Below are 112,116 nucleotides of genomic sequence, written 5' to 3' on the forward strand. Positions count from 1 at the left end.
CTTGGCGTTCTCGTCGCGTACCGCTCCGGGGCGGGTCGGCTGGGAGCCGCCCGGGATCTCGAGGCGGTCGTCGGCCGCGGCGCGCAGCGCGTCGTACCAGCCCAGGTCCTCCTCGGCCGCCAGCATGTTGACGGCCTTGGCCATCCGCGTCCGGAACGCCCGGACGTCCTCGCCCTCCTCGGGCACGAGCGGACGGCCGTACCGGACGGTGACGCGCGGCTTGCCCGGCTGCGGCCAGTTGCGCCCGCGGGGCATCGCGGCGTACGAGCCCCGGATCGCGATCGGGACGCACGGGATGCCCTTCGTGACGCACAGCACCGCGGCGCCGAGCTTGAAGGGGTTCATCCAGCCGTCCTCCGACCGGGTGCCCTCCGGGTAGAGCAGCAGGCTCCATCCGTCATCGACGAGGTCGACGGCCAGGCTCCGCAGCCGCTTCGAACCGTAGCGCTCGACGGGGAAGGCGTTGAAGAACACCGCCGTCAGCGTCGCGCGCCAGCGTACGTCGAAGAAGTAGTCCGAGGCGGCGCCGACGGCGACGCGGTTGGCGAACCGCTCCGGCAGCGAGCCGAGGATCAGCGGGGTGTCCAGGTGGCTGGAGTGGTTCGCCACGAACACCACCGGCCCGCGCACCCCGTCGAGGTACTCCGCGCCCTCGATGACCGGGGTGATCTGCCGCCAGGCGACCGGCTTGAGCAGCCCCTTGCGCAGCACGGACCGGGCCGCGACCGCGGCGGGCGTACGCGCCCACGCGGTCGGGAAGACCTTCTCCTCGGGCTCGACGACGTGCGGCTCGGCCGAGCGGGGCACGGTCGAGCGCCCGCGCCAGTCCCGCCCGTGCCGCAGCAGCCGGAACTCCCGGCGGATGCTCATCGCACGTCCGCCAATGCCAGCGGCGGGGCGTGGTGGTAGGCGATCGACGGGCTGGACCCGACGGTGTCCTTGGCCATCTCCAGCGCGTCGCCGAGGGTGGAGGCCGCCCGGAAGCCCATCCGCTGAGTGGTCTTGCGGTTGCCGCCGACGAAGATGACGTCGCCGAGGTGCTGCATCGCGTGCGCGCCCCAGTACCACATGTAGAAGGGGTGGACGCCGTGGTAGGCGTAGCTGTTGCGGTACAGCTGGATGTACCACGGGTCGGTGGCGAACTGCTCCTCGTACTTCGTCTCGAGCAGCACCGGGTCGGTGCTCTCGGTGAGGATCTCCTCGAAGAAGTCGATGTAGCTCGGGTGGTGCACCGGGTGGAACTCGTTCGGCACCGGGTGGTAGAAGATCGCCACGCCGCCCTGCCGGACGATCGGCTTGTTCTTGTACAGGTTGAAGAAGTAGCCGAGCCCGAGCGACATCACCAGGATCGGGTTCATCACCGAGTTGACGTTGTAGGGGCAGATGTACGGCAGGCCCCAGATCGCGATGTCGGACTGGCCGTTCACCTCGGTGAGCTGCTGACGGTGGACGTTGTTCAACGTCAGCGGGTGCACCTCGGACTGCAGGCCGGCGTGCACGCCCGTGACGCCGTACGGCGCGGCCGTCGACTGCCAGATCCGGCGCCGCGTCTTCTTCGGCATCAGCTCGTTGGCCCGCTTGACCGCGAGGTAGGACGCCTGGTCGCGGACGTTCCACTCCCACTCGCGCTTGTTCAGGAAGCCCATCGAGGAGGGGAAGGTGTCGTTGTTGAGCGTCGTCTCGATCGTGAAGACCTTGACGTGCTCGTCGATCAGGCCCTTCATCCGCTCGTACGAGTGGTGCATCGCGGAGTTGGGCGGGTCGTTGAAGGAGTTGGAGTGCCGCAGCGTGTGCACGTTGTGGTGGTGCTTCAGGCTGCGGTAACTCGCCAGGCCGACCGACACCGACTTCGCGCCGCCGCTCATCGCGGTCAGCGTGATGTTGACGTAGACGATGAGGTCGCTCTCGGCGGCCCGCCGGTTGATCTCGACGTCCTCGCCATGGCGGGTCTTGCCCATGTGGAGGAGGTTGTCGCGGTCCTCGGCGTCGTGGTTCTTCAGGTGCTCGGGGAAGAACGCGTGGAACACCCGGTCGCCGACGGTGCGCCGCAGCTCCGCCGGGGTCATCCGGCGGTGCAGGGCGTTGGCCGCGATCAGCTCGACGTCGTCGACGCCCTTGGCCGCCGCCATCTCGAGGACCTGCTCGATGATGCGCTGGCGCACGTCGGGCGTCTGCATGGGCGGCAGCGGCAGCGACAGGTCGTCGAAGACGATCGTCAGCCGCATGCCGGGCGTCAGCAGCTCCGGGAGCGGCTCGGTGCCGTGCGGGTGCAACAGCGCGTGGCGGATCGCGGCGTCGACGTCGCGGATGCCCGGCAGGGAGTCCGGCGGGTAGATGACCTTGGACCCGAGCGGCAGCCGCTCCAGCCGGAAGCCCTCGCCCTGGTGCATGATGAGCGGCGGAGTCCGCTCATCCACATCGAGTACGAAGCCTGGTCTGCTCACTCGTTGATTTTCCTTTCCCAACCGACCTGCATCTAGCGGGCGAGGTCGAACGCGACTTTCACGGTTCCCAGCCGCCCGGAGTCGGCCGCGTGGTTCAGCGCCTCCCGCCAGCGGGCGAGAGGGTATGTCGTGCCGACGTAGCCGTCCAGCGGGGCCGAGCCGGCGAGCCGCAGCGCGTCGGCGAAGTCGGCCCCGTCGGAACCGGAGCAGTACGCCCCGACCAGCTCCAGCTCGCGGAACCACAGCGGCGTCAGGTCGACGCCGCCGGACGGCATGCCCGACATCACGACGGTACCCCCGGCGCGGGCCAGCCGCAGCGAGGTGTCGAGGCCGCTGGCGCCGCCGGTGCACTCGAAGACGGTGTCGACGCCGCCGAGCAGGAAGTCCGCGCCCATCTCCGGCGTGTGCATCCGCGCGGTGGTGACGCGCCGCAGCGCGCGTACGGCCTTGCGGGGCTCGATGACGGCGGTCGCGCCGAGTGCCTTGGCCTTGTCCTTCTGGTGCCCGTGCTTGGCGATGACGTAGATCGCGCCGACCTGGGTCAGCTCGCGCAGCGCCAGCAGCGTGAGCAGCCCGACCGTGCCGGCGCCGACGACCACGGCCGTGGAGTTCGGCCCGATCGGCACGCGGCGCACCGAGTGGATCGCGCAGGCGAGGGGCTCGGCGAGCACCGCCCGCTCGTCGGGCAGGTCCTCGGGGACCACGTGCAGCTGACTGGCGTGTGCGACGAGCTGGCGGCTCCAGCCGCCGCCGGTGTCGCCGCACGTGCCGGTCTGGATCCCGGCGGAGATGCGGCCGGCGGTGATGTGGTCGCAGCGGCTCTGCTGCCCGGAGGCGCACCAGCGGCAGGGCTCCATGCCGCGAACGGCGCACGACAGGACCGGGTCGATGACGACGCGGCTGCCCTTCGGGATGCCGGGCAGCTCGTCCATGGTCCGGCCGACGATCTCGTGGCCGGGCACGAACGGCATCGACGTCATCGGCGACAGGTACGGCGAGGAGTGGCCGGTCAGCAGACTCAGGTCGGAGCCGCAGATCCCGGTCAGGATCGGCGTCACGCGGGTCCAGCCCTCGCCGGGCAGCTCCGGCGCCTGGCGGTTGACCAGGCGCAGCGGCGCGACGTTCCCGGCGACCATGCCGCTCAGCCGACTCCCCACGCGGGTGGAGGTCAGCCCCCGGGCGGCCACGAACCGGCCCGGCGAGCGGTGGTACTCGAGCGCGAGGATCATCGGGCGGACCTCGCTCCCACGGTGTCGATCAGCACGTCGCCCCGTCCACGGGTATGGGCGCCCCACTCATGGATGCGCCAGTGCTTGCGCTTGGCATGGCGGTACAGCGAGGGGTCCGGGTTGACCGCCGCCGGGTTGCCCACGGCCTCCAGCAGCGGCCGGTCGGAGTAGCTGTCCGCGTAGGCGTACGACTGCGACAGGTCCAGGCCGGTCTCCTCGGCGTGCCGGAGCAGCCAGGCGGCACGGGCCTCGTCGACCAGCGGCGGCGCGTCGAGGTAGCCCGTCAGCACGCCGTCGCGCTCGTGCATGCGGCTGGCGACGACCTCGTCGAACAGCGAGGCAAGGGGCTCGACGAACACGTCGATCGTGCCGGTGATGAGGATCGTCTTGTGGCCGGCCGCACGGTGCGCCCGGATCTTACGGACCGCCTCCGGCATGACCCGCTGCAGCACCGCCTCGCCGAGGACGTCGTTCACCAGCGCGCGCAGCTCGGCGACGTCGGCGCCCTGGTAGCGGCGCAGGAAGGCCCGGACGAAGTCGCCCCGGTCGCGCCGCTCGGCCCGCAGGTACTTGGGGAGCGAGCGGGCCAGGTCGGCGAGCTCGCCGCTCCACTTCGAGCGCGGCAGCGACGACAGCCGAGCCCACAGGTACGACTCGATGAGGTTCGAGGCGATGATCGTGCCCTCGAGGTCGAAGACCGCCGCGACGTCGGTGCGCTCGGGCAGCACCGGGTCGGCGCTCTTGCGGCCGCCGCCGCGGCCCTTGGAGAAGCCGCGCATCAGCTCGGTGACGCTGGGGGAGTGCACCTCCTGGAGGTAGTACTCCCAGTCGATGATCGACGGGTCGAACCCGTGCTCCTCGACGCGCTCCGGCGGCACGGTCCGGTGCAGCGCGTGCGTGCGGCTGTCGTCATAGATGACCTCGGCCTTGGTGTAGGCCTGGTACAGGTCGGAGTAGCGGCGCAGGAAGTCGAGGTTGGTCTGCTGCCGGTGCACCGCCGTCATCCAGTCGCGCGTCTTGGCGGACGCGGGCAGCCGCAGCAGCGCCCGCTCGGCCGCCGAGGTGGCGCGCTCGCTGCTGCTCAGCATCATCTCGACCTGCCGACTGCCCGGGAAGCGCCACTGCGGCACCCGGATGTGGCCGCGCTCGCCGGCCGGCATCGGGTGCCGCCGGAAGTAGTCGCGGACGTTCTCGTACAGGCCGCGGAAGGACAGCGGGTTGCGCGAGCCGGAGCCGACGTGGAAGTAGCCGGTCTGGCCGCGCTCGGGCGGCGTGGCCGCGACGGCGATGGTGGCGTTGACGACGAGGTCGACCGGGATGATGTCGACGACGCTGTCGGGCAGGCCGGGGAACTCCGGCAGGACGCCGCGCCCGTACGCGATGATCAGCGGGTCGGCCATCTTGTAGCCGTCGATCCAGCCCGGGTACGGGTGGCGCAGTGAGCTCTCCACGATCGCCGGGCGTACGATCGACAGCCGCCGGTCGCCCCACAGCTCCTCGGCGGCGCGCTCGCCCTGGGCCTTGGTGAAGGTGTAGACGTCGGGCCAGCCGAGGCTCTGCGCCCGCGACCGGCCGTAGTCGACGAGCCGGTCGGTCACCCACTCCTGGCGGGCCTCCTCGGCGGCCGCGACCACCGACTGCGGGCCGGCCTTGCGGTGCTCGCTCTGCGCCCGCGCCACCGACTTGCGCAGCACCTCGGGCCGCCGCGAGTCGCGCTCGACGTCGGCGCGGGAGGCCAGGGCCTCGGCCATCTCGGTGCGCCAGTCGACGGTGTGGTCCAGCCGGGCCTCCGGCACGACGCCCTTGCGGACGCCGGCGACGTAGGCGGTGGAGACGTGGACGACGTGCGGGTCGGCGCCCGCCTTGTGCAGCGCCTCGTACAGGGTGACGACGCCGGCGACGTTCGTGCGGAACGCCTCGTCGATCGGCGGGTCGAAGGACACCGTGGACGCGCCGTGGATGACCACGTCGATGTCCGCGGGCAGGGTCACCTCGCCGAGATCGCCCTCGATCACGTTGACCCGCTCCGCGGCGATGCGGCGCAGCTCCTCCTCGCCGATCCGCTCGCGCAGCGTCCGGAAGACCGGCTTGCGCAGCAGGCCGTCGAAGCGGCGCTGGGCGGACGTGCCGCCGCGCGGCCGGATCAGCACCGACACGCGCACGCCCGGGTGGGCCGACAGCAGCTTCTCCAGGGTCGCCTGCCCGAGGAAACCGGTGGCGCCGGTCAGCAGGACGTGAGAGTCACCGAGGGACGGGAACTCGTGAGGTCGGTCTGGCGCCATCCGCTGTTCTTCTCCGATCCTGGGCATGAGCCGTCCCGGCCGCAAACTGACAGGGGAAACCCTAACGGTTCACCGGCACCGCACAAACGGCCGGGCGCGTCACCCGTCGTTCATGTCGTGCACATCTCACTACCGGTCCGTCACTGTCGGTCCGCCTCAGCGGTCGGAGGCGGCGAGCACGTCGTTCATCGAACCGGACCGGAACACCTCGACGCGGATCGGCGTGGCGGCGAACCCGGCCTCGCGGATCGCCGCGCTCACCGCCTGGTCGCCCCGGGCCCGCTCGACGAGGTTTGGGTCGACCTCCAGGCGCACGGCGTCACCGAGGTCGCGGACGCGCAGGTCGCGCACCGTGCCGCCGAACAGCTCGCGGACGGCCGTCTCGGCCCGCTCGATCCGCGCCAGCCGGGCGGAGGTCACCTCGATGCCGTACGCGACGCGGCTCGCCATGCAGGCCGCGGCCGGCTTGTCCCACACCGGCAGGTCCCAGTGGCGGGCGATGGCCCGCACCGCCGCCTTGTCCAGGCCCAGGTCGGCCAGTGGCGTACGGGCCCCGCGCTCGGCGGCGGCACGGATGCCGGGCCGGAACCCGGCGACCACGTCCGAGGCGTTCGTGCCGGTCGTGATCGTGGAGTAGCCCAGGTGGTCGGCGAGGGCGTTCGCGGTGTCGAGCAGGACGCTCTTGCAGAAGTAGCAGCGCTGCGGGCCGTTCTCCCGGTATCCGGGCACCTCCAGCTCGGAGGTGGCCGGCGTGTGATGGGCCACGCCCAGCTCCGCGCAGAACTCCCGCGCCGCGTCCAGTTCGGCGGACGGCAGGGAGGCCGACACCGCGGTGACGGCCGCCACCTTGTGGGGGCCGAGCGCGCGGGCCGCCGCCGCGAGTACGACACTGGAGTCCACGCCGCCGGAGAACGCCACCAGCGTTCTGCCGTAGCCTGCCATCTCGGTCAGCAGTTCGTCGGAGAGGACCACCACGTCCACCATGCAACCCCGATCCGTTGAGGAACGACTCTCATGACGGTATCCCAGCCGAACGGCGTAACCGATCTCGGCTTCGCGCGGCTCGACGTCGACCGCGCCGCCCGGACCGGCGACCCGGAGGTGGTGTTCGGCCAGGGCAAGACGCCGGAGCAGATCGTCGCCGCGCTGCGTGCGCTGCACGAGGCGCACCCCGACCGCGCCGTCCTCGCAACCCGGCTGTCGGACGAGGCGATCGCCGTGTGCCGGGAGCGGCTGCCGGCGGCCGAGATCGACCCCGTCGGCCGCACGGCGGTCCTGGGGACGACCGAGACCCGGGGCACCGTCGCGGTGGTCGCCGCGGGCACCTCCGACCTGCCCGTCGTCCGCGAGTGCACGGCGACCGTACGCGTCTTCGGGGCCGAGCCCGACGAGATCGTCGACGTCGGCGTGGCGGGCATCCACCGGCTCCTGGCCCAGCGCGACCGGATCGCCGAGGCCGACGTCGTCGTCGCGGTCGCCGGCATGGAGGCGGCCCTGCCCTCGGTTCTCGGCGGCCTCGTCGGCGCGCCCCTGATCGCCGTGCCGACCAGCGTCGGCTACGGCTGGAACCTCGACGGCGTCACCGCCTGGCTCGCCACGGTGAACAGCTGCGCCCCCGGTGTCGTCTCGGTCAACGTCGACAACGGCTTCGGCGCCGGCGTGGCCGCCGCCCGCATCGCCCGCCGCACCGCGAAGGCGGACGGATGAGGCCCGGTCGGCCCCCGTCGCACGCCACGCGCGAAGGGGGCGGCCGCCCAATGCGGGCCGTTCGGCCGGTGTCGTGCGCCACGCGCGAAGGGGCAGGCTGTTCGGCGCTGGCCGGTCGGTCGTGGTCGTGCGCCACGCGCGAAGGGAAGGCCGTCCGATGAGGACCCTGTGGGTCGACGCGGGTAACGGCGCGGCCGGTGACATGCTGCTCGCGGCGCTGGTGGACGCCGGCGCCGACCTCGACGCCGTACGGGCGGGTCTGCGCGGCCTCGCCGTGGAGCCCCTGGACGTCGAGGTGACCCAGGTGCGCCGGCACGGGCTGCGCGCCCGGTACGCCGAGGTCCGGGCCCCGCACAGCCATGTCTCGCGGAACCTCGCGGACGTCACCGCGATCATCACGGCCGCCGCCCTGCCGGAGGAGGCGAGGGAGTTCGCCCTGGCCGTCTTCCAGCGGCTCGCCCGCGCGGAGGCCCGGGTGCACGGCGTGGACGTCTCGGAGATCCACTTCCACGAGGTCGGGGCGCTCGACGCCATCGCCGACGTCACCGGGTGCGCGCTCGCCCTCCACGATCTCGGCCTGCTCGGCGCCGCGACGCGCGTCGTGTCGCCGGTCGCGGCCGGGTCCGGCGTCGTCCGTGCCGCCCACGGGCCGCTGCCCGTCCCGGTCCCCGCCGTCCTCGAACTGCTCACCGAGGCCGGCGCGCCGCTGCGCTCGCACCCCGCCGCGATGGAGCTGTGCACCCCGACCGGCGCCGCGCTGCTCGCCACGCTCGCCACCGACTGGGGCCCCGCGCCGGACTGTGTCCCGCGCGCCACCGGCACCGGCGCCGGCCGCGCCGACCCCGATGGCCATCCGAACGTCCTGCGCGTGCTGATCGGGGAGGCGGCCGACGCGTCCGGCTGGGCGACTGCGGAGATGCGCCGCGTGGACACCACCGTCGACGACCTCGATCCGCGGCTGTGGCCGGACGTGCTGGAGGCCCTGCGGTCGGCCGGAGCCGTCGACGCCTGGTGCTCACCCGTGCTGATGCGCAAGGGCCGCCCCGGGCAGGTGCTGAGCGTCCTGGCGGACCCGCAGCGGCTCGACGCCGTGTGCCGCGTGATCTTCGAGCAGACGACGACGCTCGGTGTGCGCGTCTCGCCGGTCGAGCGCCGTTCCCTCGAGCGCGACCAGATCACCGTGCTGGTGGCCGGGGGAGCGACGGTCGGCGTCAAGCGCGGCCTGCTGAACGGCGAGGTCGTGACGGCGCAGCCGGAGTACGACGACGTCCGCGCCGCCGCGACGGCGACCGGCCGTCCCGTACGGGAGGTGCTCGACGAGGCCGCGAGGCGGGCCGGCGAACGCGATTCCTAGACCGGCCGCTCCGTACGGGGCGTGCTCGCCGAGGCCGCGAGGCGGGCCGGCGAACGCGATTCCTAGACCGGCCGTCCCGTACGGGGCGTGCTCGCCGAGGTCGCAAGGCGGGTCGGCGAAGGCGATTCCTGGCCGCGAGGGTGCCCTATTTCGGCCATTGCGTTGGTATGGCCTTTTCTGTCGTGTTTTCTGGATCTGACCTGATCTCGACGGCGAAGGCGTCCGGCGAGGCTTGACCGTTCGCATGAGGGAACGCGATGCGACAACGGGGGATCCTGAGAATCCACTTCACCACTGGGGACCTCGTTCGGACCCATCTGGTCGACGTGCCCGATCCGATGTGGGAGACCGTGCTCAGCCTGCACGTCCTGCAGGGGCGTGCGGGGCAGGCGGCGTTCGGCGAGTGGCGGCAGCGGGTGCGCCGCGACCTGTTCCGGCGCGGGGAGGCGGGCACGGTGCGGGAGCGGTTGTTCTCCGTCGTGCCCAGGGCGGGCTACTTCCCCGACTTCCTCACCCCGCCGGAGGGCCTGCTCGGTCTGGAGGCCGGCATCGAGGCCATGTGCGGCGTCCCGTCCCGGCGTCTCGCCGCGGAGCTGGAACGGCTGGGCGGCGAGAACGATCCGTCCTCCTGGCGGCGTGCCCTGGCGGAGCCCGGCACCCGGACGAGGTCGGAACTCGGCGAGAGCTTCCGGGCCTACCATCAGGCCGCTCTACGCCCGTACTGGGCCGACGTCCAATCCCGCGTCCACGCCGATCGGGCGCTGCGATCCCGGTTGTTACGAGAAGAGGGAGTCGCCGCGCTCTTCAGCAGTTTCGCCCCGTACATGCGCTGGCGAGCCCCGGTACTCGAGGCGGACTATCCGGTCGATAAGGAGTTGCGTCTCGACGGACGCGGACTGCTTCTCATCCCCTCCTATTTCTGCTGGCGGCAGCCGGTCACGCTCGCCGACCCCGAACTTCCGCCGACCCTCGTCTACCCCGTCGAACACGACGCCCAGGGGCTGGCCTCGCCCGGCCGCGGCGAGGAGGCGCTGGCGCGGCTGCTCGGGCCGACCCGCGCCGCGGTGCTCCGGGCGACGATCGTCGGTCCGACGACCGGAGAACTCGCCGACCGCGTCGGCATCTCCCCGGCCGGAGCCAGCCAGCACACGACGACGCTCCGCGAAGCCGGTCTGATCGCCAGCCGGCGCCAGGCCAACCGCACGATCCATGTCCTGACGCCGCTGGGGTGGGCTCTCCTCACCGGCGACCTCGGGCATTCGCTGCCGGCCGCGGCTGGCCTCTCGCCGCGCTGACGCCGTAGGAGTCTCGGGCGCGGGAGGAGCGGAGCCGATGTGATGCCGGCCCGAACCGACGACGCGAACTAGCTAGCGAGCTAGCATGCTAGCATCGCCTCTGTGGGAGACGAGGACGTGAAGCAGTTCAACGTGTACCTGCCGATCGGGTTGATCAAGCAGGTCAAGTACCGCGCCATCGAGTCGGAGCTGTCGCTGTCGGCGCTGGTCGCCGAGGCACTGCGCGCCTACCTCGATGCCCCCCACTCCGAGCAAGAGCGACCGTCTGACAAGGAGGCCTGATATGGCGACCGAAGGCATCGAGGCCGTGTTCATGGAGACCCACAACTGGGGCAAGGCCGCGAAGTTCTTCCAGAGGCTGGGTTATGAGTTGGAGTTCGCCACGGACCACAACTCCGGCCAGCTGCGCAACGGCGACGGCCCCACCCTCTTCATCGCCGAGGTCCCGGAGGACCGGGAACCTCAGATGCAGCTGGTGCTGAAGGTGCCCGACGCTGACGCCTTCCGACTCGACGCCGATATCGAGGTGGTGACCCCGTTCGAGGACACCCACTTCGGGACCAGGCTGATGACCGTACGCGACCCGGACGGGCGGCTCTGGAGTCTTCAGGCTCCGGCCAAGAACCAGCCGCAGGGAAGCGAAACGGGCCATGAGTGACGAGCAGGCCGTGGCTCAGAACGGCACGGCGCGGCGAGTCCGCGTGTTGCGAGTCCACGGAATGTCGCCCCAGGTTCTCGATGACGAGACCGGCATCGGGCCTGCGTGCCGGAATGCGCGGAGACAGCGGTGGTGAGCGAGACGACCGCGGCGGGCTCGGCAGGTGCGTCGGCGCCGCCGAGCCCGCCGCGGCGTGGGCTCGGCATGCTCGTCGTGATGATCGGCGTGCTCATCGCGGCGATCGACGGCACGATCGTGGTGCTCGCCCTCCCCGCGATCGAACACGACCTGAACATCTCCCTGACCTCGGTCACCTGGGTGGTCGTGGCGTACCTGCTGGTCGTCACGGTGCTGGCCACCCAGGTGGGCCGGCTCGGCGACATGTACGGCCGGGTGCGGATGTACGAGGCCGGGTTCGTGATCTTCGTGCTCGGCTCGGTGCTGTGCGCGCTGGCCTGGAACGCGACGGCCATCATCGGCTTTCGCGTTCTCCAGGGTCTTGGCGCCGCACTGATCGCCGCCAACAGCGGTGCGGTCATCGCCGAGCTGTACCCGCCGCAGGAACGCGGCCGCGCCTACGGGTTCAACGCGTTCGTGTTCTCGCTGGGCTCGGTGCTGGGCGTACTGCTCGGCGGGGTCATCGTGACCTACGTGTCCTGGCGGTGGATCTTCTGGATCAACCTGCCGGTCGGCCTGGTCGCGCTGGTGCTGGCGGCCCGAGTGCTGCGGGATCGCGGAGAGCGGGTACGCCGGCGGCTCGACTCACTGGGCATGATCAGCCTGGGACTGGGGCTGTTCGGCGTGCTGTGGGCGATGACCAAGCTGGCCGTCGAGCCGTTGAACGCCACTCAGATCGGTTGCCTGGTCGGCGGCGTGGCTCTGCTGGGGGCGTTCGCGTTCATCGAGGTGCGGCACAAGGAGCCGACCCTGGACCTGTCCTTGTTCCGGATTCCCGCGATGGTGCCCTCGTTGCTGGCCTCGCTCTTGCAGAGTCTCGGCAGCTTCGCCGTGCTCTTCTTGGTGATCATGTATTTGCAGGGCCCACGGGGGCTGAGCCCGATCGCCGCATCGTTGCTGTTGGTGCCGGGCTATGTGATCGGGGCGATGGTGGGCCCGTACACCGGGCGGGTCGCCGACCGGTTGGGACCGGTGATCCCGGCGACCGCCGGACTGGGTATCTCGGTCATCGCGCTGGTCATCTTCGCCCAGATGACCACGACCAGCAGTCTGTGGCTACCGGCGATCGGCAACGCGGTGATCATGGTCGGGGGCAGCTTCTTCTATTCGGCCAACAGTTCTGCGGTGATGAAGACCGCCCCGCCCGAACGGCTGGGGATCGCCTCCGGTGTGCTGAGGACGTTCGCCAGCGTCGGCATGGTGTTCTCCTTCACCATCGCCATTCTCGTCGCCGCGCACTCCATTCCGCGCAGTACGGCCTTCGCCATCTTCGTCGGCACCACCAGCCTGTACGGGCGAGACGTCGCCGCCTTCACCGGTGGATTGAGCGTGGCCTTCTACACCCTGATGGGCATCATGGCCCTTGCCGCCGCCCTGTCGGCGATCCGCGGCCGGGGCAACGTAAGGAAGACCGAACCCGAACCCGGGACCGCGGCCGGACGATGAGCCGCCGACCGGTCGAGCAGCGCGAACCGGCGTCGCCTGACCCGGAGGATCGAGCGACGCTCTCCGCAGCCGGCGCTGACCCGTCCCGAGAGAGGGTCAACTGCTCGGCGCGGGGACGGGCCGCCATCCGTGCCCGGCCCGGGTCGTCCAGCGCAGGAACACCAGGGCGAGAACCGCGACCGCGGCGGCCAGCCCGTACATCACGGCTGAGCCCGCGCCGAGGGCGGCACCCCCGGCGGCGGTCCCGGTCCCGATGCCGATGTAGATCGACGAGGCGTTCAGCGACACGACGAGCGGGGCCTCCTGGGGAGCGGCGGCGATGAGGCGGTGCTGCTGCGCGGGCGTCTGCGTCCACGTGCTCGCACCCCACAGCAGCACGAGCACCCCGGCGATCAGCGGCGACGTGACGCCGGTGGCGGCGCTGATCCCCAGCGCCGCCAGGGCGACGGCCATGGCGAGGTAGCCGCCGTTCAGCACGCGGATCGGGCCCCACCGGTCGGTGGCGTAGCCGGAGACGAGGTTGCCGGCCACGGCGCCCGCGCCGTACAGGAACAGCATCAGGACCGTCGAGCCCTCCGGCACCCCGACGCTCCGCAGCGCCGGGACGCTGTACGCGTACACGGTGTAGCTCGCCGCCATGCCGAGGACGGTCAGCGGCAGCACCGACGCGACGGCGGGCCGCCGCAGCAGGGCGAGGCGCGCCCGCAGCGCGACCCGCGGTCCGCCCGGCAGCACCGGCATGATCCAGAACACACCGGCCGCCGCCACCAGAGACAGCGCGGCCACCAGACCGAGGGCCGTACGCCAGCCGAGCCAGTGCCCCGCCAGGTCGCCCAGCGGCACCCCGAGCGCGGTGGCGACGGTCAGGCCGCCGACGACCACGGCCAGGGCCCGTGCCCGCACCTCCGCGCGGACCAGCGCCGCGCTGACCGCCCCGGCTCCGGGCGTGTAGACGGCGGCCCCGGCCGCCGCCAGCACCCGGCTCGCGATCAGCAGGGGCAGGTTCGGTGCCAGCGCCGAGGCCAGGTTGGCGACGCCCAGCACGACGAGCGCCCCGACCAGCAGCATGCGTCGTGGCAGCCGCGCGGTCAGGGTGGCCAGCACGGGGGCGAGGACGGCGTACGCGACGGCGAACACCGTGACCGACTGGCCCGCCGCTCCGGTGGACACGTGCAGCGTACGGGCCATGGACGGCAGGAACCCGGCGACGATGAAGGCGTCCGTGCCGACGGCGAAGGTGCCCAGCGCGAGCACGAGCGTCGAGCCCAGGCCGCCCGGCCTCGTCACCTCTGCCACGCGAGGCCGATTCAGGACATTCAACATCCAGATTCTCCCTACAAGTCGGCCGGGATCGTCTCCCGGGGACTCGGTCAGCCGTTGACGCGTTCGTGCCAGCGCCGGGCGCGGGCGCCGGCCGACGAAGGCGCCGCCGCCATCAGGTCGGCGAGGGTCTGGGAGGCGAGCTCCCGCCGCCACGCCAGCTCCGCGCGACGCATCGCGACGGAGACTCCGCACATGTGCCGGAAGTCGCTCGCGGGAGCCTCCGCCCCCGCGCCCCGCTGCCGGATCTCCGTGCAGCGGAACGCCTCATCCGGCCCCTCGATCGCGGACACGACGTCCATGAGCGTGATCTTCTCCGGAGGACGGGCGAGCCGGAACCCGCCACGTGCGCCGGCGGTCGAGGTCAGCACGCCCGCCCGGACCAGCGCCTGGAGCCGCTTGTTCAGGTACGCGGGCGGCAGCTCGAACCACGCCGCCAGCTTCGCCGTCGACAGCGGCTCCTCACCGCCGATCCAGGCCAGGGCCAGGCAGCAGTGCAGACCCCACTCGACGCCTTCGCCCATCCGCATAATCTGGATGTTACCCGTCCAGATTGCTCCTAACCGGATTTCCTGGGGAACGACCAACGAACGCGACTCCGACGACAGCTGCGGTGAGTCGATCGAGGACCTCCTCGGTGCTCCTGCGCCGGGTAAAGGGCCGTCGATGACTAGAATCGCCGGAATGCCAGGGCCGACCGCAGGAAAGCGCCGTACCCGTGGGTAGGGCCCGCACACTCGCACAGGTGTACCGGCACTTCGGTGAGGTCGACGCCGCCGAAACATCGCCGCTGTACGAGCGCGTCGCCGTCGCCCTGAGCGAGTCCGACGAGGCGCTGCGCGCCATCGAGGCGGTACCGGCGCGCAAGCGGCACCCCACGGTGATCCTTGCCGCGCTGCACGACCTCGCCCTCGCCGGACGCGCCCCGGCGCTCGCCGCGGCCTATGCCGCCGCGGACGGCGACGCCGCCGCCGGCGCGGCGATCGACACGCTGGTGCGAATGACCGACTCGGTCGTGGCCATCGCCGCGCGCCGGCAGACGCGGACCAACGAGACCGGACGCTGCGCCGTGCTGTATCCGGCCATCGTCGAGGCGGCACGCCGGGTGGGCGCGAATGCGGTCGGGCTGATCGACGTGGGCTGTTCGGCCGGGCTCAATCTCAATGTCGATCGCGTTGGCATCACGTACGGCAACGGACAATCGCTGGGCGACCCGTCATCTCCCGTGCAGCTGTCTTCGTCGATCGTGGGAGACCGGCCCATCCCGACGCGGGCGATGCCCGAGGTCGTCGCCCGGATCGGCGTCGACCTCGATCCGGTCGACGTGACCGATGCGGATGAGGCCCGGTGGTTGCGCGCCTGCCTGGGGCCGGATCAGCCGGAGCGGGTCGCGAGGCTCGAAGCGGAGATGGCGTTGGCGGCGACGGCCCCTCCGCTGCTGCTGCGAGGTGACGCCGTCGAGGTGTTGCCCGACGCCTTCGCCCGTGTGCCCGCAGGCGCCCTGCCCGTCGTCACCACGACGTGGGCGCTGTCGCACTTCCCGCTCGAGAGCCGCCTGCGCTTCCTGCACCGCCTCGACGAAGCGGCGGCCGGCCGGCCGGTGGCGTGGGTGTCGGCGGAGGGGGTCGGAGTCGCGCCGGCGATACCGACACTCGGCGATCGCCGCGCCTCTGGCCACAGCATCATCGGCCTGGCGGTGTTCGACGGGCCGGCCCTGCGCGCCGAGGCCATTGGCCGCTGCTGGTCGCGGGGCCGCATGCTGGCGTGGCTGGCGGAAACCGACTCGCCGGCCACCGCCGCTCCCTGACCCGAACCAGGAAATCCGCGGAACGCATGTCACGTTCGGCGGGTGTCGTTCCGCCCTCATTGGTGAAGGCGCCTCTCCGGGCGCCGCCACCGTGAGGGAGGATCGTCATGACAACCCGGATCGTCGTACTCGGTGCCGGATACGCGGGACTGCCGGCCGCGCGGCGGCTCATCAACAGGCTCGGCGACGCCGCCGACGTGACCGTGGTGAGCGCGTCGCCGTCGTTCGTCGAACGGCCGCGCCTGCACCAGACCGCCACCGGACAGCGGCTCCGCGAGCTGCCCCTGGCCGGCCTGGTCGGCGGGCCTCGGGGCGGGAGCCTGATCGTCGGCCGGATCGGCGACATCGATCTCGCCGGCCGCCGGGTCCGCGTCCAGGCGCGGGACGGCGAGCGCACGCTCGGTTACGACGTCCTGGTGTACGCGCTCGGCAGCACCGTCGACGTACGCGCCGTGCCGGGCGTCGCCGCTCACGCGCACACCCTCTCCGGCGCCGGGTCCGCGGAACGCCTGAGCGGGGCGCTGGCGACCGCGTCACCCGGCTCCACCGTCGCGGTGTGCGGCGGCGGGCTGTGCGGCATCGAGATGGCGGCGGAGCTGGCCGAGTCCCGTCCCGACCTGCGGGTGCTCCTCGCCTCCCGGACCGAGCCCGGGGCGTGGCAGGCCCCGAGGGCACGGCGGTACCTGCGCCGGGCCTTCGACCGGCTCGGCGTCGAGGTCCTCGCCGGCGCCGAGGTCAGGGAGGTCGCCGAGGACGCGCTCGTGCTGGCCGGGGACCGGCGAGTCCCGTACGACCTGTGCGTGTGGGCCGGCGGCTTCACCGTGCCGTCCCTGGCCAGGGACGCCGGGCTCGCCGTGGACGACCAGGGACGGATCGTGGTCGACGAGACGCTGCGGTCCGTGTCCCACCCGGAGGTGTACGCCATCGGCGACGCCGCCGCCGTCCCCGGCCCCTGGGGTGCGGCGCTGGCGTACGGCTGCCGGACCGGAAGCTTCACCGCGCCATGCGCCGCGGACGCGATCGCCGACCGCCTGGCCGGGAGGACGCCGCGTTCGTTCCGGTTCCGCTACTTCCACGAGTGCGTCAGCCTCGGCCGCCGCGACGCCTTCATCCAGTTCCTGCACGCCGACCAGACGCCGAGCCGATGGGTGCTGACGGGCAGGCTCGCGGTCTGGTACAAGAACATCGTGCTCGATTCCGCGAAGGTGGTGTTCCGGCACCCCGGCCCCTACACGCCGCGCCGCCGACCGGCCGCCCGGCCCGCCGAGCCTGCCCCGCTGGCGTCCTGATGCCGGAAGGGCCGACGTCCGGCGACGACGTCTTCGAGGGGAATCGGACGCTGCTGTTCTCGGTGGCGTACCGCATGCTCGGCAGCGTCGCCGCGGCGGAGGACACGCTTCAGGAGGCATGGCTCCGCTGGAGCCGCGTCGACCGGTCCACGGTCACCGAGCCCCGCGCCTACCTGGTCAAACTCACAACCCGGGCGGCCATCGACCGGCTGCGCCGCGAGAAGGCCGCCCGCGAGGTGTACGTCGGCACCTGGCTGCCCGAGCCCCTGCTCACCGCCCCGGACGTGGCCGAGGAGGCCGCGCTCGCCGACTCGGTGTCCATGGCGATGCTCGTCGTGCTGGAGACCCTGTCGCCGCTGGAGCGCTCGGTGTTCGTCCTGCGGGAGGCGTTCGGCTTCGACCACGCGGAGATCGCCCGCGTTCTGGACCGTTCGGAGGAGTCGGTACGGCAGCTCGCGCACCGGGCCCGTCGCCACGTCGAGGCGCGCCGGCCGCGCTTCGAATCCGACCGTCAGGTGCGCCGGAGGGCCACCGAGCGATTCCTGGAGGCGGCCGTCGGCGGTGACCTGAACGCCCTCATGGAGGTCCTCGCCCCCGAGGTGACGCTCTGGTCGGACGGCGGCGGCAAGGTACGCGCGCCGCGTCGCCCGATCGAGGGAGCGGACAAGGTCGCCCGATTCTTCGCGGCGGTCGCGGGGGACGCGCCGCCGGGATCCGCGTTCCGCCTCGTCGAGGTGAACGGTGGGCCGGCGATCCTCGTGCACCTTGCCGGCGTTCCCATCACGGTGGCCACCGTCGACGTCGACCCCGACGGCCGGGGGATCAGCGCGATCCACCTGATCGCCGCCCCGGAGAAGCTCGCGGCGGTCACCCCGGACACCACCTGATCCGCATCATCCCCGGGGACGGGAGCGGCGCTCGACGTACATCCGGCCGACGATCGATCCGAGCTGGATGACCACTCCCATGGCCACCAGCCAGGACAAGATGATCATGATGACGCCGATGGGGCCGTAGCTCCGTTCGTTCGCGACGATCGCCGCGGAGAAGAAGTGGGCGGAGAACAACCCCAACCCCATCCAGCACACGGCCGTGGCCAGGGCGGCGGGGAAGAGGGCGCGCCAGCTCACCGCGCCCCTGAGCAGCACCTTCATGCTCCCCCACCAGAAGAGCGTCGCCAGAGCGAGGCCGAACAGGCCCTGCAGCACAGGCCCGCCGGCCGGGCCGAGCGTTCGGCCGGCCGTGGCCTGGACGATGCCGTACGCGACCAGCGCCGCGAGCCAGGAGAGCTGGGCGGCGATATCCCGCCACCCCCGGCCGGGGACGTCGAAGACCCGCTCGTACCACCGCTGGAGGGTGGCGGCGACCGCCAGGGCCCCGACGACCAGGAGGCAGGCGCTCGCGATCGTCAGCGTCCCGGCGCCCGGGCCGGCCTTGAAGAGGTCCGCGACGTCCTGCGCCGCCTGCCGGTTCAACCCCAGCCAGCCCGCGACCACCGCCGCGGCGTCACGCCCGGCCGCGGCGGTGACGACGATGAGGAAGGGGAAGAAGCACAGGATCGCGAGCGCGGCCAGCTGGAAGGAGTTGCCGTAGAAGTCGACCGCGTTCAGCCGGCTCCACAGCCTGCCCGGCTCACCCGTCCTGAGGCGTTGAACGGCGTTCCGGCCCCATCGCCCCAGGCCCGAGAGCCGCGCGCGCACGCGCCCCCGCCCGCCGCGCGGACCGACCGGCATCCTCCGGCCCGCCATGTACGCCAGTCTAAGAGGGTGTTCCGGCGGCGGCTGAGGGGTTTGTCGCTGGCTGGAGTATGCCGGTGACGCGTCAGTTGAGGGATTCAGCGGCGGCGAGTGCTTGTGCGGCGCTGTGGTGGTCGCCGTGCGCCCGGAAGCCTTCTACGGCGATGGCGAGCGCTCTGTCGGCTTCGTCGAGCCTTCCGGCAGCCCGGAGGGTTCGGCCGAGGTGGAGGCGAGCGATGGCTTCGCTGTGCGCCGAGCCGCGCGTCTGGGCGAGGTGGAGGGCGTCATGGTGGTGGATGAGGGCGGTGTTGTGGTCGCCGAGGCGGCTGTGGGCGGTGCCGAGGAGGTAGAGCGCCATGGCCGTGAGATCCTCGTCGTTGTTGTCGCGGGCCAGGCTGAGCCCGGTCCGGAGGTGGTGGAGCGCGGTATCGGGCCGGTTGAGGTGGAGGTACTGTTCGCCGGCGTAGTTGTGGGCCATGGTCATCTGGACCGGCACGTTGGCGGTCCGCCCGAGCGCGATGGCCTGCTCGAGGGTGGTGACGGCCGCGTCGTGGTCGCCGGAGCGGCCATGCAGGGTGCCGAGCAGGATGAGGCTGCTGACTTCTCCGGGGCGATCACCGGTCGCGCGGGCCTGCTCGAGGGTGATGGACAGGAGCCGACATGCGGTGGCCCGCTCGCCGCGGTGGATCGCGATACGAGCCCGGACGCGCTGGGCTGTCGCCTGGGCCCAGCCTTCGGTGACCTGCTCAACGGCGGCCGCGCAGCGCGACAGATCGTCCCAGCGGCCGGAAAGGACGAGCGGACGCTGAAGGAGCTCCAAGAGCTCTGCGGCAAGGGCGGCATCCAGTTCGGGGGTGGAGGTCACGAGCATGATCGCGGCGATCAGGTTGTCCTGCTCGACGTCGGGGACCGCCTCGCCCGTCTGCTCGGCGCGGGAGGATTCGGCTGTGCGGCCGGTTCCCTGGGGCACTGCGTCGGGCCGGGGGTGCGGGACCTGCCCGGCGAGGCCGGTGAGGGAGGCGCGGACGGCGCGGGTGAGGGACCGGCGACGCACATCGGCGGAGTCTTCGCGGAGCGCCTGCTCTTTGGCGAAGCTGCGGAGTAGGTCGTGGAAGCCGTAGCGGTCTGGTGCCGGGTTGGTCGCTAGGTGGGCATCGAGCAGTTGGTCCAAGAGTTGCTCGGCGTCCGAGGCGGGCACGTTGAGCAGAGCGGCCGCCGTGTGGAGTGAGGAGGCCGGATAGTCGAGCAGCGCGAGCAGCCGGAACGCTTGTGCGGCTGCGGGTCCAAGCCCGCGATAGCTGAGCATGAGGCTGGCGCGCACATCGAGGTCTTCGACGTGGAGCTCGTCCATCCGGCGGTGCTTGTCGGCCAGCCGGTCGGCCAGGTGCCGCACCGACCATGCCGGTCGGGAGGCGAGCTTGGCACCGGCGATCCGCACCGCAAGAGGTAGCCGGCCGCAGTTGGTGATCACGTCCGCGACGGCAGTGTCGTCACCCGCCACCCGCCCGTGGCCTGCGGTGGCCGCGAACAGGGCGGTGGCTTCCAGCTCGCTCATGGGCAGCAGGTCGAGCCTGGTCGCGCCTACCAGGCCGGTCAGTTGGGCGCGGCTGGTGACCAGCGCGGCGCTCGGACCTCCGCCGGGTAGCAGCGACCGTACCTGGGCGCTGGTGGCGGCATTGTCCAGCAAGAGGAGGACTGCGCGGTCGGCGAGTATCGACCGGTACAGCGCCGACCGATCAGCCAGGTCGGCAGGAATGGTTCGGCCTGGCACTCCCAGTGATCTGAGCAGGGAGTTCAGGACGTCCCCAGGGTCCCGGGGGGCTGTGCCGGCCCCACGTAGGTCGGTGAACAGGGTGCCGTCGGTGAAGATGTGTCGCAGCCGGTGGGCGGCATGTAATGCCAGGGCCGTCTTCCCCACCCCCGGCGGACCGGTGACAACGGTCACTCTCGCGGATGCTGCACCACTGGCCAGACTGCTGGTCACCGCCTGCAGTTCCGCGGTGCGTCCGGTGAAGTCAGGGATGTCGGCCGGCAACTGGGCCGGTGCGGGCCAGGGCGATCGGCGCGGCTCGCCTGGCGGTGTGCTCGCTGAATCGTCGATGGAGACTGTCGAGGCCGGTGGCCGGGGTGCTCTGACCCTCTCGGTAAGTGTGATCGTATTGCGGGCCGAGGGGTGAGTCGGCAGATCCAGGGCGGGACCGTCGGCGAGGGCCCGCTGGCCGACGCGCCGCATGAGATCTCGACTTCCCTCCTCGTCGAGTCCGAGCGCCTCGGCGAGCAGTCGCACCGTCTCGCGATGCGGCTTGGAAACCTTGCCGCGTTCCAGGTCTCCGATCGCCCGCACGCTCATCCCTGATCGTTCGGCGAGCTGTTCCTGCGTGAGCCCAGCCGCGATCCGCCGCGCGCGGAGCGCGGCACCAAGTCCTGCGTCTGACTGGCGGCGCACCCGAACCCCCGATTCGCGGTGAAACTGCCGAAATTTCTGCCAGTGATTCTGCCTGGAGTCCCCGCCTCTGTCTACGGATGATGTTCAAGGCAGTCAAGGCCGCTCTCAACAAGTACGGCGCGGGATCCGCTCCTGCCGTCCGGTCGACCACGGCGGACCCACCGACGACCCCATCCCTCCGCAAAGCGAAAGACGACGAAGGACGATACATGCACAAAAGGCTCGCCGACTGTCGCCGTGGCGCCACGGCGGCCGCTGGGACGCTCTTCATCTCCGCATCGATCGCAGCCTCACTCGTAGGCCGCGCCGACGCCGTTCCCGCCGGCCCTCACGCGATACCCCCGCCGCTTTACAACATCCAACTGATGGACGCCGCGACGGGAATGTGTCTTGAGAATCAGGCGCCATACGTCAGCGACGGAATAGGCACCGACAACTGCTACAACGATTTCGCGTCCCAGCGTTGGAACCTGGTGACCGTCAATGGCTCGACCACCATCCAGAGCTACAGTGACGGCCACTGCGTGACCGTGACCGGCCAGGTCGGCTGGGAGCCTTTCATGGCTCCGTGCGACGGTCGGGCGCGGCAGGTATGGAACGCATCGCCCGGCGCCTCCGGCTCCCAGTTCGAGAACTCCGACGGATACGAATGTCTGGACAGTAACAAAGACGGGATGGTGTACGGAACACCGGGCGTATGCATCGGCACCAACCGGTATCAGAACTGGGTCATCAAATACTGATTCCAAAAACGGTGGAGCCACTACCACCCAGGGGATACCACCAAGCCAGGGCCTGAACAAGGCTCCAGACCATCAGGAGAATCGATGCGAATGACGAGAATCGCCGCAGCAATCACAGCCACGGGACTCGCCGCCTGCGCCCTGTCGGGCCTGACGGCAGAATCCGCGCGCGCCGCCTCGTGCCTACGGACAGTGGGGAAAATCGAGCCCGTGGTCGCCGATGGGCAGCATATCGGAATATTCTATCAGGGCTTCGATCAATGCAACAAGACCGCTTATGCCGAGTTCCACTTCGACAGCTCGGACACCTCAAGTCGAGTGACGTCGACCGACCCGTACACCGACAACGAGATCAAGATCACCCGCGTTCCCCGATACGACCAGAACATCACGAACCACAACCTGCCGAACGGCGCGTTGTACTGGGACGCGGGGTCGATGTCGGTCGAGCACGCCGACGGCGAACAGTTCTCCGCCTCGGCTCACTTCTATTTCTGGACGCACAGCAAGATCGCCGAGTGCTTCGTGGAAGTGTCATGGGACTACTCGGACGGCCACCAGGTGGATCGCGCCAACTGGTGTAACGATAGATGATCTCAATTGGAGAGCCTTGGCGACGGTCGTTGCGCCGCCAAGGCTCTCGATATCTCAGCCGTGCAGACAGCGTGAGAGGAAGTGGTGCCAGGTGCGCTCGAACGATTGCGCGAGGGAGGACGCCGGCACGAGTAGATCCCACGCGTGGAAGGCATGCGCGTAGACGTGCAGTTCGACCGGAACTCCGGCTGCCATGAGACGAGTGGCGAAGTCGATGTTCTCGTCGCGGAACACGTCGAATTGGGCGGCTGCGATGAACGTCTCCGGCATCGCGTGCAGCTCTGTGGCGCGCCCGGGCGCGGAATACGGGTCGACATCAGGCCGGCCGGCGCGGTCGCCGAGTACCGCCGCCCAGGCAAGGAGGTTCTCGCGGCGGTCCCAGACGCCGATATCGGTCACTTGGTGGCTCGACGGTGTTTCGTTGCGGTCGTCGAGCATGGGGTAGTTCAGGGACAGCAGGCAGGGGCGTGCCGCTCCGCGGTCTCGGATCATGAGCGCGCCGGCCGCGGCGACCGCACCGCCTCCGCTCACTCCGGCGATCCCGACCCGGTCGGGATTGATCTGATGTTCCTCGGCATGGGCGACGAGGTAGGTGTACGCGAGGTAGCCGTCCTCGGCTGCGCCTGGCGCAGGCGTCTCCGGTGCCAGTCGGTAGTCGACGACGGCGATGACGCTGCGCAGCGACAGGGCGAGGGCGCTGGGGTACGCGGTGTCGTCATGTGCGCTGCCGAGAACCTGCCCGCCGGGGTGGAAATAGGCCAGGGCGGGCAGAAGGCGGTCGGTGTCGGTCGGCGTGAACAGGACGACATCCAGCGTGGACTGGTCGGGTCGCTGTACGTGGAGGGTCTCGACGGCGATCCGGGGGTCTGGTGCCGGAGCTGGACGCTGCGCCATGGCCGCGTTCAGTTGCGCCCGCAGTGCCGAAATGTCCGTGAGGTCCATGACGCCGCCGTTGGCGGTCCTCGGCATGGCCGCCAGCGCGGCGGCGAGCTCGGGGTCCAGGGATGCGGGGTCCAGGGATGCTGGAGAGGGGGTCATGAGTGTTCCTTGTGAGGTTGTGAAGTCGCCGTCGTCGCGCGGGCGTCCCCGCTCGGGTTCCAGATGGGTGCCTTTCGCGCCCTGCGGGCGGAAGGCGGATCGCCCGTTCAGCTGACGTGCGTCGGGTCAGAACAGGTCGGGTTGCCCGCTGGCCGCGGTGATGCCCCCGTCGACAGGAAGCACCGTTCCGGTGATGAAGCGCGCGTCGTCGGAGGCAAGGAAGCCGACCGCGCCGGCGATGTCCGCGGGTGTCGAGTAGCCGTTGAGGGCCCTGCGCTCGTTGAAGCGCTCGATCAGCCTGCCGGCCTCGGGGATGGCGGCATGTTCGTCGCTCAGGGTGAGGGCCGGGGCGACGGCGTTCACGCGGATGCCGAACCGACCGAGGTCGAAGGCGAGTCCGCGGGTGAAGTTCACGACGGCGCCCTTCGCGGCGTTGTAGGCGGTGAGCCTTCGATCACCGCCGAGACCGGACGCCGACGCGATGTGGATGATGCTGCCCTGAGTCCGCTTCAGGTGCGGCAGCGCCGCCTGGGCCCCGAAGAAGCAGCTGTCGACGTCGGTGCTCATGGTCAGCCGCCAATCGGACAGCGTTGTCTCCTCGAATTCCTTTCCCACGCCGGTACCGGCGTTCGACACGAGCACGTCGATCCGGCCGAAACGGTCGGCAGCGGCCCGTACCGCCGTGTCGAGGTCTCCCTGTTCGGTCACGTCGGTGACGACGGCGAGCGTGCGCTGCGTACCGAGTTCGGTCGCGAGGGCATCGAGCCTGTCCTTGCGCCGCGCCGCCAGGACGACGTTCGCTCCCTCCGCGGCGAAGCGTCGGGCAATGCCCTCGCCGATGCCGGAACTGGCTCCCGTGACCACAACCGTCTTGCCGTGGAAACGCTCCAAGGTGCGCCTCTCATCGTTTCTGGGCAGCGTCGGGATACGAGATCCGAGCCCCCGATGAATCGTCAGTGACTGTCGCTAAGTAGTGACAGTCGCTGACGATACGCTGCGTCAGTGACTGACGCAACCTGCTACGCTGTGGACGTGCCGCGAAACGGAAAGGTCGTACGAGATCGGCTGCGGCAAGCCGCGCTGGAGCTGTTCATCGAGCACGGGTTCGACCAGACCACGGCTGAACGCATCGCCGCCCGCGCCGGCGTGACCGAGCGGACCTACTTCCGGCACTTCGCCGACAAACGCGAAGTGCTGTTCGGCGCTGAAGCGGAGCTTCGCGACGAGCTGACGCGTGCCCTCGCGGCGGTTCCCGCGCATCTCGAGCCGCTACCGGCACTCCGGGCCGCATTCCACGAGGTCGTGCCGCTCGTCGAGCGCAACAGGCCCGTGACGGAGCTCGGTGCGCGCGTCATCGCGGCGACACCCGCACTACAGGAGCGCCAGCTCGCCAAGTGGGCTGCGCTCGTCGCTCTTCTCACCGACGCCCTGACAGCACGCGGCGTCGACGCGTACGCCGCGCAACTCTGCGCTCAGGTAGGGGTGAACGTCTGCGCCATCGCCATCAAACGCTGGATGGACGACCCGTCGGCCGGTCTCGATGCTGAGCTTGAGCGCGCATTCCACGAGCTGTACGAGGCTTCAACCGCACTCAAAGTCCCAGGTTGACCAGCCGACGCCAGGAGCGCCCTGCCTAGTGCTGTGACCACATAGGTTCGCCGGTTTGTGGCGCACGGGTTCTCAGAGAGTGCTGCTTGAAGTCTCCACCGTCGGCGGATGGCCGTTCCCCTCGCGACCCTTTGAGGGCCTGGATGCCTGTCTACCAACCCAGCTGAGATTCCCCGAAGCGCAGTCCCGTGCCCTGCAACCAATCCCGTGCGGCTTCATCCGAGTTTCGCGTGCCGATGGACAGGTACACGGTGTGCATGCCTGGAGCAGGTTCAGGGCACTGCTCGGTCCATCTGCTGTTGAGGCACAGTTGGACGCCACAGAGGTTGGAGCTTGGTAGGCCGCGCAGCGCCGAGAACCAGTCGATGTCGATTGACAGAGGGCCACAGGCTGCGACTGCGTCGTCGATCTCCGTCTCGGTGCACTCATCTTGGTCACGGATGGGAAAGGTGGAGGGCGTCTTTCCCTTCATCAGCTGGAACTGCACTTTTTGCGGCAAGGGCCACAGGGAGGCCAGTTCGGGTTGCAGCTCCGTTTCCACCCAGCGAGGGAACGTGTCCCGGAAGCCCAGGCGGTCTAGGGTCTTCCAGAGTTCCTGGACATCCGAGTCCTGGAGGTCCCGCTCTGAGCAAAGGAACGTGCCGCAGGTGAAGTACTGTCGGGCGTGGTGGAACTGTTCCTGCGTGGCAATGTCGTTGAAGTTCAGGGCAGGCATGTCCGGCGTCCCGGCACCGAATCGGGCAAGCAGTTGACGTGCGAACAGCAGAGCACTCCGCGCGTCAGGCAATGGTTCCAGCACCTGGTAGAGCATCGATGCACCCATCGGCCCACCCCCTCACCCGCACCATAGTTGTGGCCGGACCCATCAGGCCATCGAGTTAGCACTCAGGCTACGGCCCTGAGTGGGCGGCCGCCCCAGCGGATGCCCTTCTCGCTGCGGATGCGGGCGCGTTCCTTGCGTTCGGTGGCCAGGACGTCGCGGTGGCGGGCGTTGGCGTTGCGCCAGCACAGGTAGGCGTGCAGAGGCCAGCGGCATCATCACCCGCCGGTACGCACGGAACTGATGCTGCCCCGGCGCGTGATCTGCTGCAGCTTCTGCCCCTCCTGGTCGGTCAGTCTGCGCACACGGACGGGCTCGGCCACCACACCTCCAGCAGGCGGATCGAACGTCACCCCACATCCAACCGCCCCGACCGGCGACCCGGCGAACCTATGCGGTCACAGCACTAGACGTCTTCGAAGACGATCACCTCGACGCAGTTACCGCCGTTCTCGGTGCTACGAGTGGACTTACGCCATTCGGCGCGGCTTAAATCCATTTGTGGCCGTCCCTATTGTGGGGTCACTCGTGCTCGATGGCCGTGACCTCGACGCACATGCCGCCGTTCTCGGTGCTACGAGTGGACTTGCGCCATTCGGCGCGGCTCAGGTCCATCTCTCGGACACCACCTTCGTGATGAGGTCGACCGACTCCTGCTGCGACAGGGTGAAAGTCCGGATGGACTCCCAGGTGTTGGACAGAACCGAGATATCATCCCGGTTGCTCGTGACCATGCCGCGAACGGCCGTTTCTACGTAGGCTACCTCGCCGCCGTCGACGGTGGCGAGGGTGAATCCGCCCCCTCTGTGTGGATTCGCTGCGGCGGGAACCACCTGAATGGTTATCAGGGGGGATACGCGGCTTACGAGGTATTCCAGTTGTGCACGCATGACGGTGGCGTCTCCTACCTGGCGATAGAGGACCATCTCGTCGATGACGCAGCGAAGGGTCGGGGGACTGTCTCGGGAGAGGATCTCCTGGCGCTCCATCCGTGCGGCCACGGCCGCCTCGTCGCTGTTGAGCAGCGCACGAGCGTACTCCTCGTTCTGGAGGAAGCCGCTGACGACCATAGGCTCGAACGAGCGGAGGATGGTGGCGGCGCGTTCCTCTTCGAGCCAGGGGCGGAACCAGCCGGGTGGGGTTTCCTCGGTGAGTAGGTCGTAGAGGTCCATGAGGACTCCGGCGGGCAGGCCGAGTGCCTTCTCGACGGAGCCGACGGCCTGACCTTTGGGGCGTAGCTGGCCGGTCTCCAGGTTGCTCAGCCAGCCTTCGGAGTAATTGACCCGTTGTGCGAGCTGTGCCTGGGTGAGCCCGTCGGCCTGCCGGTAGCGACGGATCGCCGCGCCCAGTTTGAGCAGGGTTGGGCTGGGGGGATTGCCCATTTGGTACCTCCGCGCCGGAGTTCAGGTTTCTTCGAGAACTCCTCATTCGTCTTCTGGTGTTCGTGTCGCGTATTCGGTCGCGTACGCATTGTAGTCGGCGCGCGGCATTGTGGAGGCCCAACGAAGACGACGGGAGAACGGCATATGGCATCCCGCGAAACGACCGAGCTGAGAATTCTCGGAGAACTCGAAATTCCCGCTGCGGCGCCGGACGTCGGCCGAATGCGCCGGTGGGCGTACGACATGCTCGGCCCGGCCTATGAGGCGATCGCCGACGACGTCGTACTCCTCGCCTGCGAATTGGCGACGAACGCGATCCGCCATTCCGGCTCCGCCACTGTGACGATCACGCTCGCCGCCCTCGCCGACGCTGTTCGCGTCGAAGTGGCGGACGCCGGCAGCGCCGATCGGGTCCCCAGGATCGCCGACGCGGGACCGGACGCGACCGGAGGGCGCGGGCTGCACATGGTCGACATCCTCACGGGCGGCCGATGGGGCACCTACACCGGCGAGACCGGACGTGTCGTGTGGTGCGAGACGGCCTTCCCGGAGCCGCGCGCCGTACGAGAGGGGCCGGAGGCGTGACGCCGGAGGAACGGCTCCAGCACTCGCTCGCCGAGTTCCACGCGATTCTCGACTCCATGCGGTCCACCGGGACGTCGCAGGTCGCGGAGGTCCAGCAGTTGCAGATCCTGGTCGCCAAGTATCCCCACCACGCACGTAACTTTCTCGCCGACCTCGACCCGCCAGGCCGGGAAGGCCGCCACCGGGCCGAGAAGGGCAGACGTCCGACACAGTGATCGGACCGGCTTCGGGGAGACAGGAGGCATCCTTGGGCTTCGACCTCAACTGCTACCTCACCATCGATGCCAGGGTGCTCCCGCTGTACGACCGGGTCATCCCGGGCGGCGCGGCGTACGCCATCCCGGCCAGGGGACGGGGGCTGCCCGCAGGGTGGGTGCTGCCGGTCCCGTGGCGACTGGAGTACGCGTTGGACAACGCGGTGACCATGGTCGAGGACGTCATCGAGACGGGGGCCGTCGACGAGTGGCGGGCCACCGCCGGTGTGCCACGGACACCCGACCCCCTGGACGCCTTCGACGATCTGGACCTGCAACTGACGTCTCTACTGAGTCTGGCGTCGGCCTCCGGCGTGATGGTGATCAACGACCGGACGTTCGGCGGGTTGCGCATCAATGAGTACGCGGCGGTGTGCGTGGCGGGGCGGCTTCGCGCCGCCTACGGGATCGACTACGGAGACGCGGACCGTAGCCCCGGCCGGGCGTTCGAACTGCGCGACGGCGCCTACCGGCCGGTCGACTCAGCGCAGGTCGATCCCGTCGCTCAGTGCGCGGCCGTCCTCGACCCGCGATTCACGGGAGCCTTTCTCTTCGACGGCTACCTCCCACGCGAGGCCGAGCCAACTGCTCCCAGGCGGCGACCGTACGAGGCGGGAGGGTCCCCGGCGATCCGCCGGGACCTGGCTCATGAATGGGCGGCGTACTTCCCGGTCCTCGCCCGTCTGTTAGCATCGCCGTGCTCGTGATCGATCGGAGGAGGTGAGACCCATTAACGCTGTTGCAGGCTGGGTGCTCCCCTCTCGTACGAGTGGGCGGTTCATCTGACATAGGTGGCCACGGGAGCGCCCGCAGGGCATCCCGAAAGGCAATCGACCTATGCGTTTCATCTCAGAGACGACCTCGAACGGCGTCGCAGAACGTTCCTTCACTCTCGAGAACATCCCCGGCGTGCTCTGGTCACCCGCCGAGGCCACCGGTGGCCGCCCGTTGGTGCTGCTGGGCCATGGCGGCGGCCGGCACAAGAAGGACCCGCGCCTGGTGGCCGTCGCCCACCGCTACGTGACCGCCTGCGGTTTCGCGGTGGCGGCCGTCGACGCACCCTGGCACGGTGACCGTCCCAAGACCGAGGAGGGCGAACGGCTCATCGCGGACATCAGGGAACGGATCGCGGAAGGCGAGCCCATCGCACCGCAGATGGCCCGCTACAACGCCGTGATGGCGGAGCGGGCCGTTCCCGAGTGGCAGGCCGTCCTGGACGCCCTCCAGGACCTGGACCACGTGGGTGCGGGCGAGCCGGTGGGGTTCTGGGGCACCTCGATGGGCAGCGGGATCGGCATTCCGTTCGTCGCGGCCGAACCGCGGATCACCGCCGCCGTCTTCGGTCTCGCGGGTCACAATGGCCTGGCCGAGGCGGCGGCACGGATCACCGTCCCGGTCGAGTTCCTGATGCAGTGGGACGACGAGATGGTGCCGCGCGACTCGGCCCTCGCGTTGTTCGACGCCCTCGCCTTCCAGGAGAAGACGCTCCACGCCAACCCCGGCCGCCACGCGGAAGTGCCCGCGTTCGAGTTGGAGAGCTCACTGCGCTTCTTCGCCCGCCACCTCCTCCAAGCCGACACTTCCGCCACGGCGGCGTAGCCACCGCCCCTCAGACGGGCTTTAGGCGCGCGGGGCGGCGGCACCTCAGTGAGCATGTGCGCCGCTCCGCCAGGGCCTTGGCGTCGTTGTTGACGCTCATATCGGGGGGAACCTGGCGGTGTGCCGTCAACCACGGCGACAAAGTGGCACCACCGGCGGCAAGGTGGCCGCGGGGCAGGCACGGCGACGGGGACGGCGTGAGTCGGGGGCCGGAGTTCTCGGTGGTCGTTCCGGGGGAGAACTCCGGCTCGTCCTGCCCGCTTAGCGGACGGTGACGGTGGCCGTGGCGGAGACCGCCGCGACGTAGATGGTGCTGCCGGCGTAGCGGGCCTGCCAGGTGCCGGACTTGGACGCCTTGACCTTCTTGGTGAACGCGCCGCCCTTACCGGTCGTGACCGAGCCGGCGTAGGTGTAGGTCTTCGCGCCCTTCTTCTTGAAGTAGAGCGCGACCTTCTGGCCCTTGAACCCGGCGTAGGCGGAGGAGCCGTTCCAGCGCTTGAGGATGCCGGAGACGGTGAACTTCTTGCCCTTCTTCACCTTCGCCGGGGAGGCCTTGAACTTCGAGATGGAGATGTTCCGCTTGACGGAGATCTGGACCGTCTTCTTGGCCTCGGGGTTGTCGGACTCGTAGTCCGTGGCCTCGACGTCGACGTTCCAGGCGCCTGCGGCGTCGTAGTTGTAGATGAACTCGGAGCCGGTCCACAGACCGGCGCCCGTCTTCTTCAGGACGATGAACCCGGCGCCGCTGCCCTTGACGGGGGCGAGGTTCGCGGTGACGTTGTCCGTCTCGTCGTTGGTGCGGACCTCGACGGTGACCGCCTTGCGGTTCGTCGCGGACTGGACGACCGTCGTCGGCGTCACCTTGACGGACGTGATGACCGCGTCGCTCGCCTGCGCGGCGGCGGGCAGAGCGGTCATGGTCGCGCCGCAGGCGGCGATGACGACACCCGCGGTGAGGACTCTTCGCACGAAGACTCCCTGCTATCGGCAATAGGACCTCAGTAGGACGTGCCGATGATGATCTTGGTTGCACTTGTTCGCCGAAAATGCGCGAAAGATCCGGCAGGCCGGGGCGCGCTCGGTCGGCCGCGGCGCCCGTGAGCCGGCCCTCCGGCCGCGCGGCGGCGGGGGACCGGTCTCAGCCCGGGGGCCGACGGCCGGCCCTCCTCCGAACGTACGAGAGGCCGTACCAACGGGGCGGTCCGCCGAAAAGAAAGTACGATTTCCGCCGCCACAAGTGCGATGCGGATTTCATCAGATGTGCGGAAGTCAGGCCGGGCGCTGCTCGCCTACGATTATCAATCGTTAGCCGGGATTTAATCCCGGTCCGAGAAAATCGCTGCTTGACGGAGTCGTCTGGACATGGACATGGTCACCGCTCGGAACCGGTCAGTGCACGACGAAAATGTTCTCGACCAACGGGAACTCCGTGGCGTATGCGGGCTCTTCGTGACCGGCGTCACCGTCGTTACGAGTCAGGCGGGAGGTGTACCGGTGGGGGTGACGGTGAATTCATTCACGTCGGTCTCGCTCGACCCGCCCCTGGTCCTCTTCTGCATTCACCACAAGTCGCGGGTGTGGCCCGTGGTCAAGGAGGCGGAGGCCTTCACCGTCAACATCCTCGCCGAGGACCAGGCGGACGTCTGCCGGGTCTTCGCCACCAAGGAGCACCCGCACTTCTCGATGGTCGGCTCCCGCGCCGGCCGTACCGGCGCGCCCATCCTCGACGACGCGCTCGGCTATCTCGAATGCGCGCTCCACCGTGTCATCGACGGCGGCGACCACCTGATCGTCATCGGCCGGGTCGTCGATCTCGGTGTTCAGCGGGACGACGGCCCGCTCACATTCTTTCGAAGCGGCCACTTGCGCCTTGAGATATGACCTGACTGCCAGGCGGAAGGAGAGCCGTGATGCGGTTTTCGATTCTCGGACACATGGAAGTCCATGACGCTGTGTCGCTCGTCGACGGCCCGAGCGCCAACAAGGTCCGCACCATATTGGCCACCCTTCTCGTCCGGACGAACACGGTCGTCTCCGTGGACACCCTGATCGAGGAGCTGTGGGGCGAGGTCCCGCCGCGGAGCGCCCTGTGCGCACTACGCGTGTACGTCTCCCAGCTGCGGAAGTTCCTCGCCGCGCACGACGGCACACCGCCGCGCTGCCGGCTCGTCACCCAGCCACCCGGATACCGGTTGGAGGTGGACGAGGGCGGTCTCGACGTCATCGACTTCGAGCAGCTCTGCGCCGCCGGCCGCAAGTCGTGGGCGGAGGGCTCGCTCGAACTCGCGGCCAAGTACTACCAGGAGGCCCTGTCGCTGCGGCGCGGGCCGATCCTGGGCGACCTCCGGATGGGGCCGGTGCTGGAGGGCGCGCGGCTCCGGCTGGAGGAGACGTGGCTGGCGGCCCTCGAACGGCGCGTCGACGTGGATCTCCAGCAGGGGCGCCACCTCGAACTCGTCGGGGAGCTGCGCGAGCTGGTCAACGAGCATCCGCTCAACGAGCGGCTCGGCGCCCGGCTCATGATCGCCATGTACCGGTCCGGTCGTACCGGAGACGCGCTGCGGGCGTACCGGACCCTGCGGGACTCGCTCATCGACCAGCTCGGCGTCGAACCCGGCCACGAGCTCCAGCTCGTCCAGCAGGCCGTCCTCGCCGCCGACAACGAGGCGCTCATCCGGGCGGACCTGTGGACCCTCTGACCCGACTCGGCAATGACCTCCGAACCGGAAGGACGACGTAATGCCCGTGACGACCGACGCGCACGTTGACCCGCTGAACATCATGCTGTCCGGCTGGTCGTTCATGAAGACCAAGATCCTGCTGGCCGCGATCGAGCTCGACGTGTTCACGCCGCTGTCCAAGCGACCGCTGACCGAGCCGGAGCTGCGCGACGAGCTCGGCCTGCACCCGCGCGCCACCCGCGACTTCCTCGACACCCTCGTGGCGATGGACGTCCTGGAGCGGGACGAGGACGACCGCTACCGCGCGACCCCGGACACCGAGCGGTACCTCGCCCAGGACCAGCGCACCTACCTGGGCAGCTTCCTCGGCATGACGGTGAACTTCCTGTCGCCCGCCTTCGACGGCCTGGTCGACACGCTCCGTACGGGCAAGGCGCACGGGGAGGACGAGAACGGCGAGGTCCCGTTCGCGCAGATCTGGCAGAACCCGATGGCCCTGCAGTTCTTCCTCACCGGCATGGACACGATGAACGGCACCATCGGCCCGGAGCTGGCGAAGGTGTTCGACTGGAGCCGGTACGAGTCGTTCGTCGACTGCGGCGGCGCGCGGGGCAACCTCGCCGCCGCGATCGCGCAGGCGCACCCCCACCTGCGCGGCGGCGTCTTCGACCTGCCGCCGGTCGAGGCGTTCTTCAAGCAGCTCGCGGCGGACCGTCAGGTCGCCGACCGGGTCGTCTTCCACCCGGGCGACTTCTTCGTGGACCCGCTCCCCGAGGCCGACGTCCTCATCTTCGGCAACGCCCTCCACGACTGGTCGGAGGAGCAGCGGAAGGAGCTGATCAAGAAGGCCTTCAACGCCGTACGGCCGGGTGGCGCGCTGCTGGTGTACGACCCCATGCTCGACTCCGAGCGGCGGCGCCTGGACAACCTCCTGCTCAGCATGTACATGCTCACCTCGTCCCCCGGGGGCTGCGAGTACACCCCCGACGCCTGCGCGGGCTGGATGCGGGAGGCCGGCTTCACATCGATCACCTCGAAGCCGCTGCCGGCGAAGGAGACGGTGGTCATCGGCCACAAGGCCGCGTGACAGCGCGGTCGCCGATGCGGCGGCGGAGGGGCCTCCCGGGCGTACCGGGAGGCCCCTCGTCGTTCCACCGGTCAGAAGCCGTCCGTCTTCATCCGGTACAGGAGCGTGTCGGCGGCGGCGCGGTAACGGTCGTCCGGCCGCAGGACGTTCTCCCGCAGGCACGCCTCGGTGAGCTTGATCGTGTGCTCGTCCCCGAAGTCGACGGCGTTGTGCAGCAACCATTCGGCGGACGGCGGCGTGTAGTCCGGGTCGGCCGCGGGAGCCACCGGCCCGCCGCTCGGGAAGGTCTCCCACATGGCCGCCGCCGCCCGGCGGACGATGTCGTACGCGCCCCGGTGAAGCGCGGGAGGAAGGTGGGGGAGGAAGAGTCGGAGCGCGGAGGGCGCGGTCACCGAATGGACCAGGGGGATCGACGGCCGCGGCGCCCCCTCGGCGTACCGGCCGGCGGTCGCGGCGGTGAGGGAGCTGATCGAGGCGCCGATGTCCTCCTGGGCGGCCGGGATCAGCAGCAGGCTCTCCGTCGCGACCTTGGGAACCGGGGTGTAACGCGCCGCCCAGTAGCCGAGCCCCTGGGCGAGCTCGCGCAGCTGCAGGCGGCTCGGCTCCTGCGCCGCGTCCAGGCTGCGTACGGCGTGGGCCGCGCGGATGAACCCGTGCGTGAGCATGCCGTACATCCCGGGCATCAGGCGCGGCCACCACTCGATGAGGACCTCGGTCCACGGCCGGCGGCTCAGCTCGGCGTCGAACATGTCGACCCAGTCCAGGACCCGCCGGAAGTCGCCCAGCGCGCGATGCCACTCATTCGGGTCGTCGGCGGCGATGGGGGAGCCGCCCTCCGGGGGGTCGAGATAGGCCCGCTGCCGCTTGTTGCCCTCGATCCAGGTCGCCACGATGTCCGCGCAGCCGATCGTCGACAGGGTCTCGGCGACCATGGGCGCGTGGTTCACGAAGCCCGGCCCGAACTCGAAGCCGACCCCGCGAAGCCGGTCGAGCGCGTCGTTGACGGCGTCGTTGTAGGTGACCTTGCTCATCTTGGACCTCCCTGGCTGATCTCCAAACAACTTAGCATGCTAACTAATTTTATGCCAGGCCCGTGACCGGAGGAGTAAGGTGCGGTTCGCCGTACAGTCAGACTCCTGTGGAAGGGGCGTGCCGCCCAACCGGGATTTCACCCATGCTTAAACGGTATCCGCGACACTGAGTGAGGCGGCTTCCTCGAAGGATGGAGAGGATTTCCGGTGTCCTGGCTCAAGGGTCGATGGCGAAGTGTGGCGCGTTTTCTTCGCGAAGGCATGATTTTCCTCGGAGCCGGATCCGGCCTGACCGCGGTGCCGGGAGTGTACGCGGGGGAGGGGAAGGCGCGCGAGCGGTCGGCCGGCCCTCTCGCGGGGCCTGCGCCGCTTCATCCGGAACGGCTTATCCCGGACATTCCACCTAGCCCCGAGGAGCGAGACATCTGGGCTCAATTTGGTCCGGTTGTGGGTTCGGAGACGGATCGTCCAGAGGCTCCGGGTCGGGAGTGAGCCCGATTTCGAAGGCGTAGATCACGGCGTGTACGCGATTCCGCAACTGCAGCTTGGTCAGCATGTGCTGAATGTGGGATTTGACGGTCCCCTCGCTGAGGCAGAGCCTGCGGGAGATCTCGGCGTTCGTATATCCCCGCACGATCTGCCGTAGGACGTCGAACTCCCGTGGGGTGAGCGCGGACAGCCGGCTCGCCGGGTCCTCGGGCGGCTCCGCGGGCGGCTGCTCACCGGACGCCGCGGGGCCGAACGACGAGGCCAGGAAGAGGGAGTAGCCGGCCGCCATCATGCGGATCGCCGTGCACAGGTGGTCGGTGCTGGACTGTTTGAGCAGCAGCCCCCGCGCGCCCTCATGCTGTGCCCGGAAGAAACGCGCCTCGGGTGCGTCGACGAGGATCAGAACCGCCGGTATCCCATTGCCGAACGTCCGCGACAACGCCCGCATCAGCTCGTTCGGCTCGGCCCGCTCCGCCGCGCCGTTGACGATGATGACGTTCGGCCGCAGCATCTCCGTTTTACGCACCGTGTCCGCGACATCGGCCGCCTCGCCGACGACCTCGAAATCCGCATATTCTCGGAGCGTCGCGACGAGGCCGTGCCGGGTGATGGTACGATCGTCCGCAACGAGAACGCGAATATCCGACATTTCTTCCCCAGATTGCTCATCGACTCTGGCGAACTCATATCAAACGCGATCCGGTTAATCGCGCGAACGGCCGGGCTTCCCAGCTGAAAGTAGGCTATAACGCGATTTTTGCTCGTTGTGTGGCCTCATGTGGCCGACAGCGAAGTAATGCGCTTTGTCAGGGCCCAGTCTATGATGATCCGGGCCACTTCCTCAGGTGCCTCGAACTGCGGTACATGCCCGACTCCCTCGATCTGGTGGTAGGTCCAGTCGGGGCGGATGTCGCGCAAGGAGTCGATGATTCCCGCCGGGACGACGCGATCCCGGGTGCCCCGCATGATGAGAGCCGGCACCTCGATGCCGCCGACCGTCGCCCGCAGGACCGCCGGCCGTTGGGTGTACTCCATGAGGGAGGCCAGCGCCGGGCCGAATCCGTCCTCCGCGCGGGACAGCGCCGCCCGATCGCGTGCGATCCGGGTGGCGGCGGAGAGCACCTCGGGCGGGATGCGGTCCGGGCGGGCGCAGCCGAGTCTGATGAGGTGCCGCAGCGTGGTGGCCGGCGGACGGGTGCGCTGGGTGCGCAGCAGCGCGCGTACGGCGGAGGGGCTCTGCAGGATCGTCCGCATCCCCGGGTCGGCCGGTCCCGCGAGGGGCGCCCACGGGGCGATGAGCGCGAGGCCCGCGACCGCGCCGGGACGCGCCGCGGCGACGCGCAGCGCGATGGTGGCGCCCATCGAGTTCCCGACGAGGAGCACGGGCGGCGCTCCCAGGGCGTCGATGAGGCGGCTCACGACGTCCTGGTTCGCTTCGAGCGACGAGTCGCGGCCGGCCAGGCGGGTGCGCCCGAACCCCGGCAGGTCCGGGCAGAACACCCGGCCGATGCGGGCGAGCCGCGCGCCCACCCGCAGCCAGTTGGCGTGAGAACCGCCCAGTCCGTGCAGCAGGATCACGGTCGGTCCGGTGCCGCCGAAGTCGGCCACGTGAACCGGACCGTCGATGTCGACCAGCCAGGAACGCACATCGGCTCCATCCATCGGACCGCCGCCGGGGGCACCGGCGGCGGGATCGGCACGGGGCCGGCAGGGTCAGGCCCAGCGCCGCTCTTTGGCGTACTTGGGGACCCACATCCGGCGGTACATCAGCCGCGCGGGCGCGGGCATCAGCTTGAGGATCGCGTCGGCGTCCTTGTCCGGCGCGCCGTCCAGGAGCCACGGGAAGAACTCCGCCGCGCCCTTGAGGCCGACCAGGTCCCGCATGTCCTTGGCGGTCTCCTGCCACTCGTCGGAGGTCAGCGTGACCGGGACGAGCGGCAGCGCGTCGCGCTCCTCGTGGGTCAGGTGCCCGGTGAGCGCGTCGTCCAGCTCGGCGATCGCCTGCGCGAACCGCTCCTGGTCGGCGGTTCCGTCGGCGAGGGCCGCGTCGACCGCGGCCAGCAGCGGGTCGATCCGGTCGTGCTCGGCCTCCATGGCGTCCAGGACGCCCAGGTCGTCCGGCTTGTCGCGCAGCCGGGCACGCATCCGCGGCCAGATGCTCTTGTCCTCGTTCGTGTGATGGTTGTGCAGCTGCAGCTTGAACAGGCTCCAACCGTTCTGAACGGCCCGCCGGCGCTCGGGATCCTCGGCGCTGCGCTGCTCCACCGCGCGCCGCAGGTGTCCGAGGTCTCGCCGGAACGCATTGTGGCTGACCTGCATCATCGTCATGTCGATGTCGTCAGAGCTCATGGGTTCTTCCTCGCTCGGCCGCGGACCGATATCCGCAACTAGATAGCAAGCTACGTAATCAAACTAGTCGTCCGCAGGCGGATGTCAAGGGCGGTCGCGACCTCCGTGCGCCCCCTCCGTATGTCTAACGTGACCTTAACTTCGGCTTTATCGATTTCCCGCACGATGAGCTCGTCAATGATTTCTCGCCGAAGGGAGGGTGTGATGGCGCGAACGCTCATCGTCGCCCGGATGAAACGGGAGAACGCGGCCGCCGTACGGCAGGCCTTCGAGGAATCCGACGCCACGGAATTGCCCCATCTTCTCGGTGTGGCCGAGCGCCGTCTCTACCGATTCCATGATCTGTATTTCCACTGCATCGACAGCGACGAGGCGCTCGCCTCGCCGTTGGCCGAGGTGCGCGGAAATCCGTTGTGGACCGGCATCAACGAACGCCTTTCCGCTCTCGTGACCGCCTACGATCCGCCCACCTGGAAGAGCCCGAAAGACGCGATGGCGGAGGAGTTCTACCGCTGGTCCGCGTCCCGGTGAGCGACCGGGCGTCCAGGACAGGAAGCAGGAGTCGTCATGACAGTGACCCGCGGCACGGAGCCGGTGAACGGGCGCGCGCCGGGGCCGTCGGCCGCCTGGCTGATCGACCGGGTGGACGCGCTTGACCTGCTCCGGCAGGAGATCTACCTGGGCCCCGAGCCCGGGGCCACCGAACGCCAGCACCGGCGCGGCAAGCTGACGGCCCGCGAGCGCATCGAGCGGCTGTGCGACCCCGGATCGTTCACCGAGCTGGAGATGCTCCGCCGGCACCGGAGCACCGGATTCGGTCTGGAGAACCGCCGCCCGCACACGGACGGCGTCATCACCGGATGGGGCACCGTCGACGGTCGGAAGGTCTTCCTCTACGCCCACGATTTCCGCATCTTCGGCGGCTCTCTCGGTGAGGCGCACGCGGAGAAGATTCACAAGGTCATGGATCTGGCCGAATCCGTGGGCGCGCCGTTGATCGGCCTCAATGACGGGGCCGGGGCGCGGATTCAGGAAGGGGTCACCGCGCTCGCCGGGTACGGCGGAATATTTCGGCGGAACGTCCGGGCCTCCGGAGTGATCCCGCAGATCAGTGTGATGCTCGGGCCGTGCGCCGGAGGCGCGTCCTATTCACCGGCGCTGACCGATTTCGTATTCATGGTGCGCGGCATCTCGTACATGTTCCTCACCGGGCCGGACGTGATCCAGGAGGTCACCGGGGAGGAGATCACGCAGGAGGGGCTCGGCGGCGCCGACGTCCACTCGGCCGTGTCGGGCCTGGCGACGTTCGTCCACGACGACGAGGACTCCTGTTTCGAAGGGATCCGCGACCTGCTGTCCCTGCTCCCGCAGAACAACCGCGAGGAAGCGCAGAGCCACCTGCCCGCCGACCCGGTCGACCGGCGGTGCGACGCGCTCACCGAGATCGTCCCCGGGGAGCCGACCAAGCCGTACGACGCCCGCGCGGTCATCACCGAGATCGTCGACGACGGGGAGTTCCTCGAACTGCACGCCGACTGGGCGCGCAACCTCGTCTGCGCCCTCGCGCGGATGGGCGGGCGCACGGTCGGCATCGTGGCGAACCAGCCCGCGGTGCTCGCCGGCGTGCTCGACATCGAGGCCTCCGAGAAGGCCGCCCGCTTCGTACGGACCTGCGACGCCTTCAACATCCCGCTGATCACCCTCGTCGACGTTCCCGGCTTCCTGCCGGGGGTCGAACAGGAGCGCGGCGGGATCATCCGGCACGGCGCGAAACTGCTGTACGCCTACTGCGAGGCGACAGTGCCGCGCATCCAGGTGATCCTGCGCAAGGCGTACGGCGGGGCGTACATCGTCATGGACTCCCGCTCGATCGGCTGCGACCTGTCGTTCGCGTGGCCCACCAACGAGATCGCCGTCATGGGCGCCGAGGGCGCGGCCAACGTCATCCACCGGCGGCGCATCGCGGAGGCCGCCGACCCCGGCGCGCTCCGGGCGTCCCTGGTCGCGGAGTACAAGGACCGCCTCATGCACCCGTACTACTCGGCCGAGCGGGGGCTGATCGACGACGTGATCGACCCCCGGGACACCCGGACGGTCATCTGCCGCGGACTCGAGGTGCTGCGGTCGAAGCGGGAGTCCCTGCCCGTTCGCAAACACGGAAACCAGCCGCTGTGACCGGCGGACCACCGAAGGGAAGATCAGTGATGACCACGGGCTGGGCGAAAATCGCCGCCGGCGACGTGACACCCAACCGCCGGCGCGGCGGTGACCTGCGGACTCTCTTGAGCCCCGCGACCGTCGAGTCGACCTCCGGGTTCATGGGAGTGCTGACGCTCGACGGGGGCGAGAGCGTCAGCGAGCACTACCACCCCTACTCGGAGGAGTTCGTCTACCTCGCCCGTGGCCACCTGATCATCCGGCTCGACGGCCACCCGGTGCCCGTGTCGGCGGGCGAGGCCGTCTTCATCCCGAAGAACATGCGGCACCGCCTGGAGAACGACGGGGAGTACCCGGCGCTGGTCGTCTTCCACCTGGGGCCGCTCGCGCCCCGCCCGGAGCTGGGTCATGTCGACACCGAGCCGTACCCGGAGCCCGCCGGAGACGCCCGATGAAGGGGCGGCGGGCCGCCATCACCGGCATCGGGGTCGTCGCTCCGGGCGGCGTCGGGACGAAGGCGTTCTGGGCGCTGCTCACCGAGGGCATGACCGCCACCCGCACCATCTCGCTGTTCGACCCGGCGGGCTTCCGCTCGCGCATCGCCGCGGAGTGCGACTTCGACCCGGCGGCCGAGGGGCTGTCGGCGGAGCAGATCGAGCGCACCGACCGCTGCGCGCAGTTCGCCGTGGTGTGCGCCCGGGAGGCGATCGAGGACAGCGAGCTCGACCTGGCGGCGGTGGACCCCGGCCGGATCGGCGTCAGCGTCGGCAGCGCGGTCGGCAACACGATCACTCTCGAGCGGGAGTACGTCGTGGTGAGCGACTCGGGCCGCCGCTGGGTGGTCGACCCGGACAAGGCCTCGCCCCACCTGTACCGCGCGCTGATCCCCAGCACGATCGCGACCGAGGTGGCGTGGGAGTGCGGGGCGGAGGGGCCCGCGAGCGTGATCTCGACCGGCTGCACGTCGGGCCTAGACGCCGTCGCGCACGGCGCGCAGCTCATCGAGGAGGGCACCGCTGACGTCGTCATCGCAGGCGCGACGGATGCCCCGATCTCGCCGATCACGGTGGCGTGCTTCGACGCCATCAAGGCCACCTCGCCCAACAACGACGACCCCGAGCACGCCTCCCGGCCGTTCGACGCGAATCGCGACGGGTTCGTCCTCGGTGAGGGTGCGGCGGTGTTCGTCCTCGAGGACGCCGAGGCGGCGCGCCGGCGCGGCGCGCATGTCTACTGCGAGATCGCCGGGTACGCGCAGCGGAGCAACGCGTACCACATGACCGGCCTGACGCGGCACGGCTCGGAGATGGCCGAGGCCATCCGCGTGGCCATGGACCGGGCCGGCGTGGTGCCGGAGGACGTCGACTACGTCAACGCGCACGGCTCCGGCACCAAGCAGAACGACCGGCACGAGACCGCCGCGGTCAAGGCCGCCCTGGGCCCGCGCGCGCACGAGATCCCGATGAGCTCGATCAAGTCGATGGTCGGGCATTCGCTCGGCGCCATCGGCGCCATCGAGATCGCGGCGTCGGCGCTGGCCATCGAGTACGGCATCGTGCCGCCGACCGCCAACCTCCGCGAGCAGGACCCGGAGCTGGACCTCGACTACGTGCCCCGCGTCGCGCGGCGGCACCGCAGCGACGTCGTGCTCAGCGTGGGCAGCGGGTTCGGCGGGTTCCAGACGGCCATGCTGCTCGCGCGGCCGGAGGCGGTGACCACCGGTGCGTGAGCCGGGCCGCGCCCTCGTCACCGGCCTGGCGGCGGTGGCCCCGAACGGCGCCGACACAAGGGAGTTCTGGGCGTCGACGCTGGCCGGGGTGAGCGGGCTGCGGCGGATCAGCCGGTTCAACGCCGAGGACTTCCCCGTCCGGATCGCGGGTCTCGTCCCGCTGCGGGACGGCGAGGACTGCGAGCCGCGGCTGAACGTGCAGACCGACCGGTGGACCCAGCTGGCCCTGGTCGCCGGCGACCGGGCGCTCGCCGACGCCGGCCTCGTCCCGGCCGAGCTCCCGGCGTACGACATGGCGGTGATCACCGCGAGCTCGTCGGGCGGGAACGAGTTCGGGCAGCGGGAGATCCAGGCCCTCTGGAGCGAGGGCCCCCGGTCGGTCGGCCCGTTCCAGTCCATCGCGTGGTTCTACGCGGCCACGACCGGACAGCTGTCGATCAAGAACGGGATGAAGGGCCCGTGCGGGGTGCTCGTCACCGAGCAGGCCGGCGGTCTCGACGCTCTCGGCCAGGCCCGGCGCGCGCTGCGGCGTGACGCCGACGTGGTCCTCACCGGGGGCACCGAGGCGCCCGTCGGCCCGTACGCGCTGACCTGCCAGCTGACGTCCGGGCTGCTCAGCACCGTCGACGACCCTGCCCGCGCGTACCTGCCGTTCGACGTCGACGCCTGCGGTCACGTGCCCGGCGAGGGCGGCGCCATCCTCGTCGTCGAGAACGAGGAGCACGCGCGGGCGCGCGGGGCCCGCGTGTACGGCGAGATCGCCGGGTACTCCGCGACGTTCGACCCGCGGCCCGGCTCCGGCCGGCCGCCCACACTGGCCCGCGCGATCGAGGGCGCGCTCGCCGACGCCGGAGTGGACGCCGCCGACGTCGACGTCGTCTTCGCCGACGGCGCGGGCGTCCCCGACCAGGACCGGCGCGAGGCCGAGGCCCTCACCTCGGTGTTCGGGCCGCGCGGGGTGCCGGTCACGGCGCCCAAGACCCTGTACGGACGCCTCTACGCGGGCGGCCCGCCGCTGGACGTGGTCGCCGCGCTGCTGGCGATCCGGGACGGCGTCGTCCCGCCGACGTACGGCGGATCGCGCCTCGCCCCCGGCTGCGACATCGACCTGGTGCGCGAGGCCAGGCACGGAACGGTCCGTACGGCCCTGCTCGTGGCCCGCGGATTCGACGGATTCAACGCCGCACTGGTGGTCCGGGCCGCGTGACCGGCCCCGACCCGACTCACCGCGAAGGGATACCGCAGATGCCGACGACACCGACACTCACCGAACTCGGTGAACTCGTCCGCGCCTCCACGGGCGTGGAGATCGACATGGGGGAGGTGGAACGCCGGCCCACCGTCACCTTCGAGGAACTCGACGTGGACTCGCTCGGGCTGCTCAGCGTCATCGCCTCGCTCGAGAAGCAGTACGGCGTGGCGCTCGGCGTCGACGTCGAGGAGTGCAGGACCTTCCCCGACCTGATGACGGCGGTGGAGGAGGCGGTCGCCACTACCGCGCCTGCTGCGGGGCACACCGACAACGCGATCGTCATCAACGCGCCGTTCGACCTGGTGTGGGCCATGACGAACGACGTGCCGTCGTGGCCGACGCTGTTCAGCGAGTACGCCGAGGCGACCGTGCTGGAGCGCCGGGGAGACACCCTGCGGTTCCGCCTCTCGATGTACCCCGACGAGAACGGCACCGTGTGGAGCTGGGTCTCCGAGCGGACGCCGGACCGCGCCGGCCGGGCCGTGACCGCCCGCCGCGTGGAGACCGGGCCGTTCGAGTACATGAACATCCGCTGGACCTACCGCGACGTCGAGGGCGGCGTCGAGATGCGCTGGGTGCAGGACTTCCACATGAAGCCGGACGCGCCCGTCGACGACGCGCAGATGACCGAGCGGATCAACCTCAACACCACCGTCCAGATGGCCCGGATCAGGGAGATCGTCGAGAAGGCGGCCCGGGACGTCCGCGTGGAGGTCCGGTGAGCGGCGGGCAGCGGCCCTTCTTCAGCGTCGTCGCCGGGCGGCCCACCCCCGAGGAACTGGCCGCGCTGACGGCCGCACTGCTGACGGTCACGCGCGGGAGGCGGGCCGAGCGGGCCGACGCCGCGCGGCCCGTCCGCTGGCGGCCGGAGGTTCCGGGAAGCGCGTGCTCCTGGCAGCGGCCCCGCGACGACTGGGCCGGCGTCGCGTAGCCGTACCCCACCCCACCGAGGAGACGGAAGCACATGGACTTCGAGCTCAAGGGCAAGCACGCGATCCTCACCGGCGGCAGCCGCGGCATCGGGCGGGCGACGGTGCTCGCCCTCGCCCGGCAGGGCGTCACGGTCACCACCTGTCACGTCCGGGACAGCGACGACGTCGGCTCCCTCGCCGACGACCTCGCCGGACTGGGCGCCGACCACCTCATCGCCCGCTGCGACGTCGCCGACGAGGCGCAGGTCGAGCGGCTCGTCGACCAGGCGTACGAGCGCTTCGGCCCCGTCGACCTGCTCGTCAACAACGCCGGTGTCATCAGCCACCTGCCGCTGGACCACCTCGGTCCGGACGAGTGGCGGCGGGTGGTCGACACCAACCTCACCGGGATGTACCACACGATCAGGAAGGCGCTGCCGCGGTTCGCGCCGGGCGCGTCGGTCGTGAACATCACCTCGGCCGTCGCACGGCACGGCATGCCGGCCGCCGCCCACTACGTGGCCTCCAAGGCGGCGGTGATGGGCCTGACCCGCGCGCTGTGCAAGGAGTTCGGCCCGCGCGGCGTCCGGATCAACGCGATCGCGTCCGGCCTGATCGAGACGGACCAGATGGGCGCCGTCAGCGACGAGGGGCGGGCGAAGTACCACGAAATGATCCCTCTGGGGCGCATCGGACGGCCCGAGGAGATCGCCCAGGCCGTGCTGTTCCTGGCGAGCGGCGCGGCGTCGTACATCACCGGCGCGACCCTCGACGTCGACGGCGGCATCTAGAAGGGAGATCGGCATGGTGCGCACCGTGCTCAAGATGCGGGTCCGGGAGGGCTGCGAGCGGTCCTTCGAGGAGGTCTGGGCGCAGGCCGCGATCGAGATCAGCGGGTACGCCGGTCACCTCGGCCAGTTTCTCATGCGCGAGCAGGACGAGCCGAGGACCTACGTGATCATGGCGGACTGGGAGAGCACCCGCCACCTCGACGACTTCGAGCACAGCCCGGTCCGGCAGGCGCTCAGCGCGGCGCTGACGCCGTTGCGCGAGTTCGCCCAGAAGACGGTCCTCGACGGTGTGCGCGAGCTCGACGTACGCGAGCTCGACACCGTCGGCGAGAACGGAAGGAAACGACAGTCATGACCGTCCGCATCATGGTCCACGCGACCATCAGGGAAGAGCACCGGCAGGCCTTCGAGGAGGCCTACCGCCAGGTGACCGCCACCGTACGCGGCACCCCCGGGCACCTGCGCGACCAGCTGCTGCGGGACACCGACGACCCGGCCCTGTACACCCTCCTGGCCGAGTGGGAGAGCGAGGAGGCCTTCCGCCGCTGGGAGGACGACCCCGTGCACCGGCGGATGGCGGAGCCGATGTACCCCTACTGGGCCGACGGCGGGATCACCCGCAAGATCTTCGACGTCCGCGCGACTCTCGACAGCCAGCCGGCCTGATCCGTACCCGGAGGGAAGCGATGCCTGGAGCGGGAGCCGATCGGGTGATCGTCGTGGGCGCCGGGATCGCCGGCCTGACGACGGCCATCGCGTTGCGCCGGGAAGGCGTGAAGGCCGAGGTGTTCGAACGGCGCGACGAGCCGAGCCGCCTGCTGACCGGCGGCGGCTTCATGCTCTGGCACAACGCGATCCTCGCGCTGCGCCGGATCGGCCTGGACGGCCGGGTGGCGGCCGTGGGGGAACCGATCCGATTGCACGAGTTCCGGTCCGCCGGCGGGCGCCGTCTCGCCCGCTGGCGGATCGACCCGAAGACGGAGAGCTGCGGAGCCCCGGCCATCGCGCTGCGCCGCTCGGCGCTGAACACCATATTGATGGAGGAGGCGGGTGACGGCGTCCACCTCGGCGCCCGCCTCGCCTCCTTCGAGCAGGACGACGACGGGGTCACCGCCTACTTCGAGGACGGCCGCAGCGTGCGCGGCGACGTCCTCATCGGTGCGGACGGGCTGCGCTCCACGGTCCGCGGCGCGCTGCGCCGCTGGCACGAGGCGCCGCCGCGTCACGCCGGGTACACCGCCTGGCAGGCCATTACCCGGCTGCCCGGCGAGGACCTGGTCCCGACCGGGACGTTCTTCAACCTGTGGGGCCGGGGCCTGCGCTTCCTGTACTGCCGGCTGAACGAGCACGAGGTCTACTGGGACGCCATCACGAGCGATCGGGTCCGCGACCGGTTCGACACCGTACGGTCCGGGAAGCGGGCCGTCCTCGCCGAGGGCTACCGCGACTGGCCGGCCCCGATCCCGCAGGTGATCGAGTCGACCGACGAGGACGCCATCCTGCCCATCGAGATCTTCGACCGGCCGCCGGGCGAGACGTGGGGCCACGGCCGGGTCACGCTCGTCGGCGACGCCGCGCACCCGATGACCCTCAACCTCAGCCAGGGCGCCGGACAGGGCATCGAGAGCGCGGTCGTCCTCGGCCGGACGCTGGCGGCGGGCGCGGACGACCCGGTCCGCGCGCTGCGGGAGTACGAGGAGCGCCGCCGCGCCCGGACCGCGGACATGGTGAACACCTCCTGGTGGATCGGCGCGATGGGGCGTCCGCGCAGCGCGCTGGTGTGCGGCCTGCGCAACGCCTTCATGCGCGCGACCTTCGACACGTTCGCCTTCCGCCAGAGCTACTCGCTGATGCTCGACACGGACTTCTGAGCGGGAGGACATGGCATGGTGCGCGCCGTACTGATCGGCCTGTTCCTGCTCGGCACCGGATCGCTGGCCGGCGTCCTGCTCGCCGTCGAGATGGCGATGGTGCCGATGCTGTGCGCGCTGCGCGGCGACCGCTGGGTCGAGGTGCACCGCCTGCTGGATCCGGGGTTCGATCCGCTGATGCCCCGCGTGAACCGCGTGGTGCTGGCACTGGGCGTCGTGCTCGTCGCCGTGGCCGGCCCGGCCCCGGCGCGGGTCGCCTTCGGCCTCGCGGCCGCCGGCATCGTCGGCGTCGCCCTGGTCTCGGAGCTGCGCAACGTGCCGATGAACCGCCGGATCGACGCCTGGGCCGCCGACGGCCTGCCGGACGACTGGCCACGGCTGCGCGAGCGCTGGGCTCGCGCGAACCGCCTCCGGACGCTGTTCGCCGCCGCGGGCTTCGCCGCCGCCGTCTGCGGCGCGGCGTTCGCCTGGACCTGAGGAGCCGAACGTGCGCAAGGTGCTGATCGCGAACCGGGGAGAGATCGCCGTACGGGTGGCGCGTGCCTGCCGCGACGCCGGGATCGCCAGTGTCGCGGTGTACGCCGACCAGGACCGCGAGGCCGTCCATCCGCGCCTCGCCGACGAGGCGTACGCGCTGGGCGGGTCCGCCGTCGCGGACACCTACCTGAACATCGAGCGGATCCTGGCGGTCGCCGTCCGCTCCGGAGCGGACGCCGTCCACCCCGGGTACGGCTTCCTCTCCGAGAGCGCCGAGTTCGCCGAGGCGGTCGTCGCCGCCGGGCTGACATGGATCGGGCCGCCGCCCGCCGCGATGCGCGCGGTGGGGGACAAGCTCGCCGCGCGGGCCCTGGCCGGCCGGGTCGGCGCGCCCATGGTCGCCGGCTCGCCGGACGCCCTCGCCGACCCGGAGGCGGTGGCGGCCTTCGCCCGCGAGCACGGCCTGCCGGTCGCCATCAAGGCGGCCTTCGGCGGCGGCGGCCGTGGCCTGAAGGTCGCCTGGACGATCGAGGAGATCCCGGAGCTGTTCGCCTCGGCCACCCGGGAGGCCGTGACGGCGTTCGGGCGCGCCGAGTGCTTCGTCGAGCGGTACCTCGACCGGCCGCGCCACGTCGAGACCCAGTGCCTGGCCGACGTCCACGGCAACGTCGTCGTCGTGTCCACGCGTGACTGCACCCTGCAGCGCCGGCACCAGAAGCTGGTGGAGGAGGCGCCGGCGCCGTTCCTCACCGCCGACCAGACCGAGCGCCTGTACGCCGCCTCGAAGGCGATCCTGCGGGAGGCGGGCTACGTCGGCGCGGGGACGTGTGAGTTCCTCGTCGGCGCGGACGGCGCGATCAGCTTCCTGGAGGTCAACACCCGGCTGCAGGTCGAGCACCCGGTCAGCGAGGAGGTCACCGGCCTCGACCTCGTACGGGAGCAACTGCGCATCGCGGCCGGCGAAGAACTCGGGTACGACGACCCGCCGGCGCGCGGGCACGCGATCGAGTTCCGGATCAACGCCGAGGACCCGGGCCGGAACTTCCTGCCCCAGCCCGGCGTCGTGACCCACTGGGTCCCGCCGTCGGGCCCGGGCGTCCGGGTCGACTCCGGGGCGACGGAGGGGAGCGCGGTCCCGCGCGAGTTCGACTCGATGCTCGCCAAGCTCATCGTCTCGGGTCGCGACCGCGCCCAGGCCCTCGAGCGCGCCCGGCGGGCCCTGGCCGAGTTCGAGGTGGACGGCCTGGCGACAGTGCTGCCGTTCCACCGGGCGGTCGCCGGGGAACCGGCCTTCACCGACGCGCCGTTCCGCGTGTACACCCGCTGGATCGAAGAGGAGTTCGCCGGCCGGATCCCGGCGAGCCCCGTGCCGGAGGCCGAGGACCTGCCCGAGCGACCGGGGCGGGAGCACCTCACCGTCGAGGTGGACGGACGCCGCTTCGAGATCGTCGTCCCGGAGTTGGCAGTGGCCGCCGCGCCGGCGGCCGCGCGCCGTCCGCTGCGGAGCGTGGGCCCGCGCGGCGGCGCCACGGTCCGGGCGGTCGGGGCACCGGCCGGGAACGACCTGCTGAGCCCGATGCAGGGCTCCGTCGTCAAGGTGGCGGTGGCCGAGGGCGAGCGTGTCGAGGCGGGCGGGCTCGTGCTGGTCATCGAGGCGATGAAGATGGAGCAGCCGGTGCCCGCGCACCGCGCCGGCGTCGTCCGCGACCTGGCGGCGGCCGCGGGCGACGCCCTGTCGGCCGGAACCCTCATCTGCCGCATCACCGACGAGTAGCCCGGAGAGCCGGCGTGACGCCCTGTCGGCCGCAGCATCGGCAGCTGCCGCATCACCGACGAGTGACCCGGGACGAGCGGGGCCTGCGTGCCGGCGACGGTCAGCACCACGGGCACCTCTGTCTCGCGGACGCGCGCGGCCTGGGGGAGGACGCGCATGCGCCGCAGAGGCCGGTCAGGCGCTGCCGAACGAGGCGAACGCCGTTCGTCGAACGCGCCGGCTGGCGTGGGCCGTGGCGATGACGGCGGTCGGATGGCGCCGATCGGGGCGGTGGCCGTCCGTCGTACCTGCTGGGCGGCGCGGACCGTGGCCCTGACCGGCTGGGGGCACCCGGCCGGTCAGGGCCACGGTCAGCTGTGCACGGGTGTGTGGCGGCGGGCGGGGGAGAAGGTCTCGACGTTGCGGATCACCCGGGTCAGGTACCCAACGAACTGGTCGATCTCCTCGGGGGAGAAGCCGTCGAGGACGTGCTCGCCGCTCGCGCTGACCACGGCGGACAGCCGTTCGAACATCTGCCGGCCCGCGTCGGTCATGTCGACGACGGCGGCCCGGCGGTCGGAGCTGGTACGGCGGCGCACGATCAGGCCCTCGGCCTCCATGCGCGCCAGGTGCCGGGTCAGCGTGGGGCCCTCGACGCCGAGCATGTCGGCGAGCTCCCGCTGGATCAGCGGGCCCTTCGCCTTCAGCGCGAACAGCGCCGTCCAGACGGCGAAGCTCGAACCGGCGGTCGCCAGGTGCTGCTCCATGTAGCCGCGCGCCGCCTTGGCCGCGAAGTTCAGCTGGCGGCCCAGCGTGTGCCTGGCGCCCGTAGCCATGTCTTCGTCGTCTCGCATCTCTCAACTCCCGCGTTGACGCCCCGAGGTCGATTCTGGTCCATCGCCGCCGGCGTTCGGTACCGGCCTTGACGCGCCACAACAAACTAGTTAGCTTGCTAAGTAGTTTACCTCAGAATCTCACTCGACGGGAGAACCGCCGTGGTAGCCGGTGAATCGGCGCTGAGCACCGACTCGGCGCGCAGCGTCTCAGAGCCGGGGCCGATGGACGCCAAGGCGTGGATCGGCCTCATCGTCATCCTTCTGGCCGCCTTCATGGAACTGCTGGACGTCAGCGTCGTCAGCGTCGCCATCCCGGCGATCCAGAAGGACATCGACGCGACGTACGCCCAGATCCAGTGGACCCTCGCGGGCTATCAGCTCGCCTTCGCCGCCGGGATGATCACCGGGGGCCGCCTCGGTGACATCTTCGGGCGCAAACGCATGTTCATGACGGGCGTGGTGGCGTTCACCCTGGCGTCGCTGCTGTGCGGGCTTGCGACCGGCCCGGACATGCTCATCGCCTCCCGGGTGATCCAGGGTCTCGCGGCCTCGGTGATGTTCCCGCAGGTCCTCGCGATCATGCATGTCTCCTTCCCGGAGGACAAGCGGGCCGCCGTATTCGGCGCGTTCGGCGCGATGGCCGGCCTCTCCGGCATCGCCGGTCCGCTGCTCGGCGGCGTCCTCGTGGACGCGAACCTCTTCGGCTGGGACTGGCGGACGATCTTCCTCATCAACCTTCCGGTCGGGGTGATCGCGGTGGCGCTCGCGCCCTCGCTCGTCAAGGAGTCGCGCGCGACCGAGCGGGTCCGGCTCGACCTGCTCGGCGTGCTGCTCGTCACCGCCGCGCTGGTCCTGCTGGTGTACCCGGTGATCCAGGGCCGCGACGCCGGCTGGCCCGCATGGACGTGGATCTCCATGGCGGCCTCGATCCCGGTCTTCGTCGCCTTCGTCCTCTGGCAGCAGGCCAGAAAGCGGAAGAACGGCAGCCCGCTGATCGAGCTGCGGCTCTTCCGCCAGCGCGCCTTCAGCGCGGGACTCTTCGTCAGCCTGCTGTTCTGGACCGCGATCGCGTCGGTCTTCCTCGTACTGACGATCTTCCTGCAGGCGGGGTGGAACTACACGCCGCTGCACACCGGCCTGACCTTCCTCCCGCTCGCCGGCGCCTCCTTCGTCGGCTCCGGGCTCGCCGTGCGGCTCGCGCCGAAGATCGGCCGCATGGTCGTCCAGCTCGGCTGCCTGATCTGCGTCGCGGGGCTCGTCTGGCTCATGGTCACGGTGCACGACAAGACCGCCGACCTCACGACGGGCCGGCTGACGCCGTCGTTCGTGGTGTTCGGCGTCGGGCTCGGCCTGCTGATCGCGACCCTCAACGACCTCATCCTCACCGGCGTGCGCAACGACGACACCGGCTCGGCCACCGGCGTGCTGAACACCGCCGGTCAGGTCGCGGGCGCGGTCGGCGTCGCCGTGATCGGCCTGATCTTCTTCGGCCAGCTCGCCGACCGGTCGGACGAGGCCGTGGCGGCCGGCGTGCCCAAGCTGCGCCAGGAACTGCAGACGGCCGGCGTGCCCGCGCCGGCGATCGAGGGGGTCGTGACCGGCTTCAAGGTCTGCTACCACGACGTCGCCCACGCCAAGGACCCGACCCAGACCCCGCCGAGCTGCGGGAAGATGGCCGCCGGGCTCGACCCGCAGGCCATGGGCGCCGTACGGGCGTCGGTGGAGAAGGTACGGCCCGAGGTGCAGCGGCGGGACTTCTCCGACTCCCTCGTGCCGAGCCTCTACTACCAGATCGCGGTGTTCGCCGGGACGTTCCTGCTCGTCTTCTTCCTGCCTCGCCGGACCAGCGGCGAGATGCACGGTCACTGAGAGGGAGGCCGTCCCATGACCGAGATGTACGCCCCGCCGTTCGCGGGCAAGGTCGCGCTGGTCACCGGCGCCAGCAGCGGAATCGGCGCGGCCACCGCGCGGCTGCTCGCGGCGCGCGGTGCCGCCGTGGCCGTCAACTATCAACGGTCCAAGGACCGCGCCGAGGAACTCGCCGAGGAACTGGCGTCGGCGGGCGCCCGGGCGATGGCCGTCCAGGCGGACGTGACCGACGAGGCGCAGACCAGATCCATGGTGGAGGAGACCGAGGCACGGCTCGGCGCGCTCGACGTCCTCGTCCTCAACGCCGCGGGCGTCCGTGGCCACGAGGCGCGGATCGCGCCGACGGTCGATCTCGCCTGGGAGGACGTCGCGTTCGTCGCGGAGCGCCAGCTGAAGGCGATCTTCCACCCGGTCAAGGCGGTGCTGCCCGGGTTCCTCGAACGGGGGAGCGGGTCCATCGTGATGGTGGGGGCCGCGCTGGCCCGTCGCCAGGCCGCCGGCTTCCTCGCGCTCGCGCTCGCCAAGTCCGGCGTCGAGGCGGCGGTCAAGACCCTCGCCCGCGAGGTCGGCCCCCGGGGCATCCGGGTGAACGGCGTGGGCCCGGGACTGATCCTCAGCCCGATCGGCGAGCGGATGCCGGAGGCGGCGCGGCGTGCGGCGGCCGAACGCGCCGCCCTGCGGCGCAACGGCACGCCCGAGGACGTCGCCGAGGTGATCGCCTTCCTGGCGTCGGACCACGCGTCGTACCTGACCGGCGAGTACATGCTCGTCGACGGTGGCACCGCGATGATCTGAGGAAGGCGAGCGGGATCGCGGCGGCGTCGAGGGGGGAGTGGCGTCCGGGCGGCCGGTCGGAGGTGAGAGGGTCCGCCACGGTGGCGGATCCAGGGGAGGGGCCGGCCGCCCGGGCGGTCGCCGGCAGGCGGACGGGACGGGTGACGCCGTCGTCCGTGCCGGCGCCGAGTGAAAAGGCCGGGGTGTGACCGCCCCGGCCTTTTCGTATTTCCGGTGACGGGGCGCGGCCGGCGCTTCGCCGGATCGGCGACGGTCGCCTATTTCTCCCCTAATCAAGAATTAATCGCTGCTCGCCATGATATGGGCAATGCCGAAACGGGAGCTGCCCATGACCTCCATTTTCGATCAGTTCGAGCAGCGTGAAACGGGATTCGACGACGTCGACAAGACTTCTAACAGCGGTGCCTTTCCGGAATACCTGGAACGCATGGCCGCGGATCTGGCCGCGGTCAAGCGTGCCCTGCACCGCCTGCTCGACCCCCGGCCCGGGCAGCGGATCCTGGACGTGGGCTGCGGCACCGGCGTGGACGTCCTCGCCGTCGCCGAGCACGTGGGTCCCGACGGCTGGGTCGTCGGGATGGACAACAGCACGGTGATGGTCGACGCGGCGCGCAAGCAGGCCGTCGAGCGCGGCCTGCCTGCCGAGTTCGTCGTCGGGGACGCTCACGAGCCCGCGTTCCCGGACGACACCTTCGACAGCGCCCGGTCCGAGCGGGTCCTGCAGCACGTGGCCGATCCGTCCCGCGTCGTGGCCGAGCTCGTCCGCGTGACCAAGCCCGGCGGAACGGTGCTGGTCGCGGACCTCGACCACGGCATGTGGGCGCCCGACGCCGAGGACCGGGAGACGACCCGTACCGTCCTGGCGCGCTGGTTCGACTACATCGCCAACCCGTGGGTCGCCCGGCAGGGACCCCGGCTCCTGCGGTCCGCAGGCGTCAAGGACGTCCAGGTGGCCGTCCTCCCCGTGGTGATGACCGCCCTCGAGGCCGCCGACGCGATGACGGGGCTCGGCCGCGCGGCCAAGCTCCTCGCGGCCGAAGGGGTCATCTCCGCGGAGCAGGCGCAGGCCTGGGACGACGATCTGCGCCGCCGCCATGACGAGGGCCTCTTCTTCATGTGCGGCGCGATGCTCGTCGCCCACGGCCGGGTCTGACGCCCGATGTCCGACACAGTCTCAGAAGGGAGATGAGCTCTGGTGTCCGCCAAGACCCATGAGTGCGACGTCGTGATCCTCGGATCGGGCATCGCCGGCTCGATGCTGGGCGCGATCCTGGCCCGGAAGGGGTGGAAGGTCGTCCTCGTCGACGCGGCCACGCACCCGAGGTTCGCGGTCGGCGAGTCGATGATCCCGCAGTTCGCCGCGTTTCTGCAGATCCTCGCGGTCCGCTACGACGTACCGGAGATCGCGGCGCTCTGCGACGTGAAGACGATCAACGAGCAGGTCAGCAACACCTTCGGGGTCAAGCGCCACTTCGGCTTCATGGTGCACCGGCCCGGCGAGGAGCCGGACCCGCGCGAGTCGAACCAGTTCGTCATCCCCAAGACGCTGACCGAGGCCAGCCACCTGTTCCGCCAGGACAGCGACGCGTACATGTTCCAGGTCGCCGCCAAGTACGGTTGCGACACGCGCCAGCAGTGGCGGGCGACGGACGTCGACTTCGACGACGACGGCGTCACGGTCGTCGGCCAGAACGGCGAGCGGCTCCGGGCCCGGTACGTCGTCGACGCCAGCGGGTTCCGGTCGCCGCTGGCCGAGAAGTTCGACCTGCGCGAGAAGCCGTCGCGCCTGAAGCACCACTCGCGGTCGATGTTCACCCACATGATCGGCGTCACGCCGTTCGACGACGTGAGCGGCCATCCCAAGGCCGAGCGGCCGCCCGTGCCCTGGCACGAGGGCACGATGCACCACATGTTCGAGCGCGGCTGGTTCTGGATCATCCCGTTCGACAATTACAAGCTCTCGCGCAATCCGCTGTGCAGCGTCGGCCTGACGTTCGACGAACGGCTCTATCCCAAGCCCGACGACATGACTCCGGAAGAGGAGTTCAATTACTGGCTCGACCGCTTCCCGGCGGTCAAGCGTCAGTTCACGAATGCCCGCAGGGTGCGTGAATGGGTGTCGACGCCACGGCTGCAGTACTCCTCGAAGAAGTCGATCGGCTACCGCTGGTGCCTCATGGCGCATGCCGCGGGATTCATCGACCCGCTCTTCTCGCGCGGCCTGTCGAACACCGCCGAGGTCATCAACTCGCTCGCCTGGCGCCTGCTGGACGCCCTGGAGGACGACGACTTCTCGGTCGAGCGGTTCGAGTTCGTCGAGCACCTCGAGCAGCGGCTGCTCGACTACCACGACGACATCGTCAACTGCTCGTTCATCGCCTTCTCGCACTTCAAGCTGTGGGACGCCGTCTTCCGGGTCTGGGGATTCGCGACGACGCCGGCGACCATGCGGCTCACCCGTTCGCTGATGCGTTACCGCCTCGACGGCGACAACGACGACCACTTCAAGGAGCTCGAGAAGGCGCCGCACACCGGCCTTTGGTGGCCGGAGAGCGACAAGTTCAAGCGCATCATCGACACGACCGTCGAGGTCTGCGAGAAGTACGAGGTCGGCGAGCTCGACGGGGACGCGGCCGCGGACCGGATCTTCACGATGATCCAGGAGTCCGACATCGTCCCGCATCCGTTCGGCTGGAAGAACCGCGACGAGCGGTACATCTTCCCCTCGCCGCGGCAGATGATCCACTTCATGAGCTGGGCGACCACGGCCGCGCCGCCGGAGATCAAAGAGCTCGGCCGCGACACCCTGCGCGGACTCGCCGCCTCCGCCGTACGCCGCAAGAAACTCCTCTGACGCCTGGCGATCCAGCCTCTCAGCGACCTTTCGACCCTCAGCGATTTCCGCAACCGAAGGAGGAATGGTGGTCGACGCCGCCCTCAGCGAGAAGAACAAGCAGATCGTCCTGACCGCGATGACGCTGCTCACCGGAGAGAACGCCGACAAGCTCGACGAGCTCTTCCACCCCGACTACCGCGACCACAACGCGCCGCCCGGTGCCACGCAGGGCAACAAGCGCGTCCTGGAGGTCGCCGCCCAGGTCCTCATGACCTTCCCCGACCTCCGGTACGACGTCGAGGCGGCGATCGCCGAGGACGACCTCGTGTCGCTGCGGCTGGTCATGCGCGGCACGCACAAGGGGCCGCTCATGGGCATGGGCCTGCCGGCCACCGGCAAGGAGGTCGCGGTCAAGCACCTGCACATGATCCGCGTCGTCGACGGCCGGATCAGCGACCACTGGGCCGTCCGTGACGACCTGACCATGATGCGCCAGCTGGGCGTCATCCCCGACCCCGCCTGACCTCCCGGGCCGGGCGGCGGGCCGTCGTCCCGCCGCCCGGGCCTCTCACAGACGACAAGGAGCCTGACCAATGACGTTGGCGCCCCCGAAGCTGGTGATCCGGGACGAGGTCGACCCCGTCCGCTGGATGGGCGAGCAGGGCCGTTTCCTGCTCCGCAAGGAGGACACCGGCGGCCTCTACACCTTCATGGAGATCACCACGCCGCCGAACGGCGGCCCGCCGCTGCACATCCACGACACCGAGGACGAGGCCTTCTTCGTGACCGAGGGCAAGTACGAGATCCGGGTCGACGGGGAGCTCCACGTCGCGACGCCCGGCACCCTCGCGTACGGGCCGCGCGGGGTCTCCCACCAGTTCCGCAACATCTCCGACGGCCCCTCGCGGATGCTCGTCATCGTCACGCCCGGCGGGGTCGAGGACTTCTTCATCGGGCTGAGCGAGCTGCTGCGCGACGGGCGCCGCCCGGAGTGGGAGGAGATGGTGGCGCACGCCACCAAGCACAACGTGCGGGGCTTCCGCCCGATGGGCGGCCCGCCCGCCGGCATGCCGGGCGGCCCGGGCGTGGGCGTGCAGGGTGGTCCGCCCGTCGGCATGCCGGGTGGCATGGGCGTGGGTGCGCCGGGCAGTCCGTCCGTAAGCGTGCCGGGTGGCCCCGGTACGGGTGCGCCGGGTGGATCGGGTGCGGGCGTGCCGGGTGGTCCGGGCGCGGGTTTGCCGGGAGGGCGGGGCGCGGGTCTGCCGGGCGGTCCGCCCACAGGCGCGCCGGGTGGCCCAGGTGCGGCTGTGCCCGGCGGTCCGGGCGCGGGTGTGCCGGGTGGTCCGGGCGCGGGCGGGCCGGGAACGGGAACGTCGGGCGTACGTGGGTCGGCGAGCTGATGGGTGCGACCGTCGGCCTGGACGTCCAGGAGGCGAACAAGGAGCTCGCCCGCCGCTGGTTCCGGGAGGGCTGGGAACGGGGCAACGTTGACGTCGCCGACCAGATCTTCGCCCCGGACCTCCTGCTGCGCGGCCGCAGGGTCGGGCCGGACGGCCCGAAGCGGAGCGTGCGGCACCGGCGGGCGGCCTTCGCCGACATGAGCGTTCACATCGATCTCCAGGTCGCCGAGGGCGACCTGGTGGTCACCCACTTCACGACGCACGCGCGGCACGTCGGCGAGTTCTGCGGCGTGCCGCCCACGGGCCGCGTCGTCACGGCGAGCGGCATCGTGATCTGGAAGGTACGGGACGGCCGCGTGGTCGAGGACCGCAACGCCTTCGACCGGTGGGCGGTCGTGTCGCAGATCGACCCCGTCCTGACCTACGCGCGCGCCGACTGACCCGTCCGGACCCGCGCGCGCCGACTGACCAGCCCGCCCTGATCTACGCGCGCCGACCGACCCGTCCGTCCCGACCGTCCGTCCCGACCGTCCGTCCCGACCGTCCGTCCCGACCGACCGTCCGTCCCGACCGACCGTCCGTCCCGACCCGTCCGTCCCGACCCGTGCGGGCTGTCCCGCACGGGCGGAGTGCCGGGCCGGCGCTCCGTCGGGAGACGGCGGCCTGTCGAGGGGCGCCGAGCCCATCCCCTCCTGGCCGGCGCTCCGTCGGCAGAGGCGGCCCGTCGACGGCCGCCGAGCCCGTCCGCTCCGGCCGGCCCGGCCGCGTACGCCGGCGTCCCTCTAGGTGAGGTCCTGAATGGAAAGCCTTGCTCAGCACTCTGACCTGATCCTCGCGGCCGTGATGGCCGACATCGCCATCGTCCTGATCGCCGGGAGCGTGCTCGGCAGGGTGGCCCGGTACCTCCGGCAGCCGCCGGTGATCGGAGAGATCGTCGCCGGGATCGCGCTCGGCCCGAGCCTGCTCGGCCTGCTGCCCGGCGACCTGACGCACCGCCTGTTCCCGGTCGCCGCGCGGCCGTTCCTCTCCGCGGTCGCCCAGGTCGGTCTGCTCGTCTTCATGTTCGGGATCGGCTGGGAGTTCGACAAGAAGCTGCTGCGGGGGCGGGGCCGCACCGCCGCGGCGGTGTCGCTCAGCTCGATCGTGCTGGCCTTCGCCCTGGGTTTCGGCCTGGCGGCGTTGCTGTACCCCCACCACTCCTACTTCGGCGGTCACCACATCTCGTTCGTCGCGTTCGCGCTGTTCATGGGCGCGGCGATGTCGATCACGGCGTTCCCGGTGCTGGCCCGGATCCTGGCCGAGCACCGGATGATGGCGACCTCGGTCGGAGCGCTCGCGCTGGCGAGCGCGGCTGTGGACGACGTGCTGGCCTGGTGCATACTCGCCCTGGTCGCGGCGATCGTCACCGCGAGCGGCCCGGGCGACCTGCTGCAGATCGGGCTGCTGGCGGTGCTCTACGTGGCCGTGATGGCCCTCGTCGTGCGCCCGCTGCTCGCCGCCGTCGTCCGCAGGTGGGCCCATGACCGGGTGCCGCGCCGGCTGATCGTCGTCATCGTCGCCGGCCTGTTCCTGTCCTCGTACGCCACGACGTGGATCGGCATCCACGCGATCTTCGGTGCCTTCGCCTTCGGGTTCATCATGCCGCGCGAGCCGATGAAGGTCCTGCGCGACGGCGTGAAGCAGCCGCTCGACCACATCAGCATGGTCCTGCTCCCCGTCTTCTTCATCGTCACCGGCCTGGGCGTCGACATCGGCGCCATCTCCGGATACGGCTACCTCGAGCTCGCGGGCATCATCCTGGTGGCCTGCGCGGGCAAGCTGGTGGGCGCGGCGACGCCGGGCCTGCTGGCGGGGATGCGCTGGCGCGACGCCGGCACCTTGGGCGTGCTGATGAACACGCGGGGCCTGACCGAGCTGGTCATCCTCAACGCCGGGGTGAGCCTCGGGGTCCTCGACCCGCGGATGTTCACGATGATGGTCCTGATGGCGCTGGTGACCACCGCGATGACCGGCCCGCTCCTGCCGAACGCCCCACTCCGTGCCGACGAACCCGTCCCGGTCGGGACGCCCGAGTCGCGCATGGCCGGGAGCGGCACCCGGGTCTAGACGATTCAACGCCAATTCTGCGGAGGAGACCATGCCATACGCGCGGAGCCGCGACAGGGGCCCGTACGACGTCATCATCCTCGGGTCGGGCATCGCCGGCTCGGTGCTGGGGTCCGTCCTCGCCCGGAACGGCGCGAGCGTGCTGCTCGTCGACGCCGGGGTCCACCCGAGGTTCGCGGTGGGGGAGTCCACCACGCTCTACACGCTCAAGGCGATGCGGCTCCTGGCCGCGCGGTACGGCGTGCCCGAACTGGAGCCGATCACGTCGTACGAGGACTGCATCGAGACGATCGGCCCGACGTCCGGCACGAAGCGGCACTTCGGCTTCATGCTGCACCACGAGGGCGAGGAGCCGGACCCGGCCGAGACGAACCAGTTCAGCCCGCCGTCGAAGGCCCTGCAGACGAGCCATCTGCACCGCCAGGACAGCGACTCCTACCTCTTCCACACGGCGATCGGGTACGGCTGCGTCGCGCGGCAGGGGTTCCGGGTGACCGACATCGACCTGGGCGAGGACGAGGTCACGATCACCGGCCCGGGAGGCGAGCGCCACACGGGCCGTTACCTCGTCGACGCCAGCGGGTTCCGGTCGCCGATCGCGGACAAGCTGGGGCTGCGGGCCGATCCGTCGGCGCTCAAGCACCACTCCCGGTCCCTGTTCACCCACATGCTGGACGTCCGGCCCACCGACGAGTGCCTGACGATGGACGGCCGGGACATGCCGCCCATCCCGTGGGTGCAGGGCACGATGCACCACATGTTCGACCGCGGCTGGTTCTGGGTCATCCCGTTCAACAACGACCCGCGCTCGAAGAACCCCCTCGTCAGCGTCGGCCTCACCCTCGACGAGCGGATGTACCCCAAGCCGGACGACATGTCGCCCGAGGAGGACTTCTACCGTCACGCGAGCCGCTTCCCGGCCGTGGAGCGGATCTTCGCCGACGCCCGGACCGTACGGCCGTGGGTGTCCACCGGCCGGCTGCAGTACACCTCGACGCGGACGGTCGGCCACCGCTGGTGCCTGATGTCGCACGCGGCCGGCTTCATCGACCCGCTGTTCTCGCGGGGCCTCACCAACACGATGGAGGTGATCAACTCCCTCGCGTGGCGGCTGCTCGCGGCGCTGAAGGACGATGACTTCTCCGTCGAGCGCTTCGAGTACGTCGAGCGGCTCCAGCAGGGGCTCATCCGGCACAACGACGAGCTGGTCAACTGCTCGTTCATCGGATTCACCTCCTACGAGCTGTGGAACGCCGTCTACCGGGTGTGGTGCGCCGCCGAGGTGCCCATCAACCTGCGGTTCGACCGCTACATCGAGCGGTTCCGGAGCACGGGCGACGACGACGTTCTCAAGGCGATGGAGGACGCCCCGTACCCGGGCCTGCTCATGCCGGATCTGCACGGGTACGCCGCGCTCTGGCGCGAGATGGTGGACGTCTGCGAGGCCGTCGACCGCGGCGAGCGGGAGTCCGCCGAGGCGGGACGGCACCTGCTTCAGCGGATCATCGGCTCCGACGCGGTGCTGCGCGGCATCGGGATCGAGCGGCCCGAGCGGCGCTTCCTGTTCCCGGACGGGCTCGAGCTGAAGCGCATGGCCCGGTGGCTCGCCGCCGACGCGCCGGCGGAGATGCGCTACCTCACTCGCGGCGTCGACGACCGAGGGCGCCCGGTGACGGAGGCCGTGGCCAAGGAGGAACTCGCCATCCCGGGCTGAGGACTCTCCCTCCTCGGCGGCCCCGTTGACGCACTCGGTCACGGTCGTACATCGTTACTTTGCTAACTATCTCTACTCCGAGGAGGAGACATGGACGAGGTGACGATCTGGATCGGCGCGCGCCCGGAGGCCGTCTGGGAGCTCGTGGCCGACATCACCCGCTACGGCGAGTGGAGCCCGGAGAACCAGGGCGGCCGCTGGTCCGGAGACCCTGGCCACGGCGCCCGGTTCACCGGCGCGAACCGCAAGGGGATCATGCGGTGGTCGACCCACTGCGAGGTCATCGAGTACGACCGGCCGCGCCGCTTCGCCTTCGAGGTGACCGAGTCGCGGATGCGCTGGGGCTACCGGCTCGAGTCGCAGAACGGCGGGACCCGCGTCACCGAATGGAACGCCCCCGTCGGCCGGCCGCCGCTGCCGATCCGGATCGTCGAGGCCACCGGCCTCCTGGGCCGCGACCGCCGGCAGGTGCGGCTCGACGGCATGCGGCAGACGCTTCACAAGATCAAGGACGCGGCGGAGAACGGCCGTGCCCGACCACAGGAGGAGAGACATGAGTGACGAACGGGCGCCCGTACTGATCGTGGGTGGCGGCCTGTCCGGATTGACCACGGCGCTGTTCCTCGCCTGGCGGGGTGTCCAGCCGATCCTGGTCGAACGCCACCCCGGGCCGTCGTTCCACCCCCGCGCGCACCGGGTCAACGAGCGGACGATGGAGCTGATGCGCGCGGTGCCCGGCCTGGAGGACGCGCTCGTCGACGCGGGACCGTGGGCGATCGAGGACTTCGCCATGGTGATCGGCGCGACCGTCACCGGGCCGGAGTTCCACCGGATGAACCTCGCGGAGGAGGCCGAGGCCGTCATCGACGGCGAGATCACGCCGGTACGCGTGAGCAGCGCCGGGCAGGACCAGATCGAGCCGGTGCTGCTGAAGTTCGCCAAGGAGCAGGGCGCCGACGTGCGGTTCGGCACCGAGCTGGTCTCCTTCCGGCAGGACGACGACGGTGTCGCGGCGATCATCCGCGACCGTACGTCCGGCGCGGAGACCACCGTCCGCGCGGACTACCTGGTCGCCGCCGACGGCCATCGAAGCACGATCCGCGAGGGCCTGGGCATCGGGACCCACGGCGTGGGCACGCTGTCGCACAACATCAACGTCACCTTCGAGTCCGACGCGCTGCCCAGGCTCATGAAGGGCAAGGAGGCGACCCTCTACTACCTGCGCAACCCCAAGTTCACCGGGTCCTACATCGGCACGCACATCCCCGAGCGCGGCAGCGTCTCCTTCGACTACGACCCGGTGAAGGAGTCGCCCGACGGCTTCGACGCGGCCAAGTGCCTCCAGCGGGTGCGCGCCGCCTTCGGCGTCTGGAACCTCGAGGCCACGATCGTGGAGACCCTGCCCTGGGAGATGGCCTCCCGGGTGGCCGACCGCCTCCGGGACGGGCGGATCTTCATCATCGGCGACGCCGCGCACCAGATGACGCCGGCCGGCGGGCTCGGCGGCCAGACCGCCATGCAGGACGGCTACGACATCGCCTGGAAGCTGGCGGCCGTCCTCCAGAACGAGGCCGGTCCCGGGCTCCTCGACACGTACGAGGAGGAACGGGCACCCGTCGCCGAGGTCACCGTCGCCCGTACGGTCGTCAACTACCTCGAACGCCTGGCCCCGCACCGGACCGACATCCCCCGCGACGTCAAGGCCGACAACATCGGCGTCACCATCGGCTACCGGTACCGCTCGCGCGCCATCCTCACCGAGGAGCCCGACGACGGCCTGCCGACGGAGAACCCCCGCGAGCCGAGCGGCCGCCCGGGGACGCGCGGCGCCCACGTCGTCCTCGAACGCGACGGCGCGCGGCTGTCCACCATCGACCTGTCCGGCGCGGGCTTCGTCCTCCTCGCCGGGCCCGACGGGACGGCCTGGACGCAGGCGGCGGGGGACCTCGCCGCGCCCCTCATCGCCCACCGCGTCGGCGGAGACCTGCACGACGTCGAGGGCCGCTGGCAGGAGCGGTACGGCGTCGGCCCGAGCGGCGCGGTGCTGCTGCGCCCGGACGGCTACATCGCCTGGCGCTCGGCCGACGCCGTCGCCGAGCCGAAGGCCGTGCTGGACGGCGTGCTCAGGCGCGTCCGCTGCGAGCCGACGAGCGAGCGGAGTGGTCGGTGAGGTACGAGCCGGCCGCGAAGCGAGTGAGGAGGCGAGCGCGGCAGTGAGCTCGCAGCGGACCTGACCTCCGCCATGAGCGAGGCCCTTCCCCCGGTGGCCGGGGGAAGGGCCTTCTTCGTGTGCGGGCTCAGGCGATGGGGAGCTCCAGGCGCGGAGGGTGCGCGGCGTCGTGGTGCACCTGGTAGTGCGCCACCCGGGGCTCCTCCAGGCCGGCCGGCTTACCGGTGTGGGGGTTCTTGCCGAGCAGCACGGAGTGGGCGTTGCGGACCGTCAGGCGCAGCCGCGACCCCTCGGCCAGCGTGCGGGTGATGAAGCGGAAGCCGTTCAGGTCCAGGTCGAACGGCTCCCCGGGCTCGACGAAGACGGGCTGTTCCGGCAGGGCGCGGAAGCGCAGCCGCAGCAGGTCCGAGGACAGGAACACCACGGTGCCGTCGCCGCGCACCTCGTGCAGGAGGACCATCAGGTCCGCGTCCGGCACGTCCAGGGTGAGCCGCAGGCTCAGCCGCGGCCGCCCGACCACCCGTACGCGGTCCGCCAGCGGGGAGGTGTGGTAGACGACGCCGTCGCGGCCCAGGTCGGTGGTGAAGACGGCGTTGGTCGGGTCGTGGCCGGAGGAGGTGAGGAACAGGCTGTTGAAGGTGCGCGGGACGGTCGGGACGTCGCGGTGCTCGTCCGGCCGCTTCAGCAGCTCCAGCCGGATCGTGTGATCGTCCGCCGGGTCCGCCGTGAAGGTGTAGTCCGGGCCGGCCTCCGGCTCGGCGCGCAGCGCTCCCGAGTGGAAGACCTCCCCCGAGCCGGTGCCCGGCACGAGGAAGTACGTCCGGGCCTGTCCCGCGACGTCGTCCAGGGAGGCGCCGCCGCGCCACTCCTCGTCACCGGTCTGGAAGTAGACGACGGGGTCGGTCAGCAGGGCCGGCTTCTCGCCGTCCTTCATCGTCCAGGCGTACCACTGGGCGCGCAGCTCCCTGAGGTCCACCGAGGCCTCCGGGCCGAACCGCAGCTCGCCGACGCGGGGCTCGCCGGTCTCGGTGCCGTAGTGGTCCCACGGCCCGATGAGCAGGTGGGATCGCGCCCTGGTGCTCTCACTCGCGTGGTCGAGCAGCCGCTGGTGGTGGTACAGCGCGCCGAGCTGCGAGTCGTCGTACATGCCGGTGATCGACAGTACGGACACGTCGGCGCCGCGCAGCGCCTCCTCGGACGGGATGAGGAACTCCATCCACGGGTTGCCCGGGTAGATCTGGTCCTCCATGCCCTCGTAGGGGTCCGACGGGAAGCCGAGCTGCTCGCGGATGGACGCCTCGGACTCGTTCTTGCGCCAGGCGTCGGCCAGCAGGTCGTGCCAGGCGCCGGTCTCGCGGAACGCCGACCAGTGCGGGGCACGGCCGAGCGTCGCGGTGGCGTACACGAGGCCGTACAGCGACGGGATCCCGCCCCGGGGCTGGTCGAGGGCGCCCATCGGAGCGCCGGCCGGCACGATCGTCTTCAGGGACGGGGGGAGCTCGCCGAGCACCCGCCACTGGTTCCAGCCGGTGTAGGAGGAGCCGTGCATGCCCACCTGGCCGTCGCACCACGGCTGCTGGGCGACCCACTCGATGACGTCGAAACCGTCCTGGCCGTCGCGGATGAAGCCGAAGTACTCTCCCTCGGAGTCGCCGCGTCCCATCGCGTCGACCACGACGAAGGCGAATCCGCGCGCCGCGTAGAACACACCGTCGTCGTGCCGGGAGTCGCTCGTGTAGGGGTTGAGCTCCACGATCGCCGGGACCGGCTCGGCCTTCTTGGGCAGGTAGGCGATCCCGCTGAGGAACTGGCCGTCCTCGGTCGGGATCCGCAGCCCGAACGTGAACCGTACGTTCTCGGCGTCGGTCGGCGTTCGCCGCGTCATGCTTCGGACGTCCACTCTGATGTCCCTTCCGCTGTACGTGGGTGGCTCTCCGCCCACGTGTCATGAGGGAGCCGGCCTCGGCCCGTACGGAGCCGGTCGGGGCGCATGACGGACGTGCGCGGTGACCTTAAACGCGATAAGCCTATGTAAAACAACGAATTAATACCTCCGTCGAAATACGGATTGTGGATCGTAGCCTTTTTGGCGAGAGGTCGTACTTTCGGAGTAGCGGTGATCATTACTCACCGTCACTGTCGCCGGCTTCGCTGCGTCGCCGGGCGTCCGTCATGTAATTTTTACCAGGGCGCTTGGATGACGTGCGTGTTACAGGACTTCGGCCCGTAGCATTAATTGCACGTACCGTGCCTATTCGACGCTCTGTAGTATCTCGGAAGTCGCTGGAAGGCGGGCATATGGTGACTCACCGTCAGGGATATGACTCGCCGTGAAGCCCATGTTCGAGGATGTAACGATCCATTGACAGTGCCTCCGTGGCTATGTTTTCTGACATCAGGCCCAGTCCCATGGCTGGCAATATGGGGGCCAGAGTGTCGGAGGGGATAATGCCGCGGGTCTTGTTGGTGGACGACCGGCCGCTCTCGCTGGCCGGTCTGCGATCGATCCTGATGGGAGAGCGCGATGTCACAGTGGTCGGTGAGGCTTGTGAGGCTGAGGAGGCGCTCAGGCTGACGAAGGCCCTGAGTCCGGAGGTCGTGGTGATCGACGCGCTGTCCCACCAGATCGACGCCGTCGGGCTGGCGGCCGCCATGGCCGACGAATACGGGCCGGACGTGCCGGGAGTCATGCTTCTCGCGGACACGCCGGACATCCGACTCATCGAGGCATTCCGCAACGGCGTCCGGGCGCTGCTGCTTAAGAATTCAAGCTCCGAAGATCTGATCGCCGCGCTGCATATGGTCGCGGCGGGATACGTTCTGATGGCACCTACGGCCGGAACGTCATGCACCGCCTTTCAGAACACCATGATCGACTTGGACGACACGGCGGTCAAGGAGAAGTTGGCGGGCCTGACGGCTCGGGAGCGCGACGTGCTCGATCTCGTCGCACGTGGCCTCAGCAATTCAGAAATATCCGAAACGCTCTCGGTCAGCGAGAGCACGGTCAAGTCACATGTCCGCAGCACGCTCGCGAAACTCGGGCTGCGCAACCGCGTGCAGTTGGTGATACTCGCCTACCGCCTCGGCCTCGCCCGGCCGCGGCAGGCCGGGCTGATCGCCGTTGCCGCCGAGCCGGTGGGCTGATCGCGAATTCTCTCGTTCGGAATGGGCGCCGGGAGATGGTCGGGCGGGGTGGCCCCGGACACCCCGCCCGCCCGGCGAGCCGACCCCTGGTCTCGGATCTCAGACGGTTCGTGGGAAAGGGTTCTTGCGGGGCGCCGGCTGGGGCGTGAGGGTGCCCACATGGCAAAACAGGAGGTCAGCGGAGGCGCACGAGCCGCCGGAGGGCATCCGGAGGGCGGCGCCCTCGGGGTCGAGCGGCGATCCATCGACTTCGTCCCACCCGAGGAGCGGCACGGGTCGGTGCGGAGCCTGTTCACCGTGTGGTTCGGGGCGAACATGCAGGTGACCACGGCGGTCACGGGTGCGCTCGGAGTGATCCTGGGGCTGCCGTTGCCCTGGGCGATCGTCGCCCTCACCCTCGGCAACCTGCTCGGCGCGGTCTTCATGGCGCTGCACTCGGCGCAGGGACCGAAGCTCGGCATCCCGCAGATGATCCAGAGCCGTGCGCAGTTCGGGTTCTACGGCGCGATCGTGCCCCTGCTGCTCGTCGTGCTGATGTACGTCGGGTTCTTCGCGACCAGCGCGGTGCTCGGCGGTTCGGCGCTCGCGGGCTGGTGGGGGATCGGCCGCACGCCCGCCACGATCATCGTGTCCGCGTTGTGCACCGTGCTCGCCGCCTACGGGTACCGGCTCATCCACCAGTACGAGCGGTGGATCAGTCTGATCGCGGCGGTCGGGTTCCTCTACCTGACGTACCACCTGCTGACCGGGCACCACGTGGGCCGGGTCTGGCACTCCGGGCACGTCGGGGCGGGTACGTTCCTGCTGGTCATGGCGATCGCCGCGACCTGGCAGATCACGTACGCGCCGTACGTCGCGGACTACTCGCGTTACCTGCCGGAGACGACCTCGGTACGGGCGGCGTTCTGGTGGACCTACGCCGGAAGCGTGATCGGCACGGTCTGGATGATGGCGTTCGGCAGCGTCTGCGCCGCCGTGGCGGCCAAGTCGTTCGAGGGCGGTTCGGTGTCGTTCGTCGTCGGCCTGGCCGGCCCGCACTGGGCGTTCTCGCTGATCATCGTGCTGGGCATCATCGCGGTGAACGTGCTGAACCTCTACGGCATGTTCATGTCGGCGACCACGACCCTGACGGCCCTGCGCCCGATGCGGATGAGCGGCGGCGTACGGCTCGGGTTCATCGTCGTGGCCGCCGTCGTCGGCACGGTCGTCGCGCTCGCCGCGAGCGCCGACTTCCTGCACAACTTCGAGAACTTCATCCTGTTCCTGGCGTACTTCCTGATCCCGTGGACGGCGATCAACCTGGTGGACTTCTACTTCGTCCGCAAGGAGCGCTACGACATCGACGCGATCTTCCGCCCGGACGGCGTCTACGGCGGGGTCAACTGGCGCACCATCGGCGCTTACGCCATCGGCGTCGCGGTGGAGGTGCCGTTCGTCAGCTCGTCCTTCTACACCGGGCCGTTCGTGAAGCACCTCGGCGGCGCGGACGTCTCCTGGGTCATCGGCCTGGTCGTGGCCTCGGTGCTCTACTACGTCTGGATGCGCCCGGTGGCCCGCCGCACCGGCGACGCCGCCTGACGGCGCGTCGTCGGCCGGGGCGTCGTCATCGGGTCAGCGCGGGCGAGGCCTGACCGGCGGGCGCGGCGGCGGTGGCCTGGTCCACGACGGACAGCAGCTCGATCAGGCGTCGGCGATCGCCGCCCGAGAGCGGCGCGAACAGATCCTCGCTGGCCTGCCGCCGGGCCTCGCGCATCCCTTCGCGTACCGCGAGGCCCATGTCGGTGAGGTGAAGGCGGATGGCGCGCCGGTTCTCCGGATCGACGGCACGATGGACCAGCCCGGCCTGCTCGAGCGCGTCGACCACGGTGGTGACCGAGCGGGGAACGATGCCGAGCCGCTCGGCCAGCTCCGTCATCCGCAGCGGCTCCTCGCTACGGGTGATCACCCGTAGCGCACGCTCCTGGGCCGGAGTGAGGCCGAGTGGGGCGAGCCGGGACAGCTGGGCCCGCCGCAGGCGCTTGGTCAGCCGCTGGAGCAGATCGGCCAGCTGCGCCGACGACTCCTCTTGATCCATGGCTCGATCGTAGCAGGACCAAACTCAAACTGAGTTGAGCTCATTGTGAGTGTTACTCTGTTTTGGTCGGCATTGCCCTCGACCGTGCCGTGGAGGCGCCCGTGAATGTCCCCGTACGCAAGCACGGCCTGCCGCTCCCGGAGCCGTCCGGCCTCGACGGCCCCGGGCCGCCGGCGGACCGGGACGGCGGCGACCGCGAGGATCCGAGCTCGCCCACCGCGGAGATGAGCCCGTCGGCGCGCGTTCCGCTCCGGCGGGTCGTACGCCTGTTCCGGCCCTACCGGTGGAGCCTGGCCTTCGTCGGCCTGCTCGTCCTCACGTCGTCGTTGGTGTCGCTGGTCAACCCGTTCCTGATCCGCCAGGTGATCGACGTCGCCCTGCCGAGACAACGCGTCGGGCTGCTGGCCGTCCTGGCCATCGGCATGATCGTCATTTCGGTGGCGAACAGCTCGTTCAGCGTCTCGCAGGCGTACGTGTCGACGAAGGTGGGCCAGCGGGTCATGCATGACCTGCGCACCGGTGTGTACGCGCACCTACAGCGCATGTCCCTGGCCTTCTTCACGCGTACGCGCACCGGCGAGGTCCAGTCGCGCATCGCCAACGACATCGGCGGCATGCAGGCGACGGTGACCACGACCGCGACCACGCTGGTGTCCAACCTCACGACCGTCGTCGCGACCGTCATCGCCATGGTGGTCCTGGACTGGCGGCTGACGGTCGTCTCGCTGGTCATGATGCCGGTGTTCGTGTGGGTGAGCCGCCGGGTCGGCAAGGAGCGCCGCCGCATCACCGGCCGGCGGCAGCGGCAGCTCGCCACGCTGGCCTCGATCGTCCAGGAGTCCCTGTCGGTCAGCGGGATCCTGCTCGGGCACACGATGGGCCGCTCGCGGGCGCTCAGCGATTCCTTCGCCGCCGAATCCGCCGTGCTGTCCGATCTCGAGGTGCGCGCGAACATGGCGGGCCGGTGGCGGCAGTCCATCATTCAGATCGTCATGTCCTCCATGCCCGCGGTCATCTACTGGGCGGCCGGCCTCACCGGGCGGAACGGCCACATGCTGATCTCGATCGGGACGCTGGTGGCCTTCACGACCCTGCAGCAGAGTCTGTTCCGGCCCACGGTGCAGCTGCTCCAGGTCGGCGTGGACCTGCAGAGCTCACTCGAGCTGTTCGGCCGCATCTTCGAGTACCTCGACCTGCCCGTCGACATCGCCGAGCCACGACACCCCGTGCGCGTGGGCGAGGTCCGCGGCGACGTGCGGCTGCGCGACGTCGGCTTCCGCTACGCGGGGGCCGAGCGGGAGACGCTGCGCGACATCGACATCACCGTCCCGGCGGGGAGCACCCTCGCGATCGTCGGCGAGACGGGATCTGGGAAGACGACCCTCGGTTACCTGGTCCCGCGCCTGTACGACGTGACCTCGGGCAGCGTGACCATCGACGGCGTCGACGTACGCGACCTGTCCTTCGACACCCTTACCGCGGCGGTGGGCGTCGTCTCGCAGGAGACCTATCTCTTCCACGCCTCCGTCGCGGCGAATCTGCGGTTCGCCAAGCCGGACGCGACCGATGAGGAGATCGTCGCGGCGGCCGGGGTCGCACAGATCCACGAGCACATCGCCGCGCTGCCCGACGGCTATGACACGCTGGTCGGGGAGCGGGGATACCGGTTCTCCGGCGGAGAGAAACAACGACTCGCGATCGCGCGCGCCGTCCTGCGCGACCCGCCCATCCTCGTCCTCGACGAGGCCACCAGCGCCCTCGACACCCAGACCGAGCAGGCCGTGCAGCAGGCGATCGACGCGCTGTCGGCCGGGCGCACCACGATCACCATCGCGCATCGGCTCTCGACCATCAGGGACGCCGACGAGATCGTGGTCCTCGACCGCGGTCGGATCGCCGAGCGCGGCACCCACGAGGAGCTGCTCGCCCTCGGCGGCCGGTACGCCACCCTCGTCGCCCGCGACGCCGACGCCGACGAGGTGATCCGCTCCGCGTGAGGCGGCGGCCCCTCGGTGCCGACGCCTTCTGGATCACCGGCCTGACCCGTCAGGGCTTGGCTCCTCGTGGCCAGGCCTGGCCGTCGGTGAGGATGTGGATGGAGGAGGCGGTGCGGGCGGCGGCGCCGAGGTGGGCGGCGCGGGCTCCGGGGTCCATGCGGAAGAACGGGCCGTGGTGGTGGTGTTCGGGGTGCCAGGCGATGTCGAGAGGGGTGTTGTTGGCGGAGCCGTCCCGGCCACCGGCGGCGGGGCGACGGGCCCTGCGGTGACGGGCCCCGTGGTGGCGAGCCCTGTGGTCGCGAGGCCTGTGGTGGCGAGGCCTGTGGTGGCGAGCCCTGTGGTGACCGCGGCCTGGGCGGCGGTGGGCTCGGCCACCGGCGGCGGGGCGACGGGTGCGAGGGTGACTGCGGCCGGGGCGGCGGTGCGCTCGGCCATTGCCTCCTGCCGCCACCGCTCCCACACCCGCCAGTCCTGAGGTCGGCGGGTCGGGGCCGGCCCGCGCCGCTTCGCGCGTTCTTCCAGAGTCTCCACCAGGAACCGGAACACGGCGGGGTCGCTCGGCACGGCCTTGCCGGACATCCACTCCGACAAGGTCGCCACGGCCAGCTTGACCGGTGGCCGCTGCTGCCGGGCCAGGTCCACCAGCCGGCGGTAGGACGGCCGTCCGGCCGCCTCGTGCAGGCGCCGCAGCTGGTCCGGGAGCCTCGTCTGCGCCTCACCCATGCACTCTCACCCTTCGTGGTCGTTCGGATGCGGACAGTGTCCGAACAAAGGGTAAAGCGTTGTTGAGCAGGACGGACACTGTTCGCCCGAACAGTGGTCACTCGGCGGACACCCGTCGGCCCGGGCTGAATCGGAGCCGGTTCACCGCGAACCGAACGAACCCGAACGGCCCCCGCCGACAAGGGGGCCTGTTCCCGAGGAGGAAACCCGTGAAGCTCAAGCTCACCATCCCGGTCGCCCTGGCCGCCGGGACGCTCGCCTTCCCGGCCACAACCCCGGCGGCGCCGGCCGCGTACGCCGCATCCGCCGTCGCGGCGTTGACCGCGTCATGCAATGCGCCGGGCCTGGACGACGGGCGCTCGTGTGAGGGGGCGCTCGCCTGGGCTCAGCAGCACGTGTCGACCGCCGACAACCCCGACTACCGCAAACGCTGCGACCACGTCATGGCGCTGGCGTACGGGTTCGACCACAGCGGATCCGACGACGCCGTCGCCCACTGGCGCGCCATTCCCGCCCGGTACAAGCACGCCGACGACCGCGACGTCCCCGGCGGCGCGCTGGTGTTCTTCTCCGGCGGCAGCCACGGTCACGTGGCGATCTCCACCGGCGGGCAGGGGATCATCTCCACCGACATCCACGGACTCGGAACCTTCACCCCCAGCAGCATCGACGAGATCACCGGCAGGTGGGGGCAGCACTACCTCGGCTGGGCGAACCCCTGGTTCGAGGTCAACCACTGATGGCCGCGGGCGGGGTGGCCCCCGAGGTCACCCCGCCCGCACGACCGGAAGCGGCCGTCCGCCCTGTGGCGGACGGCCGGGCAAGCAGGTCAGGAGGCGGCCCGCTCGGTGAACAGGCGCGGGGCCTGCCCGCGGGCGGCGGCCGCGGCGGCGTCGTCCGCCTCGCGGCGGGCCTGGCGTTCGGCCTCGACCTGCCGTACGTAGTACTCCGTCTCGCGTTTCACCGTCTCGTCGTCCCAGCCCAGCACCGGGGCGATGAGCTCGGCGACCTCGGCCGCGGCGGCGGAGCCCTGGTCCCACTCCTCGATCGCGGCGCGGGTTCGGCGGCGCAGGACGTCCTCGATGTGCAGCGCGCCCTCGTGGGAGGCGGCGTACACGGCCTCGGCCTTCAGGTAGTCCGTGGCGGCGTCGATCGGCTCGCCGAGGGACGGGTTCTGCTCGATCATCTCCAGCAGCTCGTCGACGCACGCGCCGTACCGGTTGAGCAGGTGCTCGACGCGGGCGACGTGCAGGCCGCCGCGCCGGGCGAGGCGGTGCCGGTCGTTCCACAGCACCTCGTACCCGACGGCCCCGATGAGCGGCACCCGGTCGGTGACGGAGGCGGGGACGGCGATCGGCAGGTCCTCGGCCGCCGCGTCCACGGCGTCCTTGGCCATCACCCGGTAGGTGGTGAACTTGCCGCCGGCGATCACCGTGAGACCGGGCACGGGCTGCGCGACGGTGTGCTCCCGCGACAGCTTGGTCGTGTCGTCCGCCCCGCCGGACAGCAGGGGACGCAGCCCGGCGTACACGCCCTCGATGTCCTCCGGGGCGATCGGGGTGCGCAGCACCGCGTTGACGTGGTCGAGGATGTAGTCGACGTCGGCCTGGCTGGCGGCGGGCTCGTCCTTCTCCAGGTCGTAGGGAGTGTCCGTGGTGCCGATGATCCAGTGCCGGCCCCAGGGGATGACGAACAGCACGCTCTTCTCCGTGCGCAGGATCAGCCCGGTGTCGAGCCGGATCCGGTCGCGCGGGACGAGGAGGTGCACGCCCTTGGACGCGGTGACCCTGGGACCGCCGCGCGCGTCCGCGAACCGGGCGGCGTCGTCGGTCCACACGCCGGTGGCGTTGATGACGTGCCGGGCCCGTACGGTCAGCTCCCGGTCGTTCTCCAGGTCGTGAACTCGTGCTCCGATGACGCGGTCGGCCTCGCGGAGGAAACCGACGGCGCGGGCCCGCGTCAGCACGGAGGCACCGTAGCCGGCGGCCGTCCGCGCGAGCGTCATCGTGAAGCGCGCGTCGTCGACCTGCGCGTCGAAGTACTGGATCGCGCCGACGAACGTGTCGCCGCGCAGTGCCGGGGCGATCCTCAGGGCGGCGCGGTGGCTCAGGTGCCGGTGGCGGGGCATCGACCGGGCGCCGCCCAGGGTGTCGTACAGCCCGACGCCGGCGCCGACGTAGAAGCGCTCCCACATCCGGTGCTTGAGCGGGAACAGGAACGGCACCGGCTTGACGAGATGAGGGGCGAGGCGGTTCAGCAGCAGGCCGCGTTCGCGCAGCGCCTCGCGTACGAGGCCGAAGTCACGCTGCTCGAGATAGCGCAGACCACCGTGGATCAGCTTGCTGGACCGGCTGGACGTCCCGGCAGCCCAGTCCGCGGCCTCGACGAGCGCGACGGACAGACCGCGCGAGACGGCGTCGAGCGCCGCGCCGGCGCCCACGACACCGCCGCCCACGATCAGCACGTCGAACTCGTTCTCCGCCAGGTCGCGCAGGGACTGCGCGCGGTAGGCCGGTCCGAGGGATACGGCTTTCACGTTCGGGTTCTCCTCCGAGAGAAGGGGGGTCTGAAGGGAGTCGGTGCGGCGGCCGGGGTGGCGCGAGGGGCACCACCCCGGCCGCAGGGGGCTGGGGGATCCAGGGGGAGAGCGGCGGACGGGGCGATGTCCAGGGGCCCGGGGGTGCGGGGGCGCACCGCTCCATCCGCTGCGGTGGGGGAGGGGTCAGTCGACGTCGACCCAGTCGAGGGTCCGGGTCACGGCCTTCTTCCAGCCGGCGTAGCCGCGTTCGCGCTCCTCCTCGCTCCAGCGGGGCTCCCAGCGCTCGTCCTCGTTCCAGTTCTGCCGCAGCTCATCGGTCGTGTTCCAGAACCCGACGGCCAGGCCCGCGGCGTACGCGGCGCCGAGCGCGGTGGTCTCCGCGACGACCGGCTTGGAGACCGGCACGCCGAGGACGTCGGCCTGCAGCTCCATGCACAGGCGGTTGGCGGTGACGCCGCCGTCCACCCGCAGCACGTCGAGGGCGACGCCGGAGTCCTGCCGCATCGCCTCGACGACGTCGCGGCTCTGGTAGCAGATCGCCTCGAGCGTGGCCCGCGCGAGGTGGGCGTTGGTGTTGAAGCGGGACAGCCCGACGATCGCGCCGCGGGCGTCCGAGCGCCAGTACGGGGCGAACAGGCCGGAGAACGCGGGCACGAAGTAGACGCCGCCGTTGTCCTCGACCTGACGGGCCAGCGACTCGCTCTCGGCGGCGCCGGAGATGATGCCGAGCTGGTCGCGCAGCCACTGCACGGCCGAGCCGGTGACGGCGATCGAGCCCTCCAGGGCGTACGTCGGCCGGTCGTTCCCGAACTGGTAGCACACGGTGGTGAGCAGCCCGCTCTTGGAGCGCACGAGCTCGTGGCCGGTGTTGAGCAGCAGGAAGTTGCCGGTGCCGTAGGTGTTCTTCGCCTCGCCGGGGGCGAAGCAGACCTGCCCGACGGTCGCCGCCTGCTGGTCGCCCAGGTCGCCGGTCAGCGGTACCTCGCCGCCGAGCGGGCCGCGCAGGCGGGTGACGCCGTAGTAGTCCGGGTTGGACGACGGGCGGATCTGCGGCAGCATCTGGCGCGGGATGTTGAAGAACGACAGCAGCTCGTCGTCCCAGTCCAGCGTCTCCAGGTTCATCAGCATGGTGCGGCTGGCGTTGGTGGGGTCGGTGACGTGCACACCGCCGTCGACGCCGCCGGTGAGGTTCCACAGCAGCCAGGTGTCGGTGTTGCCGAAGATCGCCTCGCCTTCCTCGGCCGCCTTGCGCACGCCTTCGACGTTCTCGAGGATCCACTGGATCTTGCCGCCGGAGAAGTACGTCGCGGGCGGCAGCCCGGCCTTCTGGCGGATCACGTCGCCCTGGCCGTTGCGCTCCAGCGCCGACGCGATGCGGTCGGTGCGGGTGTCCTGCCAGACGATGGCGTTGTAGTACGGGCGCCCGGTGACGCGGTTCCACACGACCGTGGTCTCACGCTGGTTGGTGATGCCGAGCGCGGCCAGGTCGGTGGCGCGCAGGTTCGCCTGGCGCAGGCCGGTGTCGACGACCGCCCGGGTGCGCTCCCAGATCTCGGTCGGGTTGTGCTCCACCCAGCCCGGGTTCGGCAGGATCTGCTCGTGCTCGAGCTGGTGCTTGGCCACCTCGTTCCCGCTGTGATCGAAGATCATGAAACGGGTGCTCGTGGTGCCCTGGTCAACCGCTCCGACGAAGTCGGCCATGGATATCGCCTTCCTTCTGTTTCTTTCCTACCCTCCGGCCGGGCCGCCGGCGGCCCGGCCGGACCATGTCGGCTCGATCCGCGCGGGGGTCGCGCGGACTCGGGTCAGGCCTTCTCGAGCTCGGCCTCGGTCGGCACGCGGCCGGGCTCCGGGGCCTCCTCGGGGGGCAGGAAGCGGCCGATGAGCACCTGGTAGAGGCCCGCGCCGAGCACCGCGCCGATGAGCGGGCCGACGATGGGCACCCAGAAGTACAGCCCGCCGTACTGGTCGCGGAACGCGGTGCCGTACCCGGTGACGAAGGAGGCGAGACGCGGTCCGAGGTCACGCGCCGGGTTGATCGCGTAGCCGGCGTCGGTGCCCCAGGCCATGCCGATGGCGACGACGATCAGGCCGACGATGAACGGCGCGAGGTTGGCGGCGGGGGCGGAGTTGCGCAGGTCGGTCACGGCGAGGATCAGGAAGAGCAGGATCGCGGTGCCGATGATCTGGTCGCGGAGGGCGCCGCCGGTGTGCACGGGCAGCGCGCCGTTGCCGGGCAGGGTCGAGAAGACGCCCTGGGTCTTGATGGTGTGGCCGGGGTCGAGCTTGGCCAGGACCTCGCTGTAGTTCCAGCGCACGATGAGCGCCGCCGCGAACGCACCGGCCAGCTGGGCCAGCGAGTACGGCAGGACCTTGCGCCAGGAGAACCCCTTGAACACCGCCAGCGCGACGGTCACCGCGGGGTTCAGGTGCGCGCCGCTGATCCGGCCCGCGACGTACACGCCGAGCGTGACGCCGAGGCCCCAGGCCCAGGCGATGCTGTCATGGTTGCCGATCCCGCCGGCCACGACCTGCGCCACGACGCCGACGCCGAACAGGATGAGGATCAGGGTTCCCGCGAATTCGGCGGCCAGTTCCCCGGCCAGCCCGGGGATCTTGAGTCGCTCTGCCACGTCTCCTCCTAGGGGGCCGGTGCCCCAGATCAGGGACACCGAGAGACACCGTTCGCGAGGGAGGCTGTGAGCTCCCTCACGACTGTCCGGACGCTAAGTCGGCCCGTGAGACCCGGTCAACAGACAGGTGCCGACATTGTCGAACGGTCGTCGAACACTGGCCTGCTCCCTGTGTGGCGGCTAGGGTCGGCGGAAGTGATGGATTTCACAAACCGCATCGAATCACACCCGTTTCACCGTCGAATGGGCGGTGCGACGGGTGAAAAGTGCCGACATTGTCGAATAGGTGCCGACTTCGCTAGCATGGCCTATGTGCCAGGTCCCGTGCAGTCGATCGAGCGGGCGGCGGCGATCCTCCGCCTCCTCGCCCGCGGCTCCGGGCGCCTCGGAGTCAGCGAGATCGCGGGGTCCCTCGGGCTGGCCCGCGGCACCGCCCACGGCCTCCTGCGGACCCTCCAGGGCGTCGGCTTCGTCGAGCAGGACGAGGAGACCGGCAAGTACCAGCTCGGCGCCGCCCTCCTCCACCTCGGCACGAGCTACCTCGACGTCAACGAGCTCCGCTCACGCGCGATCAACTGGGCCGACGCCCTCGCCGCCCGCAGCGGCGAGGCCGTCCGGATCGGCACCCCTCTGGACGGCAAGGTCCTGGTCGTGCACCATGTGTTCCGGCCGGACGACACCCTGCAGGCGCTCGACGTCGGCGCGCTCCTCCCGGCGCACGCGACGGCGCTGGGCAAGGTGCTCCTCGCCTACGACGCGAACGTCATGGCGGCCCTGCAGGACACCGCACTCGAACGCTTCAGCCGACGGACCATCACCCATCCCCGTGAGCTCGCCCGGGCGCTGGCCGAGATCCGGGAGATGGGGTGGGCCGCCGAGGTGGAGGAGTTCACCGTCGGCGAGGCGGGCCTGGCGGCGCCGATCCGCGGCCAGGGCGGCCTGGTCGTCGGCGCGATGGGCATCTCGGGGGCCGTCGAGCGCCTCTGCGATCCGAGGGGTCGGCCGAAACCGACGCTGGTGACGTACGTGCGCGACGCCGCACGCGCCGTCTCCCGAGACCTTGGGGCCGCCCGGTGGTGACCGCCACCGCCGGGCACCCGGAACTGAGGGCACGATGGTAGAGCGCTACGTGATGTCGGTCGACCAGGGGACGACGTCGACGCGCTGCATCCTGTTCGACCACGGAGGGCGGCTCGTCTCGGTCACCCAGCGCGAGCACAAGCAGCACTTTCCCAAACCCGGCTGGGTCGAGCACGACGCCATGGAGATCTGGCGCAACCTCGAGCGGATCGCGCCCGAGGCCCTCACCCACGCCGGCGCCACCCCCGACCAGGTGGCCGCGCTGGGGATCGCGAACCAGCGCGAGACCACGGTGCTGTGGGACCGGCACACCGGCCGGCCGATCGGCCGCGCCGTCGTCTGGCAGGACACCCGCACGGACTCTCTCGTCGACGAGCTCGCCGCCCGCCCGAACGCCGACATGGTCCGCGAGCGGTGCGGGCTGCCCCTGGCGACGTACTTCTCGGCCACACGCGTCCGCTGGCTCCTCGACCACACGCCGGGCCTGCGCGAGCGCGCCGAGAACGGTGACGTCCTGTTCGGCACGATGGAGAGCTGGCTCATCTGGAACCTCACCGGCGGACCCGACGGCGGCGTGCACATCACCGACGTCACCAACGCCAGCCGCACCCTCCTGATGAACCTCACCACCCTGGCCTGGGACGACGACCTGCTCGCGTTCTTCGACGTGCCGCGCGCCATGCTGCCGGACATCCGCCCCTCCACCGAGACGTACGGCCGCGCCACCCGCGTGCTGCCCGGCGTGCGCATCGCCGCCGCGCTCGGCGACCAGCAGGCCGCGCTGTTCGGCCAGACCTGTTTCGCCCCCGGCGAGGCCAAGTGCACGTACGGGACGGGCAGCTTCCTGCTGCTCAACACCGGCACCGAACCGGTCCGCTCCACCCACGGCCTGCTCACCACCGTCGGCTACCAGATCGACAAGGAACCGGCGGTGTACGCCCTCGAGGGCTCCATCGCCATCACCGGCGCGCTCGTCCAGTGGTTCCGCGACGGCCTCGGGCTGATCGCCAGCGCGCCGGAGATCGAGACGCTGGCCCGCACCGTCGAGGACAACGGCGGCTGCTACATCGTGCCCGCCTTCTCCGGCCTGTTCGCACCGTACTGGCGCAGCGAGGCGCGCGGCATCATCGTCGGCCTGACCTCCTACATCACCAAGGGGCACCTGGCCCGCGCGGTCCTGGAGGCGACCGGCTGGCAGACCCGCGAGGTCGTCGACGCGATGAACGCCGACTCCGGGCTGGCGCTCAAGGCCCTGAAGGTGGACGGCGGCATGACCGCCGACAACCTCCTCATGCAGTTCATCGCCGACGTACTCGACGTGCCGGTCATCCGTCCCATGGCGGCCGAGACGGTGTCCCTCGGCGCCGCGTACGCCGCCGGGCTCGCCGTCGGCTACTGGGCCGACCTGGAGGGGCTGCGCCGCAACTGGCACCGCGCCGCGCAGTGGCTGCCGAGCATGGACCACGAACGCCGGGAGACCGAGTACGACTACTGGCGGCGGGCCGTCGAGCGCACCTTCGACTGGATCAAGCCCGGGAACAAGTGACCCGGGGCCGGAACCGGCAGGGTTCCGTTCGCATCCGATCCCGTACCGAGAAAGGACGGGATCATGATGGACATCGGCCCCTGGGAACTGCTCATCATCGGCTGCGTGCTCATGGCGGGCGTCGGCATGCTGGCCGCGCTGGTCTGGCTGGTCCGCCGGTGAGGGCGGGCGGCCCCTGGCGTGCCGTCAGTACCAGCGGTGGGCCTGCCACCAGCCCCAGGCGCGGCAGGGGTCGCCGTAGCGGGAGCCGATGTAGCTCAGGCCCCAGGTGATCTGGGTGATCGCGTTGTTCCGCCAGTCGGGGGCGACCGAGTTCATCTTCGAGCCGGGCAGCGCCTGGGCGATGCCGTACGCGCCGCTGCCGGGGTTCTCGGCGTGCTCGTTCCAGCCGCTCTCGTGGTTCCACATGGTCAGCAGCGACGGCCAGCAGCGACCCCAGCCCTTCAGAGCGTTCATCTGCTTGGCGTACTTCTGGTTGTCCTTGGCACTGGGGTCGTGGCTCATCTTCTTCTTGAACGCCTCCCACTCCCGGCGCTTCCGCTCGGCCGCCGCGCGCTTCTTCGCGTCGCGCTCGGCGGCGAGCTGGGCCTGGTAGGCGCGTTCCCGCGCGGTGGCCTGGGCCTGGGCCATCATCGGGTCCATCGTGTAGCCGCCCAGCTCCCGGGCGAGCTCGTTCGTGGACACGTCCGCCGCGGCGCCGGAGGGCGGCTTGGCCCCCTTGCCGAAGTCGATGTTGGCGACGACGACGACCGCGACGATGACGACGAGGGTCAGGATCACGCCGGTGCTGCCGGCCGTTCGCCGCAGGATCCGCAGGGTACGCGAACCCGTCGGCCGCTCGGGGGTGGGGGACTTCCGCCGGGACATGGCTCCCAGCTTGCACCAGTCGCGACCTAGGTGACGCCATTTGTGCCGATATTCGGTTGTGACATCTGTGACGCGATCAGGTGACCAGGGAGGCCGCCGTTGCCGACCCGCGCGGAACCTTCAGACGCGGGGTCAGGTGACCGGGGAGGCCGCGAGCTCCGCGCGGGTGGGCGGGTCGGCGCCACGGCGACCGCACGTGATGGCCGCCGCCCGGGCCGCCTCCGCGCACACCTCGCTGATCACCGAGGCGGGGGCGGAGCGGAGCGCCGGGCGACGTTCGGCCCCGAGCAGCCCGCGCTCGTACAGGCCGGCGAGGACGGTGCTCATGTAGGAGTCGCCGGCGCCGACGGTGTCGACGACCTCCACGGGGGCCGCCGGCAGGTGGAGCGGCGGGAGGTGGGGCGCGGCGACCAGCGCGCCCTCCGACCCGAGCGTCACGATCACCACGCTGACGCCCGGCGTTCCGTCGAGCAGGTCCGCGGCGAAGCGCCGGGGGGCGACGCCGGGTCGCAGCCACGCGAGGTCCGCATCGCTGATCTTGACGATGTCCGCTGTCCGCAGGAGCGACTCGATGCGCGAGCGGGCGTCCGGCAGGCGCTCCATGACGTCCGGGCGGCAGTTCGGGTCGTAGCTGACCGTCGCCGTGGCCCGGGCCCGGCGGGCGAGGTCGGCGAGCACCTCGCCGCCCGGCGGCATCACCATGGCGAGCGAACCGACGTGGAGGGCGGCGACGTCGCCGAGCGGCACGCGGGACAGTTCCTCGGGGGTCCACTGCCAGTCGGCGGTCCCCGCGAGCCGCAGATCGTACGACGGCGCCCCGTTCTCCTCGTGGTGGACGAACGCCACCGACGACGGCTCCGCGGCGTGGACGACCGCGCCCGTGTCGACCCCGTTCCGTACGAGGTGGGCCCGGAGCGTCCGGCCGAACGGATCCTCGCCGATGCGGGCGATCATCCGGGTCGGAGCGCCGAGCCGGGCCAGCCCGACGGCCACGTTGGCCGGGCTGCCGCCGGGCAGCGCCAGGTACGGGCCGCCGGGCTCGTCGGCGACGAGGTCGATGATCGCCTCACCGGCGACCGCGACGACGCGGGCGTCAGGGATCAACACACCACTCTCCTTGGTCGGGGCCGCGGGGCGCGGTCAGGACGCTCCGTTGCCGTTCGAAGCGACGCCGAGGTTGCCCGGTGCCGCTCCTGTCATGATCGCAACCGTTTGGGCCATGTCGACCTCCCCGGGGCGCACGACGGCCACCCGCCGGCCCAGGCGCTGGATGTGGATCCGGTCGGCGACGTCGAAGACGGCGGGCATGTCGTGGCTGATGAGGATCACGGGCAGGCCGCGGTCGCGGACCTGCCGGATCAGCTCGAGCACCATGCCCGACTCCTTGACGCCGAGCGCGGCCGTCGGCTCGTCCATGATGACGACGTGCCGGGCGAACGCCGCGCTGCGCGCGACGGCGACGCCCTGTCGCTGACCGCCGGAGAGCGTCTCCACGGCCTGTTTGATGGACTTGATCCCGATCTTGAGGTCCTGCATGTGGCCGCCGGCCTCGGTCTGCATCCGCTTGTGGTCCAGCATGCGGAACACCGAGCCGAGGACGCCTTTGCGGCGCAGCTCCCGGCCGAGGAACATGTTGCTCGAGATGTCGAGGGCCGGGGCCACCGCCAGGTCCTGGTAGACCGTCTCGATCCCGGCCCGGCGGGCGTCCGCCGGGCTGTGGAACCGCACGGGCTTACCGTCCAGCAGGATCCGGCCCTCGTCCGGGACGAGCGCGCCGGACAGCGCCTTGATCAGGGTGGACTTGCCGGCGCCGTTGTCGCCGATGACGGCGAGGATCTCGCCGGGCAGCAGCTCGAAGTCGGCACCGGACAGGGCGGTGACGTGGCCGTACCGCTTGATCAGCCCCTGCGCCTCGAGCACCGGGCGCGTCTCGGCCGGTTCCATGATGGTCATGCGCGCCCCTTCCTTCGGGCCAGCTGGTCCACGCTCACCGCGACGATGACCAGGATGCCGGTGATGAGGACCTGGTAGATGGACGGGACACCGGTCAGCTGCAGGCCGTTGCGGATCACGCCGACGATCAGCGCGCCGCACAGGGCGCCGACGATGCTGCCCCGCCCGCCGAAGAGGCTGATGCCGCCGAGCACCACCGCGGTGATGCTGTCGAGGTTGTCGGTCTGCCCGGCCTGCGGGTCGCCGACCGACGTACGGCCGACCAGCAGCAGCGCGGCGATGCCGTACACCGCCCCGGCGACCGTGTAGACGGTGAGCAGCAGGCGTCGGTCCGGGATGCCGGTGAGGCGGGCGGCCTCGCGGTTGTCGCCGACCGCGTAAACGTGCCGGCCGGCGGCGGTCTGGCGCAGGACGTACCAGGCCACCGCGAACAGCACCAGCATCAGCACCGAGCCGTACGTGACGTCGGTGTTGTACATCGGGAACGTCTGGCCCAGGAAGGTCAGCGACTTCGGCAGGCCGGTGACCGTCTGGTCCTTCGAGTAGACGTGGGTGAGGGCGAAGGCGATGTTCCACGTGCCCAGGGTCACGATGAACGGCGGCAGTTTCGCCATCGTCACCAGCGTGCCGTTGAGCGCGCCGAACGCCGTGCACACGGCGATGCCGATGAGGATCGCCAGGACGCCGGGCATCCCGCTGCTGACGGCCAGCTTGGTCATGAAGATCGAGCCGAGCGCCATCACCGCCCCGTTGGACAGGTCGATGCCGGCGGTCAGGATGACGAGCGTCTGACCGACGGCGAGGGCGCCGACGACCATGACCTGCTGCACGATCAGCGACAGGTTGGCGCCGGTGAGGAACCGGTCGGTGCGGACGGAGAAGTAGACGCAGGCCAGCAGGAGCGCGAGGAGCGGCCCAACGGCCGGGAGGGTCAGGAAGTGGGAGGTGCGGGACAGCAGGCTGCGCTGCTGCGGTGCCTCAGAGCGATCGGTCGCGGTCGCTGTCGACATTCGCTCAGCCCCAGCAGTTGGCCAGGCCGAACTGGACGTCCTTGGAGTCCACGCCCGGCTGTGCCTTGTTGGTGATCAGGTTGAGGCCGGTGTCGGTGTAGCCGCTGGCCTTCTTGCCGCCCTTGGCGAAGTCGACGACGGAGTCCACGCCCTGCGAGGCCATCTTCAGCGGGTACTGCTGTGAAGTGGCGGCGATCTGGCCGGACTGCACGGCCTTGACGCCGGTGCATCCGCCGTCGACCGACACGATCATGACGTTCTTCTCCTTGCCGGCGGACTTGAGGGCGGTGTAAGCGCCCAGCGCCGCCGGCTCGTTGATCGTGTAGACGAGGTTGATGTCGGGGGCCTTCTGCAGGCAGTTCTCCATCGCGGTCTGGCCCTTGGCCTGGTCGCCCTGGGTGTCCTGCTGGCAGGCGATGCTCGGGTCGCCCTGCTTGATGCCGAAGCCCTGCAGGAAGCCGTTGTGGCGCAGCACACCGACGCTGATACCCGGCGCGAGGTCCAGCATGGCGATCTTCGCGGGCTTGCTGCCGAAGGAGGCCTTGGCGTACTTGCCGATCAGGATGCCGGCGTTGAGGTTGTTGGTGGCGAACAGCGCGTCGGCGGAGCTCTGCGGCTCCGGCGGCGTGTCCAGGGCGATGACCTCGATGCCCTTCGCCCGTGCCTTTTCGAGGCTCGGCACGATGGCCTTGGTGTCGCTCGGGGTGATGAGGATGCCCTTGACGCCCGCCGCGATCATGTTCTCGACCGCCGTGACCTGGCTGGCGTTGTCGCCGTCGAACTTCCCGGCCGCGGTCATCAGCTTGACGCCCTTGGCCTGGGCCTCCTTCTGCGCGCCCTCCTTCATCTTGACGAAGAAGGGGTTCGTGTCGGTCTTGGTGATGAGGCCGACGGTGATCTCACCACCGGAGCTGGAACCCTTCGCGCCCTTGCCGCAACCGGCCGCCACGAGGGACAGGGCGGCGATGGCGACGATCGCGCCGGTACGGCGACGGCTCGACGTCCAGATGTCGCGCTTCATGTTGATTCCTCCAACCACGCCGTGGACCGTGCCGCGGCAGGTGACTACTGTTGCCACGAGGTTTCGGAAACGTTTCCCGGAAACGTTTCCAGGAATGTAAGACCTGGGCGTACGGTCTGTCCAGAGCTCCGGCACAATCAGCGGAGATCGCGAGGGGCGGAGGTCGGGGTGGCGAAGATTCCGGGTGATGAGCCGAGACACGGCAAGGTGACCATGCGCGACGTCGCGCAGCGGGCGGGCGTCGGGCTCGCGACCGTCTCACGGGTGATCAACGGCAAGCCCGGGGTGGCGGCCGACCTCATCGAGCGCGTCAACGAGGCGTCCCGCGCCCTCGGCTACCGGCACGACGTCACCGCCAGCAGCCTGCGGCGGGCCGACCGCCGGACCGCGACCATCGCCCTGGTCCTCGAGGACGTCGCCAACCCCTTCTCCTCGGCCCTGCACCGCGCCGTCGAGGACGCCGCCCGCGCCGAGGACATCCTCGTCCTGACCGGCAGCAGCGACGAGCACCCCGAACGCGAGCACGAGCTCATCGACACCTTCACCCTCCGCCGGGTCGACGGCCTGATCGTCGTCCCCACGGGCGGAACCGACGGCCAGCTGGCCACCGTTCGCCGCCAGGGCACGCCGATCGTCTGCGTCGACCGGCTCGTCGAGCTCGACCGCGTCGACACCGTCACCGTCGACAACCGCGAGGGCACCCGTGCCGCCGTCCGGCGCCTGCTCGACCTCGGCCACCGCCGGATCGCGTACCTGGGGGACATGCGGGCGATCTGGACCGCGCGGGAGCGGTACGAGGGCTACCTGGAGGCGCACGCCGGCGCCGGCCGGCCGGTGGACGAACGGCTGGTCCGCCGTGACATCCGCAGCGCCGAGGCCGCCGAGCACGCGATCGGCGAGATCCTCACGGCCGTGGACGACCCGCCCACGGCCGTCTTCGCCGCCCAGAACCTCCTGACGATCGGCACGCTCCGGACCCTCCAGCGCCTGGGCCTGCACGACCGGGTCGCGCTCATCGGCTTCGACGACTTCCCTTTGGCGGACATGCTGCGTCCCGGCGTGTCGGTCGTCTCCCAGGACCCCGCCGAGATCGGCCTCATGGCCGCCCGGCTCCTGCTGGGCCGGATCAACGGCGGCGATCACCGGCACGCTCGGCACGCCGTCGTCCCGACCGGCTACATCGCCCGCGGCTCCGGCGAGATCCCGCCGCCCTGACGAGACTTCCGAGGCCAGGAGTTGATCTGCTGATCCCCGACCATGGAGGACACGACACCGTGAACAAGACCCTGCTCGCAGAGTTCACCGCCCGCGAGGGAACGGAGGGCGAGGTCGCCCGCCTGCTGCTGGACTACGCCCAGAAGGTGCGCGAGGAAGACGGCAATATCGCCTTCGACGTCTACACCAAGGCGTCCGACCCGCGCGCCTACTGGATCTTCGAGGTGTACCGGGACGAGGACGCCTTCCAGGCGCACCTGAAGGCCCCGTACGGCGGCCCGTTCAACACCGCACTCGCCCCGCTGATCGAGGAGGACGCCTCGGTGCTGACCTTCCTCGACCCGGTGACCTGACGCCGGCAAGGCCCGGGCCCCTGCCGAAGGCTCAGCCCCAGCAGTTGGCCAGGCCGAACGGGACGTCCTTGGAGTCCACGCCCGGCTGTGCCTTGTTGGTGATCAGGTTGACGCCGGTGTCGGTGTAGCCGGTGGCCTTCTTACCGCCCTTGGCGAAGTCGACGACGGCGTCCACGCCTTGGGAAGCCATTTTCAGCGGGTACTGCTGGGAGGTCGCGGCGATCTGGCCGGACTGCACGGCCTTGACACCGGTGCATCCGCCGTCGACCGACACGATCATGACGTTCTTCTCCTTGCCGGCCGCCTTGAGGGCGGTGTACGCGCCGAGCGCGGTCGGCTCGTTGACGGTGTAGGCGAGGTTGATGGCGGGAGCCTTCCGCAGGCACTCCTCCATCGCGATTCGCCCACCGGCGGCGTCGCTCAGGGTGTTCTGCCGGCACGCGATGCTCGGGTCGCCCTGCTTGATCCCGAAGCCCTGCAGGAACCCGTTGTGCCGCAGTGTCCCGACCGTGGAGCCCTGCACCGAGTCCAGCATGGCGATCTTCACCGGTCTGGTGCCGAAGGAGGCCTTGGCGTACTTGCCGATCAGGATGCCGGCGTTGAGGTTGTTGGTGGCGAACAGCGCGTCGACCGCGCTCTGCGGGTCCGGTGGGGTGTCCAGGGCGATGACCTGGATGCCCTTCGCCCGTGCCTTCTCCAGGCTCGGCACGATGGCCCTGGTGTCGCTCGGGGTGATGAGGATGCCCCTGACCCCGGCGGCGATCATGTTCTCGACCGCCGTGACCTGGCTCGGGTTGTCGCCGACGAACCTGCCGGCCGCGGTCATCAGCTTGACGCCCCTGGCCTGGGCCTCTTTCTGCGCGCCCTCCTTCATCTTGACGAAGAAGGGGTTGGTGTCGGTCTTGGTGATGAGACCGACGATGATCTCGCCGCCGGTGCCGGAGTCCTTGCCGCAACCGGGCGCCACGAGGGACAGGACCGCGATGGCGACGATCGCGCCCGTTCGGCGGTGCGCCGCTGGGATGTCGTGCTTCATAGCGCTCCCTCCAACCGTGCCGTGGGCTCTCCGGCCGCGACGGTCGGCCCTGCGAGCTCTCGAGGGGGCCTGCCGGGACCTCGGCGAAGCGCACGCCCTCGCGCCGGGGCAGGAGTGGTCATCGCCCTGTCCTCCTCTTCTGATCGTAGAGGCCGGGTCGGGCCAGGGCGGTAAGCCAAGTTAATTGATCTACAACGTAAAGGCGTGGCGCCGGCAGGTGTCTGGCGGGATCTCCATCGTCTTCGGTGTGCTTTCAGAAGGACAAGGGGCCGATAAAGGACACATGCCTTTGTAATGCGCTTTTCGCGCCTAGGCTTGATCACATGTTGCGACGGAGGGCTTACGAATGGGCATGACGCGGGGCGGTGAGGCCGCGGAAGGATATGTGCTCAACACGGAGGAGGGACGCCGGCTTCTCGTCCTGTTCGGCTCACTGACCACGGTGAATCCCTGGCGCCTGACCGGCCGGCCGTTCCCCGTGGTCGCCCTGGAGGCGGCCGATCCGCGTGCCGACGTCGGCGCCTACGTCGACGCGCTGGAGCAGGCGGCCGTCGAGGCGCGGATCCCGCATATCAGCCCCACGTTGGACACCGTGGCGGAAGACGCCGAACTCGGTCTGCTCGACACGATGTCCGAATCCGGTGCCTGGCGATCGGCTCGTCCCGAGTTCGGGCCGCTGAAATTCCCCCGCTCCGACCTGGTCAAGTCACTTGAGCGGGCCATCGCACGCGCCGATGAGAATGACACGAGCCCGGCCGACGAGTGGAACGCCGCCGCGGCGTCGTTCTCCTCGACCCTGCGCCCGGGCAGGGCGCCGGTCTGGTGGTCGGCGATCGGCGTCACCGCCACGGTTCTGCTGGGCGGCTTCGCGCAGGGGCTGGCCGACAAGGTGGCACTCCCCGTCCTGCTCATCAGCGCGGCGCTGCTGCTGGTCCTGCTGCTGCTACTCGCCCTGTTGCTGAGGCCGCGGACCTGGCTGACCATCCTGACCCGGGTGGGCTTCGGAGGCCGGTACCGCTGGTTCGCCACTTCCTCGTTCTTCGCCGTGCTCGGCGGCGAGGGGTTCGACGGGCGGCTGAAGCGGGTGCTCGGCCGCATGACCGCCAAGCGCGATGCCGACAAGTTCCGGTTGCAGCTGAAGTGCTTCGCGTTCCTCGAAGACCTGCGGTCGGCCCATAGCAGGCTGTCGCCGAACCTTCGAGGGTTCAAACGTCCGGTGCCGCCCGTGGTCTTCCTCAAAGGCGTCACCAAGGACAACGGCGGCGTGGAGTTGCTGTCGGCGATGAGTGACATCCGCAGCCGCCGCAGCGAGCTGCACCCGCTGGTGGTGATCGCCTCCGTCGACCACGCGCATCGTCATGAGCTCGACGAGCTGGCGGCCCCGCAGCATGAGACCGACGTCTCGATCGACGACCGTTACGACGACTGGGAGGCGTCGCTGGGGATCGCGCAGGCGCCCAGCCAGCAGGTGGCGCTGCCCTGGGTGCTGCGCCTGCCGATTCCGCCCAGGCGGCCGGGCCGCAATCCGCCGAGCCCGCTGCCGGTGCGGCACCGGCCGCGCTGGACGTGGCTGTGGTCCAGACGGTCCCTCCTGGCCGCGCTGCTCGTGATCGCGGTCGGGGTGCCGTACCTCCATGCCCGGCTGGCCTCCAGGTACTGCCAGGTCGGCTTTCCCTTCTCCGGCAACACCGACTCGCGGCTGCTCACCGATGCGGACGGCAGCCGAGAGTGCGTCGGCATCGCCACGCGAGGTGTCCGCTTCGAACGCGGATCCACCAGCATCGGAGTCGACGGCAACCGCATGAAGCCGCGAGAGGACGCGGACCTGGCCCTCTCCCAGGGCAGGTTCACCCTCGCCGACCTGGAGAGCCGAATCGACCGTGAGAACCGGACGGTCCTGCGACAGCACCATCCGTACGTGACCGTGCTGTACGCCGGAATCCTCACCGCGGCCGAGGGACACGACCAGAGCGTGGTGAGCGGCATCCGGTCGCTGGCCGGCGCGTACCTCGCTCAGGTGGGCAACAACCGGACCGGCCAGCCCGGCGCGGTCGGGAACAGGCTGAAGGTCAGGCTCCTGCCGGTCAACGTCGGCGAGAACATGAACTTCTCCCGGCAGGTCAGTGACATCATCCTCGCACGGGCGCGGCGAGATCCGACGGTGGTCGGCGTCGTCGGCATGGAACGCAACACCGACGCCTCGCAGGATGCGATAAGACGGCTGAACGACGCCGGGCTGGCGGTGCTCGGCACCGTCAACTCCTCGGACGTGCTCCCGAAGCTCTCGCACTACTACGGGCTCGCCTCCACCGACCATGATGAGGCGGCTCTCGCGTCGTACGCCGCGCGGCAGGCGCTCGGCGGCCGGCCCGCGTCGCACGTGATGATCGTCTCGCGGCAGCCGGGCGCGACGAAGGACCAGTACAGCACCGAACTGGCCGCCGACGCCGAGCGTCAGCTGTCCGCGGCACGCATCTCGACGGTCAGCTACAGCGGCGCCGACGACATCGGCGGGCAGACCAGGACCGCCTGCGCCGCGGCCTCCGGCGACCCCTTCGATCTGATCTACTTCGCCGGCCGCGCGGAGGATCTGTACAACCTGATCAACAATCTCGGCGACGGGGGCTGTGCGAAGCAGCGACCGTTGACGCTGCTGGGCGGTGACGAGGTCGCGCGGGCGCGGTTCGGCAATGGCCCACATGACGTCATACTCCCGCCGGGCATCCGGGTCTACTTCACCAGCGCGACCTATCCGAGCAATCTCACCGCCGACGGCCGGGACCGCTACAACCCCTTCTTCACGCTGGCCCGTACCAACCTCGGCGTGAGCCCGACGAACCAGACGCTGCTGGCGGACGGTCAGATGGCGCTGACCTACGACGCGACATCCGTGCTGGCACAGGCGGCACAGAAGGCGTTCACGGACCTGGACGTCCCGCTGCGAAGCGGATCGCTGATCCAGGGCAGCCGGGCGGTCACGTCGGGCAGCGTCCTGCTGGAGCTCAGGTCACGCCGGTGGGACAACGCGGCGACCGGCGCCGTCGACTTCACCAAGGACGATCACGATGTGAACGGGCCGGGTAACCGGGGACTGACCCTGGTCCGGGTCACCGTCGGCGGCACGGGCACTCCGAAGTACGAACCGGTCTGCGGCCGGATGAACGGCGGCGGCAGGGTCGCCGGCCTGCCGCTCTGTCCCTGAGGGACCTGGGCGCGGGCAAGGCGATCAAGCCCGTGGCTCGCGTGGTCCGCCACCCTGCACTACGGGCCGCGGGGACAACTGGACAAAGGTCCCAGGGCTGGCCAATATGGGGCACACGGATCCGGTGACTGGACTCACGCGTGCCGGGGAGCAGCGGAAGCCGGCCCTAGGGGTTGACCAGTGGACGAGCTGTTCGGGCGGGACGAGGAATGCGGTCGACTGGCGACGGCGCTGGATGACGCCCGGCGCGGGATGAGCGGGGTACTGGTCCTGCGGGGCGGGCCGGGAACCGGGAAGAGTGCGCTGCTCGATTTTCTTCAGGCCAGGGCCGCCGCCGATTTCGAGGTCGTGCGTTTCGACGCGGTGGAGTCCGAGGCCGAGCTGGGGTTCGCCGCGCTGTATCAGTTGCTGAGGCCGCATCTGTCTCAGCTGTTCAAGTTGCCGGATCCGCAGCGTGAGGCGTTGTGCCAGGTGTTCGGGCTCGAGGAGCGGACGAGCCCGCCGGACCGGTTCCTGGTGGGGCTGGCCGCGCTGGGGTTGGTGGCCGTTCGTGCGGATGACCGGCCGCTGTTGTGTCTGGTGGATGACGCCCAGTGGCTGGATGAGGAATCGGCGGCGGTGCTGGCGTTCGTGGCCCGGCGGCTGCACGCGGACTCCGCGACGATGGTGTTCTCGGTGCGGGACCACGTCGACCGCGTCGATCACCTGGTGGGACTCCCCGAGCTGCCCGTGGCCGGCCTCGGCGCGGAGGCGGCGGGGCGGCTGCTGGAATCGGCGGTCTCCGGGGCCCTGGATCCCGGTGTGCGCGACCGGATCGTGGCCTCGACCGGGGGCAATCCCCTCGCTCTGATCGAAGCGGCCAGGGAGCTGAGCGCCGGCCAGCTCAGTGGTGAGGCGGCGTTGCCGGAGCCCGTGCCCCTGGGCCGGGCGCTGGAGCGGGTCTATCTGCGTGAGGTGCTGGCGTTGCCGTCGCAGACCCGGACGCTGCTGCTGGCCTGTGCGGCCGATCCGACCAGTGATCCGAACGTGCTGTGGCGGGCCGGCCCGGAGCTGGGCTTCGACGCCGGTGCCGCGGCGGTGGCCGAGGAGCGCGACCTGCTGTGGATCCGGGAGACGGTCCGGTTCCGGCACCCCCTGATCCGCTCGGCCGTCTACTATGGCGCTCCCCTCGCCCGGCGCGCACGGGTGCACGCCGTCCTGGCGGAGGTCGCCGCGGATCTCGGCGAGGTCGACCTGCGCGCCTGGCATCTGGCGGCGGCCGCGACCGATCCGGACGAGGTCGTGGCCGCCGAGCTCGACCTGGCCGCCGTACGTGCTCGTGACCGGGGTGACTGGGCGGGCGGTTCGTCGCTGCTGGCGCGGGCCGCGTCGCTGTCGTCCGATGCGGCCGCGCGGGCCCGGCGCCTGCTGGAGGCGGCGGAGGCGAGCGCGGTGGCCGGTTCGCCGGGGCGGGCGCAGGCGCTGCTCGACGAGGCGGCCGCGTATCGCGGGGACCGGTCTCACGGCGGGCTGGTGCAGCGGGTGCAGGCGCGCATCCACCGGCTGTCCGGAGCCCCGGCCGCGGCGACGTACGCGCTGCTGGCGGCGGCGAGGGAGTTGGGCCCGGTCGATATCCGGCCGGCCCGGGACATCCTCGTGGAGGCGCTGGTGCAGGCGCAGATCAGCGGTTCGCTGGCACCGCAGGGGGCGTCCCGGTCGAGCGTGGCGGAGACGGCGCGTGCGCTGCCGCTGCCCGCCGGGGTGCCCGCCACCACGGGTGACGTGGTGCTGGAGGCCGACACGGCCGTCCACCTCGAAGGGCTGGGCCGTGCGACCGTGCGGCTGCGGCAGGCGATCGACGCGGTACGGCAGGAGGAGTCCACGGCTCCCGAGCTGTTCCAGTGGCTCGCCGCGGCCTGCTCGCACGCGACCGTCCTCGGCGACGACATCGCCCTGCACGATCTGGCCTGGCGGCTGCACGGCGAGGCGAGGCGGCAGGGCGCCGTGATCCCGATGGCCCTGGCCCTGAGCCATACCGCGCTCTCGGAGTTGATCGCCGGGCGTCTCGATGAGGCGGAGCGGCTGTTCGACCAACGGGCGGCGTTGGAGGAGGCGCGCGGCTCCCAGTCGTTCCTCGGTTCTCTGCTGATCGCGGCGTGGCGGGGCAGGTTCGCGGAGGCGGGCGCGCTGACGGAGGCGGTGCGGGAGCATGCCGCCGGGACCGGGCAGGGCTACCAACTGGTGTTCCTGGACTACGCCCGGTGTGTGGTCGAGCTGAGCCAATGCCGGTATGAGGAGGCGTTCCTGAGTCTGGAGGGCCGGGTCGGGGATACGTCCCAGTTGAAGTTCGCCGTTGTCGACCTGGTCGAGGCCGCGTCACGCTGCGGCCGCCCGGACGAGGCGTCGGGCCTGCTGGAACTCCTGTCCGGGCTGGCGGAGCGGACGCCCGTTCCGGGCCTGCTCGGTGACCTGGCCCGTGCCCGGGCACTGACCACCGCCGACCCGTCCGCGGCCGAGGACCTGTATCTGCAGGCCATCCGGCATCACGCGGACGCCCGCGGCCCGTTGCGGCGGGCGCGCAGCCACCAGCTCTACGGCGAATGGCTGCGCCGGGAGCGCCGTACCAAGGACGCACGGCACGAACTGCGCCTCGCCTACGACCTGTTCGCCACCATGGGCGCGCAGGGTTTCGCGGCCCGGGTGGCGCAGGAGCTGTCCGCGGCCGGCGATGCGCTGCCGACCGGCGGGAGTGCACCCGGCGGTGGCGACGCACTGACTCCGCAGGAGGCGCGGGTGGCCCGGCTCGCCGCGGGCGGGGCCACGAACGGGGAGATCGCGGCCCAGCTCTTCCTCAGTGTGCACACCGTCGACTACCACCTGCGCAAGGTGTTCCGGAAACTCGACGTCCATTCCCGGCGCGAGCTGCCCAAGCGACGCGACCACATCACCTCGGGCCAGGGCTCGTGATGCCGAGCCGATCCGACCTGAGTCTGCGCACCGCCTCGTACGGCATCCCGCGACGCTCGTAGTACCTGCGGGGACGCACCACGCGGGCCCGGCCCCACGTAGTCACCCGCCTGGCCACACCACGGGCCCCACGTGATGTGAGCGACCCGGCGAAGGCAGAATCATGAATGTGGTCACCGTCGAGCCACGAACGGGGATTCGGCGCCGTACCGAAACAACCAGCAACCCGGGAAACGAGGTGCCCGAGCATGGAGATCGAGGGATCGGTCGCGCTGGTGACAGGAGCGAATCGCGGGATCGGGCTCGCGTTCTCGCGCGCCTTGCTGGCCCGGGGCGCCGCGAAGGTGTACGCGGGCGTCCGCAGGCCGGAGGACTTCGCGGAGCCCGGACTGGAACCGCTGCGACTCGACGTCACCGACCACGACCAGATCACGGCCGCCGCGGCGACGGCGTCCGACGTGACCATCGTGATCAACAACGCGGGTATCCAGGCCGGGCCGGGCCTTCTGGAGGGCTCCCTGGACGGTGCGCGGCGGGAGCTGGAGGTGAACTATCTGGGCGCATGGGCCGTCTCCCGGGCCTTCGCCCCGGTGCTCGCGGCCAACGGTGGCGGAGCCCTGGTGAACATGCTTTCCGTGGCCTCGTGGCGGGCGAACGCGCGGTTCCCCGGCTATGCCGCGTCGAAGGCGGCGGAGTGGTCGCTGACGAACGCGCTGCGCCTCGGCCTCAGGGAGCAGGGCACGCTGGTCGTCGGTGTGCACGTCGGTTGGGTGGACACCGATGCCACCGCGGGCGTCGAGGCCCCGAAGACGGAGCCGGCGGAGGTGGCCGCCCAGACCATGGACGCCATCGCGCGCGATGAGCCCGAGGTACTCGTCGACGACACGGCCCGCCGGGTGCGCGCCGCCCTGTCCGGGTCCCTGGATCTCCTCTACCCGACCGCCTGAGCCCGAGGGCGACGCGGCCGCGGTCGTGCGCCGGCCGCCGTACGTGGTGTTCCTCGAGCCGACACTACGTACCACGCGGGATTGCCGTACGGCACCGCGCAGGAACGATGAGGTTCCGACAGCTGTCGTCAGGCGTGCGCTCTCGTGGAGAAGGCCGCATGACTTCACCCCTGTCCCGCAGCTCTCCGGCCGGGCCGCCGTGGTGACCGGCGCGTCCGGCGGCATCGGCGAGCACGTCGTCCATGAGACGGCGCGGCGGCCACCCCACTCAGCAAAGCGAGGATCGATCGCATGCCCATGATTGACGTTTACGCCACCAAGGGGATCATCAAGGACCGCAAGGGTCTGGCTCAGGATCTCGCTCAGGCGATCATGCGCTGGGAGAAGGTTCCGGTCATCCCGTTCTTCACGGACAACACGGCCGCCTTCATCCATGAGCTGGACGCGGACGGCTTCTCCACCGCGGGCGGCAGCAACGACCACGTGCGCGTCGCCGTCACGACCAACGCCGGCGCCCTCGACCGGGAGCAGCAGCTCGGCTTGGTCAAGGAGATCTCGGAGCTGGTGGCAGCGGCCGCCGGGGACCCCTCCCTCGCCGAACGCACCTGGGTCACCCTGACCGAGGCGGTGCCCGGCGGCTGGGGCATCGGCGGGCACGCCTACACCAACGAGGAGATCGTCCAGCACGTGCGCGAGTTGCTGGGCAAGGGCTGACCTTCGGACAGATCCATTCAATGGACTCTCGTGGATTCGTGTGATTCCATGGCCGTGTGTTGCCCAGTACTTACGAGAATCAGGACTGCTCGCTGGCGCGCGCGCTTGAGGTCGTAGGTGAGCGCTGGACGCTGCTGGTCATGCGCGACGCCTTCTACGGCGTCCGCCGGTTCAACGACTTCTCCGCTCACCTCGACGCGCCGCGTACGGTGCTGAGCACGCGGCTGAGCGCCTTGGTCCACGCCGGCCTGCTCGAACGCAGGCCCGATCCCGAGCACGGCGGGCGCCACCTGTACGAGGTGACGGCCAAGGGGAAGACATTGTGGCCGCCCCTGTACGCCCTGCGCGCCTGGGGTGAGGCCCACGCGGCTGATGATCGTGAGTCCCGCCGGGTGTTCACGCACGTGGCCTGCGGTGAGCCGCTCGACTTCACGGCTCGCTGTGCCACGTGCGGCGTGGTTCCCGAACCGCAGGACGTCATGGTCATCCCGGTGGGAACCCCGGAGGAGGGGGCGCGCACGGACCCGGTCGCCATGGGGCTGCGCGAGCCCCATCGGCTGCTCGACCCGCTGCCGGCCGGGAGCGTGCCGGCGAGCAAGCGGCTCACCGCTGAGTGAACGGTCCTCGAGCAGTGATCTACAATGTAAAGGCGGTGGCCGATGTGGTCACCGGAAGTCGCGGCTGCGGGTCATCGTGGCGACGGGAAGGCGCTGCAAACGGGTGGCGATGAGGTTGGCCGCGCCGTCGTGGCGTTCGAGGCGGCCGTGGATGAGCAGGGCCTGGGCCTGGAAGGCGACGTTGCGGTACCGCTCCCAGATCTGCGGGCGGCACAGGACGTTGAGCATTCCGGTCTCGTCCTCCAGGTTGAAGAAGATCACGCCGTTGGCGGTCCCCGGGCGCTGCCGGTGCGTGACGACCCCGGCGACCAGGATGTTCGTGTCGCCCGGCACGTCCTTGACCGCGCCCAGCGGGATGGCGCCGCGCTCGTCGAGGGCCTCCCTGACGTGCGCGATCGGGTGGGTCTGAGACGTCCCGGTGGCCCAGAGGTCGGCGATGGTCTGCTCGATGACGGTCATCGGGGGCAGTTCGGGTGCGGTGGTGCCCGGCGCGGTGCCGGGCAGGTGGTCCGGGCGGGTGTGGGACAGCGCGCCCGCCGCCCACAGCGCCTCGCGGCGGCCGAGGCCGAAGCAGCCGAACGCCCCGGCCGTCGCGAGCGCCTCCAGCGCCGCCGTGGACAGCGGTACCCGGCGCACCAGGTCCTCCAGATCCTCGTACGGCCGGCCGGCGGCGATCCGCTTCGCGGCGTCCTCGCCGAGGTTCCGTACGGCCGACAGGCCGAGGCGGATCGCGGGCTGCGGCCCGGCGGGGGCGTGCGGGAGATCGCCGGCGGGCGTGTACGGCGCCTCCAGGGTCGCCTGGTCGGGACTGGCGTTGACGTCGACGCCGAGAACTCGTACGCCGTGCCGGCGGGCGTCGCCGAGCAGCGTCTGCGGGCTGTAGAACCCCATCGGCTGGTTGCGCAGCAGCGCGGCGGTGAACGCCGCCGGGTAGTGCCGCTTCAGGTACGCGCTGGCGTACACCAAGTGGGCGAAGCTCTGCGCGTGCGACTCGGGGAACCCGAAGCTGGCGAAGCCGAGGATCTTTTCGTACACCTCCTCGGCGATCCCGGCGGGGATGCCGCGCTCGGCCATGCCGTTCAGCAGCCGGTCGCGGAGCCGCTCGACGCGTTCGGGCGCGCGCTTGGAGCTCATCGCCTGCCGCAGCGCGTCGGACTCCGCTGGCGTGAATCCGGCGCAGTCCACGGCGAGCTGCATCATCTGCTCCTGGAACAGCGGCACGCCCATGGTGCGCTCCAGAGCGTTCTTCATCAGCGGGTGCGGGATGTCCGGCGGCTCCTGCCCGTTGCGGCGGCGCAGGTACGGGTGGACCGAACCGCCCTGGATCGGGCCGGGCCGGATCAGCGCGACCTCCACGACCAGGTCGTAGAACGTCTTGGGCTTGAGCCGGGGCAGCGTCGCCATCTGCGCGCGGGACTCGACCTGGAACACCCCGACCGTGTCGGCGTCGCAGAGCATCGCGTACACGTCGGGGTCGTCCGGCGGGATGTTGTGCAGGTCGTAGCGCCGTCCGTGGAACTCGCCGACGAGGTCGAACGTGTCGTGCAGCGCCGCCAGCATGCCCAGGCCGAGCAGGTCGAACTTGACCAGCCCGACGGCGGCGCAGTCGTCCTTGTCCCACTGCAGCACGCTGCGGCCCGGCATCCGTGCCCACTCGACCGGGCAGACCTCGCCGATCGGCCGGTCGCAGATGACCATGCCGCCGGAGTGGATGCCGAGGTGGCGGGGGAGCCGCTGCATCCGGTCGGCCAGCGCGGTGACCGCCTCGGGGATGCCGTCCGGCGGGAGCGGCTCGTGCGGGGAGAGCTGCCGTGACCAGGCGTCCTGCTGGCCGGGGGAGAAGCCGAGCGCGCGGGCGGCGTCGCGGACGGCCATCCGCGGCCGGTAGGTGATCACGTTGGCGACCTGGGCGGCCCGGTCACGCCCGTACTTCTCGTAGACGTGCTGGATGACCTCCCCGCGCCGCCGGTGCTCGATGTCCAGGTCGATGTCGGGCGGCCCGTCGCGGCCGGGGGACAGGAACCGCTCGAACAGCAGGTTGTGCTTCACGGCGTCGACGCCGGTGATGCCCAGGGCGAAGCAGACCGCGGAGTTCGCCGCCGACCCGCGGCCCTGGCACAGGATGTCGTTGTCCCGGCAGAACTCCACGATCTCGTGCACGATCAGGAAGTAGCCGGGGAAGCCGAGCTGCTCGATGACGTTCAGCTCCCGCGCGATCTGCCGGTGCGCCCTCGGCGCCTGCCGCTGCGTCCCGTACCGCTCGCGCGCCCCCTCGGCGACGAGGTGCCGCAGCCACGTCGCCTCGGTGTGCCCGTCGGGGACGAGCCAGTCCGGCAGGTTCGGCGCGACAAGGTCCAGGTCGAAAATGCAGGAGCGGGCCAGCTCCACCGTCCGCTCCAGCACGCCGGGGAAGCGGGCGAGCCGCGCCGCCATCTCCTCCCGCGACCGCAGGTGCGCGGTGCCGGTCGCGGGCAGCCAGGAGTCCATGTCATCGAGGCCGCGCCGGGCCCGTACGGCGGCGAGCGCCTGCGCGAGCGGGGCGTCCCTCGGCGCGGCGTAGTGCACGTTGTTCGAGGCCACGACGCTGACGCCGGTACGGAGGGCGAGCTCGTACAGGGCGTCGTTGCGCGCGTCGTCGAGGGGCTGGTCGTGGTCGATCAGCTCGGCGAAGACGTTCTCCCGCCCGAACATCTCGATCAGCGCCCGCAGCTCCGACTCCGGGTCCTCGCCCGCGTGCACCGCGCCCTTGCGGCAGCCGGTGAGGATCACCCAGTGCCCATCGTGCGCGCTCGCCAGGTCGGCCAGGTCGTAGACGGGACGGCCCTTCTCCCCGCCGGCGAGCTGCGCCCGGCTGATCGCGGCGCTCAGCCGCCCGTACCCCTCGACGTCGCGGGCCAGGACGAGGAGGTGCCGCCCGCCCGGATCGGGTTCGCCCGGAGCGGCGGCGGGCAGGTCGAGGCTCAGCTCCGCGCCGAAGATCGTGCCCACGCCCGTCCCCTTCGCGGCCTCCTTGAGCCGCACGGCCCCGTACATGCCGTCGTGGTCGGTGACGGCCAGCGCCTCCACGCCGAGGCGTACCGCTTCGGCGACCAGCTCCTCCGGGCCGGAGGCGCCGTCGAGGAAGCTGTACGACGAGTGGCAGTGCAGCTCCGCCCATCCCCCCGTACGGCGTGGCAGGCGCACGGGCGGTACGGCCGGTTCCGGCGTGGGTTCGCCCACGGGCGGACGAGAGCCCCAGGAGAGCCGCCGCTCGAACTCCCGCCACGGGATTCCCGGATTATTGAATCCCATCAGGCCTCCCGACGACCTCAGGCATGGTCGGCCGCGTGCTCATGGCGGCCCTCGCGGGCGTCGACCCTGGGGGGCCTCCTGGCTTCGGGCCGCGTGCTCCCGAGCTGCGCTGCGGCCCTGCGGGCAGGAGGCGCCTTCGGCGGAGGATGCTCCGCTCGGGAGCGTTCCGGTGCTCAGGCATAGTCGGCCTCGATGTACCAGCGGCCGCCTTCGACGACGAGCAGGCGCGCGCCGCCGTCGGCGGTGACGACCTGGAACCGCGCGCGGCGGCGGAACCGCACCGGGTCCCACCAGCGCTCCCGGGCCGGCCACGGGCCCGCCCACGCGGTCACCGGCAGGACGCGTCCGTCGACCTCGATCTGGTGGGGCGGGGCCGAGACCGCGCAGCGGGCGCTGACCGTGACCGGTGCGCCGTCGGCATCGGTCACGCGGACGGGCAGCGGGTCGGGATGGACGACCGCCGGCGCCGGGTCGGGGATCCGCCCGGGCCAGCGCCCCTCCGCGGCGCCCGGTTCGGGTGGGAGGTCGCCGACCGGCACCCGGACGACGCGCTCTCCGGGTCCGCGACCGCCTGCGGGGAACGGCCGGGTGATCGCCTGATGGCCGAGCATGGCCTGCACCCGCGCCGCCGCCCGCATGACGCGGTCGGAGAGGGTGACCTGCCCCCACAACGCCTCCTGCCGCCCCTCGTCGGGGACGAGCTGGTCGGGCAGGAGCCGCAGGAAGGCGATGCCGCCGACGCCCTCCTCGTCGGGGGAGGTCTCCCAGGAGGACAGCTGCCAGCGGACCCGCTCGGCGACGGCGAGGGCCGACAGCGTCCCGTCGTGCCGCCACAGCCGGGACTGCGTACGCCCGTGGGCGTCCGTCACCTCGACGCCGATCCGTACGCAGGTCAGGCCCTCGGCGGCGAGCGCCTCGTGCAGGCGTTCGGCGAGCGTCTTGGCGGCGAAGACGACCTGCTCGGCCGCTGTCGCGGGCGGGTCGAACTCCGTCGTCACGCTCAGGTCCGTGTGCGGCGGCCGGGGGGCGGGCGGCCGGGCGTCCAGCCCCCGGGCCAGCCGGTGCGCGCGCACCTCGTCGGCGCCGAAGCGGCCCGCCACGTGCCGAGGCGGCAGGGCCGCGAACGCGCCGAGCGTGCGGATGCCGAGCCGGGGCAGCAGGTCGGCGAGCTCCGGCCGGTCGAGGACGGCCACCGGATACGGCGCGAGGAAGTCCGCTGCCCCGCCCACCGGCACGATCATGCCGCCGTCCGCGGTGCGCGCGGCCAGTTCGGCGGCGAACAGGCCGTCGGCGATCCCCACACCGCAGTCGAACCCGTGCTCGACCACGGTGTCCTGAACGTGGATCCGCAGCGACTCCTCCGCCGTCCCGCGGTCGGCGCCGCCGTGGTAGCGGGCCGCGCCCCGCGCCGGGATGGCGCAGACGCCGGGGCGTACGACCTCGACCCAGGGGGTGATGGTGGAGACGGCGGCGGCCACCGTCTCGAAGAGCCGCCCCTCGGCGTCGGGATCGCGGTCGCGGACCACCAGGTCGGGGCAGTGCCGCTGCGCGTCGCGCAGCCGCTGCCCCCGGCGGACGCCCACGGCACGCGCCGCCGCCGAGCACGCCGCGACCCGGGCCTGGACGACCACCGCGGCGGGGGTGCCCGCGTCCAGGCCCACCGCCGTGACCGGCCAGTCCGGGCACCACACGACGAGCACGCGCGGCACGGTCACCGGTCCACCGCCGGATCCTGGTGGGCCGGGGAGGGATATGGCGTACCCGCCGTCCAGCGGTCCGCCGCCGGATCCTGGTGGGCCGGGGAGGGGCATGGCGTACCCGCCGTCCAGCGGTTCACCGCCGGATCCTGGTGAGTCAAGGAGGGACATGGCAGACCCCTCATCCGGCGACGGCCTCCAGCCGCGCCGGTCCCTCGTGCTCGGCGACGGCCACGGCGCCGTCCGGTCCGGGCAGCCACAGCCAGACCCGGTGGCCGGGCGCGGCGGCGCCGCGCCCGGAGACGGCCACGAGCGCCCGGCGTCCGCGCAGGTGCCCGGTGCCGTCCCCGACGCCGGCCCAGTGGCTCTCCTCGACGCGCAGCCGCAGGGCCGCGCCCGCCCACGGGCCGGTCGTGACCAGCGCGCACCCGTTGCGCCGCGCCAGTGTGGTCAGCCGCCGGGCCACGTGCGCGGGCGGCTCCTCCGGCGGCCGCACGATGACCATCGCGCAGCCGTCGGTCAGCGCGGCGACCACGTCGGCCCAGCGCCGGTCCGGGTCGTCGACGAGCAGGACCCGCATCGGGTCGAGGCCGCCGTCCTCGCCGCCGAACGCCGCGGCGGCGGGGACGTGAGCCTCCGGCAGTCCGACGACCGCGCACCATCGGTCCCCGAGCCCGGCCGCCAGCGTGAGGGCCAGCGTGGTCGAGCCGTCCACGCCGGTGACCGTCCCGGGCCGCAGCCCGCCGCCGGGGATCACCGCGCGCAGCGCCGGCAGCACAGGGACCAGGTCAACGCCCGCCAGGGGCGAGAAGCCCTCTGTGACCTGCGACGATAGCTCGCTCACTCACTAATCATCGAACATCTATTCGACTGAAAGCAAGTCGACCGCCCTGTGTAACGTCGGTTACGGTCCGTTGATCGGAACGTTCCAGCATGGAAGACGCCATGGTCACGATGGATGCGTCAGCGCCGTGACCGGCGAAGCCGGCCCGCCTTGCCTGGCGCCCACGAGGGATGTCACTCACTCTCTTCGCCGTGTCGGCTCGGGATGGGCGGGGTCCAGTCCCACAGGCGGGCGGCCTTACGCGCCGCGACGCCGCCGCCGGCGAGGCGGGTGAGGCGGGTCATCAGGCAGTAGGTGAGCGTGCTGGTGGACAGGCTGATCCTGGGGTCCTGCCGAGCCATGTGCCGCACCTGCTGACTGCGGGGCCGCCGGGCCTCGTCGTAACGGGCCAAGGCCGCGGGAATTTCGGTGGCGCCGGTGAGCTCGGAGGCGAGAATGGCCGCGTCCTCCAGCGCCTGGCATGCGCCCTGCGCGAGAAACGGGGTCATGGCGTGTGCGGCGTCGCCCAGCAGCGCGACTCGTCCGGCCGCATAGGACGTGAGCGGGTCGAGGTCGTAGATGTCGTGGCAGAGCACGGAATCGGGCGGGGTCGCGGACAGCAGCGCGGGGATGGGTTCATGCCAGTCGCCGATGCGGTGCCGGACCTCGGCGAGGTTGTCGTCGTAGCGCGCGCCGGGCTCGTTCTGACGGACGGTGAGGAACCAGAACACGCGCTGCCGGCTGAGCGGGTGCGCGCCGAACCGCGCGCCGCGCCCCCACGTCTGGAAACCCTCCACGGGCCACACCGAACCCGGCTTGGTCACACCACGCCAGCACAGGATCCGCTGGAAGACCGGCGCGGGCGAATCCGGCCACGTCGAGCGGCGCACCACGCTGCCGATGCCGTCGGCGCCGATCAGCACGTCGGCTTCGGCTCGCCGGAGCCCGCCCGGTGTCCGGTAGACGGCAGTCACCCTGCGATCAGTCTGCTCGACACCGGTCACCTCGGCGCCGGCGCGTACGGCGGCGGCCGGGAGATGCCCGAGCAGCACCCGGTGCAGGTCGGCGCGATGGTTGGCCAGCAGCGGCGTGTCCCGCCCGGCCCGGAACCGCATGAGGTGACCGCCGGCCGGCGTGCGCAGCGTGGCGCCGGCCTCGGTCGGCACCGACACGGCCCGCAACTCCTCGCCGACCCCCAGCGCGTCCGCCGCGCGCACCGCGTTCGGCGCGAACGACCAACCCGCGCCGACCTCGCGGAACTCGGCTGCCCGCTCCAGCACGGTCACCGACCACCCTGCCCGCCGCAGGCCGATCGCCACGGCCAGCCCGCCGATGCCGCCGCCGGCGACGAGCGCCGTGCCGCCCCGTTCGGTCATCGCTCCCTCCTCGTCGAGAAACGCGGTACTTCCGCGAAGAGCTTGATTATCCAGGCGTACGCCTCGTACGCGACGCGCAACCGCTCGGCACGGGCGCTGCCGGGCCCGGCCAGATCGATGCCGTCGGCGGCGAGATCGCGGAACTCGGCCAGGCCGGCCATCCGCCGCCGGATCACCGTCTCCCACGCGTCGTCGTCCACGCGGTAGTAGTTCGTGCGCTCACCGGGACGAGTACGCCGGCGAACGAACTTCGCGTCGGTGAGCATCCGCATGTTCGTGGCCAGCGACGCCTTGCTCGCTCCGATCGCCGTCGCGATCTGGCCCGCGGACTGCTCCGGTGGGTCGCAGATCATCAGCCACCCCAGGATCCGGCCGGCGATCGGAGGCACCCCGTACTCCTCGGCGCAGAACATCGCCATCCGCTCGACCCATTCGAGCTCCTGCTCGCGCTCCGCCACCGGGAGCCTCCGTTCGCCATCGTCTAGTTAGTTCAGTATCTACTGAACTAACTAGACGATGCAAGACCGTGTCGTGGGCCGAACTGGAGCCGCAGGTGCCGGCCGAGTACACGCCGAACCCCAGCGGACGGCTCGGCACCGCGGACGATGTCGCAGCCGCGGTGGCCTTTTCGGCCAGTCCGCCGGCCGGTTACATCAACGGCATCGACCTGCGCGTCGACGGCGGTGTCACCCCGGTGCCGTAGGCACGATGACCAGGCGAGGTCGCACGGCGGCCGACACGCTGATCACCTCTGCACGGGCCAGGCCGAGTGTCGCCGGTCGCGCGGGGAGAATCGATGCGATTCGTCGCCCTCGATCTGCTGGGAAAGGACCTGGTCGCCGTGCTCGTCGCCCGTTCCGTCGCGCTGTTCGTCGTCGCCGCCCTGTTCGAGATCGGCGGGGCGTGGCTGGTGTGGCAGGGGGTGCGTGAGCATCGCGGCTGGATCTGGGCCGGTGCGGGCGTCGTCGCGCTGGGCCTGTACGGGTTCGTCGCGACGTTCCAGCCCGACGCCCACTTCGGACGAGTCCTCGCCGCGTACGGCGGGGTCTTCGTGGCGGGGTCGCTGGCCTGGGGCGTGGTGGCCGACGGATACCGTCCCGACCGCTTCGACGTCATCGGCGCCCTGATCTGCCTGGCCGGGATGGCCGTCATCATGTACGCCCCACGCGGCCACTGAACGTCACTCAGGCGTTCTCCAGGGGGACGGTGGCCGGGGCGCGGGGGAGGCGGACCGTGAACGTCGTGCCCTCGCCCGGCTCCGACGCGACCGCGACCGTGCCCCCGTGGGCCTCGGCGACGGCGGCCACGATGGACAGGCCGAGGCCGGCACCGCCGTGTTCGCGGGAGCGGGACCGGTCGGTCCGGTAGAAGCGTTCGAAGACCCGCTCGCACTGGTCCTCGGCGAGCCCGGGGCCGCGGTCGGTCACGGCGATCTCCACCTGGTCGCCGGCGACGCCGATCCGTACCGTGGCCGGGGTGCCCGCGGGCGTGTGCCGCCGTACGTTGGCGAGCAGGTTGTCGAGGACCTGGCGCAGGCGCATCGCGTCGCCGAGCACCACGGCCCCGTCCGTCGTCTCCAGGTCGATCGGCCGGTCGGGTTCGACGGCGCGGGTGCCGGCCACGGCATCGGCCGCGAGCCGGGTCAGGTCGACCGGTTCGCGTTCGAGGGGGCGTCCCTGGTCGAGCCGGGCCAGGAGGAGGAGTTCGTCGACGAGCGATCCCATGCGCTCGGCCTCCGCCTCGATACGGGCCATCGTCTTGGCCAGGTCGTCGGGGCGTTCGGCCGCTCCGCGGCGGAACAGCTCGGCGTATCCCCGGACGGTCGCGACCGGTGTGCGCAGCTCGTGGGAGGCGTCGGCGATGAACCGCCGTAGCCGTTCCTCGGACGCCTCACGTTCCCGGAACGCCGTCTCGATCTGGCCGAGCATGTCGTTCAGCGCCTGGCCGAGGCGTCCGACCTCGGTGTCCGGCTCGGCGCGCCGTACGCGGCGGGACAGGTCGCCGGCGCCGATCGCGCGCGCCGTGACGCTGATCTCCTCCAGCGGGCGCAGGCCCCGGCGGATGGCCCTGGCGGCGAGGAGGGCCACCGCGGCCAGGGCGAGGGACGAGACGACGATCTCGACCTTGGCCAGGTGCCTGATCGCGCTGTCGGCGTCCTTGGTGGGGGTGCCGATGAGCAGGATCCGGCCGTTGCGGAGCCGGGAGACGCGGAGCCGCCAGTCGGCCGTGGCGTGCAGGCCGCCGACCTTGTAGATCCGCGCGCCGTCGGGGTTCCGCGCCGTGACGGCCGCAGGGGTGGGGTGCGGCGGCAGCGGCGGCCGGTCCACCGCGGCCAGCGTCTGGACGACCCGGCCGTCCGTCTCGCGGATCTGCATGAAGGACGGGATCGCGCCGCTGGCGGCCAGCGCCTGGGCCACCCACGCGCTGTTCGGGCCCACCCGTACGGGGTCGGTGCGCGTGCCGAACGCCGCTTCCATCGCCGTACCGACCACGTTGAGCTGGCGGTCGGTCCGGCGGACGATGTCGTGCCGCAGTGTCGCGAAGCTGCCCACGGCGGCGACCGCGAGGCCGGCCGCGAGCAGGACGAGCAGGGTGAGGATGAGCCGTCGGCGCAGGGACATCACGAGGCCCGGGGCAGGCGCAGGACGTACCCGATGCGGGGCACGGTGTGGATCAGCGGGGGACCGACGACGTCGACCTTGCGGCGCAGGTAGCTGATGTAGGTCTGGACGACGCTGTCGTTGCCGCCGAAGTCGTAGTCCCATACGTGGTCGAGGATCTGCCGCTTCGACAGCACCCGCCCGGCGTTGATGACGAGGTACCGCAGCAGCTTGAACTCGGTCGGCGTGAGCTCCAGCGGCGTGCCGCCCCGGGAGACCTGGTAGGCGTCCTCGTCGATCTCCAGATCGGCGAAGCCGAGCCGCGCCGCGGCGGCGTCGGGACGGCTCGTACGGCGCAGTACGGCGCGGATCCGGGCGATGAGCTCCTCCAGGCTGAAGGGCTTGGTGACGTAGTCGTCGCCGCCGACCGTCAGACCCGCGATCTTGTCCTCGGTGGCGTCACGGGCGGTCAGGAACACCACGGGCGCCTGGCAGCCGTCTCGGCGCAGCCTGCGGCAGGTGTCGATCCCGGAGCCGTCCGGCAGCATCACGTCGAGCACGATGAGGTCCGGCCGGAACGCCGTGACCTGGGCGATGGCCTCGGCGCCCGTGCCCGCCACGGCCGACTCGAATCCCTCGTACCGCAGCGCCGTGGCGACCAGATCGGCGAGGTAGGGCTCGTCGTCGACGACGAGCACCCGGATGGTGGGATCGGTCACGCGCCCCAGTGTCCCGCGTCGCTCTGTGAGAACGCTGTGAGAACCCTGTGACAGGGACCTCCCAGAACGGGCACACGACGCTCGAAGAGCGGGCTGCTGTCCTGACCCGCATGGAAGGATTCTCCCGTTTCGTGCTGCGTCACAAGCTCGCCGTGACGCTCACCTGGCTCGCGCTAACCGTCGCGGGCGTGCTCGCGACGTCGCAGATCGGAGGGCGGCTCGCGAAGCAGAACACCATGCCGGGCCGGCCCTCGTACGAGACGAACGCGGCGATCGCGCGGACGTACGGCACCGGTGGGGACGGCGACCGGCTCGATCACGGAGTTCGTGCCCGTCATGGTGTTCGCGTTCCTGTACGGGCTGTCCATGGACTATGAGGTCTTCATCCTGGCCAGGATGCGGGAGGAGTACGACCGGAGCGGGTCGACGCGGACCGCCGTCGTCGAGGGCATCGGCCGCACCGGACGGCTGGTGACCAGCGCGGCGCTCATCCTCTTCCTCGCCTTCGCGTCGCTGGCCTCCGCGCCGATGACGGACCTCAAGGTGTTCGCGACCGGCCTCGGCCTCGGGGTGCTCCTGGACGCGACGGTCATCCGCGCGCTGCTGGTGCCCGCCATCGTGTCACTGTTCGGCCGCTGGAACTGGTGGCTGCCCGGCTGGGCGGCCCGGGCGCTCCGCGTCCGTCCAGCCCCGCTGCCGCCCGAGCCCGCACCCGAGCCGGTGGCGGCCGGTCGCGCCTGACCAGGTGCGCGGACCGGCGCATGAGCTCCGTTAGTTCGGCGCCGCACCCGCACCGTCGGCGGCCCTCCGGCCGGCGGCCGACGGCCAGGCCTGGAGGGCCGCCTCGGCGATCCGCTCCAGGTCGGTCCTTGTGGCGCCGTCGCGAGCCTGGGCGGACATGCCCTGGAGGACGGCCGAGTAGAAGGTCGCGAGGGCATGAGCGTCGGTGCGGGCGGGGAGCTCTCCCGCCCGCACGGCGGCGGCGATCTTGTCTTCGAGCGCGCGGATTCCCGCAGCGCGCAGATCGCGTAGATGGGCCGCGATGTCGGCGGACTGCGGGGAACAGTTGGTCGCCGCAGTGATCAGGAGGCAGCCGCGCGGGCGATCGGGCCTGGTGTAGGCGGCCGCCGCCTCGCGCAGCAGGCGTTCGACGGCGTCGCGGGCGTTCGGCTCCTCGGCCAGCGCGCGCTGAGTGAAGGCGCCGTAGGTGCGGATGTAGCGGTCGAGAGCATCAAGGAACAGTGCCCGCTTGTCGCCGAAGGCGGCGTACAGGCTGGCCGCGCCGATGCCGAGCGCGCTGGTGAGCAGGGCGATCGAGGTCGCGTCGTAGCCGTGTTCCCAGAACACGGCGATGGCGCCCTCGAGGGCCTCGTCGCGGTCGAACGACCGGGGCCGTCCCGTTCTCATGGCTCCAATTCTATAGCGATCGTTCGAGAAGTGCGTTAGCGTACTTCTTGAACGATCGTTACAGAAGTGGGGAGCGCAGATGGTCACCGTGGGACTTTTCATCCGCGTCGAGGCCAAGCCGGACAAGGTCGCCGAGGTCGAGGAGACGTTGAAGGAGGTGGTGGACATCGTGCGCAAGGAGGGGAAGGCGGTCGTCTGGTTCGCGCTGCGGCTCGGGCCGACGACGTTCGCCATCTACGACGCGTTCGCCGACGACGCCGACCGCCAGGCTCATTTGGAGGCGAACGGCCCGGCGCTGCGCGAGGCCGGTGCGGAGCTGTTCGTCGAATCGCCCTCGATCGATCACATCGACGTCGTCGCGGCCCTGCTGCCCGGCGAGTGACCGGACGCGGCGGGAGATGACCGCCCGTCGCACGCCGTCCTCGCGGCGGCGTGCGGCGGGCGCCGGCACCGACACAGACCCACCTCGGGAAGGCCTCATGAAGACGGCACACGTCAACGACATCGAGATCGAGATCGACGTCATCGGTCGAGGCGAACCGCTGTTGCTCATCCACGGTTCCAACCTCGCCACGGGGCTCGCGCCGCTGGCGGCCGCGCTGGCCGTCGAGTCCCCGTCCCTCCAACTCGTGCGTTACCACCGGCGCGGGATGGCCGGAAGCGGCGGACGCGGCGGGCCGATGGACATCCGGCAGCAGGCCGCCGACGCCCTCGGCCTGCTCGACGCCCTCGGCCTGCCATCCGCGCACCTGCTGGGCTACTCCTACGGCGCCGTGATCGCACTCGAGACCGCACTCTCGGCGCCCGCCCGCGTACGAAGCCTGACGCTCCTCGAACCGATCCTGACCGAGGTGCCATCGTGGACCTCGTTCAAGGCCGGCATGGAACCCGTCATGAGCCGCTACGCCGCCGGTGACATGGCCGGCGCGGTGACGACGACGTTCGCCGGCCTCGGAGGTTCAGACTGGCGGGAGCTGGTCTCGACCGCCGGGCCGGACGCCCTTGACCTCGCGGTGCGTGACACCGAGCTCTTCTACCGCGACGAGTGGCCGGCCTTCACCACCTGGACGCTGGACGAGACACGCGCCGCCGCCGTGAAGAGCCCGGTGCTGTCGGTGATGGGGACCCGGAGCGGGCCCTTTTTCAAGGAAGGCCGAGACCTCCTGCATCAGCGCTTCGCCCAGTGCGCGGACGCCGACATCCCCGACGCGAACCACCTGCTTCAGCTCCAGGCGCCCGAGCTGATCGCCGCCGCGGTCGCGGACTTCCTCCAGCGGCGCTCGCCATTGACTCCAACGGCCTGACCGCTCGCCTGAGCCCGCGCCCCTCCTGGCCGGTCGCCGCTGACACCGCCCGTGCGGGGTCAGCGGGGCGCACCACGAGGCGGAGAAGGCCGGCGCCCGCCGTGAACACCGCACGTGGGGTCAGCGGGGCGCACTACGAGGCGGAGAAGGCCGGCGCCCGCCTGACACCGCCCGCGGGTCAGGGGAGCGTCGGCACCTCACCGCATTCGGCCCACTCGACGCCGACGCCACGCAACGTCGAGGCCCAGGGCCCCGCGATCGCGGCGAGCCCGGTGGCGTCCGGGGGCTTGCGGCCCAGCCCCACCGCGAAGCGCGTTGGTCCCGGTCCCGTCTCGTACGGCCGGGGCCAGGCGTGCAGGTCCGTGATCCCGGCGTCCTCCAGCGCGGCGAGCAGGGCCCGGACCCGCCCTCGTACGCGGCCGAGCGTCACGCCGAACTCCTCCGCCGGCGTCTCTCGTACGGTGATGACGGCCCACGCGGCGTGCCGCCGGTGCATCGGCGGGGGCGACAGGAGCCCGGCTGGCGGCTCCCGGTCGGTCCCCGACTCCTCCAGGATCTCCCAGGCCCGGTAGAGCTCCCGCGTCAGGAGATCCCGCCCGCCGTCGCCGACCTGGTCGGCGCACGACCGGACGGGAGCGGTCGGGGTCATGATCCGGACGGCCGCCGGCACTACCGGATCCGGCTCAGGTTGGTCCGGCCAGGCCCCAGGCGCGGACTGGCCTGGTCCGGATCCCGGCGCGGGCTGATCCGGTCCAGACCCTGACTGGATTGGTCCAGACCCCGGCGCGGACTGGCCTGGCCCGGACCCCGGCCCCGGCTGGTCCGGCCCGGGTACCGGCGCGGACTCGTTTGGCCGGGATCCCGGCGCCGGGTGGTCCGGCCCCGATCCCGGCTCGGACTGGTCCGGCCGGAGAAGGACCGGGTGCCGCCAGTCCCAGGCGGCCCAGGTGCCGAAGAAGTGTCGGAGCAGGTCGTTCTCCGGGAGATCCCCGGCCTCCCGGACCGTGCGCGCCGCCAGGATCGTCCAGGCCAGGCCGGGCAGGCCACCGAACGGAGCCGAGTCCAGGCCGCGTGCCCTCGCCCACGCCTTCACCTGCCGGGCGAGCCCGGTGAACCGGTCGCGGTGCCCGCCGACCGCCGCCAGGACGGCGTCGGCGTCGCTGACGGCGCTCAGCGCGATCGCAGACGCCTCGTCCAGCTCCATGCGGCGTGCCACCGCCTCGGCCGGGGCGACGCTCCCCGCGGCGACCACCATGAGATCGACATCCAGCCCGGCGTGCCGGAATCGGAGGCCGGGTACCCGGGCGCCGGTCACGTGCCGCATCCCGGTCGACTCCGGCAGCGCCGCCGTCACACGCGCCCGGACGTCCGCCGGGTCGGGCGTCCCCGGCAGCGCCACCACCACGTCCAGGTCCGCGCCGGTCAGGGCACAGCCCATGCGCCGGGACCCGACGACCTCGACGACGCCCTCCGCCAGTGAGGCGCGCAGCCGCTCCAGGACCGGTTCGGCCGCGTGCAACCGGGCCGGCGTGGGCTGCGGCTCGGTCACGGTCGTTTGCGTGGGCGCGCCTCTGGGGCGTCGTTCGGTCTCGGCGGTCTGCGTGGGCGTGTCTTCGGGGCGCTGGTCGGGCGGCGTTCCCCGGCCCTTCACGAAGGGCACTCCGTCGTCGAGCCAGTGGAGCTCGCCCGTTCCCAGGGCGATGGTCGCTCTGGGGCGCATCGGCTCGTCGCCCCGGCGCGACAGCAGCACGAGTTCGCCGACGTGGGCGGACACGCCACCGAGCCGTGCGGCGCAGCGGGCGATGAGACGTTCCGCGTCCCCCGTCTTTCCCAGGGTCAGGTGCGGGATACGCCCCTCGCCCCGGCAGCGTGGGAACGCGCGCTCCAGCGCGTCGCGCAGATCCGCCCAGGGGGCCGCTCCGCCCGCGGCCGGATCGAGCCACACCGTCGCGCCATCCCGATGCTCGAAGGCACGGACGCCCTCGAGCCGCGCCGTGAACGGGGTGGTCGAGGCCGCGGCGGCGGACAACAGCGGCGCCGCCCGGTCGAACTCGGACTCCGGCACGAAGCCGAACATCAGCGTCACATGCGGCGGCCACCGGTCGAACCGGGGGTCGTGGTCCCGGCGGATCTCCTGGATCGCCGGCCGGACGTCCTCCGGCGGGATCCACACCACCGCCGTCCGTGCCGTCGGCCGTACGTCGGACAGACCAGAGGACGGCTGCGCCCCGGCCGAGACGTCGACGGCGACGCCGTAGTGGTCGGACGCGAACAGGCCGTCCGGTGTCATCGGGGAGTCCCCGCGAAGGCGCGCGGCGGTGGCGCGAAGGCCGGAGCCGCCCAGGAACACCCGGTCGAGCCGGGACGCCCGGCCGGAGAGCGACGACACGGCGGCCAGCGGATTGGCCGCCGGATCGAAGGTCACGGCAGGGTCGGCGGGGCCGTGGACCTCGGTCCAGGCGTCCCGTACGCCGAGTGCGCCGGCCAGGCCGGTGCCGCCGTCGTTGAAGTCGCCGAGGAGGACGACGTCCCCGTCCACGCCGGCCAGGACCTCGGCGAGCCGCGCGAGCTCCGCCTGGCGCCGGGCGGCGCCGTTCTCGGCGTGGTCGCTGGTCAGATGGGTCGCCGCCACGACGACCGGCCCGGCGGCGGACTCCACGGTGACGGCCGCGACGCCCTTGTGGGGGCCGAGGACGTGCAGGCCCGCCTCCCGTACGGGCAGGCGGCTGAGCAGGAGGAGCCCGGTCTCATCGACGTCGGGCCCGGCCGGATCGGTGCCCAGCGTGTAGCCGGAGCGGACCCAGGGTGCGCGCAGCAGCATGTCGAGCAGCCCGGCCTCGACCTCCTGCAGCGCGATGACGTCCGCGTCGGCCCGTTCGAGGGACTCCAGCAGCAGCGGCCTGCGGCGGGCCGTGTCGATGCGGTCGGCGTCGTAGCGATCCCACAGGGTGTTCCACGTCAGCACCCGAAGGCGGGCCGGCGCCGGGCCGGCGGGTACGGGCTCGGCCGGACGCCAGCCCGTGACGGGGTCCCACGCCACCGGCGTCCTGGCGGTGAAGAACGGCGCCCGGAGCCTGCGGGCCTCCCGCACCCGGCCGGCCGGTGACGCGTCGACGCGGTCCACGCCCGCCCGACGGTCCCAGACCACCTCGCCGTCGGCCTCGATGAAGAGGATCCGGTGCCATGGGACGTCGCCGCCCGGCACGAACGCGGGCAGCGGGACGCGCTTGGGCGGGGCCCCGCGGACGTTGATCCCCAGCAGGAACCGCGCGGGGTCGAAGCGCGGGTCCCAGCGGATCCGGTGGTAGATCTCCTCACTGGTCCGCATGGTCGCTCCTGGTGTTCGGGGGGATCTCGTCATCGATGGCGCCGGCGACGTCGCCGACGGCGCCGTCCGGGCCGACGTACCAGGTGCGGTGCGCCTCACCGGGATAGGGCGGGGAGAAGCGGCGAAGCTGGACGGAGAGCACCTCCGGGGGCACCGGATGATCGCGGTCGGCGTTACGCCGGGCCAGCAGGTCGCCGGGGACCAGCATGACCGCGTGCGTCGTCAGCGCGTCGTGCCGCTGGGCCACGGCGTGGACCAGGGAACGCTGGTGCCGGTTCAGCGCCGTGGCGTCCCAGACGACGGTCGCGCCCTCCGCGAGGAGCACGCCGAGCCGGTGCAGCGCGTCCCGGAGGACCTCCGGATTGGCCCGCTGGTCCGCACGGGAGCCACGGGCCTGGCGTAGGTCGTCGAGCGAGACGACCGCGTCGACGCCGGGAAGGCCCGCCGCGAAGGTGCTCTTCCCGCTGCCCGACGGCCCCGTCATGACGACGAGCCGGGGGAAGGCGCCGGACCGCCATCGCCAGGTGAGGGCCAGGGCCTCCTCCGGCGTGGCGATCCGGCCCAGCGCGTACGCCTCCCGCGCCTCGGCCCAGCAGCGGTCCGCCGCGTCCTGGTCGATACCGGGGGCGTCGCCGAGCGCCTGGCGCAGGCCGGCCCGCAGGGGTTCCAGGGGCGATTCGGCGAGGAGTCCGGCCTCGTCGGCGTGCAGTTCGGACCAGCCGACCTGCTCGTGTGCTTCGGCGGCCTCGGCGTCGTCGCGACCGGTCAGCGCCGCGGCGGCGACCGCGTGCAGCACGCCCACGTCGGCCATGGCCGACAGGCGCCTCAGGCCGGTGCGCCGCGCCTCGTCGGGGAAGGGACGGTGCAGGCCGGTGTGCAGACCGACGAGGTCCGCGACCCGGCGGGCGAGGGGCACGCCGAGCGGTCCGGCCAGCCGCGGCATCAGCCGGGCCCGGTCGGCATCGTGGAGGAGGGCCGCCAGCAGGCCCGCCAGCCGCTCGTCGCCGGAACGCCCCAGGAGGTCGAGGCGGGCGGACACGTCGGCGACCACGGCATCGGCGCGCTCGACGGCCGCCTCCCGCGCCTGAGGCAAGGCTCCGGACGCGCCGGGGACGGCTTCACGGGCACCGGAGACGCTTTCAGGGGCACCGGAGACGATTTCGGGTGCGCCGGGGGCGACCGTGGAGGCGCCGGGGACGGTTTCAGGGGCGTTGGGGGCGAGCGCGGAGGCGTCAAGGACGGTTTCAGCGGCACCGGAGACGGCTTCGGGTGCGCCGGAGGCGGCCGCGGAGACGCCGCGTACGGAAACAGGCGCGCCGACGGCGAGCGCGGAGACGCCGGGGACGGATTCAGGTGCGTTGGGGACGGCCAGGTCGGCCGTCGTCATCCCCACCGCGCCGAGGAGGGCCGCCGGGTCCGGAACCGCCCCGGAACGCGCCTGCCAGAGCGCGGAGGCGGGGCCCAGGCCGTTCTCGACGACGGGACCGAGCATCCAGTGCCGGTCCGTTTGCACGTGCCCGCGCCGTACCCACTTGGCGACCCGGCGGGCGAACTCGTCGCGGTGGAAGCCCTCGATGGCGCGCACGACGTAGCCCTCCTGCCGCTCCGTGTCGAGACGGAGCGCCCGGATGGCCCGCTCGTCGAAGACGCCGCGCCAGAGCACGGTGGGGACGGGCAGGCCCAGCCGCCGGGCGAACCGCACGGTGCGGTCCCAGTCCAGGCAGTGGTCGCCGTCCCACACGGAGAAGGCGTAGAACCAGCTCTCCAGGTCCCGGTAGGCGATCGAGTGCCGGGCGTAGAGGTTCTCCCCGCACACCCGCGTGCCGTCCGGTAT

Annotated in this window: 108 protein-coding genes and 2 pseudogenes (2 of these 110 cut by a window edge); 65 read left to right on the top strand and 45 right to left on the bottom strand. The window is 71.0% G+C overall.

The annotated features are described in order from the left end of the window. The 5 genes from ABEA24_RS19745 to larE form a co-directional block, all read right to left on the bottom strand. A protein-coding gene (locus ABEA24_RS19745; RefSeq protein ID WP_345432396.1) for a lysophospholipid acyltransferase family protein crosses the window boundary here: on the bottom strand, positions 1 to 870 show its 5' portion. It extends 84 nt beyond the left edge of the window; the window shows 870 of its 954 coding nt (coding positions 1-870); it begins with the start codon at positions 868 to 870; the stop codon falls past the left edge of the window. Next, positions 867 to 2,444, bottom strand: a complete 1,578-nt coding sequence (gene larAH, locus ABEA24_RS19750; RefSeq protein ID WP_345432397.1) for an NPN-dependent hydroxyacid isomerase, LarAH14/15/16 family — start codon at positions 2,442 to 2,444, stop codon at positions 867 to 869. The genes ABEA24_RS19745 and larAH overlap by 4 nt, the downstream gene beginning before the upstream one ends. 32 nt (positions 2,445 to 2,476) lie before the next feature. Beyond that, positions 2,477 to 3,673: a zinc-dependent alcohol dehydrogenase gene (locus ABEA24_RS19755; protein WP_345432399.1), complete on the bottom strand. Its 1,197-nt coding sequence runs from the start codon at positions 3,671 to 3,673 to the stop codon at positions 2,477 to 2,479. Continuing rightward, a complete protein-coding gene (locus ABEA24_RS19760) occupies positions 3,670 to 5,955 on the bottom strand; it encodes an HAD-IB family hydrolase (RefSeq protein WP_345432400.1) in 2,286 nt (761 codons plus the stop codon). The genes ABEA24_RS19755 and ABEA24_RS19760 overlap by 4 nt, the downstream gene beginning before the upstream one ends. Positions 5,956 to 6,111: 156 nt before the next feature. Further along, positions 6,112 to 6,939, bottom strand: coding sequence for an ATP-dependent sacrificial sulfur transferase LarE (larE, locus tag ABEA24_RS19765; protein ID WP_345432401.1), 828 nt, complete (start codon positions 6,937 to 6,939; stop codon positions 6,112 to 6,114). 30 nt (positions 6,940 to 6,969) lie between these two features. Between larE and larB the strand changes: the two genes are divergently transcribed. The 6 genes from larB (at position 6,970) to ABEA24_RS19795 (ending at position 12,592) form a co-directional block, all read left to right on the top strand. Beyond that, positions 6,970 to 7,662, top strand: a complete 693-nt coding sequence (gene larB, locus ABEA24_RS19770; RefSeq protein WP_345432403.1) for a nickel pincer cofactor biosynthesis protein LarB — start codon at positions 6,970 to 6,972, stop codon at positions 7,660 to 7,662. A gap of 157 nt (positions 7,663 to 7,819) precedes the next feature. Then, on the top strand, positions 7,820 to 9,016 hold the full coding sequence (larC, locus tag ABEA24_RS19775) for a nickel pincer cofactor biosynthesis protein LarC (RefSeq protein ID WP_345432404.1): 1,197 nt from the start codon (positions 7,820 to 7,822) through the stop codon (positions 9,014 to 9,016). Positions 9,017 to 9,273: 257 nt separating this feature from the next. Next, positions 9,274 to 10,311: an ArsR/SmtB family transcription factor gene (locus tag ABEA24_RS19780; RefSeq protein WP_345432405.1), complete on the top strand. Its 1,038-nt coding sequence runs from the start codon at positions 9,274 to 9,276 to the stop codon at positions 10,309 to 10,311. A gap of 102 nt (positions 10,312 to 10,413) precedes the next feature. Then, positions 10,414 to 10,593, top strand: a complete 180-nt coding sequence (locus ABEA24_RS19785; RefSeq protein WP_345432406.1) for a CopG family transcriptional regulator — start codon at positions 10,414 to 10,416, stop codon at positions 10,591 to 10,593. A 1-nt stretch (position 10,594) separates the two neighbouring features. Continuing rightward, positions 10,595 to 10,969, top strand: coding sequence for a VOC family protein (locus ABEA24_RS19790; protein WP_345432407.1), 375 nt, complete (start codon positions 10,595 to 10,597; stop codon positions 10,967 to 10,969). A gap of 132 nt (positions 10,970 to 11,101) precedes the next feature. Then, a complete protein-coding gene (locus tag ABEA24_RS19795; RefSeq protein WP_345432408.1) occupies positions 11,102 to 12,592 on the top strand; it encodes an MFS transporter in 1,491 nt (496 codons plus the stop codon). A 96-nt stretch (positions 12,593 to 12,688) separates the two neighbouring features. On the opposite strand, the gene ABEA24_RS19800 is transcribed toward ABEA24_RS19795, so the two are convergent. Beyond that, positions 12,689 to 13,888: an MFS transporter gene (locus ABEA24_RS19800; protein WP_345432409.1), complete on the bottom strand. Its 1,200-nt coding sequence runs from the start codon at positions 13,886 to 13,888 to the stop codon at positions 12,689 to 12,691. Between the two features lie 74 nt (positions 13,889 to 13,962). Further along, entirely contained in the window at positions 13,963 to 14,442 is a 480-nt protein-coding gene (locus tag ABEA24_RS19805) for an RrF2 family transcriptional regulator (RefSeq protein ID WP_345432410.1), read from the bottom strand. Positions 14,443 to 14,657: 215 nt separating this feature from the next. Here ABEA24_RS19805 and ABEA24_RS19810 point away from each other — a divergent pair, with 215 nt between their 5' ends. The 3 genes from ABEA24_RS19810 to ABEA24_RS19820 all read left to right on the top strand — a co-directional run bounded on the left by ABEA24_RS19810 (position 14,658) and on the right by ABEA24_RS19820 (position 17,895). Next, positions 14,658 to 15,719, top strand: coding sequence for a DUF2332 domain-containing protein (locus ABEA24_RS19810; RefSeq protein ID WP_345432411.1), 1,062 nt, complete (start codon positions 14,658 to 14,660; stop codon positions 15,717 to 15,719). Positions 15,720 to 15,826: 107 nt separating this feature from the next. Then, positions 15,827 to 17,008: an NAD(P)/FAD-dependent oxidoreductase gene (locus ABEA24_RS19815; protein WP_345432412.1), complete on the top strand. Its 1,182-nt coding sequence runs from the start codon at positions 15,827 to 15,829 to the stop codon at positions 17,006 to 17,008. Beyond that, the gene (locus tag ABEA24_RS19820; protein ID WP_345432413.1) at positions 17,008 to 17,895 is read left to right on the top strand and encodes an RNA polymerase sigma-70 factor; all 888 of its coding nucleotides are present in this window, start codon (positions 17,008 to 17,010) and stop codon (positions 17,893 to 17,895) included. The genes ABEA24_RS19815 and ABEA24_RS19820 overlap by 1 nt, the downstream gene beginning before the upstream one ends. Positions 17,896 to 17,901: 6 nt before the next feature. On the opposite strand, the gene ABEA24_RS19825 is transcribed toward ABEA24_RS19820, so the two are convergent. Together ABEA24_RS19825 and ABEA24_RS19830 are read right to left on the bottom strand one after the other, a co-directional pair. Then, positions 17,902 to 18,756, bottom strand: coding sequence for a YhjD/YihY/BrkB family envelope integrity protein (locus tag ABEA24_RS19825; RefSeq protein ID WP_345432414.1), 855 nt, complete (start codon positions 18,754 to 18,756; stop codon positions 17,902 to 17,904). Between the two features lie 73 nt (positions 18,757 to 18,829). Beyond that, positions 18,830 to 20,689 (bottom strand): tetratricopeptide repeat protein, encoded by a 1,860-nt coding sequence (locus ABEA24_RS19830; RefSeq protein ID WP_345432415.1) that lies wholly within the window; start codon positions 20,687 to 20,689, stop codon positions 18,830 to 18,832. 228 nt (positions 20,690 to 20,917) lie between these two features. Between ABEA24_RS19830 and ABEA24_RS19835 the strand changes: the two genes are divergently transcribed. Further along, positions 20,918 to 21,100, top strand: coding sequence for a hypothetical protein (locus ABEA24_RS19835; RefSeq protein ID WP_345432416.1), 183 nt, complete (start codon positions 20,918 to 20,920; stop codon positions 21,098 to 21,100). On the opposite strand, the pseudogene ABEA24_RS53570 reads toward ABEA24_RS19835, so the two are convergent. Beyond that, positions 21,053 to 21,190, bottom strand: a pseudogene (locus ABEA24_RS53570) (helix-turn-helix domain-containing protein); the annotation flags it as partial. The gene ABEA24_RS19835 and the pseudogene ABEA24_RS53570 sit on opposite strands and share 48 nt — an antisense overlap. Before the next feature lie 209 nt (positions 21,191 to 21,399). Between ABEA24_RS53570 and ABEA24_RS19840 the strand changes: the two are divergent. Further along, positions 21,400 to 21,933 (top strand): RICIN domain-containing protein, encoded by a 534-nt coding sequence (locus ABEA24_RS19840; RefSeq protein WP_345432418.1) that lies wholly within the window; start codon positions 21,400 to 21,402, stop codon positions 21,931 to 21,933. Between the two features lie 90 nt (positions 21,934 to 22,023). Further along, a complete protein-coding gene (locus ABEA24_RS19845) occupies positions 22,024 to 22,527 on the top strand; it encodes a hypothetical protein (protein ID WP_345432419.1) in 504 nt (167 codons plus the stop codon). A gap of 54 nt (positions 22,528 to 22,581) precedes the next feature. Here ABEA24_RS19845 and ABEA24_RS19850 read toward each other — a convergent pair whose 3' ends face one another. Both ABEA24_RS19850 and budC read right to left on the bottom strand, forming a co-directional pair. Then, on the bottom strand, positions 22,582 to 23,565 hold the full coding sequence (locus tag ABEA24_RS19850; RefSeq protein WP_345432420.1) for an alpha/beta hydrolase fold domain-containing protein: 984 nt from the start codon (positions 23,563 to 23,565) through the stop codon (positions 22,582 to 22,584). A 126-nt stretch (positions 23,566 to 23,691) separates the two neighbouring features. Next, positions 23,692 to 24,456 carry a meso-2,3-butanediol dehydrogenase gene (gene budC, locus ABEA24_RS19855; protein ID WP_345432421.1) on the bottom strand — a complete coding sequence of 255 codons (765 nt, stop codon included), beginning with the start codon at positions 24,454 to 24,456 and terminating at the stop codon, positions 23,692 to 23,694. Positions 24,457 to 24,591: 135 nt separating this feature from the next. On the opposite strand from budC, the gene ABEA24_RS19860 reads away from it, so the two are divergent. Continuing rightward, a complete protein-coding gene (locus tag ABEA24_RS19860; protein WP_345432422.1) occupies positions 24,592 to 25,173 on the top strand; it encodes a TetR/AcrR family transcriptional regulator in 582 nt (193 codons plus the stop codon). Positions 25,174 to 25,324: 151 nt separating this feature from the next. Here ABEA24_RS19860 and ABEA24_RS19865 read toward each other — a convergent pair whose 3' ends face one another. From ABEA24_RS19865 to ABEA24_RS19880, 5 genes and pseudogenes are all read right to left on the bottom strand, one after another. After that, entirely contained in the window at positions 25,325 to 25,996 is a 672-nt protein-coding gene (locus ABEA24_RS19865; RefSeq protein ID WP_345432423.1) for a hypothetical protein, read from the bottom strand. 62 nt (positions 25,997 to 26,058) lie between these two features. Further along, positions 26,059 to 26,196, bottom strand: a pseudogene (locus ABEA24_RS19870) (IS630 family transposase); the annotation flags it as partial. A 203-nt stretch (positions 26,197 to 26,399) separates the two neighbouring features. Continuing rightward, positions 26,400 to 26,492 carry a DUF397 domain-containing protein gene (locus tag ABEA24_RS53575; protein ID WP_425551207.1) on the bottom strand — a complete coding sequence of 31 codons (93 nt, stop codon included), beginning with the start codon at positions 26,490 to 26,492 and terminating at the stop codon, positions 26,400 to 26,402. A 23-nt stretch (positions 26,493 to 26,515) separates the two neighbouring features. Continuing rightward, positions 26,516 to 26,608, bottom strand: a complete 93-nt coding sequence (locus ABEA24_RS19875; RefSeq protein ID WP_345432424.1) for a DUF397 domain-containing protein — start codon at positions 26,606 to 26,608, stop codon at positions 26,516 to 26,518. Then, on the bottom strand, positions 26,599 to 27,375 hold the full coding sequence (locus ABEA24_RS19880) for a helix-turn-helix domain-containing protein (protein WP_345432425.1): 777 nt from the start codon (positions 27,373 to 27,375) through the stop codon (positions 26,599 to 26,601). Before ABEA24_RS19880 ends, ABEA24_RS19875 begins: the two co-directional genes overlap by 10 nt. A gap of 144 nt (positions 27,376 to 27,519) precedes the next feature. On the opposite strand from ABEA24_RS19880, the gene ABEA24_RS19885 reads away from it, so the two are divergent. The 4 genes from ABEA24_RS19885 to ABEA24_RS19900 all read left to right on the top strand — a co-directional run bounded on the left by ABEA24_RS19885 (position 27,520) and on the right by ABEA24_RS19900 (position 29,813). Beyond that, positions 27,520 to 27,960, top strand: coding sequence for an ATP-binding protein (locus ABEA24_RS19885; RefSeq protein WP_345432426.1), 441 nt, complete (start codon positions 27,520 to 27,522; stop codon positions 27,958 to 27,960). Next, entirely contained in the window at positions 27,957 to 28,175 is a 219-nt protein-coding gene (locus ABEA24_RS19890) for a hypothetical protein (protein WP_345432427.1), read from the top strand. Before ABEA24_RS19885 ends, ABEA24_RS19890 begins: the two co-directional genes overlap by 4 nt. A 32-nt stretch (positions 28,176 to 28,207) precedes the next feature. Next, the gene (locus tag ABEA24_RS19895) at positions 28,208 to 28,921 is read left to right on the top strand and encodes a hypothetical protein (RefSeq protein ID WP_345432429.1); all 714 of its coding nucleotides are present in this window, start codon (positions 28,208 to 28,210) and stop codon (positions 28,919 to 28,921) included. A 130-nt stretch (positions 28,922 to 29,051) separates the two neighbouring features. Beyond that, positions 29,052 to 29,813 (top strand): dienelactone hydrolase family protein, encoded by a 762-nt coding sequence (locus ABEA24_RS19900; RefSeq protein ID WP_345432430.1) that lies wholly within the window; start codon positions 29,052 to 29,054, stop codon positions 29,811 to 29,813. A gap of 261 nt (positions 29,814 to 30,074) precedes the next feature. Here the strand turns inward: ABEA24_RS19900 and ABEA24_RS19905 are convergent, their stop codons facing one another. Further along, on the bottom strand, positions 30,075 to 30,782 hold the full coding sequence (locus ABEA24_RS19905) for a hypothetical protein (RefSeq protein WP_345432431.1): 708 nt from the start codon (positions 30,780 to 30,782) through the stop codon (positions 30,075 to 30,077). 399 nt (positions 30,783 to 31,181) lie between these two features. Between ABEA24_RS19905 and ABEA24_RS19910 the strand changes: the two genes are divergently transcribed. The 3 genes from ABEA24_RS19910 to ABEA24_RS19920 are packed head-to-tail and all read left to right on the top strand — an operon-like array spanning position 31,182 to position 33,581. Then, the gene (locus tag ABEA24_RS19910) at positions 31,182 to 31,694 is read left to right on the top strand and encodes a flavin reductase family protein (RefSeq protein ID WP_345432774.1); all 513 of its coding nucleotides are present in this window, start codon (positions 31,182 to 31,184) and stop codon (positions 31,692 to 31,694) included. Positions 31,695 to 31,747: 53 nt separating this feature from the next. Next, complete coding sequence (locus ABEA24_RS19915; RefSeq protein ID WP_345432432.1) at positions 31,748 to 32,512, top strand: AfsR/SARP family transcriptional regulator; 765 nt, start codon at positions 31,748 to 31,750, stop codon at positions 32,510 to 32,512. A gap of 40 nt (positions 32,513 to 32,552) precedes the next feature. Next, positions 32,553 to 33,581: a methyltransferase gene (locus ABEA24_RS19920; protein ID WP_345432433.1), complete on the top strand. Its 1,029-nt coding sequence runs from the start codon at positions 32,553 to 32,555 to the stop codon at positions 33,579 to 33,581. A 71-nt stretch (positions 33,582 to 33,652) separates the two neighbouring features. On the opposite strand, the gene ABEA24_RS19925 is transcribed toward ABEA24_RS19920, so the two are convergent. Beyond that, positions 33,653 to 34,612, bottom strand: coding sequence for a hypothetical protein (locus tag ABEA24_RS19925; RefSeq protein ID WP_345432434.1), 960 nt, complete (start codon positions 34,610 to 34,612; stop codon positions 33,653 to 33,655). A 261-nt stretch (positions 34,613 to 34,873) separates the two neighbouring features. On the opposite strand from ABEA24_RS19925, the gene ABEA24_RS53580 reads away from it, so the two are divergent. Further along, on the top strand, positions 34,874 to 35,104 hold the full coding sequence (locus ABEA24_RS53580) for a DUF6059 family protein (protein ID WP_425551215.1): 231 nt from the start codon (positions 34,874 to 34,876) through the stop codon (positions 35,102 to 35,104). Here ABEA24_RS53580 and ABEA24_RS19930 read toward each other — a convergent pair. The 3 genes from ABEA24_RS19930 to ABEA24_RS19940 all read right to left on the bottom strand — a co-directional run bounded on the left by ABEA24_RS19930 (position 35,016) and on the right by ABEA24_RS19940 (position 37,450). Beyond that, complete coding sequence (locus ABEA24_RS19930) at positions 35,016 to 35,750, bottom strand: LuxR C-terminal-related transcriptional regulator (protein WP_345432436.1); 735 nt, start codon at positions 35,748 to 35,750, stop codon at positions 35,016 to 35,018. The two genes, ABEA24_RS53580 and ABEA24_RS19930, sit on opposite strands and share 89 nt — an antisense overlap. Positions 35,751 to 35,875: 125 nt before the next feature. After that, entirely contained in the window at positions 35,876 to 36,748 is an 873-nt protein-coding gene (locus ABEA24_RS19935; protein WP_345432437.1) for an alpha/beta fold hydrolase, read from the bottom strand. Between the two features lie 66 nt (positions 36,749 to 36,814). Continuing rightward, a complete protein-coding gene (locus tag ABEA24_RS19940) occupies positions 36,815 to 37,450 on the bottom strand; it encodes a hemerythrin domain-containing protein (protein ID WP_345432438.1) in 636 nt (211 codons plus the stop codon). A gap of 204 nt (positions 37,451 to 37,654) precedes the next feature. On the opposite strand from ABEA24_RS19940, the gene ABEA24_RS19945 reads away from it, so the two are divergent. The 13 genes from ABEA24_RS19945 to ABEA24_RS20005 are packed head-to-tail and all read left to right on the top strand — an operon-like array spanning position 37,655 to position 48,412. After that, a complete protein-coding gene (locus tag ABEA24_RS19945) occupies positions 37,655 to 37,981 on the top strand; it encodes a TcmI family type II polyketide cyclase (RefSeq protein ID WP_345432439.1) in 327 nt (108 codons plus the stop codon). Positions 37,982 to 38,017: 36 nt separating this feature from the next. After that, positions 38,018 to 39,625 (top strand): acyl-CoA carboxylase subunit beta, encoded by a 1,608-nt coding sequence (locus ABEA24_RS19950; protein ID WP_345432440.1) that lies wholly within the window; start codon positions 38,018 to 38,020, stop codon positions 39,623 to 39,625. Positions 39,626 to 39,654: 29 nt separating this feature from the next. After that, positions 39,655 to 40,062, top strand: coding sequence for a cupin domain-containing protein (locus ABEA24_RS19955; RefSeq protein ID WP_345432441.1), 408 nt, complete (start codon positions 39,655 to 39,657; stop codon positions 40,060 to 40,062). Then, on the top strand, positions 40,059 to 41,336 hold the full coding sequence (locus ABEA24_RS19960) for a beta-ketoacyl-[acyl-carrier-protein] synthase family protein (RefSeq protein ID WP_345432442.1): 1,278 nt from the start codon (positions 40,059 to 40,061) through the stop codon (positions 41,334 to 41,336). Before ABEA24_RS19955 ends, ABEA24_RS19960 begins: the two co-directional genes overlap by 4 nt. Further along, on the top strand, positions 41,329 to 42,543 hold the full coding sequence (locus ABEA24_RS19965; protein WP_345432443.1) for a ketosynthase chain-length factor: 1,215 nt from the start codon (positions 41,329 to 41,331) through the stop codon (positions 42,541 to 42,543). Before ABEA24_RS19960 ends, ABEA24_RS19965 begins: the two co-directional genes overlap by 8 nt. 38 nt (positions 42,544 to 42,581) lie before the next feature. After that, entirely contained in the window at positions 42,582 to 43,310 is a 729-nt protein-coding gene (locus ABEA24_RS19970) for an SRPBCC family protein (protein WP_345432445.1), read from the top strand. After that, entirely contained in the window at positions 43,307 to 43,519 is a 213-nt protein-coding gene (locus tag ABEA24_RS19975) for an acyl-CoA carboxylase epsilon subunit (protein ID WP_345432447.1), read from the top strand. The genes ABEA24_RS19970 and ABEA24_RS19975 overlap by 4 nt, the downstream gene beginning before the upstream one ends. Positions 43,520 to 43,552: 33 nt before the next feature. Then, the gene (locus ABEA24_RS19980; protein ID WP_345432448.1) at positions 43,553 to 44,290 is read left to right on the top strand and encodes an SDR family NAD(P)-dependent oxidoreductase; all 738 of its coding nucleotides are present in this window, start codon (positions 43,553 to 43,555) and stop codon (positions 44,288 to 44,290) included. A gap of 13 nt (positions 44,291 to 44,303) precedes the next feature. Next, positions 44,304 to 44,645, top strand: a complete 342-nt coding sequence (locus ABEA24_RS19985; protein ID WP_345432449.1) for an antibiotic biosynthesis monooxygenase family protein — start codon at positions 44,304 to 44,306, stop codon at positions 44,643 to 44,645. After that, positions 44,642 to 44,956: an antibiotic biosynthesis monooxygenase family protein gene (locus tag ABEA24_RS19990; RefSeq protein WP_345432450.1), complete on the top strand. Its 315-nt coding sequence runs from the start codon at positions 44,642 to 44,644 to the stop codon at positions 44,954 to 44,956. The genes ABEA24_RS19985 and ABEA24_RS19990 overlap by 4 nt, the downstream gene beginning before the upstream one ends. A 20-nt stretch (positions 44,957 to 44,976) precedes the next feature. Then, complete coding sequence (locus ABEA24_RS19995) at positions 44,977 to 46,161, top strand: FAD-dependent oxidoreductase (protein WP_345432451.1); 1,185 nt, start codon at positions 44,977 to 44,979, stop codon at positions 46,159 to 46,161. Positions 46,162 to 46,176: 15 nt separating this feature from the next. Continuing rightward, complete coding sequence (locus ABEA24_RS20000) at positions 46,177 to 46,638, top strand: anthrone oxygenase family protein (RefSeq protein WP_345432452.1); 462 nt, start codon at positions 46,177 to 46,179, stop codon at positions 46,636 to 46,638. A 10-nt stretch (positions 46,639 to 46,648) separates the two neighbouring features. Further along, the gene (locus tag ABEA24_RS20005; protein ID WP_345432453.1) at positions 46,649 to 48,412 is read left to right on the top strand and encodes an ATP-binding protein; all 1,764 of its coding nucleotides are present in this window, start codon (positions 46,649 to 46,651) and stop codon (positions 48,410 to 48,412) included. Between the two features lie 350 nt (positions 48,413 to 48,762). Here the strand turns inward: ABEA24_RS20005 and ABEA24_RS20010 are convergent, their stop codons facing one another. Next, the gene (locus ABEA24_RS20010) at positions 48,763 to 49,245 is read right to left on the bottom strand and encodes a MarR family winged helix-turn-helix transcriptional regulator (protein WP_345432454.1); all 483 of its coding nucleotides are present in this window, start codon (positions 49,243 to 49,245) and stop codon (positions 48,763 to 48,765) included. Between the two features lie 141 nt (positions 49,246 to 49,386). On the opposite strand from ABEA24_RS20010, the gene ABEA24_RS20015 reads away from it, so the two are divergent. The 11 genes from ABEA24_RS20015 (at position 49,387) to ABEA24_RS20065 (ending at position 62,117) form a co-directional block, all read left to right on the top strand. Further along, a complete protein-coding gene (locus ABEA24_RS20015) occupies positions 49,387 to 51,096 on the top strand; it encodes an MFS transporter (protein WP_345432455.1) in 1,710 nt (569 codons plus the stop codon). A gap of 15 nt (positions 51,097 to 51,111) precedes the next feature. Then, a complete protein-coding gene (locus tag ABEA24_RS20020) occupies positions 51,112 to 51,891 on the top strand; it encodes an SDR family NAD(P)-dependent oxidoreductase (RefSeq protein ID WP_345432456.1) in 780 nt (259 codons plus the stop codon). Between the two features lie 328 nt (positions 51,892 to 52,219). After that, positions 52,220 to 53,044 carry a methyltransferase domain-containing protein gene (locus ABEA24_RS20025; RefSeq protein ID WP_345432457.1) on the top strand — a complete coding sequence of 275 codons (825 nt, stop codon included), beginning with the start codon at positions 52,220 to 52,222 and terminating at the stop codon, positions 53,042 to 53,044. A gap of 42 nt (positions 53,045 to 53,086) precedes the next feature. After that, positions 53,087 to 54,745 (top strand): NAD(P)/FAD-dependent oxidoreductase, encoded by a 1,659-nt coding sequence (locus ABEA24_RS20030; protein ID WP_345432458.1) that lies wholly within the window; start codon positions 53,087 to 53,089, stop codon positions 54,743 to 54,745. A gap of 64 nt (positions 54,746 to 54,809) precedes the next feature. Then, the gene (locus ABEA24_RS20035; protein WP_345432459.1) at positions 54,810 to 55,250 is read left to right on the top strand and encodes an ester cyclase; all 441 of its coding nucleotides are present in this window, start codon (positions 54,810 to 54,812) and stop codon (positions 55,248 to 55,250) included. A gap of 70 nt (positions 55,251 to 55,320) precedes the next feature. Next, positions 55,321 to 56,127, top strand: coding sequence for a cupin domain-containing protein (locus ABEA24_RS20040; protein ID WP_345432460.1), 807 nt, complete (start codon positions 55,321 to 55,323; stop codon positions 56,125 to 56,127). Further along, positions 56,127 to 56,567, top strand: a complete 441-nt coding sequence (locus ABEA24_RS20045; RefSeq protein ID WP_345432461.1) for an ester cyclase — start codon at positions 56,127 to 56,129, stop codon at positions 56,565 to 56,567. Before ABEA24_RS20040 ends, ABEA24_RS20045 begins: the two co-directional genes overlap by 1 nt. 358 nt (positions 56,568 to 56,925) lie before the next feature. Next, the gene (locus tag ABEA24_RS20050; RefSeq protein WP_345432462.1) at positions 56,926 to 58,233 is read left to right on the top strand and encodes a cation:proton antiporter domain-containing protein; all 1,308 of its coding nucleotides are present in this window, start codon (positions 56,926 to 56,928) and stop codon (positions 58,231 to 58,233) included. A 31-nt stretch (positions 58,234 to 58,264) separates the two neighbouring features. Next, positions 58,265 to 59,947: an NAD(P)/FAD-dependent oxidoreductase gene (locus tag ABEA24_RS20055; protein WP_345432463.1), complete on the top strand. Its 1,683-nt coding sequence runs from the start codon at positions 58,265 to 58,267 to the stop codon at positions 59,945 to 59,947. A gap of 90 nt (positions 59,948 to 60,037) precedes the next feature. After that, a complete protein-coding gene (locus ABEA24_RS20060) occupies positions 60,038 to 60,508 on the top strand; it encodes an SRPBCC family protein (RefSeq protein ID WP_345432464.1) in 471 nt (156 codons plus the stop codon). Continuing rightward, positions 60,501 to 62,117: an FAD-dependent monooxygenase gene (locus ABEA24_RS20065; protein WP_345432465.1), complete on the top strand. Its 1,617-nt coding sequence runs from the start codon at positions 60,501 to 60,503 to the stop codon at positions 62,115 to 62,117. The genes ABEA24_RS20060 and ABEA24_RS20065 overlap by 8 nt, the downstream gene beginning before the upstream one ends. A gap of 127 nt (positions 62,118 to 62,244) precedes the next feature. Here the strand turns inward: ABEA24_RS20065 and ABEA24_RS20070 are convergent, their stop codons facing one another. Next, complete coding sequence (locus tag ABEA24_RS20070) at positions 62,245 to 64,002, bottom strand: CocE/NonD family hydrolase (RefSeq protein WP_345432466.1); 1,758 nt, start codon at positions 64,000 to 64,002, stop codon at positions 62,245 to 62,247. A 581-nt stretch (positions 64,003 to 64,583) separates the two neighbouring features. Between ABEA24_RS20070 and ABEA24_RS20075 the strand changes: the two genes are divergently transcribed. Together ABEA24_RS20075 and ABEA24_RS20080 are read left to right on the top strand one after the other, a co-directional pair. After that, on the top strand, positions 64,584 to 65,264 hold the full coding sequence (locus tag ABEA24_RS20075; protein ID WP_345432775.1) for a LuxR C-terminal-related transcriptional regulator: 681 nt from the start codon (positions 64,584 to 64,586) through the stop codon (positions 65,262 to 65,264). A gap of 159 nt (positions 65,265 to 65,423) precedes the next feature. After that, positions 65,424 to 66,842 (top strand): purine-cytosine permease family protein, encoded by a 1,419-nt coding sequence (locus tag ABEA24_RS20080; RefSeq protein WP_345432467.1) that lies wholly within the window; start codon positions 65,424 to 65,426, stop codon positions 66,840 to 66,842. Positions 66,843 to 66,867: 25 nt separating this feature from the next. Here the strand turns inward: ABEA24_RS20080 and ABEA24_RS20085 are convergent, their stop codons facing one another. Further along, positions 66,868 to 67,338 carry a MarR family winged helix-turn-helix transcriptional regulator gene (locus ABEA24_RS20085; protein WP_345432468.1) on the bottom strand — a complete coding sequence of 157 codons (471 nt, stop codon included), beginning with the start codon at positions 67,336 to 67,338 and terminating at the stop codon, positions 66,868 to 66,870. 101 nt (positions 67,339 to 67,439) lie between these two features. Here ABEA24_RS20085 and ABEA24_RS20090 point away from each other — a divergent pair, with 101 nt between their 5' ends. Continuing rightward, positions 67,440 to 69,335, top strand: coding sequence for an ABC transporter ATP-binding protein (locus ABEA24_RS20090; RefSeq protein WP_345432469.1), 1,896 nt, complete (start codon positions 67,440 to 67,442; stop codon positions 69,333 to 69,335). Positions 69,336 to 69,368: 33 nt separating this feature from the next. On the opposite strand, the gene ABEA24_RS20095 is transcribed toward ABEA24_RS20090, so the two are convergent. Then, positions 69,369 to 70,058 (bottom strand): superantigen-like protein SSL4, encoded by a 690-nt coding sequence (locus ABEA24_RS20095; RefSeq protein WP_345432470.1) that lies wholly within the window; start codon positions 70,056 to 70,058, stop codon positions 69,369 to 69,371. 209 nt (positions 70,059 to 70,267) lie between these two features. Here ABEA24_RS20095 and ABEA24_RS20100 point away from each other — a divergent pair, with 209 nt between their 5' ends. After that, the gene (locus ABEA24_RS20100; protein WP_345432471.1) at positions 70,268 to 70,798 is read left to right on the top strand and encodes a hypothetical protein; all 531 of its coding nucleotides are present in this window, start codon (positions 70,268 to 70,270) and stop codon (positions 70,796 to 70,798) included. An 89-nt stretch (positions 70,799 to 70,887) separates the two neighbouring features. Here ABEA24_RS20100 and ABEA24_RS20105 read toward each other — a convergent pair whose 3' ends face one another. From ABEA24_RS20105 to ABEA24_RS20115, 3 genes are all read right to left on the bottom strand, one after another. Beyond that, positions 70,888 to 72,594: a glycerol-3-phosphate dehydrogenase/oxidase gene (locus ABEA24_RS20105; protein WP_345432472.1), complete on the bottom strand. Its 1,707-nt coding sequence runs from the start codon at positions 72,592 to 72,594 to the stop codon at positions 70,888 to 70,890. 186 nt (positions 72,595 to 72,780) lie between these two features. Then, on the bottom strand, positions 72,781 to 74,298 hold the full coding sequence (gene glpK / locus ABEA24_RS20110; protein WP_345432473.1) for a glycerol kinase GlpK: 1,518 nt from the start codon (positions 74,296 to 74,298) through the stop codon (positions 72,781 to 72,783). 104 nt (positions 74,299 to 74,402) lie between these two features. Further along, positions 74,403 to 75,230 (bottom strand): MIP/aquaporin family protein, encoded by an 828-nt coding sequence (locus ABEA24_RS20115; RefSeq protein WP_345432475.1) that lies wholly within the window; start codon positions 75,228 to 75,230, stop codon positions 74,403 to 74,405. Positions 75,231 to 75,542: 312 nt separating this feature from the next. On the opposite strand from ABEA24_RS20115, the gene ABEA24_RS20120 reads away from it, so the two are divergent. From ABEA24_RS20120 to ABEA24_RS20130, 3 genes are all read left to right on the top strand, one after another. Then, positions 75,543 to 76,310: an IclR family transcriptional regulator gene (locus tag ABEA24_RS20120; protein WP_345432476.1), complete on the top strand. Its 768-nt coding sequence runs from the start codon at positions 75,543 to 75,545 to the stop codon at positions 76,308 to 76,310. Between the two features lie 34 nt (positions 76,311 to 76,344). After that, positions 76,345 to 77,856 (top strand): glycerol kinase GlpK, encoded by a 1,512-nt coding sequence (gene glpK, locus ABEA24_RS20125; protein ID WP_345432477.1) that lies wholly within the window; start codon positions 76,345 to 76,347, stop codon positions 77,854 to 77,856. Positions 77,857 to 77,919: 63 nt separating this feature from the next. Beyond that, positions 77,920 to 78,018 carry a twin-arginine translocase TatA/TatE family subunit gene (locus ABEA24_RS20130; protein WP_345432478.1) on the top strand — a complete coding sequence of 33 codons (99 nt, stop codon included), beginning with the start codon at positions 77,920 to 77,922 and terminating at the stop codon, positions 78,016 to 78,018. Between the two features lie 24 nt (positions 78,019 to 78,042). Here the strand turns inward: ABEA24_RS20130 and ABEA24_RS20135 are convergent, their stop codons facing one another. From ABEA24_RS20135 to ABEA24_RS20155, 5 genes are all read right to left on the bottom strand, one after another. Next, on the bottom strand, positions 78,043 to 78,723 hold the full coding sequence (locus tag ABEA24_RS20135; RefSeq protein WP_345432479.1) for an aggregation-promoting factor C-terminal-like domain-containing protein: 681 nt from the start codon (positions 78,721 to 78,723) through the stop codon (positions 78,043 to 78,045). A 132-nt stretch (positions 78,724 to 78,855) separates the two neighbouring features. Then, positions 78,856 to 79,830, bottom strand: coding sequence for a carbohydrate kinase family protein (locus ABEA24_RS20140; RefSeq protein WP_345432480.1), 975 nt, complete (start codon positions 79,828 to 79,830; stop codon positions 78,856 to 78,858). Positions 79,831 to 79,863: 33 nt separating this feature from the next. Beyond that, positions 79,864 to 80,676: an ATP-binding cassette domain-containing protein gene (locus ABEA24_RS20145; protein WP_345432481.1), complete on the bottom strand. Its 813-nt coding sequence runs from the start codon at positions 80,674 to 80,676 to the stop codon at positions 79,864 to 79,866. After that, the gene (locus ABEA24_RS20150) at positions 80,673 to 81,686 is read right to left on the bottom strand and encodes an ABC transporter permease (RefSeq protein WP_345432483.1); all 1,014 of its coding nucleotides are present in this window, start codon (positions 81,684 to 81,686) and stop codon (positions 80,673 to 80,675) included. Before ABEA24_RS20150 ends, ABEA24_RS20145 begins: the two co-directional genes overlap by 4 nt. A 4-nt stretch (positions 81,687 to 81,690) precedes the next feature. Then, entirely contained in the window at positions 81,691 to 82,707 is a 1,017-nt protein-coding gene (locus ABEA24_RS20155) for a sugar ABC transporter substrate-binding protein (protein ID WP_345432484.1), read from the bottom strand. A gap of 168 nt (positions 82,708 to 82,875) precedes the next feature. Here ABEA24_RS20155 and ABEA24_RS20160 point away from each other — a divergent pair, with 168 nt between their 5' ends. Continuing rightward, positions 82,876 to 83,922 carry a LacI family DNA-binding transcriptional regulator gene (locus tag ABEA24_RS20160; protein ID WP_345432485.1) on the top strand — a complete coding sequence of 349 codons (1,047 nt, stop codon included), beginning with the start codon at positions 82,876 to 82,878 and terminating at the stop codon, positions 83,920 to 83,922. 59 nt (positions 83,923 to 83,981) lie between these two features. Then, positions 83,982 to 84,275 (top strand): putative quinol monooxygenase, encoded by a 294-nt coding sequence (locus ABEA24_RS20165; protein ID WP_345432486.1) that lies wholly within the window; start codon positions 83,982 to 83,984, stop codon positions 84,273 to 84,275. Between the two features lie 31 nt (positions 84,276 to 84,306). Here the strand turns inward: ABEA24_RS20165 and ABEA24_RS20170 are convergent, their stop codons facing one another. Beyond that, positions 84,307 to 85,311: a substrate-binding domain-containing protein gene (locus ABEA24_RS20170; protein ID WP_345432487.1), complete on the bottom strand. Its 1,005-nt coding sequence runs from the start codon at positions 85,309 to 85,311 to the stop codon at positions 84,307 to 84,309. Positions 85,312 to 85,696: 385 nt separating this feature from the next. Between ABEA24_RS20170 and ABEA24_RS20175 the strand changes: the two genes are divergently transcribed. The 5 genes from ABEA24_RS20175 to ABEA24_RS20195 all read left to right on the top strand — a co-directional run bounded on the left by ABEA24_RS20175 (position 85,697) and on the right by ABEA24_RS20195 (position 93,737). Beyond that, positions 85,697 to 88,513: a type 1 periplasmic-binding domain-containing protein gene (locus tag ABEA24_RS20175; RefSeq protein ID WP_345432488.1), complete on the top strand. Its 2,817-nt coding sequence runs from the start codon at positions 85,697 to 85,699 to the stop codon at positions 88,511 to 88,513. A gap of 180 nt (positions 88,514 to 88,693) precedes the next feature. Further along, positions 88,694 to 91,459: a helix-turn-helix transcriptional regulator gene (locus ABEA24_RS20180; RefSeq protein WP_345432489.1), complete on the top strand. Its 2,766-nt coding sequence runs from the start codon at positions 88,694 to 88,696 to the stop codon at positions 91,457 to 91,459. 248 nt (positions 91,460 to 91,707) lie between these two features. Beyond that, a complete protein-coding gene (locus ABEA24_RS20185; protein ID WP_345432490.1) occupies positions 91,708 to 92,406 on the top strand; it encodes an SDR family oxidoreductase in 699 nt (232 codons plus the stop codon). 291 nt (positions 92,407 to 92,697) lie between these two features. Continuing rightward, positions 92,698 to 93,120, top strand: coding sequence for a tautomerase family protein (locus ABEA24_RS20190; protein WP_345432491.1), 423 nt, complete (start codon positions 92,698 to 92,700; stop codon positions 93,118 to 93,120). A 56-nt stretch (positions 93,121 to 93,176) separates the two neighbouring features. Continuing rightward, positions 93,177 to 93,737 (top strand): winged helix-turn-helix transcriptional regulator, encoded by a 561-nt coding sequence (locus tag ABEA24_RS20195; RefSeq protein ID WP_345432492.1) that lies wholly within the window; start codon positions 93,177 to 93,179, stop codon positions 93,735 to 93,737. A gap of 48 nt (positions 93,738 to 93,785) precedes the next feature. Here ABEA24_RS20195 and ABEA24_RS20200 read toward each other — a convergent pair whose 3' ends face one another. From ABEA24_RS20200 to ABEA24_RS20220, 5 genes are all read right to left on the bottom strand, one after another. Then, complete coding sequence (locus tag ABEA24_RS20200) at positions 93,786 to 97,028, bottom strand: error-prone DNA polymerase (protein ID WP_345432493.1); 3,243 nt, start codon at positions 97,026 to 97,028, stop codon at positions 93,786 to 93,788. A 173-nt stretch (positions 97,029 to 97,201) separates the two neighbouring features. Further along, the gene (locus ABEA24_RS20205) at positions 97,202 to 98,896 is read right to left on the bottom strand and encodes a DNA polymerase Y family protein (RefSeq protein ID WP_345432494.1); all 1,695 of its coding nucleotides are present in this window, start codon (positions 98,894 to 98,896) and stop codon (positions 97,202 to 97,204) included. A gap of 10 nt (positions 98,897 to 98,906) precedes the next feature. Continuing rightward, positions 98,907 to 99,569 (bottom strand): hypothetical protein, encoded by a 663-nt coding sequence (locus tag ABEA24_RS20210; RefSeq protein ID WP_345432495.1) that lies wholly within the window; start codon positions 99,567 to 99,569, stop codon positions 98,907 to 98,909. A 173-nt stretch (positions 99,570 to 99,742) separates the two neighbouring features. Next, positions 99,743 to 100,924: an FAD-dependent monooxygenase gene (locus ABEA24_RS20215; RefSeq protein WP_345432496.1), complete on the bottom strand. Its 1,182-nt coding sequence runs from the start codon at positions 100,922 to 100,924 to the stop codon at positions 99,743 to 99,745. Continuing rightward, complete coding sequence (locus ABEA24_RS20220) at positions 100,921 to 101,382, bottom strand: GbsR/MarR family transcriptional regulator (RefSeq protein WP_345432497.1); 462 nt, start codon at positions 101,380 to 101,382, stop codon at positions 100,921 to 100,923. Before ABEA24_RS20220 ends, ABEA24_RS20215 begins: the two co-directional genes overlap by 4 nt. Before the next feature lie 68 nt (positions 101,383 to 101,450). On the opposite strand from ABEA24_RS20220, the gene ABEA24_RS20225 reads away from it, so the two are divergent. Both ABEA24_RS20225 and ABEA24_RS20230 read left to right on the top strand, forming a co-directional pair. Next, positions 101,451 to 101,627: an SDR family oxidoreductase gene (locus tag ABEA24_RS20225; RefSeq protein WP_345432498.1), complete on the top strand. Its 177-nt coding sequence runs from the start codon at positions 101,451 to 101,453 to the stop codon at positions 101,625 to 101,627. Positions 101,628 to 101,765: 138 nt separating this feature from the next. Beyond that, positions 101,766 to 102,101, top strand: coding sequence for a YnfA family protein (locus ABEA24_RS20230; protein ID WP_345432776.1), 336 nt, complete (start codon positions 101,766 to 101,768; stop codon positions 102,099 to 102,101). Positions 102,102 to 102,108: 7 nt separating this feature from the next. Here the strand turns inward: ABEA24_RS20230 and ABEA24_RS20235 are convergent, their stop codons facing one another. Together ABEA24_RS20235 and ABEA24_RS20240 are read right to left on the bottom strand one after the other, a co-directional pair. After that, positions 102,109 to 103,545: a sensor histidine kinase gene (locus tag ABEA24_RS20235; RefSeq protein ID WP_345432499.1), complete on the bottom strand. Its 1,437-nt coding sequence runs from the start codon at positions 103,543 to 103,545 to the stop codon at positions 102,109 to 102,111. Continuing rightward, positions 103,545 to 104,243 carry a response regulator transcription factor gene (locus ABEA24_RS20240; RefSeq protein ID WP_345432500.1) on the bottom strand — a complete coding sequence of 233 codons (699 nt, stop codon included), beginning with the start codon at positions 104,241 to 104,243 and terminating at the stop codon, positions 103,545 to 103,547. Before ABEA24_RS20240 ends, ABEA24_RS20235 begins: the two co-directional genes overlap by 1 nt. A gap of 47 nt (positions 104,244 to 104,290) precedes the next feature. Here ABEA24_RS20240 and ABEA24_RS20245 point away from each other — a divergent pair, with 47 nt between their 5' ends. Both ABEA24_RS20245 and ABEA24_RS20250 read left to right on the top strand, forming a co-directional pair. Continuing rightward, the gene (locus ABEA24_RS20245; protein WP_345432501.1) at positions 104,291 to 104,620 is read left to right on the top strand and encodes a hypothetical protein; all 330 of its coding nucleotides are present in this window, start codon (positions 104,291 to 104,293) and stop codon (positions 104,618 to 104,620) included. Beyond that, positions 104,580 to 104,984 carry an MMPL family transporter gene (locus tag ABEA24_RS20250; RefSeq protein ID WP_345432502.1) on the top strand — a complete coding sequence of 135 codons (405 nt, stop codon included), beginning with the start codon at positions 104,580 to 104,582 and terminating at the stop codon, positions 104,982 to 104,984. The genes ABEA24_RS20245 and ABEA24_RS20250 overlap by 41 nt, the downstream gene beginning before the upstream one ends. Positions 104,985 to 105,014: 30 nt before the next feature. Here ABEA24_RS20250 and ABEA24_RS20255 read toward each other — a convergent pair whose 3' ends face one another. Continuing rightward, entirely contained in the window at positions 105,015 to 105,650 is a 636-nt protein-coding gene (locus ABEA24_RS20255; RefSeq protein ID WP_345432503.1) for a TetR/AcrR family transcriptional regulator, read from the bottom strand. 79 nt (positions 105,651 to 105,729) lie between these two features. Here ABEA24_RS20255 and ABEA24_RS20260 point away from each other — a divergent pair, with 79 nt between their 5' ends. Beyond that, positions 105,730 to 106,032, top strand: coding sequence for a putative quinol monooxygenase (locus ABEA24_RS20260; RefSeq protein ID WP_345432504.1), 303 nt, complete (start codon positions 105,730 to 105,732; stop codon positions 106,030 to 106,032). 97 nt (positions 106,033 to 106,129) lie between these two features. Then, positions 106,130 to 106,954, top strand: a complete 825-nt coding sequence (locus ABEA24_RS20265; RefSeq protein WP_345432505.1) for an alpha/beta fold hydrolase — start codon at positions 106,130 to 106,132, stop codon at positions 106,952 to 106,954. Positions 106,955 to 107,132: 178 nt separating this feature from the next. On the opposite strand, the gene ABEA24_RS20270 is transcribed toward ABEA24_RS20265, so the two are convergent. After that, positions 107,133 to 110,282, bottom strand: a complete 3,150-nt coding sequence (locus ABEA24_RS20270) for a poly(A) polymerase (protein ID WP_345432506.1) — start codon at positions 110,280 to 110,282, stop codon at positions 107,133 to 107,135. Continuing rightward, positions 110,269 to 112,116, bottom strand: partial view of an RNA ligase family protein gene (locus tag ABEA24_RS20275; protein ID WP_345432507.1) — the 3' portion only. Its footprint extends 237 nt past the window's final position; the window shows 1,848 of its 2,085 coding nt (coding positions 238-2,085); the start codon falls outside the window, past its right edge — the gene reads right to left on this strand; the stop codon is at positions 110,269 to 110,271. Before ABEA24_RS20275 ends, ABEA24_RS20270 begins: the two co-directional genes overlap by 14 nt.

This window comes from Actinoallomurus vinaceus (assembly GCF_039542055.1).
GTDB classification, from domain to species: domain Bacteria; phylum Actinomycetota; class Actinomycetes; order Streptosporangiales; family Streptosporangiaceae; genus Actinoallomurus; species Actinoallomurus vinaceus.

Bases quoted from the DNA above. Each gene is read 5' to 3' on its own strand.
- ABEA24_RS20035 (WP_345432459.1), top strand. From the start codon at position 54,810: ATGGTGGTCGACGCCGCCCTCAGCGAGAAGAACAAGCAGATCGTCCTG.
- ABEA24_RS19995 (WP_345432451.1), top strand. From the start codon at position 44,977: ATGCCTGGAGCGGGAGCCGATCGGGTGATCGTCGTGGGCGCCGGGATC.
- ABEA24_RS19980 (WP_345432448.1), top strand. From the start codon at position 43,553: ATGGACTTCGAGCTCAAGGGCAAGCACGCGATCCTCACCGGCGGCAGC.
- ABEA24_RS19910 (WP_345432774.1), top strand. From the start codon at position 31,182: ATGGTCACCGCTCGGAACCGGTCAGTGCACGACGAAAATGTTCTCGAC.
- ABEA24_RS20250 (WP_345432502.1), top strand. From the start codon at position 104,580: ATGGTGTTCGCGTTCCTGTACGGGCTGTCCATGGACTATGAGGTCTTC.
- ABEA24_RS20095 (WP_345432470.1), bottom strand. From the start codon at position 70,058: ATGGGTGAGGCGCAGACGAGGCTCCCGGACCAGCTGCGGCGCCTGCAC.
- ABEA24_RS19865 (WP_345432423.1), bottom strand. From the start codon at position 25,996: ATGGGTGCATCGATGCTCTACCAGGTGCTGGAACCATTGCCTGACGCG.
- ABEA24_RS19990 (WP_345432450.1), top strand. From the start codon at position 44,642: ATGACCGTCCGCATCATGGTCCACGCGACCATCAGGGAAGAGCACCGG.
- ABEA24_RS20185 (WP_345432490.1), top strand. From the start codon at position 91,708: ATGGAGATCGAGGGATCGGTCGCGCTGGTGACAGGAGCGAATCGCGGG.
- ABEA24_RS20155 (WP_345432484.1), bottom strand. From the start codon at position 82,707: ATGAAGCGCGACATCTGGACGTCGAGCCGTCGCCGTACCGGCGCGATC.
- ABEA24_RS19805 (WP_345432410.1), bottom strand. From the start codon at position 14,442: ATGCGGATGGGCGAAGGCGTCGAGTGGGGTCTGCACTGCTGCCTGGCC.
- ABEA24_RS19920 (WP_345432433.1), top strand. From the start codon at position 32,553: ATGCCCGTGACGACCGACGCGCACGTTGACCCGCTGAACATCATGCTG.
- ABEA24_RS20025 (WP_345432457.1), top strand. From the start codon at position 52,220: ATGACCTCCATTTTCGATCAGTTCGAGCAGCGTGAAACGGGATTCGAC.
- ABEA24_RS20045 (WP_345432461.1), top strand. From the start codon at position 56,127: ATGGGTGCGACCGTCGGCCTGGACGTCCAGGAGGCGAACAAGGAGCTC.
- ABEA24_RS20145 (WP_345432481.1), bottom strand. From the start codon at position 80,676: ATGACCATCATGGAACCGGCCGAGACGCGCCCGGTGCTCGAGGCGCAG.
- ABEA24_RS20235 (WP_345432499.1), bottom strand. From the start codon at position 103,545: ATGTCCCTGCGCCGACGGCTCATCCTCACCCTGCTCGTCCTGCTCGCG.
- glpK (WP_345432477.1), top strand. From the start codon at position 76,345: ATGGTAGAGCGCTACGTGATGTCGGTCGACCAGGGGACGACGTCGACG.
- ABEA24_RS19825 (WP_345432414.1), bottom strand. From the start codon at position 18,756: ATGGCGGGCCGGAGGATGCCGGTCGGTCCGCGCGGCGGGCGGGGGCGC.
- ABEA24_RS19755 (WP_345432399.1), bottom strand. From the start codon at position 3,673: ATGATCCTCGCGCTCGAGTACCACCGCTCGCCGGGCCGGTTCGTGGCC.
- ABEA24_RS20050 (WP_345432462.1), top strand. From the start codon at position 56,926: ATGGAAAGCCTTGCTCAGCACTCTGACCTGATCCTCGCGGCCGTGATG.
- ABEA24_RS53580 (WP_425551215.1), top strand. From the start codon at position 34,874: ATGATTTTCCTCGGAGCCGGATCCGGCCTGACCGCGGTGCCGGGAGTG.
- ABEA24_RS20190 (WP_345432491.1), top strand. From the start codon at position 92,698: ATGCCCATGATTGACGTTTACGCCACCAAGGGGATCATCAAGGACCGC.
- ABEA24_RS19815 (WP_345432412.1), top strand. From the start codon at position 15,827: ATGACAACCCGGATCGTCGTACTCGGTGCCGGATACGCGGGACTGCCG.
- ABEA24_RS19940 (WP_345432438.1), bottom strand. From the start codon at position 37,450: ATGAGCTCTGACGACATCGACATGACGATGATGCAGGTCAGCCACAAT.
- ABEA24_RS20010 (WP_345432454.1), bottom strand. From the start codon at position 49,245: ATGCGAGACGACGAAGACATGGCTACGGGCGCCAGGCACACGCTGGGC.
- ABEA24_RS20270 (WP_345432506.1), bottom strand. From the start codon at position 110,282: ATGCGGACCAGTGAGGAGATCTACCACCGGATCCGCTGGGACCCGCGC.
- ABEA24_RS20170 (WP_345432487.1), bottom strand. From the start codon at position 85,311: ATGAAGCACGACATCCCAGCGGCGCACCGCCGAACGGGCGCGATCGTC.
- ABEA24_RS19850 (WP_345432420.1), bottom strand. From the start codon at position 23,565: ATGACCCCCTCTCCAGCATCCCTGGACCCCGCATCCCTGGACCCCGAG.
- ABEA24_RS20200 (WP_345432493.1), bottom strand. From the start codon at position 97,028: ATGGGATTCAATAATCCGGGAATCCCGTGGCGGGAGTTCGAGCGGCGG.
- ABEA24_RS19840 (WP_345432418.1), top strand. From the start codon at position 21,400: ATGCACAAAAGGCTCGCCGACTGTCGCCGTGGCGCCACGGCGGCCGCT.
- ABEA24_RS20055 (WP_345432463.1), top strand. From the start codon at position 58,265: ATGCCATACGCGCGGAGCCGCGACAGGGGCCCGTACGACGTCATCATC.
- ABEA24_RS20215 (WP_345432496.1), bottom strand. From the start codon at position 100,924: ATGACCGAACGGGGCGGCACGGCGCTCGTCGCCGGCGGCGGCATCGGC.
- ABEA24_RS19760 (WP_345432400.1), bottom strand. From the start codon at position 5,955: ATGGCGCCAGACCGACCTCACGAGTTCCCGTCCCTCGGTGACTCTCAC.
- ABEA24_RS19960 (WP_345432442.1), top strand. From the start codon at position 40,059: ATGAAGGGGCGGCGGGCCGCCATCACCGGCATCGGGGTCGTCGCTCCG.
- ABEA24_RS20150 (WP_345432483.1), bottom strand. From the start codon at position 81,686: ATGTCGACAGCGACCGCGACCGATCGCTCTGAGGCACCGCAGCAGCGC.
- ABEA24_RS20070 (WP_345432466.1), bottom strand. From the start codon at position 64,002: ATGACGCGGCGAACGCCGACCGACGCCGAGAACGTACGGTTCACGTTC.
- ABEA24_RS19880 (WP_345432425.1), bottom strand. From the start codon at position 27,375: ATGGGCAATCCCCCCAGCCCAACCCTGCTCAAACTGGGCGCGGCGATC.
- ABEA24_RS20065 (WP_345432465.1), top strand. From the start codon at position 60,501: ATGAGTGACGAACGGGCGCCCGTACTGATCGTGGGTGGCGGCCTGTCC.
- ABEA24_RS20205 (WP_345432494.1), bottom strand. From the start codon at position 98,896: ATGTCCCTCCTTGACTCACCAGGATCCGGCGGTGAACCGCTGGACGGC.
- ABEA24_RS20255 (WP_345432503.1), bottom strand. From the start codon at position 105,650: ATGAGAACGGGACGGCCCCGGTCGTTCGACCGCGACGAGGCCCTCGAG.
- ABEA24_RS19875 (WP_345432424.1), bottom strand. From the start codon at position 26,608: ATGGACCTGAGCCGCGCCGAATGGCGCAAGTCCACTCGTAGCACCGAG.
- ABEA24_RS19985 (WP_345432449.1), top strand. From the start codon at position 44,304: ATGGTGCGCACCGTGCTCAAGATGCGGGTCCGGGAGGGCTGCGAGCGG.
- ABEA24_RS19915 (WP_345432432.1), top strand. From the start codon at position 31,748: ATGGAAGTCCATGACGCTGTGTCGCTCGTCGACGGCCCGAGCGCCAAC.
- ABEA24_RS20060 (WP_345432464.1), top strand. From the start codon at position 60,038: ATGGACGAGGTGACGATCTGGATCGGCGCGCGCCCGGAGGCCGTCTGG.
- ABEA24_RS20085 (WP_345432468.1), bottom strand. From the start codon at position 67,338: ATGGATCAAGAGGAGTCGTCGGCGCAGCTGGCCGATCTGCTCCAGCGG.
- ABEA24_RS20020 (WP_345432456.1), top strand. From the start codon at position 51,112: ATGACCGAGATGTACGCCCCGCCGTTCGCGGGCAAGGTCGCGCTGGTC.
- larE (WP_345432401.1), bottom strand. From the start codon at position 6,939: ATGGTGGACGTGGTGGTCCTCTCCGACGAACTGCTGACCGAGATGGCA.
- ABEA24_RS19790 (WP_345432407.1), top strand. From the start codon at position 10,595: ATGGCGACCGAAGGCATCGAGGCCGTGTTCATGGAGACCCACAACTGG.
- ABEA24_RS19885 (WP_345432426.1), top strand. From the start codon at position 27,520: ATGGCATCCCGCGAAACGACCGAGCTGAGAATTCTCGGAGAACTCGAA.
- ABEA24_RS19780 (WP_345432405.1), top strand. From the start codon at position 9,274: ATGCGACAACGGGGGATCCTGAGAATCCACTTCACCACTGGGGACCTC.
- larB (WP_345432403.1), top strand. From the start codon at position 6,970: ATGACGGTATCCCAGCCGAACGGCGTAACCGATCTCGGCTTCGCGCGG.
- glpK (WP_345432473.1), bottom strand. From the start codon at position 74,298: ATGGCCGACTTCGTCGGAGCGGTTGACCAGGGCACCACGAGCACCCGT.
- ABEA24_RS19950 (WP_345432440.1), top strand. From the start codon at position 38,018: ATGACAGTGACCCGCGGCACGGAGCCGGTGAACGGGCGCGCGCCGGGG.
- ABEA24_RS19955 (WP_345432441.1), top strand. From the start codon at position 39,655: ATGACCACGGGCTGGGCGAAAATCGCCGCCGGCGACGTGACACCCAAC.
- ABEA24_RS53575 (WP_425551207.1), bottom strand. From the start codon at position 26,492: ATGGATTTAAGCCGCGCCGAATGGCGTAAGTCCACTCGTAGCACCGAG.
- ABEA24_RS19925 (WP_345432434.1), bottom strand. From the start codon at position 34,612: ATGAGCAAGGTCACCTACAACGACGCCGTCAACGACGCGCTCGACCGG.
- ABEA24_RS20135 (WP_345432479.1), bottom strand. From the start codon at position 78,723: ATGTCCCGGCGGAAGTCCCCCACCCCCGAGCGGCCGACGGGTTCGCGT.
- ABEA24_RS20260 (WP_345432504.1), top strand. From the start codon at position 105,730: ATGGTCACCGTGGGACTTTTCATCCGCGTCGAGGCCAAGCCGGACAAG.
- ABEA24_RS20000 (WP_345432452.1), top strand. From the start codon at position 46,177: ATGGTGCGCGCCGTACTGATCGGCCTGTTCCTGCTCGGCACCGGATCG.
- ABEA24_RS20080 (WP_345432467.1), top strand. From the start codon at position 65,424: ATGGCAAAACAGGAGGTCAGCGGAGGCGCACGAGCCGCCGGAGGGCAT.
- ABEA24_RS20265 (WP_345432505.1), top strand. From the start codon at position 106,130: ATGAAGACGGCACACGTCAACGACATCGAGATCGAGATCGACGTCATC.
- ABEA24_RS19970 (WP_345432445.1), top strand. From the start codon at position 42,582: ATGCCGACGACACCGACACTCACCGAACTCGGTGAACTCGTCCGCGCC.
- ABEA24_RS19820 (WP_345432413.1), top strand. From the start codon at position 17,008: ATGCCGGAAGGGCCGACGTCCGGCGACGACGTCTTCGAGGGGAATCGG.
- ABEA24_RS20040 (WP_345432460.1), top strand. From the start codon at position 55,321: ATGACGTTGGCGCCCCCGAAGCTGGTGATCCGGGACGAGGTCGACCCC.
- ABEA24_RS19945 (WP_345432439.1), top strand. From the start codon at position 37,655: ATGGCGCGAACGCTCATCGTCGCCCGGATGAAACGGGAGAACGCGGCC.
- ABEA24_RS19900 (WP_345432430.1), top strand. From the start codon at position 29,052: ATGCGTTTCATCTCAGAGACGACCTCGAACGGCGTCGCAGAACGTTCC.
- larC (WP_345432404.1), top strand. From the start codon at position 7,820: ATGAGGACCCTGTGGGTCGACGCGGGTAACGGCGCGGCCGGTGACATG.
- ABEA24_RS19930 (WP_345432436.1), bottom strand. From the start codon at position 35,750: ATGTCGGATATTCGCGTTCTCGTTGCGGACGATCGTACCATCACCCGG.
- ABEA24_RS20130 (WP_345432478.1), top strand. From the start codon at position 77,920: ATGATGGACATCGGCCCCTGGGAACTGCTCATCATCGGCTGCGTGCTC.
- ABEA24_RS19845 (WP_345432419.1), top strand. From the start codon at position 22,024: ATGACGAGAATCGCCGCAGCAATCACAGCCACGGGACTCGCCGCCTGC.